81 protein-coding genes, 3 tRNA genes, 1 other RNA gene and 3 pseudogenes are annotated in these 87344 nt (G+C 64.3%); 46 read left to right on the top strand and 42 right to left on the bottom strand.

What is annotated here, in order from left to right:
- Both GC146_RS06890 and GC146_RS06885 read left to right on the top strand, forming a co-directional pair.
- Positions 1-343: pseudogene (locus GC146_RS06890) on the top strand (hypothetical protein); the annotation flags it as partial.
- Between the two features lie 137 nt (positions 344-480).
- Positions 481-1350: a hypothetical protein gene (locus tag GC146_RS06885; protein WP_291836299.1), complete on the top strand. Its 870-nt coding sequence runs from the start codon at positions 481-483 to the stop codon at positions 1348-1350.
- 435 nt (positions 1351-1785) lie between these two features.
- Here GC146_RS06885 and GC146_RS06880 read toward each other — a convergent pair whose 3' ends face one another.
- A complete protein-coding gene (locus GC146_RS06880) occupies positions 1786-3858 on the bottom strand; it encodes a hybrid sensor histidine kinase/response regulator (RefSeq protein WP_291836296.1) in 2073 nt (690 codons plus the stop codon).
- 425 nt (positions 3859-4283) lie between these two features.
- Between GC146_RS06880 and GC146_RS06875 the strand changes: the two genes are divergently transcribed.
- Positions 4284-4895, top strand: coding sequence for a hypothetical protein (locus tag GC146_RS06875; RefSeq protein ID WP_291836293.1), 612 nt, complete (start codon positions 4284-4286; stop codon positions 4893-4895).
- A 20-nt stretch (positions 4896-4915) separates the two neighbouring features.
- Here the strand turns inward: GC146_RS06875 and GC146_RS06870 are convergent, their stop codons facing one another.
- Together GC146_RS06870 and GC146_RS06865 are read right to left on the bottom strand one after the other, a co-directional pair.
- Positions 4916-7456: a response regulator gene (locus GC146_RS06870; RefSeq protein WP_291836290.1), complete on the bottom strand. Its 2541-nt coding sequence runs from the start codon at positions 7454-7456 to the stop codon at positions 4916-4918.
- 4 nt (positions 7457-7460) lie between these two features.
- Positions 7461-8006: an oxidoreductase gene (locus GC146_RS06865; protein ID WP_291836288.1), complete on the bottom strand. Its 546-nt coding sequence runs from the start codon at positions 8004-8006 to the stop codon at positions 7461-7463.
- A gap of 231 nt (positions 8007-8237) precedes the next feature.
- Here GC146_RS06865 and GC146_RS06860 point away from each other — a divergent pair, with 231 nt between their 5' ends.
- Positions 8238-8918 (top strand): response regulator transcription factor, encoded by a 681-nt coding sequence (locus GC146_RS06860; RefSeq protein ID WP_291836285.1) that lies wholly within the window; start codon positions 8238-8240, stop codon positions 8916-8918.
- A gap of 194 nt (positions 8919-9112) precedes the next feature.
- Here the strand turns inward: GC146_RS06860 and GC146_RS06855 are convergent, their stop codons facing one another.
- Entirely contained in the window at positions 9113-10219 is a 1107-nt protein-coding gene (locus tag GC146_RS06855; RefSeq protein WP_291836282.1) for a sugar-transfer associated ATP-grasp domain-containing protein, read from the bottom strand.
- A gap of 588 nt (positions 10220-10807) precedes the next feature.
- On the opposite strand from GC146_RS06855, the pseudogene GC146_RS06850 reads away from it, so the two are divergent.
- Positions 10808-11154: pseudogene (locus GC146_RS06850) on the top strand (recombinase family protein); the annotation flags it as partial.
- Between the two features lie 246 nt (positions 11155-11400).
- Here the strand turns inward: GC146_RS06850 and GC146_RS06845 are convergent.
- Positions 11401-11550: a hypothetical protein gene (locus GC146_RS06845; RefSeq protein ID WP_291836279.1), complete on the bottom strand. Its 150-nt coding sequence runs from the start codon at positions 11548-11550 to the stop codon at positions 11401-11403.
- 121 nt (positions 11551-11671) lie between these two features.
- Positions 11672-12322 carry a DUF1236 domain-containing protein gene (locus GC146_RS06840; protein WP_291836277.1) on the bottom strand — a complete coding sequence of 217 codons (651 nt, stop codon included), beginning with the start codon at positions 12320-12322 and terminating at the stop codon, positions 11672-11674.
- Between the two features lie 387 nt (positions 12323-12709).
- Between GC146_RS06840 and GC146_RS06835 the strand changes: the two genes are divergently transcribed.
- From GC146_RS06835 to GC146_RS06825, 3 genes are all read left to right on the top strand, one after another.
- Positions 12710-12874 (top strand): DUF3309 family protein, encoded by a 165-nt coding sequence (locus GC146_RS06835; RefSeq protein ID WP_291836274.1) that lies wholly within the window; start codon positions 12710-12712, stop codon positions 12872-12874.
- 173 nt (positions 12875-13047) lie between these two features.
- Positions 13048-13500, top strand: coding sequence for a glycine zipper 2TM domain-containing protein (locus GC146_RS06830; protein WP_291836271.1), 453 nt, complete (start codon positions 13048-13050; stop codon positions 13498-13500).
- A 110-nt stretch (positions 13501-13610) separates the two neighbouring features.
- Positions 13611-13787, top strand: coding sequence for a CsbD family protein (locus tag GC146_RS06825; RefSeq protein WP_291836269.1), 177 nt, complete (start codon positions 13611-13613; stop codon positions 13785-13787).
- Between the two features lie 71 nt (positions 13788-13858).
- On the opposite strand, the gene GC146_RS06820 is transcribed toward GC146_RS06825, so the two are convergent.
- Positions 13859-14095, bottom strand: coding sequence for a hypothetical protein (locus GC146_RS06820; RefSeq protein ID WP_291836266.1), 237 nt, complete (start codon positions 14093-14095; stop codon positions 13859-13861).
- A 70-nt stretch (positions 14096-14165) separates the two neighbouring features.
- On the opposite strand from GC146_RS06820, the gene GC146_RS06815 reads away from it, so the two are divergent.
- The gene (locus GC146_RS06815; protein ID WP_291836263.1) at positions 14166-15020 is read left to right on the top strand and encodes a Crp/Fnr family transcriptional regulator; all 855 of its coding nucleotides are present in this window, start codon (positions 14166-14168) and stop codon (positions 15018-15020) included.
- Positions 15021-15067: 47 nt separating this feature from the next.
- Here the strand turns inward: GC146_RS06815 and GC146_RS06810 are convergent, their stop codons facing one another.
- The 7 genes from GC146_RS06810 to GC146_RS06780 form a co-directional block, all read right to left on the bottom strand.
- A complete protein-coding gene (locus tag GC146_RS06810; RefSeq protein ID WP_291836257.1) occupies positions 15068-15394 on the bottom strand; it encodes a hypothetical protein in 327 nt (108 codons plus the stop codon).
- Positions 15395-15471: 77 nt separating this feature from the next.
- Entirely contained in the window at positions 15472-15897 is a 426-nt protein-coding gene (locus tag GC146_RS06805; RefSeq protein ID WP_291836254.1) for a hypothetical protein, read from the bottom strand.
- Positions 15898-15975: 78 nt separating this feature from the next.
- Entirely contained in the window at positions 15976-18045 is a 2070-nt protein-coding gene (locus tag GC146_RS06800; protein WP_291836252.1) for an OmpA family protein, read from the bottom strand.
- A gap of 336 nt (positions 18046-18381) precedes the next feature.
- Positions 18382-18897 (bottom strand): Arm DNA-binding domain-containing protein, encoded by a 516-nt coding sequence (locus GC146_RS06795; RefSeq protein WP_291836249.1) that lies wholly within the window; start codon positions 18895-18897, stop codon positions 18382-18384.
- A gap of 157 nt (positions 18898-19054) precedes the next feature.
- Positions 19055-19128 (bottom strand) — tRNA-Gly (locus GC146_RS06790).
- Positions 19129-19162: 34 nt separating this feature from the next.
- Positions 19163-21229, bottom strand: a complete 2067-nt coding sequence (locus GC146_RS06785) for an ASKHA domain-containing protein (protein ID WP_291836247.1) — start codon at positions 21227-21229, stop codon at positions 19163-19165.
- A gap of 97 nt (positions 21230-21326) precedes the next feature.
- Positions 21327-22019, bottom strand: coding sequence for a hypothetical protein (locus tag GC146_RS06780; RefSeq protein WP_291836245.1), 693 nt, complete (start codon positions 22017-22019; stop codon positions 21327-21329).
- Between the two features lie 140 nt (positions 22020-22159).
- On the opposite strand from GC146_RS06780, the gene guaB reads away from it, so the two are divergent.
- Together guaB and GC146_RS06770 are read left to right on the top strand one after the other, a co-directional pair.
- Complete coding sequence (guaB, locus tag GC146_RS06775) at positions 22160-23608, top strand: IMP dehydrogenase (RefSeq protein ID WP_291836242.1); 1449 nt, start codon at positions 22160-22162, stop codon at positions 23606-23608.
- A 163-nt stretch (positions 23609-23771) separates the two neighbouring features.
- Positions 23772-24908 (top strand): hypothetical protein, encoded by a 1137-nt coding sequence (locus tag GC146_RS06770; RefSeq protein WP_291836239.1) that lies wholly within the window; start codon positions 23772-23774, stop codon positions 24906-24908.
- Between the two features lie 9 nt (positions 24909-24917).
- Here the strand turns inward: GC146_RS06770 and GC146_RS06765 are convergent.
- Together GC146_RS06765 and GC146_RS06760 are read right to left on the bottom strand one after the other, a co-directional pair.
- Positions 24918-24993 (bottom strand) — tRNA-Ile (locus GC146_RS06765).
- Positions 24994-25061: 68 nt separating this feature from the next.
- Positions 25062-25817, bottom strand: coding sequence for a CPBP family glutamic-type intramembrane protease (locus tag GC146_RS06760; RefSeq protein ID WP_291836236.1), 756 nt, complete (start codon positions 25815-25817; stop codon positions 25062-25064).
- A gap of 236 nt (positions 25818-26053) precedes the next feature.
- On the opposite strand from GC146_RS06760, the gene GC146_RS06755 reads away from it, so the two are divergent.
- The 4 genes from GC146_RS06755 to rnd all read left to right on the top strand — a co-directional run bounded on the left by GC146_RS06755 (position 26054) and on the right by rnd (position 29359).
- Positions 26054-26338: a hypothetical protein gene (locus GC146_RS06755; protein WP_291836232.1), complete on the top strand. Its 285-nt coding sequence runs from the start codon at positions 26054-26056 to the stop codon at positions 26336-26338.
- Between the two features lie 134 nt (positions 26339-26472).
- The gene (gene purM, locus GC146_RS06750) at positions 26473-27516 is read left to right on the top strand and encodes a phosphoribosylformylglycinamidine cyclo-ligase (RefSeq protein ID WP_291836229.1); all 1044 of its coding nucleotides are present in this window, start codon (positions 26473-26475) and stop codon (positions 27514-27516) included.
- The gene (gene purN, locus GC146_RS06745; RefSeq protein ID WP_291836225.1) at positions 27513-28100 is read left to right on the top strand and encodes a phosphoribosylglycinamide formyltransferase; all 588 of its coding nucleotides are present in this window, start codon (positions 27513-27515) and stop codon (positions 28098-28100) included. Before purM ends, purN begins: the two co-directional genes overlap by 4 nt.
- An 86-nt stretch (positions 28101-28186) precedes the next feature.
- Positions 28187-29359: a ribonuclease D gene (gene rnd, locus GC146_RS06740; RefSeq protein WP_291836312.1), complete on the top strand. Its 1173-nt coding sequence runs from the start codon at positions 28187-28189 to the stop codon at positions 29357-29359.
- On the opposite strand, the gene GC146_RS06735 is transcribed toward rnd, so the two are convergent.
- Positions 29360-29851 (bottom strand): hypothetical protein, encoded by a 492-nt coding sequence (locus GC146_RS06735; RefSeq protein WP_291836222.1) that lies wholly within the window; start codon positions 29849-29851, stop codon positions 29360-29362.
- 118 nt (positions 29852-29969) lie between these two features.
- Between GC146_RS06735 and GC146_RS06730 the strand changes: the two genes are divergently transcribed.
- A complete protein-coding gene (locus tag GC146_RS06730) occupies positions 29970-30401 on the top strand; it encodes a SufE family protein (RefSeq protein WP_291836220.1) in 432 nt (143 codons plus the stop codon).
- On the opposite strand, the gene GC146_RS06725 is transcribed toward GC146_RS06730, so the two are convergent.
- The 4 genes from GC146_RS06725 to GC146_RS06710 form a co-directional block, all read right to left on the bottom strand.
- Positions 30398-31723 carry an Nramp family divalent metal transporter gene (locus tag GC146_RS06725; RefSeq protein WP_291836218.1) on the bottom strand — a complete coding sequence of 442 codons (1326 nt, stop codon included), beginning with the start codon at positions 31721-31723 and terminating at the stop codon, positions 30398-30400. The two genes, GC146_RS06730 and GC146_RS06725, sit on opposite strands and share 4 nt — an antisense overlap.
- 36 nt (positions 31724-31759) lie before the next feature.
- Entirely contained in the window at positions 31760-32416 is a 657-nt protein-coding gene (locus GC146_RS06720) for a DUF1638 domain-containing protein (RefSeq protein WP_291836215.1), read from the bottom strand.
- Positions 32413-32577, bottom strand: a complete 165-nt coding sequence (locus GC146_RS06715) for a hypothetical protein (protein ID WP_291836212.1) — start codon at positions 32575-32577, stop codon at positions 32413-32415. The genes GC146_RS06720 and GC146_RS06715 overlap by 4 nt, the downstream gene beginning before the upstream one ends.
- Positions 32578-32680: 103 nt before the next feature.
- Complete coding sequence (locus GC146_RS06710; protein WP_291836210.1) at positions 32681-33385, bottom strand: B12-binding domain-containing protein; 705 nt, start codon at positions 33383-33385, stop codon at positions 32681-32683.
- Positions 33386-33551: 166 nt separating this feature from the next.
- On the opposite strand from GC146_RS06710, the gene GC146_RS06705 reads away from it, so the two are divergent.
- Entirely contained in the window at positions 33552-34634 is a 1083-nt protein-coding gene (locus GC146_RS06705) for a PA0069 family radical SAM protein (protein ID WP_291836207.1), read from the top strand.
- 3 nt (positions 34635-34637) lie between these two features.
- Here the strand turns inward: GC146_RS06705 and bmt are convergent, their stop codons facing one another.
- Both bmt and GC146_RS06695 read right to left on the bottom strand, forming a co-directional pair.
- Positions 34638-35648, bottom strand: a complete 1011-nt coding sequence (gene bmt / locus GC146_RS06700; RefSeq protein WP_291836204.1) for a betaine--homocysteine S-methyltransferase — start codon at positions 35646-35648, stop codon at positions 34638-34640.
- A gap of 29 nt (positions 35649-35677) precedes the next feature.
- A complete protein-coding gene (locus GC146_RS06695; RefSeq protein ID WP_291836201.1) occupies positions 35678-35992 on the bottom strand; it encodes a DUF1476 domain-containing protein in 315 nt (104 codons plus the stop codon).
- 147 nt (positions 35993-36139) lie between these two features.
- On the opposite strand from GC146_RS06695, the gene purC reads away from it, so the two are divergent.
- The 10 genes from purC to GC146_RS06645 all read left to right on the top strand — a co-directional run bounded on the left by purC (position 36140) and on the right by GC146_RS06645 (position 48768).
- Positions 36140-36901: a phosphoribosylaminoimidazolesuccinocarboxamide synthase gene (gene purC / locus GC146_RS06690; RefSeq protein WP_291836198.1), complete on the top strand. Its 762-nt coding sequence runs from the start codon at positions 36140-36142 to the stop codon at positions 36899-36901.
- 14 nt (positions 36902-36915) lie between these two features.
- The gene (gene purS, locus GC146_RS06685) at positions 36916-37146 is read left to right on the top strand and encodes a phosphoribosylformylglycinamidine synthase subunit PurS (protein WP_291836196.1); all 231 of its coding nucleotides are present in this window, start codon (positions 36916-36918) and stop codon (positions 37144-37146) included.
- A gap of 4 nt (positions 37147-37150) precedes the next feature.
- Positions 37151-38206: an alcohol dehydrogenase catalytic domain-containing protein gene (locus GC146_RS06680; protein ID WP_291836194.1), complete on the top strand. Its 1056-nt coding sequence runs from the start codon at positions 37151-37153 to the stop codon at positions 38204-38206.
- Positions 38203-38871, top strand: a complete 669-nt coding sequence (gene purQ, locus GC146_RS06675; protein WP_291836191.1) for a phosphoribosylformylglycinamidine synthase subunit PurQ — start codon at positions 38203-38205, stop codon at positions 38869-38871. The genes GC146_RS06680 and purQ overlap by 4 nt, the downstream gene beginning before the upstream one ends.
- Positions 38872-38930: 59 nt before the next feature.
- Positions 38931-40727 (top strand): ATP-binding protein, encoded by a 1797-nt coding sequence (locus tag GC146_RS06670; protein ID WP_291836188.1) that lies wholly within the window; start codon positions 38931-38933, stop codon positions 40725-40727.
- A 10-nt stretch (positions 40728-40737) separates the two neighbouring features.
- Positions 40738-42069, top strand: coding sequence for a sigma-54 dependent transcriptional regulator (locus GC146_RS06665; protein WP_291836185.1), 1332 nt, complete (start codon positions 40738-40740; stop codon positions 42067-42069).
- A 418-nt stretch (positions 42070-42487) separates the two neighbouring features.
- Entirely contained in the window at positions 42488-45169 is a 2682-nt protein-coding gene (locus tag GC146_RS06660; protein WP_291836183.1) for a ribonuclease E/G, read from the top strand.
- Positions 45170-45267: 98 nt separating this feature from the next.
- The gene (locus tag GC146_RS06655; RefSeq protein ID WP_291836181.1) at positions 45268-46023 is read left to right on the top strand and encodes a cytochrome c biogenesis protein CcdA; all 756 of its coding nucleotides are present in this window, start codon (positions 45268-45270) and stop codon (positions 46021-46023) included.
- Positions 46024-46141: 118 nt separating this feature from the next.
- On the top strand, positions 46142-47404 hold the full coding sequence (locus tag GC146_RS06650; protein WP_291836309.1) for an alpha/beta hydrolase: 1263 nt from the start codon (positions 46142-46144) through the stop codon (positions 47402-47404).
- A complete protein-coding gene (locus GC146_RS06645) occupies positions 47401-48768 on the top strand; it encodes a cytochrome P450 (RefSeq protein ID WP_291836178.1) in 1368 nt (455 codons plus the stop codon). Before GC146_RS06650 ends, GC146_RS06645 begins: the two co-directional genes overlap by 4 nt.
- Here GC146_RS06645 and GC146_RS06640 read toward each other — a convergent pair.
- From GC146_RS06640 to GC146_RS06605, 8 genes are all read right to left on the bottom strand, one after another.
- Positions 48740-48964, bottom strand: a complete 225-nt coding sequence (locus tag GC146_RS06640) for a ribbon-helix-helix domain-containing protein (RefSeq protein ID WP_291836176.1) — start codon at positions 48962-48964, stop codon at positions 48740-48742. The genes GC146_RS06645 and GC146_RS06640 overlap by 29 nt on opposite strands.
- Complete coding sequence (locus tag GC146_RS06635; RefSeq protein WP_291836173.1) at positions 48961-49140, bottom strand: DUF4169 family protein; 180 nt, start codon at positions 49138-49140, stop codon at positions 48961-48963. The genes GC146_RS06640 and GC146_RS06635 overlap by 4 nt, the downstream gene beginning before the upstream one ends.
- Positions 49137-50531 carry a class II fumarate hydratase gene (gene fumC, locus GC146_RS06630; RefSeq protein ID WP_291836170.1) on the bottom strand — a complete coding sequence of 465 codons (1395 nt, stop codon included), beginning with the start codon at positions 50529-50531 and terminating at the stop codon, positions 49137-49139. The genes GC146_RS06635 and fumC overlap by 4 nt, the downstream gene beginning before the upstream one ends.
- Positions 50532-50601: 70 nt before the next feature.
- Positions 50602-51066 (bottom strand): ClpXP protease specificity-enhancing factor SspB, encoded by a 465-nt coding sequence (locus tag GC146_RS06625; RefSeq protein ID WP_291836167.1) that lies wholly within the window; start codon positions 51064-51066, stop codon positions 50602-50604.
- Between the two features lie 78 nt (positions 51067-51144).
- Entirely contained in the window at positions 51145-51795 is a 651-nt protein-coding gene (locus tag GC146_RS06620; RefSeq protein ID WP_291836164.1) for a DUF1194 domain-containing protein, read from the bottom strand.
- A gap of 51 nt (positions 51796-51846) precedes the next feature.
- Positions 51847-52198, bottom strand: a transfer-messenger RNA (tmRNA) gene (ssrA, locus tag GC146_RS06615).
- A complete protein-coding gene (locus GC146_RS06610; protein WP_291836162.1) occupies positions 52192-52548 on the bottom strand; it encodes a DUF4345 family protein in 357 nt (118 codons plus the stop codon). Before GC146_RS06610 ends, ssrA begins: the two co-directional genes overlap by 7 nt.
- Before the next feature lie 101 nt (positions 52549-52649).
- A complete protein-coding gene (locus tag GC146_RS06605) occupies positions 52650-53408 on the bottom strand; it encodes an SH3 domain-containing protein (RefSeq protein WP_291836159.1) in 759 nt (252 codons plus the stop codon).
- A gap of 210 nt (positions 53409-53618) precedes the next feature.
- On the opposite strand from GC146_RS06605, the gene GC146_RS06600 reads away from it, so the two are divergent.
- The 12 genes from GC146_RS06600 to GC146_RS06545 all read left to right on the top strand — a co-directional run bounded on the left by GC146_RS06600 (position 53619) and on the right by GC146_RS06545 (position 65796).
- On the top strand, positions 53619-54125 hold the full coding sequence (locus GC146_RS06600; RefSeq protein ID WP_291836156.1) for a DinB family protein: 507 nt from the start codon (positions 53619-53621) through the stop codon (positions 54123-54125).
- A 27-nt stretch (positions 54126-54152) separates the two neighbouring features.
- Positions 54153-55142 (top strand): acryloyl-CoA reductase, encoded by a 990-nt coding sequence (gene acuI, locus GC146_RS06595; protein ID WP_291836153.1) that lies wholly within the window; start codon positions 54153-54155, stop codon positions 55140-55142.
- A gap of 8 nt (positions 55143-55150) precedes the next feature.
- The gene (locus GC146_RS06590; RefSeq protein WP_291836151.1) at positions 55151-56368 is read left to right on the top strand and encodes an aminotransferase class V-fold PLP-dependent enzyme; all 1218 of its coding nucleotides are present in this window, start codon (positions 55151-55153) and stop codon (positions 56366-56368) included.
- Positions 56369-56400: 32 nt separating this feature from the next.
- Positions 56401-57837 carry a deoxyribodipyrimidine photo-lyase gene (locus tag GC146_RS06585; protein ID WP_291836147.1) on the top strand — a complete coding sequence of 479 codons (1437 nt, stop codon included), beginning with the start codon at positions 56401-56403 and terminating at the stop codon, positions 57835-57837.
- A 111-nt stretch (positions 57838-57948) separates the two neighbouring features.
- Entirely contained in the window at positions 57949-59169 is a 1221-nt protein-coding gene (locus tag GC146_RS06580) for a cyclopropane-fatty-acyl-phospholipid synthase family protein (RefSeq protein ID WP_291836143.1), read from the top strand.
- 29 nt (positions 59170-59198) lie between these two features.
- Positions 59199-59639, top strand: coding sequence for a TrgA family protein (locus GC146_RS06575; RefSeq protein WP_291836141.1), 441 nt, complete (start codon positions 59199-59201; stop codon positions 59637-59639).
- Positions 59640-59642: 3 nt separating this feature from the next.
- The gene (locus tag GC146_RS06570) at positions 59643-60782 is read left to right on the top strand and encodes a gamma-glutamylcyclotransferase (protein ID WP_291836138.1); all 1140 of its coding nucleotides are present in this window, start codon (positions 59643-59645) and stop codon (positions 60780-60782) included.
- 68 nt (positions 60783-60850) lie between these two features.
- A complete protein-coding gene (locus GC146_RS06565; RefSeq protein WP_291836135.1) occupies positions 60851-61885 on the top strand; it encodes a cysteine synthase A in 1035 nt (344 codons plus the stop codon).
- Positions 61882-64371 carry a DUF3772 domain-containing protein gene (locus tag GC146_RS06560; protein ID WP_291836134.1) on the top strand — a complete coding sequence of 830 codons (2490 nt, stop codon included), beginning with the start codon at positions 61882-61884 and terminating at the stop codon, positions 64369-64371. The genes GC146_RS06565 and GC146_RS06560 overlap by 4 nt, the downstream gene beginning before the upstream one ends.
- Positions 64368-65087 carry an alanyl-tRNA editing protein gene (locus tag GC146_RS06555; RefSeq protein ID WP_291836132.1) on the top strand — a complete coding sequence of 240 codons (720 nt, stop codon included), beginning with the start codon at positions 64368-64370 and terminating at the stop codon, positions 65085-65087. The genes GC146_RS06560 and GC146_RS06555 overlap by 4 nt, the downstream gene beginning before the upstream one ends.
- A gap of 181 nt (positions 65088-65268) precedes the next feature.
- Positions 65269-65358, top strand: a tRNA-Ser gene (locus tag GC146_RS06550).
- Between the two features lie 153 nt (positions 65359-65511).
- Positions 65512-65796 (top strand): hypothetical protein, encoded by a 285-nt coding sequence (locus GC146_RS06545; RefSeq protein WP_291836129.1) that lies wholly within the window; start codon positions 65512-65514, stop codon positions 65794-65796.
- Positions 65797-66196: 400 nt separating this feature from the next.
- Here the strand turns inward: GC146_RS06545 and GC146_RS06540 are convergent, their stop codons facing one another.
- The 3 genes from GC146_RS06540 to GC146_RS06530 all read right to left on the bottom strand — a co-directional run bounded on the left by GC146_RS06540 (position 66197) and on the right by GC146_RS06530 (position 68009).
- The gene (locus GC146_RS06540; RefSeq protein ID WP_291836126.1) at positions 66197-66496 is read right to left on the bottom strand and encodes a hypothetical protein; all 300 of its coding nucleotides are present in this window, start codon (positions 66494-66496) and stop codon (positions 66197-66199) included.
- Between the two features lie 233 nt (positions 66497-66729).
- Positions 66730-67170, bottom strand: a complete 441-nt coding sequence (locus GC146_RS06535) for a response regulator (protein WP_291836123.1) — start codon at positions 67168-67170, stop codon at positions 66730-66732.
- Positions 67170-68009 carry an acyl-homoserine-lactone synthase gene (locus GC146_RS06530; RefSeq protein ID WP_291836120.1) on the bottom strand — a complete coding sequence of 280 codons (840 nt, stop codon included), beginning with the start codon at positions 68007-68009 and terminating at the stop codon, positions 67170-67172. The genes GC146_RS06535 and GC146_RS06530 overlap by 1 nt, the downstream gene beginning before the upstream one ends.
- 173 nt (positions 68010-68182) lie before the next feature.
- Between GC146_RS06530 and GC146_RS06525 the strand changes: the two genes are divergently transcribed.
- Positions 68183-69574 (top strand): ATP-binding protein, encoded by a 1392-nt coding sequence (locus GC146_RS06525; protein ID WP_291836117.1) that lies wholly within the window; start codon positions 68183-68185, stop codon positions 69572-69574.
- A 118-nt stretch (positions 69575-69692) separates the two neighbouring features.
- Complete coding sequence (locus tag GC146_RS06520) at positions 69693-70127, top strand: response regulator (protein WP_291836114.1); 435 nt, start codon at positions 69693-69695, stop codon at positions 70125-70127.
- A 53-nt stretch (positions 70128-70180) separates the two neighbouring features.
- Here GC146_RS06520 and GC146_RS06515 read toward each other — a convergent pair whose 3' ends face one another.
- Complete coding sequence (locus tag GC146_RS06515) at positions 70181-70528, bottom strand: helix-turn-helix transcriptional regulator (protein WP_291836111.1); 348 nt, start codon at positions 70526-70528, stop codon at positions 70181-70183.
- Between the two features lie 240 nt (positions 70529-70768).
- Here GC146_RS06515 and GC146_RS06510 point away from each other — a divergent pair, with 240 nt between their 5' ends.
- From GC146_RS06510 to GC146_RS06500, 3 genes are all read left to right on the top strand, one after another.
- Entirely contained in the window at positions 70769-71209 is a 441-nt protein-coding gene (locus GC146_RS06510; RefSeq protein ID WP_291836108.1) for a hypothetical protein, read from the top strand.
- A gap of 203 nt (positions 71210-71412) precedes the next feature.
- The gene (locus GC146_RS06505; RefSeq protein ID WP_291836105.1) at positions 71413-72294 is read left to right on the top strand and encodes a DNA-processing protein DprA; all 882 of its coding nucleotides are present in this window, start codon (positions 71413-71415) and stop codon (positions 72292-72294) included.
- Positions 72294-72938: a hypothetical protein gene (locus GC146_RS06500; RefSeq protein ID WP_291836102.1), complete on the top strand. Its 645-nt coding sequence runs from the start codon at positions 72294-72296 to the stop codon at positions 72936-72938. The genes GC146_RS06505 and GC146_RS06500 overlap by 1 nt, the downstream gene beginning before the upstream one ends.
- Before the next feature lie 158 nt (positions 72939-73096).
- Here GC146_RS06500 and GC146_RS06495 read toward each other — a convergent pair whose 3' ends face one another.
- The 7 genes from GC146_RS06495 to GC146_RS06465 form a co-directional block, all read right to left on the bottom strand.
- A complete protein-coding gene (locus tag GC146_RS06495) occupies positions 73097-74308 on the bottom strand; it encodes a hypothetical protein (RefSeq protein ID WP_291836099.1) in 1212 nt (403 codons plus the stop codon).
- Positions 74309-74578: 270 nt separating this feature from the next.
- Positions 74579-75238, bottom strand: a complete 660-nt coding sequence (locus GC146_RS06490; protein WP_291836096.1) for a hypothetical protein — start codon at positions 75236-75238, stop codon at positions 74579-74581.
- Between the two features lie 751 nt (positions 75239-75989).
- Positions 75990-76268: a hypothetical protein gene (locus GC146_RS06485; RefSeq protein ID WP_291836093.1), complete on the bottom strand. Its 279-nt coding sequence runs from the start codon at positions 76266-76268 to the stop codon at positions 75990-75992.
- Positions 76265-76576 carry a hypothetical protein gene (locus GC146_RS06480; RefSeq protein WP_291836090.1) on the bottom strand — a complete coding sequence of 104 codons (312 nt, stop codon included), beginning with the start codon at positions 76574-76576 and terminating at the stop codon, positions 76265-76267. The genes GC146_RS06485 and GC146_RS06480 overlap by 4 nt, the downstream gene beginning before the upstream one ends.
- 79 nt (positions 76577-76655) lie before the next feature.
- On the bottom strand, positions 76656-76844 hold the full coding sequence (locus tag GC146_RS06475; protein WP_291836088.1) for an AlpA family phage regulatory protein: 189 nt from the start codon (positions 76842-76844) through the stop codon (positions 76656-76658).
- A gap of 127 nt (positions 76845-76971) precedes the next feature.
- Complete coding sequence (locus tag GC146_RS06470; RefSeq protein WP_291836085.1) at positions 76972-78243, bottom strand: site-specific integrase; 1272 nt, start codon at positions 78241-78243, stop codon at positions 76972-76974.
- 425 nt (positions 78244-78668) lie between these two features.
- The gene (locus GC146_RS06465) at positions 78669-80135 is read right to left on the bottom strand and encodes a LysR family transcriptional regulator (protein WP_291836083.1); all 1467 of its coding nucleotides are present in this window, start codon (positions 80133-80135) and stop codon (positions 78669-78671) included.
- 228 nt (positions 80136-80363) lie between these two features.
- Here GC146_RS06465 and GC146_RS06460 point away from each other — a divergent pair, with 228 nt between their 5' ends.
- Complete coding sequence (locus tag GC146_RS06460) at positions 80364-87029, top strand: calcium-binding protein (protein WP_291836080.1); 6666 nt, start codon at positions 80364-80366, stop codon at positions 87027-87029.
- 71 nt (positions 87030-87100) lie between these two features.
- Positions 87101-87256, top strand: a pseudogene (locus GC146_RS06455) (integrase core domain-containing protein); the annotation flags it as partial.
- Positions 87257-87344: the final 88 nt, after the last annotated feature.

Below are 87344 nucleotides of genomic sequence, written 5' to 3'. Positions count from 1 at the left end.
GGTCAATATCGGCGATCTGGGCACGACGGCCCTCGGCGCGGTGAACACAGGCGATATCACCCTTGGTGTGAACGGGTCGATTAACGATGCCAAGACGTCGGCCTCCCAAGCGACCTCGACCACGATGGCCCAGATCGGCGGTTCGGCCGACACTGGTGCGCTGGTGCTGAACGTCGCGTCGAACATGACAGGTGTGAACGGCTCGATCACCAACACCATGTCGGGCGTCACAGGTTCGATCGGCGCGGCTTCGACAACCGCACTTGGCGCGGTCAATACAGGAACGATCACGGTGGGCGTGAATGCTGCCGTTCAGGGGATTGTGGGGGCTTCTGGCCAATAGCCCGGCCGGCGCAAATGGCAGCGGCCGAGCGGACCGCCGCCATTTCATGACCGGCTGGCAGATTTTGGGAAATGCGCATGGCAGTTTCACGGCACCTCAGGACCGTTTTCGCAATCTCCGCGATTTCGATGTCTGGCATGCCTGCGTCTGCCGAAACTGTCCTCGAGAATGTCCTTCGCCTTCTCACTCGCTTTGACGAGGCGCCACTGACCGGGTTCTTCGGCAATATCGCGGCAAATGCCGGGGGCCTGGAAACATCGCCCCGGCAATTGCGCGCGCTGGATCAGGTGGTTTACGGCTATGACGCCCTGGGCACGCCGCTGGTAGGGACAGCCGGCCCATCCGGGCTGGTGGTTACGCCTGTGATGGCACGGGATGCGGCGACGGGTCTGACTGCGGGGATCTATCCCGTTGGAAGTGCGCTTTACGATCTCCCCCCGGCAGGGCAGTTGTCGCTTCTGAAGGAGGCGCAGGACGGCGCGGCATTGCGGCAGGCCACCGAAACCCTGTTAAGCCGCGTCGATGGATCGATCACGACCGTCATCGTCGGCCTGCGCTTTCCAGACCTTGTGCCCAATAGTCTGGTGCCCGTTCTGCGGCAGGTTGCCATAAACCAGATCGTGCCGGACTTCACCGCCGGCCCCCTGACCACGACGGCCCTTGGCGCGGTCAATGCCGGGCAGGTTGTGACGAATGTCGTTGTGACGTTGGGCGACACTGTTCCAAACGGTACCACCTTGGCCGATCACATGGGCCAGATCGCGGCGGGTGCTTCGGCCTCGATGCAGGTTGCTTCGGCGGGGGCAGTGCGCGCTGTCCAGAGTACGATGACGGGCATGGCCGGGCAGCCCGGCGGACGGGCCATTCTTCTTGATCTCGCCTCGAACCAGACAGAGGTGATCGGTCGCGTCGACCTAGTCATTGAAGGCGCCAATGCGTCTGTGGCCGACATTGCGACGACTGTTCTTGGGGCCGTCAATTCGGGCTCGGTTCGCGGCATGCCCTGACAGGGTAAAGATCGTCATTGTCTTTCGCGATGCCATTCTGGATCTCTACATTCCCGGGTCCAATAGGGGCCAATGCGGCGTCAGGTCCGCTTTAAGTTTTGCGTGCGATGGCCGCCATTTTCTCACCCCGGCCTGCCAACCGAGGTTTCAATAAAAAACCACGCCAGCAGGCTGGCGTGGTAAAGTTTGACTTGGGTCAGGCAACATCGGCAGTGATCCGATAACTGCATGGACAGTTTGCAGTTTCCCCCAAGTAGGTGGAATGAAAAGACCAAAGGCCTGCACTGGTTACAATATTTCGAAGGTATGCAAGGTGGTATCTTTCGGTTTCCCGGTCTTGTCCGGAATGCACTCGAAACAGGAATGGCCCCGATGCCGTTTCGTGTCAAATGAAGCGAAGGCCGGGTTTGACCCGCGACAGCTGACGTTCCGCGATCAAGTGCAGCGGGCGTCGCGCTTTTCGCGGTTCGATTGTAGTTCCGCGAGAGGGCCAACGAGGTCGCTGTTCTTTTCCAGCGCAAGATCAGCGCCCGCGGCAAGGCAGGCCCGTTGCTTGTCTTCGGGCATGCTTGCGGAAAAGACCACGACCTTGGCCTGCTGGATGGCTTGGTCTTGCCGCACTGCCTTGCAGAAGACGTCCAGCTGCAGGTCGTCGAGGCCGTGATCGACAAGGATGATGTCGGGGCGATGGCGCAACGCGGCAATCAGCCCGTCGACGGCCCGACAACGCGTGGTCACATGAGCCCCGGCCTGTTCAAGCTGGTTTGAATAGATCTCCAGCATCACGTCGCGGTCATCCACAATCAGCACGGACATGCCGTCCAGCGGGGGGACAGACCTTTGCGGCAGGTCTGCGGCGGAAGCTGCGGGCAGGCTGAGGTGGACGACGAAAGTCGAGCCGATCCCGGGCCCGCCTTCGACGACGATCCTTCCCTTCATCGCATCGACGAGATCCTGCGTGATGGCAAGCCCGAGGCCCTGACCGGGCGCCATTTCGGGGTTGCTTTGCGCGTCTCGCGCGCGATAGCCGAATATCTGCTTTCGGTTTTCTATCGCGATGCCGGGGCCGTGATCTGTCACCCGCAGGCGAAGGTCAATCTTGCCCGCGCGTGGCCGTTCGGCGCTGAGACCGACGATGATGGTGTCGTCGCGCGAATACTTCGCGGCGTTGCCAATCAGGTTGGCCATGATCTGCCAGAGGTGGGTCCGATTTGCGTTGACCGGGACCGGGCCCGTCGGAATGGAAAGCTCGATTGCATTTCCCCGGCTGGCGGCCTCGACCCGGCAAACCTCGACGACGTCACGCAGCAACGCGCAGAGGTCAAATCCGGCTGCAAGCGGCTCTGCCTCACCCATCCGTTCGGTCCACGTGGCGGTATTGGATGGCCCTTCGCCAGACACCAGCACGATCTGGTCAAGGGCGCTCAGAGCGGCGTCGAGGCGACGCTGGTCGGCCGACCGGTCGCCGGCGTCCCTGACCAGCTTGATCAGCCCTCGCGCACCGATGGCGGCGGAACGCAATTCGTGCCGCTGCATATCCTGCTGCAGGGCCAGCAAGGCTGCATCGGGGTTTTGGGCCGTTGGTGCCAGCTGGCTGGTGCGCCGGACCGCTTCGTTGGATGACCGTTGCAAACGCAGCAGAATCACAAGCGCCATCATGGCGGCAATCGCTGAGACAACAATCAGCCACGTCTGGGGGGTACTGCCGGTCAGGGGAAGCGCGACAAAGAGATTGACCCCCGGGAAAGCCGGGAGCGATGCGATGGCCACCCGGAAATGGCCGGTAAACGGCCCGATCGTAAGGTGCGCGTTCCTGTCGCCGGTCCACCGATCAGCCGATGGCAGTCCAAGGGTATCGGTCAATGTTGCGCCGGCCAGGACGTCCGCACCGGCGGTGGCCGCGGCGATGCGTCCGTTTCCACCGACGATGGCAAGGATCGGTGCCTCGGACCCGGTGTGACTGGTATTGCCCAGAAGTCTGGCGGCCGGGCTGGAGGCCCGAACGGCCGTCAGGGGTCCGTCGGCAAAGCACCGCTGCGTCACAAGCTGAAAAGATCCGCCAGCGTCCGAAGCGCCGACAAGCGCGACGACGAGGCCATCGACCGTGACCATCTCGGCCAGAATGGTGCTGAGGTCTGCCGATGGCGCAATCCGGCAATTGGCCGTTGCCGCTTCGTGTGATGCCCCATCGGCGGGGCGTTGCATGACGTCAAGCGCGCCGATCCCCTGATACCATTCGGTGATGGCATTCAGGGAACGGCCTTCGACGGCGAGCCGATGGATTTCCCGGATGACCGAATCCTGAAGATCAATCTGGTCGGCAACGATCTTGTTCGCGGCAGATCTGGAGATTTCAAGAACCTGCGCCCCTGACGGCCCGTCGATGGTCGGGTTTGCCGGCCCCAAGCCAGCTGCATAAAGGACGATGGCTGCAAGGCTGGCGGTGACCAGATAGGCAATTGCGACCCGAGATGGCAGGCGAAAGACGCGGGGCAAGACAGACCGCAAGGCGGATCTCGATTTCGCAAGAAGCATCTGGAAGCACCGCGCTTTTGTCTGTGTCAGGTGGACCATCGCCGACGGGCCCGCGAAACAAACCTGCCCGCTATTGCCGCCGCGCTGACACCTTACGCTCTGTGGTGGTCGCATCGATTGCCGTCAACTACAAGATCGACAGATACCTCCTATCCAAAAGATCAGAACGATCGACAATCGACAATTTGGCCGGAATTAACCGCGTGTCGTAGCCTTGAACCAAGCGCTTCGTCACCAAGGCGATCAACAGGGGGCCCTGTTGTCGTGGGAGGGATGTCCGGAAGTGCTGGCCGCCGAATGTTGCGAACTTCCCCCAGGAAGACCATTCGGCGGCCAAACCCGGCGATGCGCATGCGAGGCATTGACGGCGATATTTATTACCGGGGGCGGGAACGTTAATGCAATTCGATGGCGACGGAAGCCAATTGATGCCAAATCGGAAACACCGGGGCGATATGCCCGCATTTCTGAATGGTATTGTTTCTGGCAGTGGAATTGTCCTCAAGGCGCTTGTGAATTTTGTGCTGCCACAGGCCAGCGGGGCACGCGAAGCCGCCGCGTCTTTGCGGCGGCAGACGCCCGCAAAGATGTATGCCCCGGACCTGCATCGCGACCTGCCGCTTTTCGTTCTTGGCGGGCCGGAGGGGGCGTTTTCGGATTGCGTGGCCTGGATCGAGGATCAGGGTCTGCAACCACGTTGGTTGAGCCAGTTGCCACAAGGCGCGGGTCTGGCCGATCTGCCGCGATCAACCATGCTTTTGGTCGACATCGACTTTCTCGGCGGCATCGTTCGGGTGATCGATCAACTCATCGAATTGCGGCGCCAGAGGCGGGACATCATCGTGATCCTGATGTCGACAGAATTTGGGCGCCATACGCTCGACCAGACTCGGTTGGCCGTCGCCGATGTGTCGCTGCGGCTGCCTTGCAGTTTTGCCTCGCTGGAACTCGCCTTGACCGAGGCCGAACTGAACAACGACGTCTGGCGCCAGCGCGAATTGCAACGATGATGCGCGCGGCCCGTCTGGCGTCAGGCCCCCGCCGGTGCGGCCAGCATGTCCTGCAGCTCCGCCATATGCGTCATATGTGCAGTCAGCCGCTGTTTCCAATCTGAACACTGTGCGCCGTTCAGTGCCTGCGAGGTCGCAGTGCAGGCATCCTCGATCTCGCACAGCAGCCCGTGAAGCGGCGAAAGCCCCAGCACGGCGGCTGTCCCGGCACATTTGTGGGCCAGCTCGCGCAGCGAAACGACATCGCCGGCAGGCTTGTCGATGGCCGTTCTGATTTGGCTACACGACGTGCTGAGGTCGTCGATCACTTCATGCAGGCGCGCGGGCCCGAGAATCGAGGTCAGCTCGGCTATCTCGGCGCCGGCCTTGGGCTCTCGCGGCGAATGCGGTTGGGCTCCGCGGCGGCCAGCCTGCGCCAGAACCTCGCCAATTTCGCCGAGCGTCACCGGTTTGAGCAACACACCCTCGGTAACATCGCCGAAATTCGCGATTTCCGCACCGGCGCGGTTTGCCGTCAGTCCAAAGATCGTCGCATTTCGCGAGGCGCAGTTCTTCGTTCGGATCAGCCGGATCGCCGACACGCCATCAAGGCGCGGCAGGTTCAGGTCCATGATGATCAGGTCGTATCTGTCCAGCGTAGCCCGGTCGACGGCCTCCTGACCGTCAGCAGCCTCGATGACGGTCGATCCGTTCTGGCGGATCATGTTGGCGATAAGCGTCCGATTGATCGGGTCGTCTTCGACCAGCAGCACCCGCAATTCTTTTTGGGCCGGGGCAGTTGGCGGACCGCTTACCGGCTCCCGTCCGGCCGCGTCCGCGATCGGTAGGTCGAGCCGCCAGACCAGACGGCCATGTCCGTCTGCGGACCTGCCCAAGGTGCCTCCAAGCGCCTGAACTGCGTCGCGCACGATGCTCATCCCCAGCGGCAGACATTCCCGTCGCTTGTCATCCCTCGACAGGTCGCTAACCATCGCCGGCTCTGTCCACCCATCAAGGCCACCGCCATGTGAGGCTTCGACGCTCACACGAAGGTTCTTGCCGCCAACCTGCGACAGGTGAACCCGGACCTCGCCCTCGCGCGTGGCCTTCACGACGCCGAGCAGGACGTGGCGCAGCGCCTTGGCGAGGTCGCTCGCATGGCCTTGCAAGGTAATGGGGCCACGAACCTTGTCCTTCAGCACGATGCGCAGACCGCGGTCCTCACAAAGCTCCGAAATGCCGGCCACGGCTTCCGCGATCAGCACCTTCGGGTCGAAGTACGCTGGCTCAGGCCCTTTCCATGTCGCCTTGTCGTGATCAGAGACGCGGGTGACCTGTTCGATCTGGTCAAGCATGATCTGCGACAGCAGCCATGCGACCTGAAGGTTTGGCGCCGCTGATCCCTTATCCGAAGAACCCCGCGAAAGTGATGCCACGATACCCTGTAGCGGGGTCAGAAGTTCATGCGCGATATCGCCGAGCAGGGCCGCCTTTCGGTTGGCGTCTTCGCGGGCCCGGAAGCTTTCGGCGCGCAGCCGGCGGCGCACGGAACGGGCATCGCTGATGCCATGGGCGAAAGCGATGTAAGATTGTGGCCACGCGGCCCCCTGCAATTTGACGATCGAGAACTCGATCGGAACCATCCGGCCCGAGCGGTCGCGGGCAAGGAAACGGACCTGCCCACGTTTCAGGGCCGTGTGGAAGAGCGTGTGAGCGGCTGTTTTGGGCAGATCGGTCTTGCGATGGAAGAGGCGCACAGCGTTCTTGCCCAACAGGTCCTTCGGCCGAAAGCCCGACAGCTCTTCCGCCGCGTGGTTGGTCGCCAGAATCCGCCCTTCGGCATCGAGAATGAAGATCGCATTCAGTGCGGCGTCCGCAGCACGTTGCAGGCCATTGGTGATCACATCCAGCGTCTGACTGTGACGTTTGATCCGGCGATAGGCGAGGATACTCAGCAGGCCCACGGCGGACAGGAACACGATGACTAGCATGGCAAGCCATGTGAAACGCCGTGTCAGTGTCTCCTGTGCCGAGATGGCCGAGTTGGTGGCGATGTTGTTGCCGATCATGGAATCGACTGCGATCGACCGCAGCAGTGGCCGTTCGGAACGCAGGCTTTCCAGAAGTGCGGCCAGCGGCCGGATTTCGCCGTGGCGCAGCTCCACGATGGCCGCGGCCTGATCTTGAAGAATCACCTCGACCCGGGCGGCGGCGGAGTTGATCCGCTTGAGGCCCTTAAAATCCGGCGGCAGCTTGTGCAGGTAGCTCGTGACCGTCTCGACCCGGCTGTAATAGATATCGAAGAATCTCGAGATGCTGTTCAGCTGCGCGTCGGTCGATATGCCCGACATCAGTGCATCCGTGACTGCCAGTTCAAGATTGCGTTGGTCGACCTCAAGCTGCGACACGATCCAGGTCGTATTCTCGATCTGTTTGTCGTTGCTGTTCAGCGACCCTTGCAGCGAGGCCGCCGTGAACAGGGCAATGAAGACAGAGATCGCAAGGACAGCAAAAGCTGATACGGCAAAATCCCGCTTGAGCGAGGCGGGTGCCTTCGGAAACGCAAGTGTCTCCAGAAGCATCGGATCAGTCTTGCGAGGTACGCAGGCTGATCAGCTGCCAAATGCTGAGGGCCAGTTTCTCGCGTGTGGCGTATTCTGCACCCCGGTCATAGGGATAAACGATCCAGAGCGGGCCCCGGTTTCTGATGTCAAAGGGCTGGCCATCGATGCGCGTGGCGATGATCGGCAACGCCGCGTCGATATCACTTGGCATGAAGGTGACCCGGTAGTCATTCAACGCCACGGCCTCGATCGTGGTACCGGCAGGCACGCCCGCCCGGTCCAGTACTGATCGAAGTGTTGGTCCGCTGAAGGTCAGCTTTCCTTCGGTCCAGAGGGTGGACGTGGTGAACGTGACTTGGGGGAGTGATTCCAGATCTGCACGGGTGAGTTTCAGTGTCGCGGGCGTCTCTCCCGAGGTGGTCGCGTCGCCCACAATTGTCAGCAGAACGGTTGTGTTCGACGGATCCGGGGCTGTGTCGGCACGCAGAGATCCGGCGACAGCGAGCATCCAGCATGCCAACAGAATCGTGAACAGCCAGAATGGGGATCGTCTTTTTACTTCAGTCACTTATGACTCTTCTGGTTCGATTTATTTTCAGATGGTACGCCGGGCGTTACCTCGGCCGACGCTACTTTTCGGGTCATTAGCAGACGGAAAGAGACACATAAATGTATCGATTGGATCTTTCGAATATCGAAAGGATATCAGGCGGTCTTTTTCGTGAGGAGGGTGTGGTCTCTGCGGTTAGTTAAAGCTACTTCCGGGGCCGTGTTGATGACCGGTCAGAAAGTGCCACCCATGCCGCAAGCCCAAGCCCGACATGCCGAACAGACCGGTGTGGCGCGAAAGATCAAGGTCTTGATCGCCGATGATCACAAACTGGTAACCGATGCGGTCGCGACCGTCCTGATGTCGGCGGATCAGTTTGCCGTCGGCGTTGTCGGCACATTCGAGGATACGCTGCAAAGCCTTGAGGGCGACGACGGGTACGACATCGTCCTGCTGGATCTCAGAATGCCGGGGATGAACGGGATGGAATCGGTCGCTGACGTCATTGCCAAGGCCGGACAGACCAAGGTCGTCCTGTTTTCGGGCAACGCGGGGCCGGGGGTTGCGTTCTCGGCCGTCAAGATGGGCGCGCGGGGCTTTCTTCCCAAGACGATTGCCCTTCGCAGCCTGACCGCCGCCTTGCGCCTGATCGATTCAGGCGAGGTTTATCTGCCGGTTTCGCTGATTGACAGTGAGGCAGAGACGGAGTTGCCCGAGCAGGCAAAGACCGACAAGCGCAACGAACTGACCGCGATGGAAATCAAGCTGTTGACGGGTGTTGCGGCGGGCAAGACCAACAAGGAAATGGCTTGGGAGTTTCAGCGCAGCGAAGTGACCATCAAGATGTACATGAGAAAGATATTCGGCAAGCTGGGCGCCAATAATCGTGCCCATGCCGTCGTGCTGGCCAAGGCGCGCGACCTTCTGTAACGACGGGCGGCACCTGTTGCGCTTGGCCTGCGGAACATCGCGTTGAACGCCATCGATCGAGGGATCGGCCGACGACAACGGCATCGTGAACGTGCCCAGTTCGGGCACCCAATATGCCGCCAACTGCGAGAGCGAGCCCGACTGGGCTTTGCGCTCATGGTAGTCCGGTTCAGGTCTTCTCGAGATATGCCGGGTTAAAGCTTGTACTGACATGCGTCCAGAAAGTGCAGCACATCGTCTGTCAGAAAGCCACGGCCAGAGGCGAATTGCGGCAATTCAAACGCGCCCCCCGGATTGACCTCGACAACAAGCGGGCCCTCAGGTGTGATGGCAATGTCCATCGATTGGTAGCGTGAATGCGGAAAGACCAGAGCTGTATTCTGGGCTGCGGCAATCACCTCGGGCCAGAATGGCAAAGCTTCGCCCAGCAAGGGCTGTGACACCGTCGGATGCGCCGCATAGTCGATGACCCCGAATTTCGAATGGCCGCGGATTGTCCTGATTTGCCCGTTGGTCAATGAAATGTCGCAGATAAGGTTTCCGGGCTTCCAGAAATTATCGACGATGTTTTGTGCGCTGGGCAGTTTGAGAACGGCGAACGGAATTTTTATGACATCGTCATAAACCAACAGCACAACACGCACCGTGGCGAGCGAACGGGTGAATTGTTCTAGAAAGGCGTGGTTGGCATAGACGGGCTGAACGATATAGGGCGACGGCCCGATTGTGGTGTCCAGAACCGTGTCATAGGGAACAGTGCCGCGCCCGCTGATATGCAAACCGTCGGCGTCGGCGCCGTCGCAGCGGAAGGCGCCAAATCCGGCGATGCCCCAGACCGGCTTGCAAAAGAATGGTGCCGCGCCAGCTTGTGTCGCAAAGTCCTTCAGCTGCGCGCTGGATGAGATCTTTTGGGTGCCCGGATAGGCGCGGATCCCCCGGTCGATCACCGCGAGCGTTTCGGGAATCCGTACCACGTGGTCGCGCAAGGTCTTGGCATAAAGCCATTTATCCTCGGTCACCGCGTCCCAGGTGCGGGCGTTGCAATGGTGCGCCAGATCCCAATGCCGTGCGCCAGAGATGAACCTGTCGAGGTCTTCGCGGCGGGTGCGAGCCGTGTCGAAAAGCCGGTATTGCACGTATTCGCGCAGGTCGATCCGGCCGCGACCGGTCTTTAACCTTGCAAACTCGTCTTGCATCTCCGTCAGCGTTCGTCCGCTTTCGCGCACCGCATGTGCCCAATAGGCCGCGTCGGAAACTGTCTCGCCTTTGTAGGCGAGCGCATCGGCTTCAACGGCAAGCATGTCTGTCCTTTCAAGATCGCTCCGTGTCCACGCAGGCGACGGCGTTTGTCACTTGGCCCGGTTCCGGCGCTGAACCGGTCATCGCAGACACGTCATGCCGTCTCGATGGCAATGATCTCGTTCCAGTTCAAGATATTCGAAAGGATGTGCCCCGTCGGGTGGGAGCATGGCGAGCTGTCCGTCGCTTCACCTGATGGACGCCTTGAAGGCGGTCGAAAGCACCTTTGACCGCGTCATGATCGAAGCTTCAACTCTCGTCCGGCCCCGAACGTCCGTGTGGGCCACGGCGTCCAAGGTAGATGGTGCGGCTAACGGTGACATGAGCCAAGCAAAAGGGAGGGGTCGGCGGCTGGAGCGGGTGAAGGGAATCACATTAAGTTAATGTTCATATAGATAAGATGTAACTTTCAAAAAGTACCAACACTCATACCAACAATTACGCCTGTCGCCGGCCCTATTGCACAATCCGGGTGATGGGCAAGTCATCCCCTTTCCCCTGACAGACCTATCCTGCGAACTCTGTGGTGGGCGTGCCGAGGGTGGCAAAGCCGTTCAGGACGGCGAGACGGACTTGGAACTCCGGGACCTGAAGCGGTGCACAAGGGCGACAGCTATCCGGGTGAGCACGACGCGATCATCGACCGTGAGACATGGGACCGCGTCCACGCCATCCTGCCGGAGAGCGCCCGGAAGCGCGCCGCCCGGGCTCGGGCCGACACGCCCGCGCTGCAGAAGGGGCTGCAGTTCGGCACCGATGGTGCGGCGTTTTCGCCGACCCGCACTCGCAAAGGTCAGAGGCTCACCGCTACTATGTCAATTAAACTGTGCTTAAGCACGGGGCAGGAGCTTGTCCGGTCGGGCGTCTCCGTGCGGGTGAGATGAAGGCTGCCGTGATCGACCAGTTGCGCGCCGAGCTCCGCCAGGCCGAGATCGTTGAGAAGCCATGGGCGCGGGCGGCGGCGATCACCGGCTCCTTCGGCGCGTTGCCCTTGCAGGTGGCGTGGCGTTTGATCGTTCCAACGGCGGCGCCCTCGTAGGGCGGGCCCGAAGAATTCCTGCATTGCTCGAGATACAAGAAATGACACATGGCGACTCGAATCCTTAGATCGCGAAGCCTTTTCGCAATTGTCTGACAAAGCGTGCATCATGTTCTGGCTTTGAACTGAGAAGGGTTCCCGACCCTACTTCGTGCCAGTGATCGACACCCCGTCCTTGCCGACATTGATCTGCACGCCGTTTTTGTCCTGACTGGCGCGGTAAGACTGGTAGGCCAGTCCGGCGACGACCACGGCGAGGGCTCCGATGATGGTGTAAAGAAGATTGCGGTTCATGTTGCGGTTGCCTTGATGGGGGTGAGGTCTGCGACGGAGCGAAACGCGCCTGCTTCATGACGATGGCCGGCCCGATAATCCGGGCCGGCCCACGTCAAGCAGCTTTGGTGCGAAGGGAGGCCTAGCGCAGGATGTAGGCGACCTGACGGTCGTTGGTGTTCACCAGAACCCGCACGCCGTTGACATAGGCGTAGGAATAGGGGCTGTCGGGCACCTGGGCCAAGGCCACGGTATCGGGGATCCCTGCGCCGACGACGACTTCGCCGTCGAGGTAGACTTGCCCGACCGGGTTGGAATCGACGTAGGTGATCACTGTCGGATCGGGCGCCACGGCCGAACCGGTGACGGCACCGACGATACCGCCGACGACCGCGCCGACAGGCCCGGCGATCAGCGCGCCGGCAATCGCGCCGGTGGCCATCCCGCCAGCGGTGGAATCGCCGGTATGATCATAGGTGACGGTGTTCACGACCACGCGCTTGTCGAGGGCCGACAGCGCCACGGGGGCGTTTTCGACCGTCGCGGTCAGGTAATTGCCGGCGGACCATCCCTTGACGTCGCCAAAGGTGATCTCGCACCAGCTTGCATCGACAAGGCAGCCCTGAACCATGACCTTTTCAGTCGCGGGAATGACACCGACGATGGAATAGAGCGGGCCGGGTCCGCTGCGCACGTTGAGATCGAGCTGGGCCGCGGCTTCGGTATCGGCGGATGCGGCTCCCGCGATGAGGGCAACGGCCGTCGACAGGCCGAGAAGTGTTTTCGTAAACATCTGATTTCCTTTGAGAGAAGGGGGAGCGAATTAAGTGCTGCGGCGGTCCGACCTGTTCGACGATGCCTGATGAGGGACCAATCGGCAGCATGTCTGGGTCGAACCGCCGCGAGCGTTCGCGTCCAAAGCCCGACGTTGGTGTCGGGCGATGGATCAATATGCCTGATGAGAGGTCCCCCGGCACTAATCTGCGTCAGCGCCCGCACGCTCTAGGTGAGAAAAGACGCTTACATGGATCAGTGCGCTTGTGCCCGGTTCGGCATCCATTGGTCATGACGACCAGGCCCGCCTGCCGGCTCGCCGGTGATCTGCGGAAGATCCGAAGGTTGCCCCGAACCACCACCACGCCGGGCCCGGGTCCTGTCTGAACAATTGGAGACGAAGCTCATGTCCGTCGGAACGATTCTTGTCATACTTCTCGTCATCTTCCTGCTTGGTGGCTTCAGCGGCCGCTTTGGCGGCTATGGCTACGGCTTTGGCCACGGCGGCATGGGAGCAATCGGGGTGATCCTCGTCATCGTCGTCGTGCTGTTACTTCTGGGGCGCATCTGAGGCGGCCACAGCCGGGGATCACCGTGTCTGTGATCCGGAACACCCGATCCGGCTCCGGGTCGAAGGGCTCGACCGGCACGGCCTGAGATCCTGACCCGGACCACTGACGCAGATCAGCCCCCGGGTTGGTCGCGCCGCGTATTCTCTTCTCACCAAGGACAGGAGAAACAGTCATGGACAAATTTGCACTCATCATCCCGCTTGCCCTCGTTGGGCTTGCCGGATGCGATCAACCGATGGGGCCGGGCTACACGCAGGCCAGTCAGGTCAGCCAGCAGCAGACCGCGCAATATGGCACTGTCACACAAGTCAGGACCGTTCAGGTTCAGTCCGGCGCGGGCAATCAGGTGGCTGGCGCCGTCGTGGGCGGGATCGCCGGCGCGGTCGTCGGCAACCAGTTCGGCAACGGCACGGGCAAGGACCTGATGACTGGCGCCGGCGCTGTCGGCGGTGCCGTGCTGGGGGCCCAGGTTGCGGGCGCGCCCACGCTGCGCACGTCGCAGGAATGGACAGTGCGGACCGACAACGGCCAGACGATCAAGGTGATTCAGGACAATGGCGGGTTCCGGATCGGTCAACGGGTGCAGGTCGTACAGACCACGAACGGCACTTACCTCGCGGCCTGACCGCACAGTCTGCCGCAATCCCCCTTTCACCCCGCTTTTGCGAGGGCCTTGTTTCGAAGGTCACCTTCGGAACAGGGCCCGGACAGCCCCATCACAAGGAGGTCCAGATCATGGACAAGGATCGTATCAAAGGCAGCGCCACGCAGGTCAAAGGCGCTGTGAAGAAGGCCATCGGCAAGGCGATAGGCCATGTCAGGCTGCAGACCGAAGGTCAGGCCGATATCGTCAAGGGCAAGGTTCAGAACGCCGTCGGCGGATTGAAGGACGACATCCGAGATATCGAATAATCCGGCACAGCCAACCGGTGGCGCCCCTTATGCGGGCCGGTTGCGCCAGACCCTTCCCCCGATCGACCGCGTCAACGTCTGCGCACGGAATTGCCCCCGGCCAGGATCGCATTTATCAAGGCGGCAACAGCAGCATGATGCCCGGGCGCGGCTTGCGTCTCGGGCATGTTTTCATGGGCTGCTGCCGCATCCTTCAATATCCCGATGATTTCGTGTTCCGGCAGTACTTCTCGATCGTTGAGGGCGAGCAGGAGCGATTCCACGATCGCGAGCGCGGCGTTGCCCGATACATCAGGGACTAGGGACATCGGAAAAACCTTTCGAACCTGTGCCGCGGGAGGGGAAAGTCCGACCGAACACCACAAATCATGTGCTATAATGGCAGGAAAGCCCGATCATGGGCTGATCCAGAGCAGGATGCGCCCGGTCCGTGATGTTAGGACCGTCTCTCAAAGACAGCCAAGACATCCCGCGCGCGGCCAGCCAGAACAGGAGACCAGCATCAACGTTCAGCAAAGCCCTTTCGCACAGAAGCTTGGCGCCTATGTCGCGCTGACGGAAGCGGAGTTTGCCGTGCTGGCCGAGCTGCACACGCGGCGCCGGACCTTCGTCGCCGACCGCGACGTGATCTACGAAGGTCAGTCAAAGCAGTCCGCTTATATTCTGGCGCGGGGCTGGGCCTGCTCGTACAAGCTGTTGCCGAACGGCGCGCGGCAGATCGTCGATTTCCAGATTCCCGGCGATTTCCTCGGCTTGCGCAGCGTGCTCTTCCGCATTGCCGATCACAATGTCGAACCTGTGACCTTGGTCGAGGCCTCGGAGGTGCTGGTCAGTGACCTGATCGACGCCTTCAGCCGCACGCCGCGGCTGGCGACGGCAGTTCTATGGGCCGCCTCGCGTGACGAGGCGATGGTGGTGGAGCATCTGGTCAACATTGGCCGACGCGATGCTGTCGAGCGAACAGCGCATTTCCTGCTGGAACTGGGTGCGCGGTTGATGCTGGTCGGCCTTGGCACAAAGGACGGCTACGACTGTCCCTTGTCGCAGTATCTGCTGGCCGACGCGCTGGGGCTGAGCGCAGTCCATGTCAATCGCAGCCTGCGACAGCTGCGCGAAAAGGGCCTGCTGACGTTCCGCGACGGCAAGGTCGTCTTCGACGATTTCGACGGCCTTGTCGCGCTGGCCGACTTTGACCAGTCCTACCTAGACCAGAGCGGACCACTGTTGCGTTGAGGGATATTATCGGCCGGGCTCTATGGCGCAATGCGAATAGGCTCAGGTCAGGCGTTTTGCTGGTGGGACAACCGTATCCAACTGCCGTCGTCGTGCAGATATGTCGACGTACAATGTGCCTTGTAGAACGGCACGCCAGATTTTTCGGCCGAGACACGATAGGCGAGGACGGCAAGATTGCCACTTCGCAAGATTTGGCGCTCGTCCAGAACAACGGAACGCCAACCTGTCCGTTTTGGCAGCCGGCCCGCAGCTGCATCGCCCTGAAGGATGCCGGGTGGATAGGGAAAGATCGTCAGGCCGCCTATGACCGAGCTGGCTTGCGCATTGTCAGCACCGCTGGTCCAGAAACGCTCTTCCAAGGTCCACAGCATGGCCTCGTCCCGTCGCGACAAGGTGCTGACTGGACCCGCGGCGGCGTTTGGCGTTTCTCCATGCGCCCCGGTGAGAGTCAATTGCCCGATCCCGGCATGCCGTTGAAGAGGATCTGGAGCAGGACAAGGAAGACGGCGAGCATGGCCCAGATCGAACCGGCAGAACGCAGACCACCTCCGGCGACTGGCGATGCGGCCGGCCGTCGCTCATCCTTGCGCGCACGTTGCGGCAGCAGCAGGCTCAGTTCGTCGGCAACCCTGCCGTGATCAGCTTCGAGTGCGGGAACGTCGCCGGATTTTGAAAGCAACGCACCCAGTCGCAGCCGCGCCGCGTCCCGGCCCGACGCAACGAGGTCGGCAGTCTCATTCCACGGGTCCAGACCGAGGCGGGCAAGCGTGGACAGAACCGTGACGACATATCCGTTATTGTCCTCGCCAACTGGGGCGTAGAGGAATCGCTCATACTCCGGCGGGTGGGGCTTGAGGTTGATTGTCGTCGTCATCGTCATTTCCTTCCTTGATTGCAGGGGGCCTTTCGATGGCCCGGCGACCGTTTCGCGTTACCTTCCAGCGGGCCCGCGCTACTGCGCCGCGGTCTGGCTAAGAAGTGATGTGATGCGCCGGATCGTGGCCCGGCGGTTCGCCTGTTCGGCCGCCTGCGTGTCGATCTTCAGGAAGGCCTCGCCATAGCCTTGCACCACAAGGTTTTCGGGCGGGATGTTGAACGTTTCAGTCAGCGCAAGCGCGACTGACTCGGCCCGCCTGTCAGAGAGGGCCAGGTTGAAGGTTTCGGACCCGGTCGCATCTGTGTGGCCTTCTATCAGGAATACCTCGCGCGGATTGGCGCGCAGCAAGTCCTCCATCAGCAGGCCGACCCTAACGAGGCTTTGCGCGCCCTCGAGGGGTATCGCGGCGGATCCGGTGGCAAAGTTGATCGTGTCGAGATCGATACCCGGCGCAAGGTCACGGACCTGCGGGATTTCTCGAATCTGGCGCAGGCTGAACGTCCGCGTCACGGGATCTGTGCTGTCGAACGTGGTGCGCAGAATATCGCGGTCGGACGCGGCCGAGATTGTCCGGTCATGCAAAGGTGGCAGCCTGCGCACATCGACCGGTGTCACGGTGGCAAGATCGTCGAACAGCAGGATTTGGGTTCCATCAGACAGGATCCGCGTCCGGCGCAGGACACGGCTGCGATCGTCACGGATCGTGACCACCCTGTCGCCGTTTGGCTGCGTCAGGACTGATCGCGTCGAGCCGTCGTTGAACGTCTCGGTCCTGATCTGTGTGCCCGGCTGGCGCAACAAGGCGTCGTCATCCTTGTAGACGGTATAGCCGGTCGGCCCACGGGTCACCACGCGGTCGCCCGAGTTGGCAACGACCTGATCGCCGTTGCTCAGCACCGCGCCGACGACGACCGCACCAAGGCCAATCAGCAACACCTTCTCAAGGTCGCTCAGTCCGCGCGTTCCGGGCTGTGCAACGGCGGCGGGTGCTGCGGTGTCCGGCGCGGCATCGGCGGCATTGTTGGTCCGCCCGGCGACGGTCGTGGTAAAGTCCTGCTGGCTGGTGCGCACTTGGTCGGTCGTGACGGTTTGTTCGGTGACCGTTGTACCGGCATCCGTTGCCGATGGCGCTTCATCCGCCGTGGCAGCGGCGGCCGGCGGGGGAACGGACGTGTCGACCGTGGGGTCGACGCCTTGCAGCAGGAGGGCGGCCGCAGCGGCGGCAGCAGCCGCATCTTCGGCGCGGGATGTCGGCGTGTCCGGCGCGATGACTGGCGTTTCGGTTGAAACATCTGCTGCCGCGCCTTGCGCGGTTGCCGCAGCGGCGTCGGCCTCGGCCTTCGCGGCCGCATCTGCAGTCGCCTGAGCTTGGGCCGCGGCCTCTGCGTCAGCCTGCATTTGGGCTGCAGCATCAGCTTCCGCCTGCGCCTGAGCGGCAGCGTCTGCTTCGGCCTGCGCCTTTGCGGCAGCATCCGCGTCGACTTGCGCTTGGGCCGCGGCGTCGGCGTCAGCCTGGACTTGCGCAGCGGCGTCGGCTTCGGCCTGCGCCTTTGCAGCCGCATCCGCGACCGATTGCGCTTGTGCAGCAGCGTCTGCATCAGCTTGTGCTTGCGCGGCGGCATCCGCGTCAGCCTGAGCTTTGGCGGCAGCGTCTGCATCAGCCTGTGCTTGCGCGGCGGCATCCGCCTCTGCCTGCGCCTTTGCAGCCGCATCCGCGTCGGCTTGCGCCTTTGCAGCAGCGTCTGCATCAGCCTGAGCTTGCGCGGCTGCGTCTGCATCAACTTGGGCTTGGGTTGCAGCGTCGGCTTCTGCTTGAGCCTTGGCCGCCGCATCGGCTTCGGCTTGGGCTTGGGTTATGGCGTCGGTCTTGGCCTGCGCCTTGGCGGCGGCTTCCGCGTCAGCTTGGGCTTGCGCGTCCGCGTCGGCCTGAGCCTTGGCTGCGGCCTTGGCGGCTTCCTCGGCCTGCTTGGGGGTCATCAACGTGCCCTCGGTGGGCTGGCCCTCCGGACAGGGGGGGGCTGCTCCATCGAGGCAGAACAGGGCCATCTCCTGCGCCCTCGCGGGCAAGACGAAGAGGCCCTGAGGCAGGATCAGCGACAGACTCGCGACAAGCGCGGTCGAAGTGCGAAATGAGGTGCGGGGCATGGTCGTCCTTTACGGTGACAGGGCAGTTGGGCAGGTTGGAGAGATCCAGGACTTCTTGCGAGTATCAGGACGGTCCCGGCAGCGCCTTCAGGCGATCGTGGAGAGCGTTGTGCTGGCCAGCCGGGCCAGGCGAGTTCCCCAAAGGGTTGGACACGTCGGCAGTGCGACCTCTCAGAAGAGCAACAAACGTGTTCCGAGGTGTATGCCGCTCTGCGGCAAGGCCGTTGCAGCAACTCTTATATCGACCGCAAAAAATGCAAGGTTCGCGCCTAAGTCTGTGTTGGCAATACTCTGGTAAACGTTAGACCCTGATGAGAGCCCACGGGCTGATCTGGGTTAGCCTCCGGCAACGATAGACCGCACCTTGGCGCCGACTAACATGACCGACGAGCACCGTGGACAGACCGCAATCAGCCGCCACTGACTCCGATATTTCCTCCGGCTGCGCGAATGCAAGCGCACCCTCGTCATGCGAGGCGTGCGCGTAGGTGTAGGTGGTTTCCCCGCACACGCGAGGATATTCCCCCGCGACTTCATCCCATGTGGGGAGGGTGCAGTTTGCGCCGCCTCTGCCTTTGCCGCCTGCCGGGCGGCGGAGGGGTCAATGCCTTGCAGCAACAGCGCCTTGGCGGCGTCGCGCGCGGCGCGGGCCTCGGCAAGGCCAACGACGGGGAAGGCCCCCATGCTGATTGTCTTCTGTTTCCCGGCGAAACGATAGGCCAGCCGCCAGAGTTTCGAGCCGCTGGGTTCGACCGGTAGGAACAGCCCGCCGCCATCGGCCAGCTTGCGCACCGTGTGGCCGGGCTTGGCCTGCCTGATTCCCACCGCGGTCAGTTTGTTGGTAGGTGTCATGTTGCCCACCTTCTGTTGGTATCCCTACCAACATTCACACCAACAAAATGCCGTCATGTCATGTCATCGCCGGACGCGCCCTGACGCAAGGCTCAACCGGAAACCCTTGAAAACAAGGGGGTTGTGTCGCTGCCTGGCGCGCTATGTCACGGATGATTGGAGCGGGTGAAGGGAATCGAACCCTCGTCGTAAGCTTGGGAAGCTTCTGCTCTACCATTGAGCTACACCCGCGACGCTTTCGAGGTAGCCGCGCGGTGTCAGCGCGTCAAGTGCCCGCGCGCTCTGACGCACGGCGACGTCTGCCGCCTTCGCCGCCACCGCTCTGGGTGTTGAAGCTGACTTGTGGCAGGTGCACCAGCGCGTTGAGGTTGGGGAAGGGATCTGTCGCGTGGGGCACGGCGTTGGCGGCCACGAAATGCTCCTGAAACCGCGGCTCGATGGCGGTTTCCACCTTGTGGATCTGGCGGACGGTCGCCTCGATCTGCGCACGGGCTGCAACCGAGCACAGCGCGATGCGCGCCCCGGTGCCGGCCGCGTTGCCGGCGGAGGTGACCTTGTCCAGCGGCACGTCGGGGATCATCCCCAGCACCATCGCGTGTTTGGGGCTGATATGTGCGCCAAAGGCCCCCGCGAGCACGACGCGGTCGACCTTGTCGACGCCCATTTCGTCCATCAGCAGACGCGCACCGGCGTAAAGCGCGGATTTGGCCAGCTGGATCGCGCGGATGTCGCCTTGGGTCACCGTGATCAGCGGGCCGCCATCTGCGGTGCCGTCATGCAGCACGTAGGAATGGGTGCGGCCCTGCGGGATCATCCGGGCCGTGCCGGTCTGTTCGGCCGAGCCCATCAGGCCCTTGGCATCCATCAGCCCTGCCAGCCGCAACTCGGCCACCGCCTCGATGATGCCAGAGCCGCAGATGCCGCTGATGCCGGTCCCGGCGGTCGCGGCGTCAAAATCCGGATCGTCCGACCACAGATCGCAGCCGATCACCTTGAACCGGGGCTCTTTCGTGGCGGGGTCAATCTCGACGCGTTCGATGGCGCCGGGGGCGGCGCGCTGGCCCGAGCTGATCTGCGCACCTTCGAATGCCGGCCCGGTGGGCGAGGAGCAGGCCAGCACGCGGGTGGTATTGCCCAGCAATATTTCCGCATTCGTGCCGACATCGACGATCAGCACGAGGTCGGGCGATTTGTCCGGCTCCTCGGCCAGCGCGACGGCCGCCGCATCGGCGCCGACATGGCCCGCGATACACGGCAGTACAAAGACCCGCGCGGCGGGGTTCATCGCGCCAAGGTCCAATTCCGCGGCATCAAGGGAAAGCGAGTTGGACGTGGCCAGCGCGAACGGCGCCTGGCCCAGTTCGACCGGGTCGATCCCCAGCAGCAGGTGGTGCATCACCGGGTTGCAGACAAAGACCACTTCGAGGATCTGGGAGGGCGAAATGTCGCCCTGTTTCGCCAGATCTTCGGCCAGTGCGTTGATCGCGGCCCGCACGGCGCGGGTCATCTCGACATCGCCGCCGGGGTTCATCATTGCATAGCTGACCCGGCTCATCAGGTCCTCGCCGAAGCGGATCTGCGGGTTCATCGCGCCGGCGCTGGCCAACACGCTGCCATTCCTGAGATCGGTCAGGTGCGCGGCGATCGTGGTCGAGCCAAGGTCGATGGCAAGGCCGTAGATGCGCCCCTCGTGGAAGCCGGGGTAAATGTCGAGGATGCGGAAGCCTTCGTCGCGGTGGCCCTTGTGCAGCGCCACGGTGACCTTCCATTCGCCCTTGCGCAGCGTGGGCTGCAGCTTGCGCAGCACCGACAGGGGCGCCGTGACCGAGGGGATCGACCATTGCGCGCGCAAGGCGTCGGCCAGCCGCTCCAGATCGCCCGAAGGTTCGTGCATGTCGGGTTCGGCCACTTCGACGTAGTGCAGGTGGGTGGCCGGATCCATGACGATGGGCCGCGTGCTGGCCTCCTTGCGGACGACCTGCCGGTGAACCTGGCTTTCGGAGGGCACGTCGATGACGACATCGCCTTGAACGGTGGCCTGACAGCCCAGCCGGCGGCCCTCTTTCAGCCCGCGGATGCGGTCATAGCGTTCCTCGACCGCGTTCCATTCCGACAGGGCGTCGGCCTCGACGGTGACGCCATGCTTGGGGAATGCGCCATAGGAGGGCGTGATCTGGCATTTCGAACAGATGCCGCGCCCGCCGCAAACCGAATCGAGGTCCACGCCCAGCTGCCGCGCGGCCGTGAGGATGGGCGTGCCCACCGGGAAGTGCCCGCGTTTGCCCGAAGGCGTGAAGATCACGAGGGGGTCGCCGGGGCGGGAGAACGTCATGGTCAGGGCCTTGTCGCGCGAAAGTCAGTGGCAAGATAAGCGCCGGGGCGCAAAGGAAAAGGGCAGGGCGCGTCACATCGCGGCACGCCCGCGCCACCTAATGCAGAAATCCGGTGCCGAAAAGCCAGACCGCCAGCGGCACCGGCGCGCAAGCAATCATGATGGTGGCCAGCACGCCCCAGAAGTTGAAGAGGCGGCTAAGACCCGCCAGCGTCAGGATGCCGCCGCCGCCGCCGATCACCGCCGTGCCCGGCAGGTTCACCAGCACCGCCAGCATGATGTAGCGATAGTTGACCGCGATCTTGCCCAGTCGTTTCGGCATGCGCTCGCACAGCCGCGCGATGCGGTCCTCGCGCGGCATCGCATCCAGTCGGAGGATGGCGGCGGCCCATGTGGCAAGGCGCAGGTCGGCCAGGATGCGCGCCAGCCACGGCAGGGGCAGGAACCGCCCCACAAGGTAGGCAAGTGCCAGACCAAGGATGGTGGCGGCATAGACGAACGGTGCGGCCGACGGCCCCTCGACCAGAAGGATCGCCACGCCGATCTCGACCCCCGGAACAAAAGGCGCCGCCAGCAGAAGCGCATAGCCCAGCAGGCTGACGGCAAGGATGCCGGTCATCGTGCGGGCGTGATCGATGCTGTTGAGCTGACCTGTCAGGTCATGCACCCAGACCGACATCAGGTGCAGGCCAAAAGCCAGCGCCGCGATAAGGCCCAGCCGCAGCGTCAGCCGCAGCGCGCGCCGCCACAGTGGCGCTGGGTTGGAACGGAAAACCGGCGGGTCGGACATCGGCGTGTTCGGGCCTTTCGCCCCAGCAGTGGCCATTGTGCCGCGGTGACGCAAGAGGGCCGGCGCGCATTCACTCTTTCGCCGCCCGTCCTTCCATGCGATAGGGACGCGCCAAACGCAGCAATCCCCGGAGACCCCAGATGGAGATTCGCGAGGCTCTGACCTTCGATGACGTGCTATTGGTTCCGGCGGCTTCGTCCGTCCTGCCCGGAACGGCCGATACCCGCACCCGTGTGACCAAGGCGATCGCGCTGAACATCCCGCTGCTGTCCTCGGCGATGGACACCGTGACCGAGGGGCGCATGGCCATCGCGATGGCGCAGGCGGGCGGCATGGGGGTGATTCACCGCAACCTGTCGATCGAGGAACAGTCGCGCGAGATCAGGGCGGTCAAGCGCTTCGTCTCGGGCATCGTTTACAACCCGATCACGCTGACGCCGGACCAGACGCTGGCCGATGCACGTGCGCTGATGGAGCGTTACCGCGTCACCGGGTTCCCGGTGGTGGGCGCCGACGGGCGGGTAGTGGGCATCGTCACCAACCGCGACATGCGCTTTGCCCAGGATGACAAGACGCCGGTCAAGGTCATGATGACCTCCGACAACCTTGCGATGCTGACCGAACCCGCCGATCTGGACGAGGCCCGCAGCCTGATGCAGGCGCGCCGGATCGAGAAGCTTCTGATCACCGATGGCAAGGGCAAGCTGACGGGCCTGCTGACGCTGAAGGACAGCGAACAGGCCGTGCTGAACCCCGCCGCCTGCAAGGACGAGCTTGGCCGGTTGCGCGTGGCTGCCGCCAGCACCGTGGGCGATGCAGGATACGAGCGTAGCCAGGCGCTGGTCGATGCCGGGGTCGACATGATCGTGATCGACACCGCGCATGGCCATTCCGAGGGTGTCGCGCGCGCGGTCGAGCGCGCCAAGATGCTGTCGAACGACGTGCAGGTGGTGGCGGGCAACGTGGCGACCGGCAGCGGCACCCGCGCGCTGATCGACGCGGGCGCGGACGCGGTGAAGGTGGGCATAGGCCCGGGCTCGATCTGCACGACGCGGATCGTGGCGGGCGTGGGCGTGCCGCAACTGACCGCGATCATGGATTCGGCGGCCGCGGCGGGTGACGTGCCGGTCATCGCCGATGGTGGCATCAAGTATTCGGGCGATTTCGCCAAGGCGATTGCCGCGGGCGCCTCCTGCGCGATGGTCGGCTCGGCCATTGCCGGGACCGATGAAAGCCCCGGTGAGCTCATCCTCTATCAGGGCCGCAGCTACAAAAGCTATCGCGGCATGGGCAGCCTTGGCGCAATGGCGCGCGGCAGCGCCGACCGGTATTTCCAGAAGGATGCCGCCAGTGACAAGCTGGTGCCCGAAGGCATCGAGGGGCAGGTGCCCTACAAGGGGTCGGCCCACGCCGTCATTCACCAGTTGGTGGGCGGGCTGCGTGCCGCAATGGGTTATACCGGTTGCGCCACCATCGACGAGATGCGCACCCGTTGCGAATTCGTGAAGATCACCAATGCCGGCCTGCGCGAAAGTCATGCCCATGACGTGCAGATCACCCGCGAAAGCCCCAACTACCGGATCGGCTGAGAGGTGGCGTGGCGGCGCCGCTGCACCCCGCTGTCATGAAAACGTCACTGCGAACGGGCCTTTAGGCTCGGCGATGTCTTGCAACGCGGCGCCGGGGCGGTCACCATGCCCCGACGCTGAAATGGAGTTGTCAGACCCAGCCGAAGACCGGAGGCCTGTTTCGATGAAGTTCCTTGTTGCCGCGGTATTGGCCGCCTTTCTTGCTGCGCCGGTGCTGGCCGATGTCTCGGTCTCGCAGGTGCGCGCGGCGTCGTCACGCTCGGCCCTGCTGGCGCTTGGTGCCACGCCGCTGACGGCTCAAGAGTTCCGCTCGCTAGTGGTGGGCCGAAGCATCGATGCTGGCAGCTGGACATGGCAGGTCAGTGCGGATGGCACCTACAACTCGGTCGCCAAGGATGGCAGCTGGCAGCCTGCCCATGGCCATTGGGAAATGCAGGGCGACCGGTATTGTCGGGCCACCGACGGCCGTCGCCTGCTTGATTGTGCGCAGGTCTTTCTGGCCGGGACCGCCCTGAGGCTGGTCGAGGAGGATGGCCATCTTTCGCCATGGACCATGGCGTTGCCCCCGGCCGCCGTTGCGGTGCTGGCGGGCGCCCGTGCGTTCAATGGCATTTACCGTCCCGCCGGGGCAGACGGTGCGGCATGGTCCTGCGATCCGACTGCCGTGGGCCAGCCCGCCGGCGCGATGGCGATTGATGGCGGTGTGCTGCATGCGCCGGGGCGCCGCTGCACGCTGAGCGATCCGCAAGCGGGCGCGGGCGACGCCGTGCGCTTTGCGGCTGCCTGTACTGGTGATGGCGCCACCGAGATGGTGCTCCGCAAGGAGCCGATGGGCCTTGTCCTGACCGTGGGCGGGACCGAAAGCCACTGGTCACGCTGCACGCGCGGGCCCATGGCGGGCCCGCCTGCATCCGATGGCCAGTGGAGCTATGCCGATCACGTCGCCTCGGTTTCATGGCGGGGCGCGCAGCTGGATATTTCCTGTGCGTGGCTGTCGGCTGGCTCGACCACGCCAACCGCCCGGCTTCGGGGCCCTGCGATGCTGGCAGACGCCGGCGCGACCGGCACGGTGCGTTTCTCTGTCGACGGCCAGCCCGGCGAAAGCTTTGCCTTTCTGAGCCGCGGTGCAGACGGCTGGGTCTCGGACCTTGCGGCCGCGGCGCAATGGTCCGACGGGCTGATCCCGGCATTGATGTACGGCTGGGGCCTGACGCTCTACCAAAATGGCGCGGAACTGGCCGCGTTCCCGCTGCGCGGCAGTCAGGCCGCGCTGACGCGCCTGCGGTCGGAGTGCCAGTAGCCGGCGGGGTGGTAGGCCCGGAGGGACTTGAACCCCCAACCAAAGCGTTATGAGCGCTCTGCTCTAACCATTGAGCTACAGGCCCCCGCTGGCTGCTTAGCAGACCGGGACAACGGGTCAAGCGGGCCGTCCCGAGGGGGAGACTGCAGGCGGTCAGGGCGCGGGTGGCCGTTGGGCCGGCGCGCGCGGTTCCAGCGCCCAGGCAAGGACATGGGCCAGCGCATGCGACAGCATCGCCGCCTCAATCCCGCGGGCAAGAAACAGCCAGCCGAACCCGATCCCCGGCACCGTGTTGCCGACCATCACCAGCAGCACGTTGCGCGCCCGCCAGCCGCTCGGCACGCGCGCCAGTAGCGGCAGGTGACCGGCGGCAAAGACAAGCGCTGCAAGGATGATCGCCGCCCAGGCCGCGGTCGCAGGCAGCGTTTCAGGACGGCCCGCCAGTTGCCAGCCTGCCCAGGCCAGCAGGCTCATCAGCCCCCAGCGCATCATCAGTTCCTCGGCAAGGCCGCCGTAGAGGATGCGCGTCGTCAGCGGCAATGCGAAAGGCGCGGGCGTCTTGGCCGCGGGGCCAAGGGCGGCATAGGCCCGGATCATGGCTGCCGCCAGCACGGCCACCGCCAGCGCCGGACCGATTTGCCGGGCAAGGACCGTGGCGACATTCGTCCCGTCCAGTGCGGCGCGCAGGGCCGGGGCGCCAAGCCCCACCGTGCCGCCCAGCCCACAACCCAGCGCCACGCCGAGGCTGACCAGCAGTGCCGGTTGCAGCGTTGCCACAAGGCGGAAGGTACGTGGCGACAGACGCGCGCCCGCCGGCGCCAGACGCTCCAGCGGCGCCAGCGCAAGGCTCGCCGCGCCCAAAAGCCCAAGCGCCAGCAGCACAAGGCAAGTTTGTGTCGCGATGGTCATGGTCAGCCTCTGCCAGTTGGATAGGCCCCCGGCCATGGGCCGATGAGCATTGTTACAGGTCCGTCGCGCAAGCGTCACGCGGCGCGATTTCGCGTGCCCTTTCGCAGCGCCCGCCCGGTGCCGATATGCCTGATACAGCCGGGACATGCCGGTGCGTATCCAACGAAGCGGACACGCGCGACTCGACAGGCCAGTCGGCTGTTACGCGCCCAGCAGGGGCGCCATCGGAGATTGAAATGCGTAAGACCATCCTCCCGGCGGCAGTCATTGCCATGATCCTGTCCAGCGGAGCCGCCTTCGCGGCCGAGCGCGCCAACCGCGATACCGTGGTGGGCTATGTCAAGGACATCACCGCAACCACGGTGACGTTCGATGACGGCCAAAGCTTCACGTTGCCCCTGGGCTGGGTCAACCCTGGCATCAAGAAGGGCAGCGAAGTCATCGTTTCGATGAAACTGAACGAGAATGCCAAGATCGACCAGTCCGGCTCGACGGTGGAATTCGTGTCGCTGATCAAGTAACGGCGTATCAGCGGCGTCGCGCACAAGGGGCAGTCCGGGCAGCCGGGCTGCCCCTTCTGGTGTCTGGTGGCAGGCTGCTTGCGGGGCGGGGGGCTTATGGGCTATCGGGGCGGCACCAGCGCGCGGGGGACAGCATGACAGCGGACAAGGGTCTGACCTATTCATCGGCCGGGGTCGATATCGACGCCGGTAACGCGCTGGTCGAGCGGATCAAGCCTGCGGCCAAGCGCACCGCGCGGCCGGGCGTGATGGCGGGGCTGGGCGGGTTCGGCGCGCTTTTCGATCCGCGCGCGGCGGGGTTCACCGACCCGGTCCTGGTGGCCGCGACCGATGGCGTGGGCACCAAGCTGCGCATCGCGATCGACACCGGCAACGTCGACACCATCGGCATCGACCTCGTGGCGATGTGCGTCAACGACCTGGTGTGCCAAGGGGCAGAGCCGCTGTTTTTCCTTGATTATTTCGCCACCGGCAAGCTGGATGTCGAGGCCGCCGCGCGGATCATCGAAGGCATCGCCACGGGCTGCGCCGAAACCGGCTGCGCCCTGATCGGCGGCGAGACGGCCGAGATGCCGGGCATGTATCACGGCGGCGATTTCGACCTTGCCGGTTTTGCCGTGGGCGCGATGGAGCGCGGCACCGACCTGCCGCAGGGTGTGGCCGCGGGCGACGTGCTGCTGGGGCTCGCCTCGGACGGGGTGCATTCGAACGGCTATTCGCTGGTGCGCCGGGTTGTCGAGCGTGCCGGGCTGAAATGGGACGATCCCGCTCCCTTCGCCGACGGCCCGCTGGGTGCGGCGCTGCTGGCGCCGACGCGGCTTTACGTGCGCCCGGCGCTGGCGGCGATCCGCGCGGGCGGGGTGCATGGTCTGGCCCACATCACCGGCGGCGGGCTGACCGAGAACCTGCCGCGCATTCTGCCCGAGGGGCTGGGCGCCACGATCGACCTTGGCGCCTGGACGCTGCCGCCGGTCTTTGCATGGCTGGCGCAGGCGGGCGGGCTGGAGACGGCCGAGATGCTCAAGACCTTCAACGCCGGGATCGGGATGGTCGCCGTGGTCGCGCCCGACCGGGCCGAGGCGCTGGCCGCGCTACTGGAGAGCATCGGCGAGCGGGTGCACCGGCTGGGCCATGTCGTGCCGGGCGAGGGCGTCAGCTACAGCGGCCGCCTCGCGTGAACGCGCGCGTTGCGATCCTGATCTCGGGTTCCGGCACCAACATGATGGCGCTGGTCGAGGCGATGGTGCGCGACTTTCCGGCGCGCCCGGTGCTGGTCGTGTCGAACGATCCCGAGGCGGGCGGGCTGGCCAAGGCGCGGGCCAAGGGCATTGCCACCTTCGTTGTTGATCATCGCGGGCGCGACCGGGCCGATTTCGAGGCCGAGATCGACGCGGTCCTCCGCCGCGCGAAGGTCGATATCATTTGCCTTGCCGGGTTCATGCGCATCCTGACGCCCGGTTTCGTCGCGGGCTGGGCGGGAAAGATGCTCAACATCCACCCGTCGCTGCTGCCCAAATATCCGGGCCTGCATACCCATGCCCGGGCTATTGCCGCGGGCGACAGCGAACATGGCTGCACCGTGCACGAGGTGACGGGCGTTCTGGACGGCGGGCCGATCCTTGGGCAAGCGCGCATCCCGGTGCACCCCGGCGACACTCCCGAGGCGCTGGCAGCGCGCCTTTTGCCGTTGGAACATCGGCTTTATCCGGCCGTCTTGCGCCGCTTCGCCACCGGCGACCGCACGCCCGTTCTGATGACCTGACGCGCGCCCTTTCCAAGCCGGGGCCGATGTCCTACACCCTTGGGATCGAGCGGGGCTCGCGTCCCGGCAGTCACACAAAGGCCTGCATGAAACCGATCACCACGACCGAGGCCCTTGCCGCGTTCTGCGCCGAGGCCGCCAAACGCCCCTACGTCACCGTCGATACCGAATTTCTGCGTGAACGGACGTATTACTCCAAGCTCTGCCTGCTGCAACTGGCCTATCCCGGCGATCATGGCCCCGAGGGCGCGGGCGCGGACGCCGTGCTGGTTGATCCGCTTGCCGAGGGGCTGTCGCTGGACCCGGTCTACGCGCTCTTTCGTAATCCAGACGTCGTCAAGGTGTTCCACGCGGCCCGGCAGGACCTCGAGATTTTTGCAGTCGAGGCGGGGGTGATTCCGCATCCGCTGTTCGACACGCAAGTGGCCGCGATGGTCTGCGGTTTTGGTGAGCAGGCGGGATACGAGACGCTGGTGCGCAAGATCGCGCGCGCCGACCTCGACAAGTCCAGCCGTTTCACCGACTGGTCGCGCCGCCCGCTGACCGAGGCGCAGGCCTCCTATGCGCTGGCCGATGTCACCCACCTGCGGGTGATCTACGAACACCTTGTCGCGCAGCTCGACAAGACCGGGCGGCATGGCTGGCTGGATGAAGAGATGGCGGTGCTGGAAAACCCCGCCACCTATCACACTGACCCCGACGAGGCGTGGCAGAAGGTCAAGACGCGCACCCATTCGCCGCGCTTTCTTGCCATCGTGCGCGAACTGGCGCGGTTCCGCGAGACCTATGCGCAGACCCGCAACATTCCCCGGTCACGCGTGTACAAGGACGACGCGCTGGTGGAACTGGCCTCGACCAAGCCGATGAACGAGGCCGATCTTGGCCGCTCGCGCCTGTTGTTGCGCGAAGCGCGGCGTGGCGACATTGCCGAAGGTATTCTGGCGGCCGTCAAGGCCGGGGTCGAGGCACCCAATGAAACCCTGCCGCGCCCGGAAAAGCCGCGCGCGTCGTTGCAGGTGAACCCCGCATTGGCCGATCTGCTGCGGGTCCTGCTCAAGGCCCGCTGCGAGGCCGAGGGCGTGGCGCAGAAACTAATCGCCACCGCCTCCGAACTTGACGCCATCGCGGCGGGAGAGCGTGATCTTCCGTCACTCAAGGGCTGGCGCAAGGCGGTCTTTGGCGCCGAGGCCCTTGCGCTGTGCGAGGGCCGGCTGGCACTGGCCGCGCGTGGCAACGACGTGGTGACGATCCCGCTGTGATCAGCGGCGCAGGGTGACCGAATTACGCGTCCCCTGCACCACAATGCGCGAGATACCGGCCAGATCGGCGCTTGAAAGGGAGGTTGCCACGGTGATCTGCCGCGCGGCCGCCGCGCCGCCGGCTGTGGCGCCTGTCGGTGCCTCGGCCCGCAATTCGAACGTCAATGTGCCACTTGGGCTGTCGACGGCGACAAGCTGGGCATTGTAATAGCCCAGACCGGCGGCCTGCCCGGTGGCGCGCAGGATCGCGCCGTTGGGGGTCCGGTCAAGGGCGGCTGACAGCACCTGTTCGACCGGCACACGGCTGTCGATTGTCTGAACCCGGTCAGCGGGGACCAACGGCACCTCGGCGGCCGTCGGGGCCACGACTGCGGCACCGTGACCAAACCAGTTCATCGGGTTCAGCCGCGACCCGGCGACCTTGGCGCAGGCCGAAAGCGCCAAGGCAGCGCAGACAAGCAGGATAACGGGACGCAGGGGCAAGCGCGGCATTCTTCGGGGCCTTTCGTCTGACGCCTCCAAGGGGTAGCCGAAACAGGCGAGGTTGAAAAGCGTGCTCTGGACCTTTGCCGGGTGCAACCTTAAGTCCTGCCCGACAAGGAGCCCTGCCATGACCAACCCTGCCTTCGATGAGCTTGTCGAGACTTTCGAATTCCTCGACGACTGGGAGGATCGCTATCGCCACGTTATCGAGATGGGGCGCGAAATGACGCCGCTTGAGGATGTGTTGAAGGTGCCGGCGACCAAGGTGCAGGGCTGCGCCAGCCAGGTCTGGATGGTGCCCGCGATCGAAGGGCAGGGGCCGGACGCGACATTTCATTTCCGCGGCGATAGCGATGCGCTGATCGTGCGGGGACTGATCGCGGTGCTGGGCGTTCTTTATGACGGGTTGAGCGTGAGTGACGTGGGGCAGGTCGATGCCGCTGCCGCGCTGGGCCGACTGGGGCTGAACGATCACCTTTCGTCGCAGCGTTCGAACGGGCTGCGGGCGATGGTCGAGCGGATCAGGCTATTGGCCGCGCAAGAAGCCGCCAGCGCCTAAAGGCTCAGCGCGAAGTTCCACAAAAGGTTGATATTCAACGCGATGATGATCGTCGCGATGATCGCACAGGCAATGGTCAGCCAGCGCCCGGCGGGCAGGCCGCGCATCAACTTTCTGTTGGCGGTGAAGGTGACCAGCGGCACGATGGCGAAGGGCAGTTGCAAGCTAAGGACCACCTGGCTGAGAATCAGCAACTCTGCCGTGCCTTTTTCCCCGTAAAGGACGCTGGCAACAGCCGCGGGCAGGATGGCGATACCGCGCGTCGCCAGCCGGCGCTGCCAAGCCGGCAGGCGCAAGTGGATGAAGCCTTCCATCACGATCTGGCCCGAGAGCGTGGCGGTGACGGTCGAGTTCAGTCCCGATGCCAGCAGAGCCACGGCGAAAAGCACGGCGGCAAAGGTGGTGCCCAGTGTCGGGTCCAAAAGCTTGTAGGCATCCTGAATCTCGGCCACCTGCGTCTGGCCGGTGGTATGAAAGGCTGCCGCTGCGAGAATCAGGATCGCGGAATTGATGAAAAGCGCGATGGTCAGCGCGATGGTGCTGTCGATCGTGGCCATCCTGATCGCATCGCGCCGGTCGGCGTCGGTAGGGCCCACGGCGCGGGTCTGGACGATGGCAGAGTGCAGGTAGAGGTTATGCGGCATCACCGTTGCGCCGATAATCCCAAGCGCGAGATAAAGCATGTCGGGATTGCCCAGAACGCTGGCCTGCGGGATGTAGCCGCGCAGCACATCGCCCCAGACCGGGCTGGAATAGACCATCTCGACGGCGAAGCAGACAAAGATCACGGCCGTCAGGGCGATCACCACCGATTCCAGCTTGCGAAAGCCACGACCCTGCAACCACAGGATCAGGAAGACATCCGCCGCGGTCAGCAGCACGCCGATGGGCAGCGGTATCTGGAAGAGCAGGTTCAGCGCGATGGCCGTCCCGATCACCTCGGCAAGGTCGGTGGCGATGATCGCGGCCTCGGCCATCAGCCACAGGAAGATGCCCACCGGGCGGCTATAGCGTTCACGGCAAAACTGGGCGAGGTCACGGCCCCCGGCGATGCCCATGCGCACGGCCAATGCCTGTAGCAGCACCGCCATGATGTTCGACAGAAGAACGACCGAAAGCAGCGTATAGCCAAAGGCCGATCCGCCGGCGAGCGACGTGGCCCAGTTGCCTGGATCCATGTAGCCCACCGCGACGAGGTAGCCGGGGCCAAGAAACCCCAGCAGCCTGCGCCAGAACCCACCCGTACGCACCGCGACCGAGGCATTGACCTCGGGCAGGGAGGGCAGGGAATCATCCGGTTCGCGCGCCGGGGCAAGGGTCATGGGAAGCTGCTCGAATCGTTTACTTGCGAACGATTATCATTTGCGATTTGTGCCCGCAAGCTGGCTGATCGCCACGGCCAGATCGCCATAGCCGGTGAACCGCCGCTCGAATGTCAGGCCAAGGCGGGCGGCGCAGTCGCGGGCCTTGGCGGTCAGCGCGGGGTCGTCGGTCTGGGCCTGATAGACCAGCGTGGTGTAATTGCCGAAATACATCTCGCGCAGTTCCGGATGGCGGTCGAGGCCGAGCGGTTTCCAGACGAAGGCATCAAACTGTCGCACAAGAAAATCGGTCAGGTAAAAGGCGGTGCATTCGTCACGTGCGGCAAAGGCGGCGTTGCCCTCGAAAAAGCTGTAGCAATGCGGACCTTCGACCATCTTCACGCCCAACCGGTCGCAGGCCGCTTGCAGCAGCCCGCCAGTGCCGCAATCGGCATAGACGACGAAGATGTCGTCATATTCGGCGCGATGGCGGACGATTGCGGCCTCGACGGCCGGTGTGATCTTCTGCGGGGCATTGTGCAGGATGGCCGGCAGACATTGCAGGTCGAGATGGCTCCAGCCATTGGCGGCCTTCAGCGCAAGGATTTCATGCGCCAGCGCTCCGCAGGCCAGCAGCAAGACCCGGCCGGCCCCACTGGGCGCGAGGCCCTCTGCCGTCAGGCGGGCATCGTCAAGCGGCGTTGAAGATGTCATCGCCGCGTCATCCAGCGGACAACCAATGTCGCGGCCAGCACCAGCGGGATGCCCCAGGCGGTCAGCGGGCCCGTCCCCGCGAACCAATAGGCAGAGACGGCCGTCAGGGCCGCGGCGATCAGAACGGCGGCGATCAGAAGCATCCAGTGGATCATGGGCATCGGCAGTCTCCTTCCTTTCTCAGATGGGGCGGCCGGGGCAACATGAAAAGGCCCCGCGCGGGAATGTCCCGCCGGGGCCCGATGCCGGGCGATGGCGGAACGCTCAGGCGCGCGCGGCCCTTTGCGCGTTGTGCTTGCGGGCCATGAACGCCTTGGCGGTTTCGACGGCTACGGCGGCATCGCGGCAATAGGCATCGGCGCCGATCGCCTTGCCGAATTCCTCGTTCAGGGGCGCGCCACCCACCAGCACGATGTAGTCGTCGCGCATGCCCTTTTCGACCAGCGTGTCGATGACGACCTTCATGTAGGGCATCGTCGTGGTCAGCAGGGCGGACATGCCAAGGATGTCGGGCTTTTCCTGTTCCAGCGCCTCGAGGTATTTCTCGACCGAGTTGTTGATGCCCAGATCGCGCACCTCGAAACCCGCGCCTTCCATCATCATGCCGACAAGGTTCTTGCCGATGTCGTGGATGTCGCCCTTGACGGTGCCGATCACCATGCTGCCGACGCGCGGCGCGCCGGTTTCGGCCAGCAGCGGTTTCAGGATGGCCATGCCGCCCTTCATCGCGTTGGCGGCCAGCAGCACCTCGGGGACGAAGAGGATGCCGTCACGGAAGTCGGCGCCGACGATGGTCATGCCGCCCACCAGCGCCTCGGTCAGGACGCGGTAGGGTTCCCAGCCGCGTTCGATCAGGATGTTCACGCCTTCCTCGATCTCTTCCTTCAGACCGTCGTAGAGGTCGTCGAACATCTGGGCGACCAGATCCTCGTCGCTGAGTTCGGAGAGAATGATCTCGTCGTCGGCCATGAACTTTCTCCTGAGCGGCAGCCCCGGGGCGCCGGATGTTGTCGTGCCACTCTAATGCGACTTTCCGGCATATGCCACATGACGAAATGCGACATCGGGCGCGGTACCACCGACCCGCGCGGTCAAGGGTCTGGCGCGTGTTCTTGTTATGTTCTATATTTGACGGATGGATGAAATCGCCCAATTCCAATCCCGGCAACGGCGGGGTCGCGCCGCCGTGACAAACCCCGCCAACCGTTTTGACCGGCTGCACGCACAGGCCGTCGATGACGGCTGGGCACGGGATGATGACTTGCCGCCGCTGCGCACCACCATTTCCGAGGAAAAACCCCGCAGCGTGCTGACTTACAACACCTCGCCCGATCTGCCCTTTGACCGCTCCATCAACCCGTATCGCGGCTGCGAACATGGCTGCATCTACTGTTTCGCGCGGCCCAGCCATGCTTATCTGGGCCTGTCGCCGGGGCTGGATTTCGAAACGCGGCTGGTCGCCCGCCCCAGCGCGCCGGAGGTGCTGGCAAAGGAATTGCGCGCAGCGGGATACAAGGTGCGCCCCATCGCCATTGGCACGAATACCGACCCCTATCAGCCGATCGAGCGGGACCGGAAGATCATGCGTGGCGTTCTGGAGGTGTTGCGCGACTTCAACCACCCTGTCGCGATCGTCACCAAGGGCAGCCTGATCGAGCGGGATATCGACATCCTTGGTCCGATGGCGGCACAGGGGCTGGTACGTGTGGGCATCTCCGTGACGTCGCTTGATCCTGCGACCTCGCGCGCGATGAAGCCGCGCGCACCCGCCCCGGCGCGAAGATTGCGTGCGATGTCAGTCTTGGCAGGGGCCGGCATTCCGGTGCGGGCCATGATCGCGCCCGTGGTTCCCGCCCTGACCGATCACGAGATGGAAGCGATCATGGAGGCCGTGAAGGCATCAGGCGCGACGTCGGCCAGTTTCATCGTGCTGCGGCTGCCGCGCGAGGTGTCAGTGCTGTTTCGCGACTGGCTGGCCGAGCGGTATCCCGACCGCGCCGCGCGGGTGATGGGCCGGGTGCGCGAGCTGCATGGCGGGCAGGATTACGACCCGGCCTTTGGCCGCCGGATGACCGGGCAGGGGGAATGGGCCGCCCTGTTGAAGCGGCGATTCACGGTGGCCGCGGCCCGCCTGGGGCTGGACGCAAAACAACCGCCGCTGCGCTGCGACCTGTTCCGCCCGCCGCCGCGCGCAGGCGATCAGTTGTCGCTGTTCTGAGCCTCAGCCGCGCCGGCCGCGCCGTTCGCGCTTGGGCCCGGTATCGTCGCCGGTGCCGTCGGAAGCCGAGGAGAAGGGCCCCAACGCCGCCGTAATCTGGTCAAGCGTCGGACGCTCGCCCCGCGGGCGGGTCGTCAGCGCCTCGTGCATCGCTGCCAAGTGTTCGGGCGTGGTGCCGCAGCAGCCGCCGATGATCGTCGCGCCGCAATCGCGCGCCATTACGGCGTAATCGGCCATCAGCGCGGGCGTGCCATCGTAATGGATGTGCCCGTCATGATATTTTGGGATGCCCGCATTGCCCTTGGCGATGATCGGTGTCTCGGTCCCGGCCGCGGCAAAGCCCAGCACGGTGCGCAAGAGGTCCGACGCGCCGACACCACAATTGGCACCGAAGGCGATCGGCGGATTGGGGATCTTGGCGACCATCTTGGCCATCTCGGCCGAGGTCAGGCCCATCATCGTGCGCCCCGAGGTGTCAAAGCTCATCGTGCCGCACCACGGCATGCCGGCCAGCGCAAAGGCTTCGGCCGCGGCGCGGTATTCCTCGGCCGCGCTGATGGTTTCCAGCCAGAGGACATCAACGCCGCCCTCTTTCAGACCTTCGGCCTGTTCGTGGAAAATCTCGACGGCGCGGGCATGGGTCAGCGTGCCCATCGGCTCGAATATTTCACCCGTCGGCCCGACGGACCCTGCCACAACCACCGGGCGCCCGGCCTTGTCGGCCACTGCGCGGCCGAGTTCCGCTGCGACGCGGTTGATCTCGCGGACCTGGCCTTGGGCACCGTGCAACTTCAGCCGCGCGGCATTGCCGCCGAAGCTGTTGGTCAGGAAAAGGTCGCTGCCGGCATCGACGGCATCGGCATAAAGTTTCGTGATCCGGTCGGGATGCTCGGTGTTCCACATCTCCGGCGCGTCGCCCGATTCCAGCCCCATGTTGAAGAGGTTGGTGCCCGTGGCCCCGTCGGCCATGATCCAGTCACGAGTTTCGAGAAGGCGGCTCAGCAGGTCTTGCATCGGGAGGCTTTCCGGCTGGAGGGGCTGTCTCAGAATTCGGCGACCATTTTGGCCTTCACCTCGGCCATGAGGTCGGCCATCTTGGCGCGGATCTCGGCCTCGGGCACAAGATGCCCGATATCGGCGAAAAGCTTGCGATAGACGTCGTCCTCGCCCGGCTCCTCGATATCGGCCATCACGACCTCGGCGGCATAGGCCAAGGCGGCATCGCCCGTCTTGTCCAGCAGGCCCGCGGCCCAGAGCCCAAGCGCCTTGTTGCGGCGGGCCTCGGCCCGGAACTGCATTTCGGCGTCGTGGGCGAACTTGGCCTCGAAGGCGTTCTCGCGGTCGTCGAAGGTGGACATCGGCGTGGTCCCTGCTCTGGTGGCGTGTCGCTTTCCATATGCCTGCCGGGGCGCTTGCCCGCAAGGGGGGCTTGGACTATGACGCCCGGATAAGGCGCGCTGGCCGCGGCCCCACCCCGGGGGCCGGGCGTGCCGGACGAGGTGAGAATGGCGCGCCGCAAGAAGATCTACGAAGGCAAGGCGAAGATCCTGTACGAAGGCCCCGAACCGGGGACGCTGGTGCAGTATTTCAAGGATGACGCGACCGCGTTCAACGCCGAGAAGAAGGCGGTGATCGAAGGCAAGGGCGTGTTGAACAACCGCCTGTCGGAGTTCTTCATGACCGGGCTTGGCCAGATCGGCGTGCCCACGCATTTCATCAAGCGGCTGAACATGCGCGAACAACTGATCCGGCAGGTCGAGATCATCCCGCTGGAAGTGATCGTGCGCAATTTCGCGGCCGGCTCCATGGCCAAGCGGCTGGGGCTGGAAGAGGGCACACCGCTGCCGCGACCGATCGTCGAGTTCAGCTACAAGGACGACAAGCTGGGCGATCCGCTTGTGCCCGAGGAATACATCATCGCCTTCGGCTGGGCGAGCCAGCAGGACCTTGACGACATCGTCAGCCTTGCGCTGCGCGTCAATGACTTCATGTCCGGCGTCATGCACGGCGTTGGCATCCGGCTGATCGACTTCAAGATCGAGATCGGGCGGATCTGGGAGAATGATTACCCCCGTCTGGTTGTGGCCGATGAGATCAGCCCGGACTCTTGCCGGCTGTGGGACATCGAAACGGGCCGCAAGCTCGACAAGGACGTGTTTCGGCGCGACCTTGGCAGCCTTGCCGATGCCTATACCGAAGTGGCGCGGCGGCTGGGCGTGCTTCCCTCAAACGTCACTCACCGGCCCAAGCCGACGCTGATCAACTGAAAGGCCCTGACCCGATGAAGGCAAGAGTGACGGTAATGCTGAAGACCGGCGTGCTCGACCCGCAGGGCGAGGCGATCCGCCATGCGCTGGGCGCGCTGGGCTTCGACGGGGTCGAAGGTGTGCGGCAGGGCAAGGTGATCGAGCTTGAACTGGCCGAGGGCACGACCGAGCAGACGGTGCGCACGATGTGCGAAAAGCTGCTGGCCAACACCGTGATCGAAAGCTACCGGATCGAGGTGCTGTAGCCCGATGCGCGCCGCGGTGCTGCGGGCCTTCAACGCCCCCCTCTCGCTGGAAGACGTCCCCGATCCTGTCTGCCCGCCCGACGGCGTGGTGCTGAAGGTGCTGGCCAGCGGCGTTTGCCGGTCGGACTGGCACCTGTGGACCGGGGCCGACCCGTCGCCGCTGCCGCACATCCCCGGCCATGAATATTGTGGCGAGATCGTCGCGGTCGGCCGTGACGTGCATCAATGGCAGGTGGGCGCGCGGGTGGTTGCGCCGTTCATCCTGGCCTGCGGGCAATGCCCCGATTGCGCGGCGGGCCACCAGACCATCTGCGCCACGCAAGTGCTGCCGGGGTTCAACCGCGCGGGGTCTTTCGCCGAATACATTGCCGTGCCGCGCGCCGATCACAACCTCGCAGCGCTGCCCGAGGGGATGGACCCGGCGCTGGCCGCCGCGCTGGGCTGCCGCGCAACGACCGCATGGCACGCGCTGACCGGCCGCGCGGCATTGGCCGCGGGCGAGTGGCTGGCGGTGTTCGGTGGTGGTGGCGTCGGCATGGCGGCGCTGATCCTCGGACAGGCGCTGGGGGCGCGCGTCGTCGTGGTGGATGTGGTGCGTGAAAAGCTTGACCATGCGCTGTCGCTGGGCGCGGCGGCGGTGGTGGACGCGCGGTCGGGCGACCCGGCCGCGGCGGTGCGCGAGATCACCGGCGGTGGCGCGCATGTGGCGCTGGAGGCGCTGGGCGTGCCGGCAACAACAATCCCCGCGCTTCGATCACTCAGGCGGCTGGGACGGATGGCGCAGGTGGGGATGCCTGCCGGCGACCACGTGACGATGCCGATCCCGATGGATGCGATCTATGGTGGGCAATTGGCAGTTTTTGGCACGCGCGGCATGCCCAGCTGGCGCTATCCCAGCCTGCTGGCGCTGATCGAAAGCGGGCAGGTGGACCTGACGCCGATGATCGCAAGGCGCCGGCCGCTTTCCGCCGTGAGCGAGGAACTTTTGGCCTTTAACGGACCGACGGCGCCGGGTATTGCCGTGATCACCGATTTTACCCGTCAGGAGCCCGCGCCATGAAGGCTGCCGTCATCGTCTTTCCCGGCTCGAACTGCGATCGCGACATGGCGGTGGCGCTGCGGCAGGCCGGGGCCGATGTCACGATGGTCTGGCACAAGGATGCGGCCCTGCCCGCCGGGGTGGACCTTGTTGCGGTGCCGGGCGGGTTTTCCTTTGGCGATTACCTGCGCTGTGGTGCGATTGCCGCGCGTGCGCCGATCGGCCAGGCAGTCGCGGCCCATGCGACGCGTGGCGGCTACGTGCTGGGCGTGTGCAACGGATTTCAGGTGCTGACCGAGATGGGCCTTCTGCCCGGTGCGCTGATGCGCAACGCCGGGTTGAAGTTCATCTGCCGCACCGTGCCGATGCGGGTTGAGACAACTGACAGCGTCTATACCGGAGGTTATGGACCGGGGCAGGTGGTGCGACTGCCCATTGCTCATCACGATGGCAACTTCGTCGCCGATGCCGAGACGCTGACCCGATTGGCAGGCGAGGACCGCGTTGCGCTGCGCTATGTCGACAATCCCAATGGCGCGATGGACGACATCGCCGGCATCCTGTCGGCCAATCGGCGGGTGCTGGGCATGATGCCGCATCCGGAACGCGCCATAGATCCGCTGCATGGCAGCACCGATGGCCTGCCGATGTTCGCCTCGCTGGTGGCCGGTCTGGTTGCGGCCTGACGCGGCTTGCCCAACGGGCGCGCTTGCGGCGGCATCACAGCGCCAGTAGGATAATTTCCATGTCGAGAACGCCGCGGTCAGCGACTGGGTCGGGCGACGCGCCGGACAAGGTCCGGTCGCGACGGCCCCCGCGCGGTTGGGGCCGCTGGATCTGGCGCCTCAGCGTGATTGCCTTTTGTTCGCTGGGCGTCGCGGTCATCTACTTCACCAACCAGTTCCTGACCGAACGCTTTACCGAATCCACCCGCAACAGGGCCGAGGTGCGCGCAACGCTCTACATCGGCAACCTGATGAGCGAGCTGCAGCGCAACTCGATCGTGCCGCAGCTTCTGGCGCGCGACCCTGAACTGATCAAGGCGCTGGAGCAGCAGGAATATCCGCTGTCCACCCAGCGGCTTTTGTCGTTCGTCGACGAGATCGGCGCGGCCTCGTTGATGCTGTTGGACAAGGACGGGCGCGCGGTGGCCGCAACCGACCGGGGTCGTCTGGGCGAAAATCACCGGGCCGAGGCCTACTTCGTCAACGCGATGCGCACCAATGGCACGGTCTTTACCGCCACGCCGCTGGAGGGCGGGGGGACATCGTTTACCTATTCGCGCAGGCTTGACAGTGCGGGCAGCAGCGTCGGCGTCATCGCCGTCGAGGTTGACCTGCAAAAGCTTGAACGCGGATGGGCAGGCATTTCCGACGCGGTCTTCGTAACCGACAGCGAAGGCAAGATCATTCTTTCGACCGAACCGCGCTGGCGCGGCGTGGACGAGGTGACCGCGCTGCAGCGGCAATCGGCCCCGTCGGCGATTGATCGGGCGATCCGCGCGACGCAGGACTGGACCGCGCTGCCGGTGGATGCCTACCTGCAGGGCGAGGCGGTGATGCGGCTGGAAACCCGCATCCCGTTTCAGGGTTGGCGGATGGTCAGCTTCACCACCTATGCCTCGGTCCGCGAGAAGGTGAACGGCGTCCTGGCGCTGGAGATCATGGGCTTTGCCATCCTGCTGGCGCTGGGCATCTGGGTCAGCAGCCGCAAGACCGCGTCGCGGCTGGTGTTCTTCCAACGCGAATCGGCGGACCTGCGAAAGCTGAACCTGCGCCTGCAGCGCGAGATCGCCGAGCGCGAAAAGGTGGAAAAGACCCTGCAGGTGGCCGAACAGACGCTGGAACAATCGTCGAAACTGGCCGCCTTGGGCGAGATGTCGGCCGCGGTCAGCCACGAGTTGAACCAGCCGCTGGCCGCGATGAAGACCTATCTGGCCGGCGCGCGCCTGTTGCTGCAGCGCAAGCGCCCGGAAGAGGCGCTCTCGTCGTTCCAGCGCATTGACGACCTGATCGAGCGGATGGGCGCGATCACCCGACAGCTGAAATCCTACGCGCGTAAAGGGGCCGACGCCTTTGCCCCCGTGGATGCGCGCGAGGCGGTTTCGTCCGCGCTGGCGATGATGGAGCCGCAGCTGAAAACGCAGGCCGTCAACATCACCCGCATCCTGCCGGCCTACCCGGCGATGATCATGGGCGACCGGCTGCGGCTTGAACAGGTTATCATCAACCTGCTGCGCAACGCGCTGGACGCGACCAAGCAGGTCAAGGACCGCAAGATCGACATCATTCTTGCCGTTGGTGACAGTCTTGTCCTTACGGTTCGCGACAATGGCCCCGGCATCGAAGACCTTAACGCCCTGTTCGAGCCATTCTACACCACGAAGCTGCCCGGCGACGGTGTTGGACTGGGTCTTGCAATCTCGTCGGGCATCGTCAGCGATCTCGGCGGTCGGTTGACCGCGCATAATGCCCCGGACGGGGGGGCTGTATTCGAAGTGCAACTGCCTATCTTGAAGACGACTGTCGCCGCAGCGGAATAGGAGCAAAGCGATGAGCAAGGCCATGAAGATCGCCATTGTCGATGACGAGAAGGATATGCGTCAGTCGATCAGCCAATGGCTGGCCCTGTCGGGTTTCGACACTGAAACCTATGCCAGTGCCGAGGACGCGCTGAAGGGCGTGGGCGCGGATTACCCCGGCATCGTCGTCAGTGACATCAAGATGCCCGGCATGGACGGGATGCAGCTGCTGAAGCGGTTGCGCGGCGTGGACAGCGCCCTGCCGGTGATCATGATCACCGGGCACGGCGATGTGCCGATGGCGGTCGAGGCGATGCGGATCGGCGCGTTCGATTTCCTTGAAAAGCCGTTCAATCCCGACCGGATGACGGATCTGGCCAAGAAGGCCACACAGGCCCGGCGTTTGGCGCTGGACAGCCGCGCGCTGCGCCGCGAGCTTTCCGACGGTGGTGCGTTGATGAACAAGCTGATCGGGGCAAGTCCGGTCATGGTGCGCCTGAAGGAAGATATTCTTGACCTTGGCCAGGCTGACGGCCACGTCCTGATCGAGGGCGAGACCGGCACCGGCAAGACGCTGGTGGCTCATGCGCTGCATGCCGTTGGTGCCCGCGCGGCGCGCAAATTCGTTCTGGTGTCCTGTGGGGCCTTCCAGGAAGACACGCTGTCGTCCCGCATCTTTGGCCCGGCCGAGGATGGTGCGCCTTTGCCCGCCATCGAGGAGGCCCGCGGCGGCACGCTGGTGCTGGAAGATATCGAGGCGCTGACGCCAGCCCTGCAAGCCCGCCTGCTGACCGCCATCAACGATCAGGGCAGTCCTGCCGAGACGCGGATCGTCGCGATCTGCAACCTGCAGGAGCAGGGCAAGACCTGCGAAAGCGTGCTGCGGCCGGACCTGTTCTACCGGTTGGCGGCCCTGCGGATCACCGTGCCACCGCTGCGCCAGCGGGGCGAGGACATCCTGACGCTCTTTACCAAGCTGGGCGAACAGTTCGCCGATGAATACGGCTGCGAGGCGCCGCAGGTCAGCGCGCAGGAGGCCGCACAGCTGCTGCAGGCGCCGTGGCCGGGCAATGTGCGCCAACTGATCAACGTGGCCGAGCGTGCCGTACTGCAGAACCGCCGCGGCTCGGGCTCGATCGCCTCGTTGCTGATGTCGGACGGCGACGAGGCGCGGCCCGCGATGACCACAGAGGGCAAGCCGCTGAAGGATTTCGTTGAAGCCTTCGAGCGGATGCTTATCGACAACACAATGCGCCGTCACAAGGGCGCGATCAGCGCCGTGATGGACGAATTATGCCTTCCCCGCCGGACGCTGAACGAGAAGATGGCGAAATACGGGCTGCAACGCTCGGATTATCTGTAACGTCCCCGTTGGGGCGGTGGGCCGGCACAACTTCGCCATTGTGCAACACGGACCACCTCCCTTATGAAGGATGGGCGGGGACGATGACGGCAGTGCCGAAAATGTCCCCGGAAAGTTTTTCTGTTCCACGCCATTTCGCTTTGCGACGCAGGCACCGGAACAGCGGTATTTGGGCCTTCGGGACCAGAGGAACGCCCTGACCTGCGTCCACAAGGGACGCGACGGGCATTGAACGGGCGCCGCGTGTTAAGGCGGCGTCGGAGAAGAAACGCGATGCTGCGCGTCGAAACGAACCGCAAGACGATGCCGGCCCCGAGGGGCCCGTTGTCCTGCCACGCGCGCCTCGCCCCAATCAGACATGCCAGCCCGACGACAGCCCCCCCGGGGGCCGCGCCCGGCTGCCATGCGAACGGACAACATGGCAAAGAAAATGCTTATCGATGCGACCCACGCGGAAGAGACCCGCGTCGTGGTCGTGGACGGCAACAAGGTCGAAGAGTTTGATTTTGAAAGCCAATCGCGCCGGCAACTAGCCGGAAATATCTATCTCGCCAAGGTCACGAGGGTTGAACCCTCGCTGCAGGCGGCCTTTGTGGATTACGGCGGAAACCGGCACGGCTTTCTGGCCTTCTCGGAAATCCACCCCGACTATTACCAGATCCCCGTCGCCGACCGGCAGGCCCTTCTGGCCGAGGAACGCGCCTATGCCGAAAGCCAGGCCGCCGATGAAGAGGCCGAGCAGGCCCCGCGTGGCGGTCAGCGGCGGCGCTCGCGCAGCCGGGGTGCGGCCCGGGCCGCCGAGGCCACGAACGGTGATGCCGTCGCCACAGCCCTGCCGGAGGAAACCGAAGAAGATGTGACTTCGGGTGACATTGCCGGGATGGAAGTAATCGACGCGGTCGAACCCGAAGAGGGCCAGAGCCCGATGGAGACGGTTGCGCCGACCCCGGTCGAGACGCCCGCCGCCGACGAGGCCGATGGCGAAGACGAAGTTCCCGATGCCGACAACATCATCGCCGAGGTGGACAAGGACGATACGATCGAAAGTGTCGCCGACGAGGACGATATCGAAGACATGCGCCCCGAGCGCAAGCCGCGGCCCAAGCGCTACAAGATCCAGGAAGTGATCAAGGTGCGCCAGATCATGCTGGTGCAGGTCGTCAAGGAAGAGCGCGGCAACAAGGGCGCCGCGTTGACAACCTATCTGTCGCTGGCCGGTCGGTATTGCGTGCTGATGCCCAATACCGCGCGTGGCGGTGGTATCAGCCGCAAGATCACCAACGCCGCTGATCGCAAGAAACTCAAAGAGATAGCAGCTGAACTTGATGTGCCGGATGGCGCCGGGCTGATCATCCGCACCGCAGGCAGCCAGCGCACCAAGGCCGAGATCAAGCGCGATTACGAATACCTGCAACGGATGTGGGAACAGATCCGCGAGCTGACGCTGAAATCCATCGCGCCGGCACGGATCTACGAGGAAGGCGACCTGATCAAACGCTCGATCCGCGATCTTTATTCCAAGGAGATCGACGAAGTCATCGTGGCGGGTGAGGCGGGCTATCGCGGCGCCAAGGACTTCATGAAGATGATCATGCCGTCCCACGCCAAGAACGTGAAGTTCTATGCCGAGCAGATGCCGCTTTTCGCGCGCTATCAGGTTGAAGGCTACCTTTCCGGGATGTTCAACCCGACCGTGCAACTGCCCTCGGGCGGCTACATCGTGATCGGGGTGACCGAGGCGCTGGTGGCGATCGACGTGAACTCGGGCCGGGCCACCAAGGAAGGCTCGATCGAGCAGACCGCGCTGAAGACCAACCTTGAGGCCGCCGACGAAGTGGCGCGCCAGTTGCGGCTGCGCGACCTGGCAGGCCTTATCGTGATCGACTTCATCGACATGGAAGAGCGCAAGAACAACGCCGCCGTCGAGAAGCGGTTCAAGGACAAGCTGAAGACCGACCGCGCGCGCATCCAGGTGGGTCGCATCTCGGGCTTCGGTCTGCTGGAGATGAGCCGGCAACGGCTGCGCCCCGGCATGCTGGAAGCCACGACGCAACCTTGCCCGCATTGCCACGGCACGGGCCTGCTGCGCTCGGACGATAACGTGGCACTGGTGATCCTGCGCCAGATCGAGGAAGAGGGCGTCCGCGGCCGGTCCAAGGAAGTGCTGGTCAAGGTGCCTGCGGGCATTGCGAACTTCCTGATGAACGCCAAGCGCGAGCATGTCGCGGCGATCGAGGCGCGCTACGGCATGGCCGTGCGGGTCGAGTTTGACCCGACCAAGGTGTCGCCCGATTTCGAAATCGAGAAGTTCAAGACCGCAACGCGCGTGGTTCCCGACGCGAGTCCCGTCATCACCTCGAATGCCGCGTTGATGGTCGAGGAAGAGGACGAAGACATCATCGACGAGACCGAGGACGAGGCTGATGAGGCCGAGGCGCCCAAGGCTGCTGCCACGGAGGGCGATGACCGGCCGAAGAAGAAGCGGCGCCGTCGTCGGCGGCGGCGTGGCGGTGCAGGTGCCGATGGCCAGTCCGGTGGACAGGATGACGGTGCTGATAGCGCGGACGATGCTGATGACGGGGTCGAGGCAGAGGCCGTGAGCGCGGCGCCCGCCGAAGCGGCACCGGCGGAAACCGCCGAAGAGGGCACACCGCCCAAGCGCACCCGCACCCGCTCGCGCCGGCGCAAGACCGATGCGCCGGCCGAAGAGGCGGCAAGCGAGCCCGTGGACGCCGCGGCCGAGGCAGCCGCAGCGCCTGAAGCCGCGCCGGCCCCCGAGGCCGCGCCTGCAGCCGAAGAAGCGCCCGCCAAGCCCAAGCGCGCCCGTAAACCGCGCGCCAAGGCTGCCCCGGTCGAAGCCACGCCAGCCGAGGCCGCAGCCGAAGCGCCGGCAGCCCCGGCGGCCGACGCGGCGCCGGAGCCAGCAGAGGTACCGGCGGCGAAACCCGCGCCCGCGCCCAAGGCGGAACCCGAGCCCAAGGCGGCACCCGAGCCTGTGCCGGAGCCCGCCATGGCCGAGGCGGACAGGCCCGCGTCTGCCGCCGACGATGACAACGAGGGCAAGCCCAAGCGGCGCGGCTGGTGGTCGCTCCGGAACTGAGTGCGCGCCGTCACCTGTCCGTGATCGGGCAGGTGACGGGACCCGCGGCTGGCCTATCTGGACCGGACAGCGGTGGCGACCTGGCTTAGGGGGCGGAGATGCTGGAGACCACAACCCTTCTCAACGCCGGGCTGCTGCCCGGCCTTGCGATTGCGCTCCTGGCCGGCCTGCTGTCGTTTCTCAGCCCCTGCGTGCTGCCGATCGTGCCGCCGTACCTTGCCTTCATGGGCGGTGTAACGGTGCAGGAAATGGATGGGCGCGGCCACGCGCGGGCCCGTGTGCTGTTGGCGGCGGGATTCTTCGTTCTGGGCCTGTCGACGGTGTTCCTGATCCTTGGCTTCGCGGCCTCGGCCATCGGGCGGGCACTGCTGGCGTGGCAGGACTGGTTTACCTTTCTCGCCGGTGCGGTCGTGATGATCTTTGGCGCGCATTTCATTGGCGTCTTCCGTCTGCGTTTTCTGGATCGCGAGGCACGGCTGGGCGGCGGGCAGGGCGGCGGTTCGGCCCTTGGCGCTTATGTGCTGGGGCTGGCCTTCGCCTTTGGCTGGACGCCCTGCCTGGGCCCGATCCTCGGCGCGATCCTTGGCCTTGCGGCCAGTCAGGCCGACATCGCCCGCGGCACATTGATGCTTGCAGCCTATGCGCTGGGGCTGGGCCTGCCATTTCTGGCCGTCGCGGCGTTTTTCCCGGCGCTGAAAGGCCCGATGGGCTGGATGAAGGCGCATATGGAGCGGATCGAGCGCATATCCGGCCTGTTGTTGTGGACGGTCGGGTTGATGATGCTGACCGGCCAATTCTCGGCGATGAGTTACTGGCTGTTGGAACATGTCCCGGCGCTGGCGAGCCTTGGATGACCCAAAGCCGGGGATTTTGCATCCCCGGACCCCTGCAGAGTATTTCGGGCCAGAAGAAGCCGGGGCATAGTTTCGCCGGATTTGCGTGGTTTTTTGCGCGAAAAAGGCAGGACACATGATGCGGGCAGAGACGGCTCAGGATGCGGTGCGCAGGCGGCGGGTGTTCTACATCCCCGGCTACGACCCGATTCATCCCCGCCGCTACCGCGAGCTTTACCGAAAGGAAGGCGCCGCGCAGGCCGAGATTTCCGGCTATACGCTGGCGCTGCGACCGAAGCCGAAGGGCACCGGACTATATGGCTGGCAGGTGGCAGCCGAGATCGGCGGGCAGGCGGTGCAGGCCGATGTCGAGGTGCTGGTCTGGTCCGATATCGTGCGCGAAAGCATGGATGGCTCGATCGTGGCGACGTATGCGCAACTTTTGCGCACGGCTTGGGTCTATATCACGACGGGCGCGCTGCGGCGGCTGATGTGGCTGCGCAAGGGGCCGGTGATCGCGGCGCTCTACCCGGTGGGGATGCTGATTGTGCAGGCGCTGGTGGCGCTGGGGCTGGCCGCACTTGGTGGCCTCATACTGGCGCGCGGGCTGGAGGCGGCGGCAGCCCTGCTGGGCGTGATGCCGGGGCGATGGAGCGGGTTTGCGTTCTGGCCGGTATTCGTGGCCGGCACCGTGGCGGGCCTACGCTGGTTCAAGGCGCGCGACGGCCGCTTCTTCGCCTATTACCTGATGCATGACTACGCCTTTTCAGCCCGCTGGGGCGGCGCGAACCCGCCCGCGCTGGAGGTGCGGATGGGCGCCTTCGGGGACGCCATCGCGCGGGCGCTGCAGGCGGATGTGGACGAGGTGCTGGTGGTCGGCCATTCCTCGGGCGCGCATCTGGCGGTGTCGGTGCTGGCCGACCTGATCCGCACGGGCCGGGTGCCCGCGGCAGGCCCGCGCCTGTCCTTTCTCAGCCTGGGGCAGGTGGTACCGATGATGAGCTTTCTGCCGAAAGCCAACCGGCTGCGGGCGGATCTGGCTTACCTGTCGGCGCGCGACGAACTGACCTGGATCGACGTGACCGCACCGGGCGATGGCTGTGCCTTCGCGCTTTGCGATCCGGTGGCGGTGTCGGGCGTGGCGCCGAGGGACCAGCGCTGGCCGCTGGTGGTCTCGGCGGCCTTCACCCAGACGCTGAAGCCCGAGACGTGGAAGGCGCTGCGCTGGCGCTTCTTCCGGTTGCATTTCCAGTATCTTTGCGCCTTCGACCGGCCCGGCGATTACGACTATTTCCAGATTACCGCCGGGCCGCTGAGCCTTGGGGCGCGCTATGCCGGGCGGCAGCCGTCGAAAAGCCGGATCGACGTGCCGGCCTCGAAATACACCTCGGTCACGGCATGAGGCCGCCCAAGCCCGCGGCGCGGCCCGACAAGGTGTCGCTATGGCGCTACCTGCGGCTGTTTCGCGCCGATATCCTGTCGGCGCAGCCCGCGAAGCTTTACCGTGCGTGGATGGCGGAGTTCCGCACGCCCTTCTTCCATTCGGTCATGGTCAACGATCTGGCGGTGATCCGCACAGTGCTGAACGACCGGCCCGACGATTTTCCGAAGTCCGACCGGGTGGGCAGCGGGCTGCGGCCCCTCTTGGGCAATTCGGTGTTCCTGACAAATGGCGCGGTGTGGAAGCGGCAGCGGCGGATCATCGATCCGGCCTTCGAGGAGGGCGGGCGGCTGCGCGAGACCTATCCCGCCATCCATGCGGCCGGGCAGGCAGCGGCGGCGCGGCTGGCGCGCCTGGCCGATGGCGCGCCGCAGGAGGTGGAGTTCGAGGCGAGCCATGCGGCGGCCGACGTGATCTTTCGCACGCTTTTCTCGGTGCCCATCGAGGACCGCGTGGCAGCGCAGGTTTTCGACCAGTTCCGCAGCTACCAGCGCACCCAGCCGATCTTGAACCTCGCCGCCTTTTTGCCCGGTCCGTCCTGGATGCCACGCTTCTACAAGCGGCGGACCAAGCAGACGGCGAAGGCGATCCGCGCGCTGATCCGGCAGATGGTGACGGGGCGGCTCACGCAGATTGCCGACGGAACCGCGCCCGACGACCTCTGCACAAAGATCCTGACCGCGACCGACCCGCAGAGCGGCGACCGCTTCGATGCCACCGAGATGGTGGACCAAGTGGCGATCTTCTTTCTTGCCGGGCACGAAACCAGCGCCTCGGCCTTGGCCTGGACGCTCTATCTGCTGGCGACTCACCCGGATTGGCAGGACCGGGTGGCGGCCGAGGCGGCGGGGTTCTCGGGCGAGTTCGCCGACCTGGCGAAACTGCGCGTCACCCGCGATGTCTTTCGCGAGGCGCTGCGGCTTTACCCGCCGGTGCCGATGATGGTGCGCGAGGCGACGGGACCCGAGACGTTCCGGGGCCGGGCGCTGGCCAGGGGGGCGCAGATCGTGCTGTCGCCCTGGCACCTGCACCGTCACGAACGGATCTGGCCCGCGCCGGACGATTTCGACCCCGCGCGCTGGCAGACGGAGGCGGGCCGTGCCTGCGCGCGCGATGCCTACATGCCGTTTTCCAGCGGCGCGCGCGTCTGCGTCGGCGCGGGGTTTGCGATGGTGGAAGGCGTGGTGCTGCTGGCGGCCCTTCTGCGCGATTTCCGCTTCGAGGCGGTCAAGGACCGGGTGCCGGTGCCGGTGGCCTACCTGACGGTGCGGGCGCGGGACGGGATCTGGCTGAAGATCAGCCGGCGCGCGCCTGCAACGCCTTGAGGACATAGACCCGCAGCGCCGATGCCAGGCCCACATCGCCGCGCTCTGCATCAATTTCGGCGGCCAAGCCGTTGATTGTCTTGCCTTCCCTTGCGGCCTCGGCGCGGAAGGCATCCCAGAAGGCCGCCTCGAGCGAGACCGAGGTGCGGTGGCCGCGCAGCGTCAGCGAATGCTTTGCCGGGCGGCCGCCGCTCATTCCTCGAACTTCAGCTGGTCGAGGCGCGCCTTGGCCTGCGCCTGCCGGGCGGCCTCCAGCAGCCGCTCGGCCTTGGTGCGGCCATGCTTGACGGCATTGGCATCGGCCTGCGCCTTGGCCTCGGCCCTGTCACGCAGCTTGCGCACCTTGTTGAGGTTGATCGGGGCGTCGGTCATTCGTCGGGGCCGATCATCTGTTCGGGGCGCACCACGCGCTCGAAGGTTTCGGCATCGACATAGCCCAGCGCGATCGCCTCCTGCTTCAGCGTGGTGCCGTTCTTGTGCGCGGTCTTGGCCACGGTCGTCGCCTTGTCATAGCCGATGGTGGGGGCCAGCGCGGTGACCAGCATCAGCGATTCGCGCATCAGCTTGTCGATGCGGGTGCGGTCGGCGCGGATCCCTGCGACGCAGTTGTCGGTGAAGGCGGAGCAGGCATCGCCCAGAAGCTGCATGGATTGCAGCACGTTATAGGCGATCATCGGCTTCATCACGTTCAGTTCGAAATGGCCCTGCGAGCCGGCAAAGCCCACCGCGGCGTCGTTGCCCATGACATGGGCGCAGACCTGGGTGATCGCCTCGACCTGGGTCGGGTTGACCTTGCCCGGCATGATCGAGGAACCCGGCTCATTCTCGGGCAGCATCAGCTCGCCCAGCCCGCAGCGGGGGCCGGAGCCCAGCATGCGGATGTCGCAGGCGATCTTGTAAAGGCCCGCAGCGGTGGATTTCAGCGCGCCCGACATGGCGACCAGCGCGTCATGCGCCGCCAGCGCCTCGAACTTGTTCGGCGCGGTGGTGAAGGGCAGGCCGGTGATGGTGGCGATCTCGGCCGCCACGGTCTCGCCCCAGCCCTTGGGGCTGTTCAGGCCGGTGCCGACGGCGGTGCCGCCCTGCGCCAGTTCCAGCACATCCGGTAGCGCGGCGCGGATCCGCTCCATCGCCTTGGCGACCTGGTGGACGTAGCCCGAAAACTCCTGCCCCAGGGTCAGGGGGGTCGCGTCCATCGTGTGGGTGCGACCGATCTTGATGATGTCGTCGAACTCGGCCTGCTTGGCCATCAGGGCGGCGTGCAGTTTCTCCAGCCCCGGCAGCAGCACGTCATGCGCGGTGCGGGCGACGGCGATGTGCATAGCGGTGGGGAAGGTATCGTTCGAGGATTGCCCCATGTTGACGTGGTCATTGGGGTGGATCGGGATTTTCGACCCGATCGTGCCGCCCAGCATCTCGATCGCGCGGTTCGAGATCACCTCGTTGGCGTTCATGTTCGATTGCGTGCCGGACCCGGTCTGCCAGACCACCAGCGGGAAATGATCGTCCCATTTGCCCGCCACCACCTCTTGCGCGGCGGCGATGATCGCGTCGGCCAGTTCCGGCTTCAGCTTGCCGCGCGCCTTGTTGGCGACGGCGCAGGCCTGCTTGATGACACCCAGCGCGCGGACGATGGCGATGGGCTGCTTCTCCCAGCCGATCGGGAAGTTCTGCAATGAGCGTTGGGTCTGCGCGCCCCAGTAAAGGTCGGCGGGCACCTCGATGGGGCCGAAGCTGTCGGATTCGGTGCGGGTGGCGGTCATGGCAGGGCTCCTCGCGGTATGCTGTTGCATGCCGTTTAGCGCCGGGCACGCCGCGCCGCAACGGCGAAGGCTACTTGCGGAATTTGTCGAGGCTGACGACCTCGGCCTCCTTGGGCTTGGCGGCCTCGGCCATCTCTTCCATCGGGGCCTCGGCCACCTCTTCGTCCTCGTCGGTCTCCTGCTCCTGCGTTTCGAAGCGCAGGCCGAATTCGACCGAGGGGTCCACGAATGTCTTGATCGCGTCGTAGGGGATGTAGAGCGGTTCGGGGTTGTCGCCGAAGTTCAGCGTGACCGAGAATCCCTCGTCCGTGACCTCCAGATTGTCGAACCAGTGCTGCAGAACAATGGTCATCTCGTCGGGATAGCGGTCCGACAGCCAGTCGGCGATCTCGACATCGGGGTGCATCGTGTCGAAGGTGATGAAGAAGTGGTGTTTGCCCGGCAGGCCGGTCTTGGCGATGCCCTCCAGCACCTTCTGAATCAGCCCACGCATGGCCTGATGCATCAGATTGCCATAGTCGATGGAAACGGTCACAGGCTGGGCATCCTTCGTCAGCTTTTGGTCAGCATACGGAAATCGGGACGGGATGAAAGGGGCAGTCGCGGCGCGTGCTCACACCAATCCCTTGCTGAGTTCGGCAAGGATCTTGGCGCGGATCGCACGGGCGAAATCCTCGTGCCCGCGTGCGGTCACGACAAAACCGTCGCGGGTCACCACGTCGCGTTCGTAAAAATTGGTGATCGCCCGGCCGAGCGATTCGATGGCCAGTCCGTTGATCGTGATACCCGCCGCCTGTGCTTCAGACCGCGCAAGGCGAATGTCGACCCCTGCATTGGGTGTCCCGTCGCCCGAGACGTCGATCACGTTATGTGCGCAGACCGGCCCGGTGGCGAATTGGGCTGCGGCAAAGCGCACCGCGTCGCCCGGCGCGGTATCGGACAGCACGAAGGCACGGGGCATCGCGCGCGCCGCGGCGGCAAGCGCGGTCACGTCGTCCGGACCGAAGATCTGCATCCACGGCAGCGCGATGACCTGCCGGTCGGCGCCGGACCACTGAACCACCGTCACCGCGACCTGCCCCGCGATCATGGCATCGGCTATCTCGGGGTCTTCAAGGGCGGCGGCAAGCCCATCGGCCTGAATACGGTATTCGCCCACATCGACCGAGTTGGAGACATCCATCGCCAGCACCAGCGCGGTATCGCAGGCCCGCGCGGCAGGGGCGGACAGCGCAAGGGCAAGGGCAATGAGGGGCGCGCGCATGGGGTAAGACTGGGGCCATCGGGCCCTGCCGGTCAAGCATGCGAGGGGGAAAGTGCAGGCTTCTGTTGCCAGGTGCCTGCGAACCCCGCCTTACGCTGCTAGGCGCAAGGGCTTAAGTTTCGGCAACTCGGACTGCTTAAGCAGCCAGAGCCATAGCCGGAGCACGGTTGTCGTTGGCAACTGTACATTTTGGACCGATAACGGTGGTACCTCACCGGGACAAAGCCATCCTCTTTACACGTTCGTCGATCCTGTTTCGGCCCCATTCGCCCCCAACGAAGGGTTTTTGGTGGAGCCGCCGGGTACCGCCCCCGGGTCCGATCCGCTTATTACAGGCGCGTTTATGTCCATAGTCCCGAGGGACAGGTCAGATATAGGCGAAGCGGGGCTGCTTTGCTAGTGGCCAAGGTTCAGCGCAAGGGCAATCAACGCGACCGCCGCTTCGGTCCCGAAGAACACCCATTTCTTTTGCGTGACCCCGTCAAGCGCCAGCGAAGTGGCCCGACCGGCCGCGGCGCCGGCCCAGCAGAACCCCAGCATCGCGTAGGCCGCGGGGATGTTCAGCCACAATGCGCCCAGCCCCATACCGACAAACAGCGCGCCCGAGGCTGCGCGCACCTCCGAGGCGCCCATCGGCGAGGCGCCGGGGCGCAGGTCGACGACCTGCATCGTGTAGGCCGGCGCGAGCCAGCCGAAAAGCCCGAGCGCGACAGAGATGGCGGCAAGAACGGGGTTGAGAAGGCTGAGATCCATGGCACGCTCCGCTACAATGTTGACACCTATACGTGTCAATCACACTGGACGGATCAGCCGCAGACGAAAATTTCGTTCAAAACCTGTCGGAGCAGCACCGATCACGGCAGAACACGGTGGCTCGGCCCATCTGCGTTTTCCTGATGAACGGCGGTGCGACGCACTGGCGTGACGCAAACCACGTCGCCTGAATAGGCCTCGCGCCAGACAAAACCGGGCTTGCAGCTGTTGGGGCCATAGGCGCCTGTCGGGTTCACGCGCGAGCCGGCGATGGCGTTCTCGTGCGCCGCCTGTGCCCGGGCCGCCGGCGTGACGCAGACATGATCGCCCGGGACCGCATCGCGCCAGACGAACCCGTCTTTGCAGGTATCGGGCCCGTAAGGCAGATCGGCGCCGGGGGCCGGAGCCGGAGCGGGGGCAGGCGCCGAATGGCTGGACATGCCGTTCAGGATTGTCCCGAGAATGATGGCCAGAGCGGCATCGCCTGCGGCGCTGCCCGTTGCAGTGCCACCGCCCGATCCAGCACCGGTGCCGCCGCCCGAATCGGACCCGGAGCCGGACCCGCCACCCGTGCCACCACTGCCCGTTCCACCACCTGATCCCGCAGCCGACAGGTAATGGCCACTGACCCATCCATCAGGCCCGTCATGTTCGACGTAGCACCAGCCGCTTTGGCATTCGGTGACGTTCACAACCTCGCCCGCGAAAAGCGTATCTAGCTGGTTAAAGCTGACGCCGGGCCCGCTGCGTACGTTGACGGCGGTAACCGCCGTGGCATCCACCGCCGCCGCGGGGCCTGCAATCAGCGCAGCCAGACCGGCGGCCAACATGACGGAAGAAAGCTTGGGTTTCGTGGACATCTGCAAGACCCTCCTGTCGGAATGGGCGATAACGAGGTCGCAACAACGTGAGTGTGCGCCCAATTTCCCCGAAAATCAACGTTGCCGTCCCGGGCTGATACAACCCTGCCGCGACTGCCCCGACACGGGCCTTGGCCCAGATCGCGGGCTCGCGTAGCACTTGGGATGTCAGGGGCGCGCTGGCGCCCGTTCGAAAAGGGATGCCCCGCGATGATCGATGCCGCCTATTGCCGGATGATGGCGCGCTACAACCGTTGGCAGAATGAAAACCTGCGCATGGTCGTCGAACCCATGGATGATGCCGAGTTGAGGGCGGACCGCGGGGCGTTCTTTGGCTCGATCCTTGCCACGCTCAACCATCTGCTTTGGGCCGATGCGATGTGGCTGTCGCGGTTCGAGGGGAGCGCGCCGCCGACGGGCGGCATCGCAGGCAGCACCACGCTGACACCCACGCCTGCCGCGTGGGGTGCCGAACGGTTTCGCCTTGACGGGCGCCTGATCCGCTGGGCGGAACGACTGCGCGCGGTCGAACTGGCAGGCGATCTGACGTGGCACTCAGGCGCGCTGGGTCGCGAGGTGACAAAACCGCTGGCCTTTTGCGTCGTTCACATGTTCAACCACCAGACACATCACCGCGGTCAGGTCCATGCGATGCTGACCGCCGCCGGGCAAAGCCCCGGCGTGACTGACCTGTTTCTGATGCCCGATGCCGGGTGACCGGAGCCAAAGCGAAAGGAAAGACCGATGTTCAACGCGCTCGTTGTCGAGAAGGACGCCGAAGGCAAGACCCACGCCGCCGTGCAAAGCCTGTCCGAGGATCGGTTGCCCGATGGCGAGGTGACCGTTGCCGTCGAATTTTCCACGCTGAACTACAAGGACGGCTTGTGCGTCGGGCCGGGCGGCGGGCTGGTGCGCAGCTATCCACATGTGCCGGGGATCGATTTTGCAGGCACGGTCATCGAGTCGTCCGACGACCGCTATGCCGCCGGCGACAAGGTGGTGCTGACCGGCTGGCGCGTGGGCGAGGTGCATTGGGGCGGCTATGCGCAAAAGGCCCGCGTCAAGGCCGATTGGCTGGTGCCGCTGCCGGCCACCCTGACCACCCGGCAAGCGATGGCGGTAGGCACCGCCGGGTTCACCGCGATGCTGGCCGTCATGGCGCTGGAGCGGCACGGGCTGGTGCCGGGGCAGGGCCCGGTGCTGGTGACCGGGGCCGCGGGCGGCGTTGGTTCGGTCGCCACCGCGATCCTCGCGCGGCGCGGCTACGAGGTGGCGGCGGTGACGGGCCGGCCCGAAACCGCGGACTACCTGATGGATCTTGGCGCGTCGCGCATCGTACCGCGGGCTGATCTGGCCGAAACGGTTAAGCGCCCGCTGGAGGCTGAAACCTGGGCGGGCTGTGTCGATGCCGTGGGCGGCGCGATGCTGGCCCGGGTGTTGGGACAGATTCAATACGGCGCCAGCGTTGCTGCAGTTGGTCTGGCGGGCGGTGCGGCGCTGCCGGCCACCGTCATTCCGTTCCTGCTGCGCGGGGTGAACCTGCTGGGCATCGATTCGGTCATGCGGCCCTATGCCGACCGACTGGATGCCTGGACCCGCATCGCCGAGGACCTGCCGATGGACAAGCTCGAAGAGATGATCCGCCCGGCCACGCTGGCCGATCTGCCCGAACTGGGCGCGGCAATCCTGAAGGGCCAGGTTCAGGGCCGCGTCGTCGTCGACGTGAACGCTTGAGGATCGCGATGCAAGCTTTTGATACCGATTGGATTCGTGCGCAGTTCCCGGCCTTTTTCGAGCCGTCGCTGGAGGGCTGGGCGTTTTTCGAGAACGCGGGCGGATCCTACCCCTGCGCGCAAGTCGTCGACCGGCTGACGCGGTTCTACCACAGCCGCAAGGTGCAGCCCTATGCGCCCTATCCGGCCAGCGCGGCAGGCGGCGCCGAGATGGACGAGGCGCGCCTGCGACTTGCCGCGATGCTGGGCGTTGCGACGGAGGAGCTGTCATTCGGGCCCTCGACCAGCCAGAACACCTATGTCCTTGCGCAAGCGGTGCGGCGCTGGCTGAAGCCGGACGCGGCCATCGTTGTGACCGATCAGGATCACGAGGCGAATTCAGGTGTCTGGCGGCGTCTGGCCGAGGAGGGGGTCGAGGTGCGCGAATGGCGGATCGACCCCGCGACCGGTCACCTTGATCCCGAGCGTCTGGCGCCTTTGTTGGACGGTGCCGCGCTGCTGGCCTTTCCGCATTGTTCCAACGTCGTGGGCGAGATCAACGATGTCGCGGCGATCTGCGCGATGGCGCGCGCGGCCGGGGTGCGCACGGTGGTCGATGGCGTCAGCTACGCGCCCCACGGCCTGCCCGACGTGGGCGCGCTGGGCTGCGATGTCTATCTCTTCAGCGCCTACAAGACCTATGGTCCGCATCAGGGGATCATGGCAATTCGGGCCGATTTTGGCGCCGAACTGCCAAACCAGGCGCACCATTTCAACGGCGGCACGCTTTACAAGCGGTTCACGCCGGCGGGGCCGGACCATGCGCAGGTGGCAGCCTCTGCCGGGATCGCCGACTACCTAGAGGCGCTTTCGGTCCATCATGGCGGTCCGTCGGGCGCGGGGGCGGCACGGACTGCGCATGATGTCATGCGGGCGCAGGAAATTGCCGTCTTGCAACCGCTGCTGGACTATCTGGCCGGTCGCAATGACATCCGGCTTTTGGGGCCGCGCCGGGCCGAGGGGCGGGCACCCACCGTGGCGGTGGATCTTGGCCGCGCGGCCGAACCGGTGGCGGCGCAACTGGCCGCGCACAGGATCATGGCGGGCGGCGGCGATTTCTATGCGCAGCGTCCGCTGGAGGCGATGGGCGTGGACAGCGCCAAGGGCGTGCTGCGCCTCAGCTTCGTTCATTACACGACCGCTGCCGAGGTTGACCGGCTGATCGACGCGCTAGATCAGGTTCTGTAACTGCCCGGTGGGGCGCAGAACTAAGGCGAAGAATGTCCGATAACAGCCCGATCATCCTGTGGTTTCGCCGTGACCTGCGTCTGGCCGACCACCCCGCGCTGCACGCGGCCTGCGAAACCGGTCGGCCGGTTATCCCGGTCTTCATCCACGACGAGGTTGTCGAGGCGACGGGGGCCGCCCCGAAGTTCCGCCTTGGGTTGGGGGTCGAGAGCTTTGCCGCGACACTTGCCGCGCGGGGCAGCCGTCTGACCCTGCGTCGCGGCGCGGCACTGGACGTGCTGCGCGCGCTGGTGGCCGAAACCGGGGCCGGGGCCGTCTGGTGGTCGCGCCTCTACGATCCCGAGGCCAAGACACGTGATACCGCCGTCAAGGCCGCCCTGAAAGCTGACGGGATCGATGCCAAAAGCTTTGCCGGCCATCTGCTGTTCGAGCCGTGGGAGGTCGAGACCGGGACGGGCGGCTTCTACCGGGTCTATTCGCCGATGTGGCGGGCGGTGCGCGACCGCGACGTTGGCGCCGAACTGCCGGCGCCGGGCCGTCTGCCCGCGCCCGATGCATGGCCTGCAAGCGATGTGCTGGCCGAATGGCGGATGGGCGCGGCAATGCGGCGGGGCGCGGATATCGTGGCGGCCCATGCCTGCGTAGGCGAGGACAAGGCCGCCGACAGGCTCGCCCAATTCATTGCCACCCGGATCGGCCCTTACAAGGCCGAGCGCGATTTTCCCGCGATCCCAGCCACCTCTGGCCTGTCAGAAAACCTGACCTATGGCGAGATCAGCCCGCGAAGGATCTGGTATGCCGGGCAGCGCGCGATGGCAGAAGGTGCGAAAGGGGCAGAGCATTTCCTGAAGGAACTGGTCTGGCGCGAATTTGCCTATCATCTCGTTCACCACACGCCCCGGATCACGAATGACAACTGGCGTGAAGAGTGGAACAGTTTTCCGTGGCAAACCAATGCCCAAGCGCCCGAAGTTCAGGCATGGCTTCAGGGCCGCACCGGGGTGCCCTTCGTCGATGCGGCGATGCGGCAGATGTATGTGACCGGGACAATGCATAACCGTGCACGGATGATCGTGGCCTCCTACCTGACCAAGCACCTGATGACACACTGGAAGATCGGGATGGACTGGTTCGCCGACTGTCTGACCGACTGGGACCCGGCCAGCAATGCGATGGGCTGGCAATGGACGGCAGGCTCCGGGCCCGATGCCGCGCCCTATTTCCGCATCTTCAACCCGGTGACCCAGCGCGAAAAATTCGACCCTGACGCGGCTTATGTGAAGGCATGGATCGCCGAAGGTCAACGTAACCCGCCCGCGACGGCGCTTTCATATTTCGATGCCGTGATGGTGTCGTGGGGACTGCGGCCCGATGCCGCCTATCCAGCGCCCGTCGTCACGCTTGAGGAGGGCCGCGCCCGCGCGCTGGAGGCCTATGCGGCCCGCGAAGGCGCGAATGCCGCCACGTAAGGCTTGTCAGGGCCGCATGAATTCCGTGTCTTCCCCCCTTGAACATTTGCATTTAACCATGGGTGCCGATGGGCTGCAGCCCGCCACCAACATGCTGCCAGGACGATCCCGATGACAGAGACCGCCATCCTGACCTCCACCGCGGGCCAGCATCGCCTGCCGCGTTACTTTGGCCCCGTCTTCGAGGTGGTCAAGAAGCTGCGCAAGGGTCGGGTCGACATGATCCTACCCGATGGCCGCACCTTCCGCGCCGAGGGGGCCGAGCCGGGCTATGTCGCCGTGTTGCAGATTCACAATGACGAATTGTTCGCGCGGCTCTTGCGGGAAGGCGACCTTGGCTTTTGCGAGGCCTACATGGATGGCTGGTGGTCCACGCCCGACCTGATGGCCTTCATGGACCTCATCCATGACGATGCCGAGCATATGTATGACGGTTTTCCGGGCCAGTTCCTTGTGCGCGCCTTCGAGAAGATCCGCTTCTGGCTGCAATCGAACACCAAGCGGCAGGCAAAAAAGAACATCAGCTACCACTACGATCTGGGCAACGATTTCTACGGTCTCTGGCTGGACGAGACGATGACTTATTCCAGCGCCAAGTTCGAGACCGGGCAGGAAAGCCTCGAAAAGGCGCAAGAGCTGAAATACGCCAGCATGATCGACCAGATGGGCGCGCAACCGGGCGACCACATTCTGGAAATCGGCTGCGGCTGGGGCGGGTTCGCGGAATATGCCGCGAAAGAGCGCGGGCTGCAGGTGACCTGCCTGACGATCAGCAAGGAGCAGTTCAAGTATGCCGTTGATCGCATTGAAAAGGCAGGGCTTTCCGACAAGGTGACGTTCAAGCTGCAGGATTACCGCGACGAGCGTGGCAGCTATGACGGGATTGCCAGCATCGAGATGTTCGAGGCGGTGGGCGAGAAATACTGGCCGACCTATTTCCAGACCCTCCGTGACCGGCTGAAGCCGGGCAAGAACGCCACCCTGCAGATCATCACCATCGATGATCGACGCTGGGAGACCTACCGCAAGTCTGTGGATTTCATTCAGAAATACATCTTTCCCGGTGGCATGCTGCCCAGCCCCTCTGCGCTGAAGGCCCAGGTGGAAAAGGCAGGGCTTAGCGTCGCTCATCACATCGAGTTCGGCGAAAGCTACAGCCAGACGTTGCGGCGCTGGCATGAGACATTCAATGCCAAGTGGGACAAGGTTGCTGCATTGGGTTTTGACGAACGGTTCCGGCGGATGTGGAACTTTTATCTCACCTCTTGCGCGGGCACCTTCCATTGCGGAAACTGTGATGTAACGCAGATCACGGTGACGCGCCCGGGCTGAGGGCCGCGCCGCAGGCAAGGAGCACCGCGATGCCCACGATGGCCAAGCTGGTTGGTGCGATCCTTTTCGCCGCTCTCGCCTGGGGGGTGTCGCAACTGATCATTCCCCTGTTGCCTGATGGCAAGCCGGTCCAGACCTTTGCGCTGGTCAACGCGGCTTGGGGGCTTGTCTGTGGCTGGCTGATTGCCGGGCCGCGCGCCGGGCAGGGCTACAGCGCCGCCATCGGCTATGGCCTGACGACCAGCATCGCGATGTTGTTCTGGGCGCTGTTCTGGCATTCGGCCTTCCAGATGGTCGTGGCCTCGATGGCGCGCAATCATGGCCCACCGATGGAAGCGGTGATGAGCACTTTTCAGCGGTTCTGGGACAGCCTTGTGCTGATGTCGACGCCGCAGATATGGGGCGCGTTGCTGATCGGCGGGTCGCTGGCGGGCATGGTCGTGGAATACGTGGGCCGCAGGCTGCCCTGAGCGATGGCGCTGTTCCTCTATGGCACGCTTCTGCATCCGCCACTTATGGCGCTGATTGCGGGCCCGGGGCCGAGCCGGGCGGAACCGGCCTCGCTGCCCGGGCACGCCGTTGATCGCACCGCCGAAGGGCATCTGCCGATGCTGGTCGTGCGCCCGGGGGCCGAGGCGCAGGGGCAGCTTTGGACCGGCATGGATTCGGCGCAGCTGGCCCGGCTTGATGCCTATGAAACGCCTTTTGGCTACCGGCTTGCGCCGGTCAGCGTGCGACGGGCGGATGGCACGGTGGCAAAGGCACAGGCCTATTTCCCCGATGTTGCCACTTCTGGCAGCGGAGTGCCGTGGTCGCTGGCCGAATGGGTGGCCCTTGAAAGCCCGCAAACCTTGCTGGCCGCCTCCGAGATCGCCGCGCATGATCCACCACTTTCGGGGGCGGAGCTGGCCCGGCAATGGCCGATGATCCGCCACCGCGCCAGCGTGCGATTACGCGCCGCGCAGGAGGCGACGCCGGCCACGCTTCGCCGCGCTGCAAGCAGTCCTGCGCCTGAATTGCTGATCGAGCGGGGCCGGGCGGGCAGCTTTTTCAAGCTGGTGACGGTGGATCTTCGTCATCCCACGTTCGCCGGGTCACCATCGTCGGTTCTGACGCGCGACGGATTTCTTGGGGCGGATGCCGCTTTGGTGCTGCCTTATGACGCCGCGCGCGACCGCGTTCTGCTGGTCGAACAATTTCGCGTCGGCCCTTTCCTGCGCGGCGATACCAACCCGTGGACGCTGGAACCTGTCGCGGGGCTCATCGACGCGGGCGAAGAGCCGGCCGCGGCCGCCCGGCGCGAAGCCCGCGAAGAAGCGGGGCTGGAATTGCAGGACTTGACCCGGATGTTCGCAACCTATGCTTCGCCCGGTGCCTCGACCGATCATTTTCACTGCTTCCTTGGAATTGCCGACCTGCCGCAGAACGAGGGCTGGCATGGCGGGCTGGCAGAAGAGCACGAGGATTTGCGCCTTCACGTTCTGTCGCTCGACGCGGCGCTGGAGCTGATCGAGACGGGCGAGATCAACGTGGGCCCGCTGGTGGCCATGCTTTACTGGACGGCTCGCCGTCGCGACCGGCTGGCGGTGCAACGCCGGGACGCGCAGCCGTGAGCCGGGGCCGCCTTGAGTTCGCCCGACCGCGCGACTAGACAGAAGCCACAGACGCGAAGGGGGCCGACATGACAATCCGCAATGACCTGGCCGAGGCTGTCGGCAACACACCCCTGATCAAGCTGCGGGCAGCGTCCGAGGCGACGGGCTGCACGATTCTCGGCAAGGCCGAATTCATGAACCCGGGCCAGTCGGTCAAGGACCGCGCCGCGCTTTACATCATTCGCGACGCTGTGGCGAAGGGGCTGTTGCAGCCGGGCGGAACCATCGTCGAAGGGACCGCCGGCAATACCGGCATCGGGCTGGCGCTGGTGGGCGCTTCGATGGGGTTCAAGACGGTCATCGTCATCCCCGAGACGCAGAGCCAGGAAAAGAAGGACATGCTGCGGTTGGCCGGGGCGGAACTGGTGCAGGTGCCCGCCGCGCCTTACCGTAACCCCAACAACTACGTGCGCTATTCCGGTCGTCTGGCCGAGGAGTTGGCAAAAACCGCGCCCAACGGCGCGATCTGGGCCAACCAGTTCGACAACGTCGCCAACCGGCAGGCGCATATCGAGACGACCGGACCTGAGATCTGGCAGCAGACCGCTGGCAAGGTCGACGGCTTTATCTGCGCGGTGGGCTCTGGCGGCACGCTGGCGGGCGTGGCCGAGGCGCTGCAGCCCAAGGGCGTCAAGATCGGGCTGGCCGATCCCGACGGCGCGGCGCTGCACAGCTTTTACACGACAGGCGAATTCAAGAGCCAGGGCGACAGCATCACCGAAGGCATCGGGCAGGGGCGGATCACCGCCAATCTCGACGGCTTCCATCCCGACATGAGCTTCAACATCCCCGATGCCGAGGCGCTGCCGATCGTTTTCGACCTGTTGCAACATGAGGGGCTGTGCCTTGGCGGTTCGTCCGGCATCAACGTGGCCGGGGCCATCCGCATGGCCCGAGAAATGGGGCCGGGCCACACCATCGTGACGGTGCTATGCGACTACGGCACGCGCTACCAGTCCAAGCTTTACAACCCCGAGTTTCTGCGGGCCAAGGGCCTGCCGGTGCCGGGCTGGCTGGAGGCGGCCCCGGCCTCGATCCCCGGCGTGTTCGAAGAGGCATGATCCGCGCGGCGGTCCTTGGCGCTGCCCAGGGGCTCGTCACGGGGCTGTTGCTGGCCCTTGCCTTGCCGGGCGCGGCCACGGCGCAACAAACCACCTCCACGACCCCGCCCACGACAACCTCATCGCAGGTGCTGGGCGTCAGCGATACAGTGACGCCTGTCGCCGACACGTCGGCGACGCCCACGCCCGTCACAGCCCCCACCGTCGTCAGCGCGCTGCAGCCGGACTATGCAGAGTGGGGACGCGTGGCGACCCGTGCCGAGAAGGCCGCCGAGGCCGGCATCGCCTCGACCTTCGCGCTGGAACGGCTGCGCAGCGAGTTGGCGGGCTGGCGGGACAAGTTCTTGGCGGCTCAGGCGATCAACGCGCCTCGCATCGCCACCGTCGAGGGGCAGATCGCCGCGCTGGGGCCCGCGCCAGAGGCCTCGGTCAACGAGCCACTGCTGATCACCGCGCGACGGATCATTCTGGCGGACGAGTTACAGCGGCTGAAATTGCCTTCGCAACTGGCGACCGAGGCCTATGCGCAAGCCAACGGCCTTGTGGGCGAGATCGACGGGCTGATGCGCGAGCGGCAGACCCAGAAGCTGACCACGCGTGGCGCCTCGCCGCTGGAGCCCGACAACTGGGCGATGACGATGTCGGCGCTGGGGGCTGGCCTGTCTTCGGTTGCGGCCGAGGCGCGCGCGGCCGTCATGACCGATATGGGCACGGGCGAACTGGCGCAGAACCTGCCGCGCGCGCTGGTCTTGCTGGCCATTGGCATTGTCCTGATCTGGCGCGGTCGTCGCTGGATGAGCGAGCTGCTGGCCATGGTCGCAGCCCGGCCAAGCGCAGGGCAGGGCGTGTGGGTGTTCCTGATGGCGGCGGGACAGGCGGCGCTGCCTTATGCCGGCGTGCTGTTCGTTGCGGCGGCCCTGTCGGCGTCGGGCTTGGCAGGTTACCGCGGCAGCAGCCTTGTGGGGGCTCTGCCGGCGGCGGCTGCGTTTGTCTATGTCGGCCGCTGGCTGGGATTTCATTTCTTTCCAGAGGATCCTGCCGCAGGCGGGCCGATGGACCTGACCCAGGCCGCACGCCGCCGTGGCCTGCGGATTGTCGCCGGACTGAGCTGGACCCTTGCCGGCGCGACGATGCTGATCACACTGGCGGCACAGGGCGACAATGCGGCGACGGTGACCGCGGTCGTCAGCCTGCCGATCGATATCGTCATTGGCATCTTCCTCTTCCGCCTTGGTCGCTTGATGGCCGATCCTGCGGCCCCCGCAACAGAGACCAGCCGTCAGCGCTACCGTCAGCGGCTGGTGATGGTGCTGGGCCGGGTCTTCATGGCCGTGGCCGTGGTGGGGCCGGCCCTGTCGGCGCTAAGCTACGGGGCCGCAGCGCAGGCGCTGCTTGGCCCCTCGATCATGTCGCTGGCAGTGCTGGGGGCGACGATGATGCTGCAGGGCTTTGTCACCGACCTTTACGGCCTTGTCACCCGCGCCCCCGAGGACCGCGCCGATGCGCTGGTCCCCGTCCTGATCGGCCTTGTACTGATCTTTGTCTCGCTGCCATTCCTTGCACTGATCTGGGGCGCGCGTGTCACCGACCTGACCGAGATCTGGACCCGCATCAACGAGGGCCTGACGCTGGGCAGCGCACGGATCTCGCCCGTCGATTTCCTGCGCTTTCTGGTGATCTTCGTACTGGGCTTTACCCTGACGCGACTGTTGCAGGGCACGCTGCGCAATTCGGTTCTGCCAAAGACGACCATCGATATCGGCGGTCAGAATGCGATCGTGGCGGGGCTGGGATACCTGGGCATCTTTCTGGCGGCGCTGGCGGCGATTACCGGTGCAGGTATCGATCTGTCGAGCGTCGCAATCGTCGCCGGTGCACTGTCGGTCGGGATCGGCTTTGGCCTGCAGAACATCGTGTCGAACTTCGTCTCGGGGATCATCCTGCTGATTGAACGTCCGATTTCCGAGGGCGACTGGATCGAGGTCAACGGCAAGTCGGGCTATGTCCGCTCGATCAGCGTGCGTTCCACCCGGATCGAAACCTTCGACCGTTCGGACGTGATCGTGCCCAATGCCGACCTGATCTCGGGGCAGGTGACGAACTGGACCAAGTCCAACACCACAGGGCGGGTGATCGTGACTGTCGGCGTGGCTTATGGCACGGATACGCGCAAGGTCGAGGCAATTCTGGAGGAGATCGGCAATGCGCACCCAATGGCGCTGGCCAACCCCGGTGCCTTCGTCAACTTCGTGGGCTTCGGGGCGTCGTCGCTGGATTTCGAGCTGCGGGTGATCCTGCGCGACGTCAACTGGAGCCTGGTCGTCAAGACCGAGATCAACCACCAGATCGCCCAGCGTTTTGCGGCCGAGGGCATCGAGATACCCTTTGCCCAGCATGACATCTGGCTGCGCAATCCCGAAACCCTGCGACCTGCCGGCCCGCCAGCGCCACCCGACACCACCACAGACAGCGAGGGCTCTTCATGACCACGCCACTTTTCCGCGACGATGCCTATCTGCAGCAGGCGCAGGCCCGTGTTCGGGCGATCACGCCCGAAGGCGGCGTGGTGCTGGACCAGAGCATCTTTTATCCCACCGGTGGCGGCCAGCCCGGCGATAGCGGCGAGATTTCCTGGGAGGGCGGTGCGGTGCGTATCGCCGCCACCGTGAAGGGCGAGGAGGGCACCATCGTGCTGGTGCCCGAGGAGGGCGGCACGCTGCCAGCGCCCGGTATGGTGGTCGAGCAACGGATCGACTGGGCACGGCGTCATCGCCTGATGCGCATGCATACCGCGCTGCACCTGTTGTCGGTGGTCATCCCGCTGCCGGTCAGCGGTGGCGCCATTGGCGAGGCCAAGGGGCGGCTGGATTTCGATATGCCCGAGCCACCGGAGGATCCCGCCGCGCTCGAGGCCGAACTGAACCGCCTGATTGCAGCCGACCTGCCCGTTGGCACCGAATGGATCACCGAGGCGGAGCTTGATGCGCAGCCGGGCCTCGTCAAGACGATGTCTGTCGCGCCGCCACGTGGCGCGGGCCGGGTGCGGCTGGTCCGGATCGGGCAGGGGGCCGCCACGGTCGACCTGCAGCCCTGCGGCGGCACCCATGTCGCCCGCACCGGCGAGATCGGCCACGCCAGCCTTGGCAAGATCGAGAAGAAGGGCCGCCAGAACCGCCGTGTGAGCCTGCTTCTGTCCGATTAGGCCGCAGGAAATGGCGATGCCCGCCTGCGCCGGCCCCGCCGACAGGCGGTCAGCGCCTGACGCTGTCGCCCGCTGCGCCGGATGTGAAGAGCCGCGAACGGCAGCAAGTTTGCTACTACGGCCCGTTTTCGCCTCCTTCCTCTTGCAGCCGCCCCACGCTTCTGGCTAGAAGCGCCCGCAAGGACAGTTGGCCGAGTGGTCGAAGGCGCACGCCTGGAAAGTGTGTAGGCGGGAGACCGTCTCGAGGGTTCGAATCCCTCACTGTCCGCCACTTGGTTCCAGTAAATATCTGTTATTGAACAGAAATCTGGGATGACATTTGGTCTCGCCCCACATTCCAGCCCACACCGTGAAAAAGTGCTCCCCTGTCTTTCGTTTCCTCGGCCCGCCTCGCGGGCTGTCATCGAGAACGGGAGCAACCCACATGACGACGACTCACCAACAAGACCGCTTGGCCACCATCGCGGAGCTGTTCGAGGCATGGCGCGCAGAGGGCGCGCGGCTGGACAACGGAGTGGCCTCCGACGACGACCTGGCCGCGGGCTGCGAGGCGATGCACCGCCTTGAGGTCGCCGCTCTGGCCCTGCCGCCGCGGGAGCCGCATGACGTTTACCGGCAACTCGTGATGTGCACCGATGCGCCGGCTGCCGAAAACACCACCACCGCCGCCCGGTTGCAGCGAGAGGCGCGCGCCGCGCTGGGCATGTAGCGGCCACAGGGGCGGCGCTGGGCAGATCATGCGCCGCCCTATCCCCAACCCTATGGCGCTGGCGTCTCACAAGGTCCAGCCATGCCGTCACGCGCTCCGCAGGAGCCCGCTCTAGTGGCTACTGCCCGGCCCTTGGGCTTTGTGGCATCCAGCACCTGAAGCGCCAGTCCAGTCACCTCCTACATCGTCGAACCGTCCGCTGTTCGACTGGGGCCAGACCCAGAAGTGGCGCCGGCAACCCCTAGTGACGATGGAGGGGGGTGGCTGACGCGGCAGAACCGCGCGAGGGGGCCGGGGTGGGGGAAAAATCGCGCGCGCGGATTCTCTATTCGTCTCCCCCTCTGGCAAATTTTTTTCATGTCTTGCCAGTCGGATAGTCTGCCGCCGCGGATCGTCGGATTTAGGCTATTCTTCCTCCCCCATCCTTCTCCCGTAATCGCAAGTCGATGATGCGGTCATGGACATGCCTCAACCTGTGTCGGTTCAGCTTCTCGGCGATACCAATAAAGACGGCCAACCCTACAAACAGGGTAAGAACGTTGTCATTCGAAATTAGAGCCAGCCAATTTGGGCCCAGCCCAATGACGACGAGCAATGCTGCTAAGCCAGCCCACTGATTTATGCGCATGTCACGCTTCAGGGCATCCCTTTCCAGTTCAAGCCCGACAATCTCGAATCCAATGTCTACCGGCTGCGACATCTAGGCCCCCCAAAGAATATCGGCGATTCTACTTTCCGGCGGTCGGCAGCGGCGGTCAACAACTCGATCCCGGCTCTTGATTCTCGATCGTCAAGAGACCTCGTGCACCGTACTTGCCTCGGGCTGCTCGGAACGTGATGCATGTGCGGACCGAAGGACAACTTTGCCCGAAACTGTTCAAGGGAGGAGAGTGATGACTCTCTACGGCAACGAACCGGAAGTGTTCGTCCTGTCTATTGTCGCTGGAAGCCTATTACTCTTTCGCGCAGACCCCGGCGCTCTTGGTCGTTTTGCCAGATGTCGAAGATCTCGGTCGCAAGCAAAATTGGATCGAAAGGTTTCACGATGACGCCGGCCGCGCCGACGCTCATTAGATTGTGGATGTCCGTCTTTCGGACCTTTGCCGTCAGGAATATCGCCGTCGTGTCGACAAGGCTGGGAATTGACCGCAAGCGCTCTAGCGTTTCCGGCCCGGTCATCTCAGGCATCATGACGTCCAGAAGCAAGACGTCAGGGTTCCAGTCAGCTGCCGCCTCAATGGCAGCCTGACCTGTCGCGAACTGTCGAAACAGCAAGCCACCGATCTGCTCGACCGCAATCTGCGCAATCTCCCGCACGTCGTCGTCGTCGTCAACGTGCAGCACCTTGAGAGGATGTCGATCGGGGCCAAGCATCAGAGGGTCGCAGCCACGCGCCGGAAAGTTTCGTTTAAGAATTCGCGCGCGCGCTCCGCTCTTGGCATTTGCACTGCAGCCGCAGCCTCGGTCGAGGCTCGTATAGAGGTTAAGTTCATCATTGCTGCCTGGGACGTTTCACCGTCGAGAACGAACTTAGGGCCTACGGCATAAGCGTCCATACCGATGCGGTTCATCCATCGTTTGAAAACAGCGGGGACGATCCCGATGACGTGCCTCACCCCTTCGGCGCTGGCTGCTGCAGCCATGTCCGTCAGCAGCATGCGCTGCACTTCGCCCCGTTCCTTCGCTGGCACGCTTTCGGCAACGAAGAACCGGGTCCCCTCCCAAAGATGATCGGCGACAGGTGCCTCGAAATAGAGCGGATCCAACGGTAGGCCGTCGAGAAGACCAAGCTGTGCGTCCCTGATCATGTAGCTGTGGAGGCCGCATTGAGCCGTGGTTGGAGCGATCCTGACTCCGCCCTTCACCACGTCACCGTCATGCGCCACGATCCAACGCGCTTTCGGCGTATCGTACTGGTCAAATTCCATGCCATCGACCTCAGGGAGCTTCCATCCTTTTGACAGGATGAACACGTCGCGACGGGCCCTCAGGTAATTCGTGAATAGCGGTCCGTGCAGATGAAGGTTATGGATCGACAAGGTTGTCGCGGTCAGCGAACAAGTGGTCAACTGGGCTCCGTGCTTGCTGCGAGGCTTTCCCGACAAGGAGCCTGCAAGTCCGTTCCAGCCACGGGTTTCTACAGGTGTCGCTGCCTCCAGCGCGGGAAAAACGCGTTGCGCTTTCGATGCCTGGTTCTCCCTTAGCGTGTGCATGTCGACTCACCTTATGCGATAGTGATTTGTTTCCCACATTCTTATAGATTGCAAGGTTTGGCCACATTGTTGCCGGATCCAAAAGCAGTAATCGGCTCACGTGGGGATTTCTTGGCAAGTCGACTGGTACGTGACCAAATCGTTCAGCGTGCCATGATGTTGAAGGTAGACCAATGACTGCGGCGATCGTGACACCCTTGGCGGGAATGGGGACCGAGCGAGGTGACTACCTGGCACGCCAGATGAAGGACTACGCGAAGATCGGGATGAAGTTGACCGTCCAGCGGCATGCGATCTACATCGCCGCTGCCACCTTGGCGGGGTGGTATTACAGCGTTTGGCTCGCGGCCGCGGCAGCGAGCCTAATGGCAATCTCTGAAGTCTTCGACCTCGCCCTGTTCCGGGCCATCCTCAGATGGCGTGATGATGATTCAGATACTGGACGTCGATACCTCACGCTCCTTTACATCAGCACCGTGCTGAGCGCGGCCGTGATCATCTACTATGCCGTCGCCATCGCGGTTCAGCAGGGTCCAGCGGCACATTTCATGTCTCTGTTCTTTCTTTTCGCCGCCGCCCTGTTCGCGGCGATGAACAACCACCAACTGCTTCCTCTCCTGATCATCCGCCTTTGCCTTTACGGCGCGGCCTTCATTGCCATTCCGGTCCGTGACCTGATCCTTACAAAGGCCAGCATCGAGTCGGAGCTGTGGGCGCAGTTCTTTACCAGTGTTTTTGTGCTCTATTTCGTTGTGGACTGCTCAAGGATCTACCTCACTCTTTACCGCAAGAACTTTAACCAGATGCAGGCGCTGAAGATTCAGAACCGCAAGGCCGAGGAAGCTTCGCAGGCGAAGACGGAATTCTTGTCGACCATGAGCCATGAACTGCGAACCCCTCTGACGTCGATCAAGGGATCGATCGACGTGCTGCACGGCGGGCATATCGCCCCGCTCCCCGATACCGCGATCAGCATGCTGTCGGTCGCGCAGCGCAATTGCACCCGGCTGATCAACCTAATCGACGAGATCCTCGACCTGCAGCGGATCGAGTCCGGAAAAATGGAGTTCGATTTCGAGCCGATCGAGGTTGAATCCTTCGTGGCCCAGGTCCTGTCATCGAACACACCGTTCGCCGCGAGACTGGGCGTTACGCTGAGGGCCGCGCCGATCTCGGGTCCTCTCTTCGTCATGGCTGATCGGACCCGACTGGAACAGGTCATGGCGAACATCCTATCCAATGCTGCAAAGTTTTCGCCGGAAGGTGGGGCGGTCGAGGTGCGCGTCGAGCGTCACGGCAAGAATCTTCGAATATCGGTGAACGATGAAGGGGTGGGCCTGCAGGAGTCCGACCGCGAGCGCGTCTTCGAGAAGTTCAGCCAAGTCGACGCCTCCGACACGCGGAAGATCGGAGGTACCGGATTGGGGATGAACATTTCCAAAGAAATCATGCTGGCTCATGGCGGATTGATCGACTTCACACCGAACATCGGCAGGGGCACAACGTTCTTTATCGAACTGCCGCTGGTTGACGGGGTCACCGCGCAAACGCTCGCGGCAGAATGATTACGGTGCGTTTGCGTTCACCGTCGGGTGCCGGCCGCAGCGACGCTAGCCGACCACGACAGAACCTGCCGCGGGCCCTTCACACCGAAGTTGGTGAATCGAGATGAGGGTCCTGATCGTGGACAACGACCTCGAATTTGCGGGGGCTCTGGAAGTGGAACTGCGCCACCAGGGCCTGGAGCATATCGTCGTTGAGCAATCCGGTCCTGCGGCGTTGGCAAGGATCGTTCCGTCCAAGAATGAATTCGACTGCGTTTTTTGCGCTTCAAGGTTGTCTGAAATGCCGGGCGGCGAGTTCGTCAGCATTGTCAGGGCCATCAACCTAGCAGGAGGGCCTACGATCATCATGACAGTGTCGGCAGTGGACCGTGGTACGATCCTTGCCGCTCTCGAGACCGGCGCGGACGACTACATTACCAAACCGCTGGATCGTATCGAGCTTTGGGCGAGGCTGACTTCGATCCGCAAGCTGATGGCGGCGTTCAAACGGGCTGAACAGGCGGAGATCGCACTCGGCAGTATCGTCGTTCCTCAAGGGGCCTACAGGCACTGAAAGTCCAAGGATGGCAGGCCTAACCTTGATGAATGGCTGGCATGCCCCAGTGATCAGTCACCTGTCGCCAGCGCGTCAAGCAGCACCAAAAGTGAAGCGTGCTCCTTTGGGCCGAGGCGACGCATCTTCTTCAGGATATCGTTGTCGACCGATCTCACCTCAATGAAATGTCCGGCGTCGGGGTCACTCCACAGGTCGGGAAAGAAGCTGGAGACGGGCACTTTCAGGGCCGCAGCAATTGACCACAAGCGAGAGGCCGAAACGCGGTTCTGACCCGACTCATATTTCTGCAGCTGCTGGAACCTGATGCCGACCCTATCGGCTAGGGCCGCCTGCGTGAGATCGGCGTGAAGCCTCTCCGACCGGATCCTTTTCCCAACATATGCGTCAATTTCATGCATGTCTCATCTCTTCCCGCAGACTTCGGAGTCGTCAACCAAGAATTGTTTTTCCGAAGTTGGCAGTTTCGATAGGAATCCAACAGATCGAGGTTGGCTGGTCGATCAAACCTTGCCGACGACCCATATCACCTTGCCAATCACCCTGACCTGATCCGCAGGCCATTCCTGCGGCGGGTAGCTATGACGGTTATCCTCGGCGGTTGCATTTTGCGGAATCTGGCCTCGCATTATTTTGCAAGCATGACGCACCTTCGCCCAGTCCCGACCCCGAAGCCCCGTATCAGCGCCAAGCTGCGTGCTGCGATGGATTACCGCGTCCGTGGCGCGACCATCACGGAAGCCTGCGAGAAGGCGAGCCTATCGCCTGCGGGCTGGCACAAGGCCATGAAGCGCCCCGCAGTCCGTGACGCCTATGAGGCCGCCCAGGCGCGGTTCATCGCAGAGGCCGAGGGCCTGCGAGCGGTGGCGAAGGTGCGGGCGTTGGAAGTGGCGCTGGATCTCATGCTCAACGCCAAGTCGGAAAGCATCCGCGCCCGGATGGCAGAGTTTCTCGCGGCCGACGCGAAGGTCTCGCCCGTGGCGGTGCACGTCGATGCCCGGCAGATCGCGGGTGCCTACGAATACCGCCGGCCCGGTGAGCGTGTCGTGGAGATCCAGCAGGCGCCCCACGAAGAAACTTAGCGGCCCACGGGCGTCGCTGCCTGTCCGAACCATCGCTGTTGAAGGGGACATCTGCTCAGGTCAGCGGCACAACAGGGCGAGCCGGTATTGCTTTCGCGTCTATATGCTGGGCATTCTGATATGACAGGTCGTCACGACACGATGACTGAGGGAGACGCCGATGACCACTGCCGCTGCGTTGCCAAGCCTTGAATAGCCTGGCCTTGTTCCGCGATTCTGGCCCTGCCGGAAAAGTCATATCGCCCCAGTTGGAAATGGGTGCCTATGAAGCCCTGTTCATGGAACAAGGAGCCACCTTCAAGACGCTGGCAGAGATGTTTGCCAAAGATCCAACAGCGTTGCCGTCCGATTTTGTACCTCACCACGAGGCAGATCAAACAGCCTCCATGGTGCTTGAGAAGTTGCACAAGTCTGGGGTTTATCAGTTTGGTGTCCGCGTTCACAAAGCTGGCGACTATCCAGCAAAGCTTCGAGACGCCAAGCATCCGGTCGAATTGCTCTATTATCAGGGCACTTGGGAACTGAGCGAGATGCGGGGCATAGCGGTGGTCGGGAGCCGCAAGCCCTCCCAGGAAGGTGTCAGGCGAGCTGCGCGGATCGCGAAGGAGTTGGTGGCGCGAAATTTTGCTGTTGTATCAGGCTTGGCTACCGGCATCGACCGGGCCGCGCACACCGCAGCGCTAAGGGCCGGAGGCACAACTATTGCCGTCATCGGGACACCGCTGGGTGAACACTACCCGAAAGAGAACGCCGACCTTCAGGACTTGATAGCGAAACAGCACCTTCTCATTTCACAGGTTCCAGTCCTTCGGTACGCGGCACAACCGTTTCAGCAGAAGCGATATTACTTCCCTGAGCGCAACGCGACGATGAGCGCCCTCACCGAGGGCACAGTCATCGTTGAAGCCGGGGAAACCTCGGGGACACTCACCCAAGCCCGCGCGGCATTGTTTCAGGGTCGGAAGCTCTTCATTCTCGACAGTTGCTTCCAGAATCCTGCCATCACTTGGCCGGCTCGATTTGAGAAGGAAGGGGCCATTCGGGTTCGGGAGCCAGAAGACATCGTGAAGGCGCTGGTCGACTGATGGCCTTCACCAAGGTGGACGAGCTGATCCGTCGCGACCACAACGCCCTAAATGTAGACGACAAATGCATATTTCTCCGAGAGTACAGGGCTAGGGGCGGCTACGAGGGTGAAACCAATAAACTGATCTGGAACCTGAAAAAGAAACCCAGTGAGCGCGACACTAAGAAAGGATACCATTACAAGGGCATAGCCATTCAACAGGCCGCGGCGGAACTCGCCGCAAACTTGAATCCCGAATGGTTGGATCAAGCTACGCTCGTCCCAGTACCCGGATCGAAAGCGTTGGGTCATCCCGATTATGACGACCGCATGGTTCAGATTTGCCGAAATATCAGGCCCGGTCTGGATGTTCGAAGCTTAGTTGTCCAAACGACATCGACTGAGGCGTCACATGCCGCTGGTGACGGCCACCGAATGACGGTTGAAGAGCTTCTTAGAGTCTACCAGATCAACGAAAACTTGGCCAATCCCCCGCCTGTAAACATCGGTATCTTCGACGACGTACTCACAGTCGGACGACACTACCGTGCCGTGCACACCATCATCTCACAGCGATTCCCTGGTGTGCCAATTACGGGCATCTTCATCGCTCGAACGATACATCCAGACCCATTCGCTGACTTCCAATTTGACAGCGCCTAGGCTCAGAGGTGCTCAGCGGGCTCAATATCACAGACTTGGTCTGACCCAACGGCAGTGCCTCTAGGCATGGCAGGAAAGGACAGCAGCCCGCACAGGGATCTTTCCAATCCGACGGCCAGAGGCCAGCCGGGCCTGACGAGAACGCCTTGCAGGCAGCATCAGCGCCAGAACACGCGCAGGACGCCCGCGCCGCTGTAGTTCGATGCCCCTGTGCCGCCGCCCGAGCCATAGGCCCCGATGCCGCCCCAGAAGCCGGACGGGCTGTAGTTGTAGCTCGAACCCCGGAACACGATATCGCCGCCAGAGCCGGTCGCCGATGATGTCGTGCCGTCAGCCGTGCTCAAGCCGCCGCCCGCGCTGATCGAGAGCGTCCCGTCCGAATAGGTGGAAGCGTTGCCGACTGAGCCGTCTACGCCGTTCCCCACCACCGCGGCGCCGAGCGATGTCGTGACGGAGGCAAGCTGGGAGAGCGGGACGTTGTATTTCACCACCGTCGCGCCCGATCGCCCGAACTCGACGTTGCCGCCGCTGCTGCCGCTGCCGGTCACGTAGATGTCCGCATGTGTCGCACCGGTCGGCGCATCGCCGGCAAGGTCATAGCTGGTCAGGTTGCTGGCATAGGTGGAGACGCCCTTGATGCCGCCCTGGGCCACGACGAATGCCGTGGTAGCTATCTGCTCCGTGTCGGTGCCTGCCGCCGCCGTAGGGGCCTTTGGCGCGCCGGTGAACACGGGGCTCTCCTTCGGCGCCGCTGCATCGGCAAGGGCCCCCTGCGCCGCCGTGGCGTAGGCGCTGGCCGCCGTCACCGCCGCCGTGCCCAGCCCGAGCAAAGTCCGCGCCGCCGCCGCATCCGCCGCCACCACGACGCTGCCCATGTAATCCGACACGGGATATTCGCCGGCCGAACCCGCCGCCACCGTCACGTTGCCGTCCGCGTCGAAGGCCAGGTATTTCGAGGCGCGGTCGGTAGGAATGACCACGTTGGCAACGTCGAGAACGCGCAGGCTTGCAGCACCGTCGCGCTTGGCGTCTGCGACAATGGAGGTAAGCCGCCCGAGTTCGATATTCAGCTTGCGTGCGAGTCCCGGATCCGTGGCGAGATAGTCGACGCTGCGGGTAGCCGATGCGACGGACTGGATTGTGACCTGCGTGCCCGCGTCCCGCGCGGTGTTGAGCGTGACTGTCGCTGCATCGCAGTAGCCACCCACGAAGGTGCCGGCCACGGAATATTCGGCGCCGTCCAGAAGGACGCCATCGACATAAACGGCCACCTCATCCGTGAACAGGCGAAAGCCGACATCGAATGGCCCCGCCGTGGTGGAGCCAAGCGTAATCGTGGTCGATCGGGGGGAGGGAGATACCGTTGCCATGATGACAAGATGCGAGACCGCGTGCCCGAGGCAAATGCAGCCGACCCGCTAGATTGCCTTGCAAATGAGGGGCGGCCGGCAGGCCCCTCGGTAACGCTCCGATGCCGCCATTTCGGCCGAGACGTCGAGACTGAACCAATTCGGCGGACGGGTGTGGCAAGTCACTGATGCGACGGGTGGGCAGTTTCCGCGCCATCCTGAAATCAAGAGTTGGGCGCATCCTTTGCCTGTTCAGTTCCGGTCTGGGTCCTCGGTCGGCAACCGTTGCCATTACCAGCGGGCAATGGGCTCGAACCACCACTTGGTTTCGATTGCTGCAAGGCGAGAGAGAACCTTTTTCCGGTCTTTCCAACTGACATAGGCGGCGATGATGGCAGCAATACCTCCGACGCCCAGAACCCCTGCGGCCTGTCCGGCCGTTCCGTCAGTCGTATCAGCGATGGCGATACACAGGGCCATTGTGCCGCCGATAGCGTAGCCGGAGGTGTGGTCGGGCCGGTTCAATTCTTCCTTGAGCCGGCCGCGCTCGATGGCGTCCCTTGCCCTTTCGGCAGCTACGTCAAAGCCGAAAAGCGTTCTCATCAGGTCATCCGTCTCATCGACTTCAAACGAGGCGATTACTTCGCTGTAGGCGAGAGCGACTTGCTCCGCTGCAACGACCTGCCCCCGGAGCGCGTCAACCTGGGCGTCGGTCAGGCTGATGTTGTTGATCTCTCGCACGAGGCGCCGAAACTGCTCTTCGATCTGGAACGGCACCCAGTCTATGGCCAGGGCTTCTTCAAAGCTCATGGTCTCGCGCAATGTCTGGTCGATGATCTGCGCCCGCCGCTGCCGTTCGCTTCCGGCAACCTCGACCGGCTCATTCAAAATGGCTCTGGCGAGGCATCGCACATCTGTCGCCAGTTGCGAAAACGGATACTCACCTGCCACGTTCCGCCTCCCGCTGGGTCTCTGCATGAGGTGCGTTCCGCTTCGAGGACAAGGGCAATCCGCACGCATGTCAACACAGCAGTGCCTCCGCCACCCGCCACAGGCGCCACTAGGGAGTGCTTCATCTCTTCTGGGGCTCGCCCCCTGGCTACCCAGAGCGCAAGTGGTGGCCAATCATAGGACCGCGCAGGGCCGTCGCTGGCGGTCTTAGCCGTGCAGAACATGCCCGACTAGGCACAGCAGTTGAGACCGCGGCAACTGCGTCGGCCCCATATGGCGGTCAAGTGAACAAGGTGCAGGAAAGAGCATGGGGGCTGCAGATCGCCAGAAAAGGTGGATTGTTGCGCGGGCGGAAGACCGATTTTCGCAACATGGTCCGACACAAGGCGAGTTATGCTCGCGCGCGTCTCCCAGTTATCTGCTGTCCTGCTCAGTGGTGAGGGCTTGAGCAAAGGGCACAGGACGACCAGCCCCAGCCGAAGCTCGGGTTGGTCCCTGTGCCCTTGCGGTCGTGCTCAGCGGAGCCGGGCCGTCGCTTAGGGCTCCGCACCGCCCAAGGAGACGGGGTGCGGATTGGCTGCTACTTTCGAGGGTGTCTCTGCCCCCGGCGACCCCGCTTCAGCCTTTCGGACTGCGGTTGGCTTGTGGTCGCGCCCCGTGGTAAGCCTTTCGTGTCGGTCGCCACTGTCGTTCAAACCGTCCAGCCGACACGAGCCCCCGCCGCCGGTGCTAGGCGGCAGGGGCAAATCCCTCATCTGATGTTGATGCTGTCCGGCAGTGACGCCAGCGCTTTCCCCTCGTCGCCGGTCTCCGCCTGCCACAGCCGAACCAGCGCCGCCCGCGTCCGACAGAAGGCGACCGACCGCCATCGCGGTCCAGCCATGCTCCCATCGCCGCTCCTGCGCTGCAGAAGCCACTGCAGATCATGGCGACAGACGGCCACGCGCCATTGCCCTCGGCGATGGATCACTCCCTCGTAGTCGTCGGCCGCCTCGTGCGTGCTGAGGTCCTTCTCGGCGATGCTGGTCATTGCGCCACCTCAACGTTCGCGGCGAGCGTGTAGCGGGCATGGCTGCCGCCGAAAGGGCCGGTGTTCGGCTCGTTGATCGTGAGGATAGGCACGCCGGCTCGGCGCAGCTTGAGGACAACTGCGGCGACGCGGACGCCTGCCGGAAGGTCGGCCGCCGTTAGTCCGGCCCGTCCCGTGGCAATAAGCAAGCCCAGGACCCAAGCCGATTGTCCGGTGAGGTGGACCTCTCGCTGCGGTTGCCCTGGCTCAGTGACGAAGTAACCCGCACCAGTCTGGCGTTTCGGCGCCTGTTGCGCTACGTTCTTCATACTCAGCTTGTCAGCAAAAGACCCCCGCCCCGACCCGGCTCCGACACCGGGCGGGGCGAACCTTTTCATCCTTCCCATTTCAAGCCGCGACCTCCCGACTTTCGAGCCACGCGGCAACGTCGCTTTCGCGCCAGCCGACCGACCGCGCCGAGATGCGGACAGGGCGCGGAAATTCCCCGCGCGACATCATGGCGTAGATCTGCGACCGGCCCAGACCAGTCAGGCGTTCGACCTCCGGGCGACGGATAAGGGGGTTCAGTTCGGACATGGGACACCTCCGTTTTTGGTCCATGCCCGAACCGTGGAACAGTCCGGAGAATTCCCATATGCACGCACTCGGCACTCTTGGGAAATCAGAGCCTTAGCCCTATTGACAGCATGTCAGCAGCAGGGAATCACCCCGCGCGCTTGCCTGCCAGATCGACAACATTCCCGCCCGCCTCACCCTTCACGAACCGGGCCCATGCCGCCGCCAGTGCGCGGCGCCGTTCCAGCATGTCTGACCGCTGGTAGGCCCTTTCGGTCGCGTCCCCGACACGGTGGGCAAGCGCCATCTCGGCCATGTCGCGGTCCACGCCTTGCTCCGCGGCCCACTGACGGAAGCTCGAGCGCAAGCCATGCGGCACAGCGGGGCGTTTGTTCACCGGGTCGAGCCAGCCGGGGCGGCCCGCCTTCACTTCGGCTTCCTGCATCCGCCGCATGACGGCGCTTATCGACATGTCGGACAGCATCCCGCCACGCGGCGCGAAAAAGACGTAGGGGTTGCCCGCCAGCCGGGGCAGGGCGCGCAGCATCGCGACAGCCTCGGTGGTGAGCGGCACGCGGTGTTCACGCTTCATCTTCATGCGCGTGGCCGGGATGACCCACAGCGCCCGGTCCATATCGACTTCATCCCATGCCATGCCCCGGACTTCGCCAGATCGCGCGGCGGTCAGGGTCAAGAACGCCAGCGCCTGTGCGGCGATGCCGTCGCGCTGGGCAAGGGCCCGCCACCATCGCGGCAGGTCTGCAAGGGCCAAGGCTGGCTGGTTGTCCTTCTCGGCCACCTTGTTCGGCTTGGGAAGCTTCTTGTCGAGGTTGCCTCGCCAGCGCGCAGGGTTGTCGCCCGTCCTGTGCCCTGAGACGGACGCCCAGTCCAAGACACTTTCGATCCGCCCGCGCAGCCGTCGCGCCGTCTCGGTCTTGTCGGTCCAGATGGGCTGCAAGACGCGCAGCACATCGGGCAGGGCAATGTCGGACACCAGCATCCGCCCCAGCACCGGCCCGGCGTAGGTGTCCAACGTCGAGCGCCATTGTTTCAGGTGCTTCTCGCTGCGGAACTCTGGCGCGATGACTTCCAGATACTGCTCCACGGCCTCGGCGAAGGTCGGCGTCTCTGCCTTCGCCCGCTTCTCGGCCAGTGGATCCCCACCAGCCCGCGCAAGCCTTCGGTTCGCGTCGGCCGCCACTCGGGCCTCGGCCAGCGTCACCACGTCCACCCCACCTAGGCCGAGGTCGGTCCGCCGTCCCCGAATGACGATGCGCTGTCCCCACCGCTTGCCCCCGGAGGCGTCAACGAAGAGGAAGAGCCCGCCGCCGTCCATGTATCGCCCTGGCTCTCGAACCGATCGGACGAAGGCAGCGGACAGCTTCTTGCTCTCGTGTCGTCCCGTTGTCTTGCCCGGCATGGCTCGCTCCCTCTGCATCCCACATACCGCCCCACATTATTTATCGGAACCGGCTGGACAACTGTGGAACTGCACGGATAGAAAGTCCATAGGAAACAAGGGATAAGTGGAAGGCTCTGGAACGGCGTGGAATGTATTTTGGCGGCCTCACTGTCCGCCACTTGCCCTCGCGAATGCGTTCTCCCGATCCGGCTGCGGCCGGATTATTTCGTTGTTTTCGAGGGTTATGCGGGAGGGGCTGTTAGCCGGCCCTCGCCCCGGAAGGCGCATACGTGTGACCTTCCGCAAGCTGGCAAAGATACTTCCCGCGGCGCAGCAAACGTCAAAAGTCCGCCAGAAATGGCGCTCGCGCGCTCTCCAAAAGCTACCATCAATCGCCCGCGAACAGGTGTTTTCCGCCAGAATCTGCCGCTCTTGTGCTCCGTTCACGGCGCCGTTTCGATCCCGGCCTTTTGCAGCCCAGTGCGAAGGTTTTCGGTTGCGACGGGGTCCGCAAAGGGAAACCGTTCGAGGTGAAAGACCTTCCAGTGTGATGGAAGCAGATAGTTGCTTGCGGCCTTTAGTGCGAGCGCGTCTTCCAGCGCGTTGGCCTGCGCGAGCGCAGCAAGCCGGATGGCGATGGCGTCTGGAAAGGGCGACCGCCGCAGGTCGATCTCGGTCGCGGCCTCGCGGTAGCGTCCCATCTGGTAGAGCGCCACCGCCGCGAAGATCGAGCTGTAGGACAGCAAACCGTGTTCGAATTTCCGGGCCTTGCGGATCAGGTCCAGCGCCGTTTCGCTGCGGCCGAGCGCGAGGTTGACGATCCCGGCGGGCAGGGTGTTCATCGTATCGTTGGGGGCAAGTTCGAGCGCTCTGTCGAGGGCATGTTCGGCAAGGTCGAAATCCCGCATCAGGCAGGCGATCAGGGCCGTCGCGATCTGTGTCGGGTGAAAATCCGGATTGGCCGCGGTTGCGGCATCCGCATGCGCGCGCGCGCTCAGCAGGCGCGCGGGGTCGTTGGGGGACATGGCCCATCGCATCAGCTCGGCATAGGCCGCGATGTGATCGGTCCACCAGGTGTCGCATTCGCGTTGCCGCAGTTGCGCAATGGCATCGTCAATGGACGCCGAGCGGGTGCCGGGCGCGATCACGGCCTCATGGACGAAGATGTAGTTCTGCAGGTTGGTCCGGTCCCGCGCTGGGCGCCGCCTGGCCTCGGCATAGACTTGCGCGCGTAACTTGGTGGAAATCGTCCAGGCGAAATCGGCGGCGATGTCGTCCATTTCCGCGGCGAAGCGTGCAACCTTCAGCTTGTACCTGCGTGACAGGATCATGCGGGCCGTGCTTGCACGGGTCACCTGAAGTGTCACATGCCCGGAGAGATCGTCACAGATCAGCGAGCCGTCGATCAGGTATTCGCAGTCATGATCGGACGGCAAGGGCTCGATGAACGGTGACTGCGCCATGTGCATTGTCAGGGCGTCGGTCAGCGATCGGCTGTAGTCCATGTCCAGTTGCCGGCGCGACAGGCTGTGGAACGGCTTGATGGCCAGGGTCGGCCTGCTGTCGGTGATGGAGGCATGTTCCGGCTGAGGGACCGTCCGGCGGCCGCTCTTGTCCGGGGTCAGGGCCTTTGGCGGAAACAGGGTGGGCAGGAAACGGAGCCTGCCGCCTGTCTCGGCCGCGCGCAGGTGTCCGATGATCTCGGCCGCGAGAACCCGGAATTCCTCGCCGGCCTCGGTCAGCGCAATGGGAGTCGCGCCTCGGTCGATCAGTTCAGCGCCCACCCAGTTTTCCAGCGACTTGATCCGCCGGCTGAGGCCCGAGACGGTGACGTTGCGCATCTGCGCCGCGCGGCCGAAGTTCCGGGTTTCCGCGAGACACAGAAAATCGCTGAGCGCCTTGATGTCCATGGTCCGCAAAATCCAGAGGTTCGCAGTGATGCAGGGAGAGGATGGCCTCTCGCAGGGATTTGTCCACCCGTCCGTTGACGAATCCGCAATGGACCGGCGTCCGATCCCACCGGTATTCGCGAAATGGAATACAGGCAACACGCGCCCGGACTGAACCAACACGGCCTGTCTCAGCGGCCTCGGCGGATTTGCGGTTCTGGGCTGACAGGGTCGAGGCAACAAACACTAATGGCACAACGCATTCTGTACTCGGACCCTGACCTGGACGGGCCGCTCGACAGTGACGGCAACCCGGATTTCTTCAAGCTCGTGACGTTGCTCACTGCCAATGATCCAGATCGTTGGAACTTTGTTCACTATGGCAACGACCTGGCCAACTACGATCTGGTGAAGGGCGCCCGTTTCAAGGACGGAGTCCCCCCCGAGGGACACCAAAAGATCACCGAGAGCCTCACCTCCTATCTTGGCGGCGGGGATGACATCCTCAGGGAAAGCATCCTGAATCCTTCGACGAATTACACCGTCTACGTCGAGGCCGGCACGGGGAACGATCAGGTCTTTCTTCTGACCAACCGCAGCAATACCGACACCGTCTATGGCGAAGAGGGCGACGACCTGATCGTGATGAACGGCGGCGGCGACCTGGGATATGGCGGCACCGGCAACGACATCCTCTTTGGCGACAAGGGCGGCGATTACCTCGACGGCGGGGCAGGGGCCGATGTGCTCGATCCGGGCCTGCGCAACAACGGCGAGATCGACACGCTGGTGGGCGGGGCAGGCGCCGACCTGTTCTTTTCCGGCAATGCGGTCGAGAGTTTCAGCGGCACCGGCTGGGACTGGGCGGACTACACGAGCGGGCTGACCGCCTCGGCCGTGCGGACGGCTTTCAACGGGGTCGACAGCAGCGCGTTTTCGGATTTCTCCATCTCGCCCGTCGGCGCCTATGCTGCCGGCTTCGTCTCGGAATTCCTTGTGGAAACCATCACCCTCCTGCATGACGCCCGCGGCGACGCACCGCCGACCGGCGACACCCCTGGGGGCGATCGTACGGAGGTCGCGGATTTCAACCCCAATGGCGACGTGGTGTTCTACACGGCGCTTGACGGCGAGGCGGATGGGCTGGCGCTCTCCACCGTGACTGGCGCGGACGGGCAGCCTTATCTCGACATCTCTGTCGATACCGTTGTCGGCGGCCTTGCCGTCGTGGATCCGGTCATGAAGATCGCGTTCGACGACGCGTTCTTCAGCGCCATCGATGTCACCGGCCAGGCCGCGCACACCGCGCTCGCGGAGAGCGTCATCGACACGCTCAGCGGGCCCGACCGCATCCTCAGTTTCCGGGGGTTCGAGGATCCGGTCTCGGGCGACACGATCCTCAAGGTCCGCGACAGCGACGGCGTGTACAAGACCTTGGCGGAGCTGTCGCTGGGCGATGCCGATGTAACGCAATCGGTCCAGGCGCTGTTCGACCGCATCGGCAGTTCAATCGGCCCGGGCGAGGCGTATTTCGTCATCGGATCGCTGGGCAACCTCTATGTCGAGGGCAAGACGGCTGCGGCACCGATCCTAGACCCCACGACGTTGCACAATGAGACCTTCGTGCTTGGCGGGGCCTATCAGGACACGCTTCTGTCCATAGGAGGAAACGAGCAGTTCGGCGCTCCGGCCGATGCCGCAACGATCGGTGACAACCGGGTCAACCTGTTCGGCCTTTCCGGCAACGACCTGCTGCTCGCGGCCGATGCCGGCACGGGCGACACCGGTCTCAGCCGGCTGTTCGGTGGCGCGGGCGACGATACCCTTGTCGGCGGAAGTGGCGACGACATCCTGATTGGCGGCGCATCCGCCCAGAATTTCGACACGGCGACCAATCGCTTTACCGGCGCGATGCAGTTCGCGTCGGATTATGGCTTTGACAAGGGCGCGGACCTTTTCGTGACCAGCGGCGGCCATGACGTCATCCTCGACTTCGATTTCGGAGACGACCCGTCGAAAGGGGCTGGCGATACGCTGCAATTCGAGGCTGGCGTCGTCGAAGGCGACGTGATCTTTGCCTCCGACCCCGAAGGCGTGCGCGTTACCTGGGGACAGGCCGGGGCCTCGATCCTGCTGGTGGGACATGCGCTGGACCCGGCCACGGGCCGGCCGGAGGGAATGTATTTCGGCTCCCGGGTCGATGCCGGCGGCGCGCTCCACACGACCCTCTCCGCCAGCAATCTTCCCCCCGGCACCGACTATGCCGATCAAAGCCGCTACATCCGGCAGCTTCTGTTCCTCGACGCGGCCAGCGGCGACGCGACTACCTACGATAAGGTCTACAACGACCTTTACGTCAGGGAGTCGCTGCTGACGCCTGAAGGCGCCGCAAGCGCCAGCGTCACCGCCGGGGCAACCTATGTGCTGGAAGCGAACCAGAGCCCGACTCTCGTGGTGGACCTCGACCCGGCGACCAATGCGCAAAAGGTGCGTTTCACCTACACCAACTCCGAAGGCGACACCTACACGACCACCGAGACCCTGACCCGGGTGACCTCGAACTACAGGACCGTCGATAACGCGCTGTCGATGTTCGGCGCCACCCCCCGGTCCTCTCTCTTACCGGACTGGTATGACCTGAAGACCGGCGACGGGATCTGGACCGGCGGCATTTCCGCGGATCATGCCGGGTTCTGGGATAGCACGCAGGTCTCCATCCAGCTTGAGGTTTTGAATGGCAGCGACCGCGTGCTGGAGCGCATGGAGGTGCAGGTCCAGTTCCTTCCGGGCGACAGCTTCACCGGCGACCAGCCGCTGGTCGATGACAGGCAGGTCCGCTTCGTCACCGGCACGGAGGGCGATGACGTTCTGACCGGCTCGCTCAATCCGGACATCACGCAAAGCATCGACGCCCTGGGGGGCGACGATACGGTCGTGGCGGGGGCGGGCAACAGCACCTTGACCGGCGGTGACGGCGTGGACCTCGTCGATTACGCGGCGGTGGGGGTGTCGGTATCCGCCAATCTCGAAACCCAGACGGCGACAAAGGGCAGCGGCGCCACCGCCAGGACCGATACCCTCATCGGGTTCGAGGGCATCGCGGGCGGGGCGCAGAGCGATACGCTGCTTGGGCGCAGCAATGCCGACGACCTTTTGCGCGGCAACGGGGGCGCGGACACGATCGTCGGCTTTTCCGGCAACGACACGATTTCCGGCGGCGATGGAGACGATTCGCTGTCCGGCGGGTTGGGCTTCGATATCCTCGATTACTCGGATGTGACCACGTCGTTGAACTTCTCGATCAACGCCAGCACCGTGACGGTTGCCAGCGGCAACACCGATACGATCAGCGGGTTCGAAGGCGCGTGGCTGGGATCGGGCAACGACACCGTGTCCGGCGATGCGAAGAACAACCTTCTGGACGGTGGCGGCGGGGACGACACGCTCAGCGGCGGCGCGGGGGACGACACGCTGATCGGCGGGGCCGGGTTCGACGTTCTCGACGGCGGCGATGGCAGCGACACGGCGAACTATCGCTCGGCCACCGCGGCACTGACCGTCAACCTTGGCGTTGGCACCGCGCGCAGCACCCAAACCGGCACCGACGTGCTGCTGGGGATCGAGAATATCGACGGCGGCTCGGGCGATGACACGCTGACGGGCGACGCCAATGACAACCGGCTGGCGGGTTTCGGCGGCAACGACTCGCTGCTCGGCCTCGACGGCGTCGACCAGCTGTTCGGCGGCGACGGGAGCGATACCCTGGACGGCGGGACCGGGAACGACGATCTCGACGGGGGCGCGGGCAATGACCTGCTTTTTGGCGGCGACGGCGACGATACGCTGACAGGGGGCAGCGGCGACGACACGCTGACCGGCGGCGCGGGCATCGACACAGCCGATTTCTCGGCGTTTTCCGGCAACCTGACGATCAGCCTGTTCGACGGCACTGCGTCGGGCAACGGCAACGACACCCTCAACGGAATCGAACGCGTGATTGCCGGCTTCGGCAACGACACGATCATCGGTGCCGCGACCACGGACAACGAACTGCTTGGCGGGGGTGGCAACGACCTGCTGATCGGTGTCGGGGGCAACAACACGCTGATCGGTGGCCTCGGGCGTGACCAGTTGACCGGCGGTTCTGGCAATGACCTGCTGCTGGGCGAGGACGACAGCGACTACCTGCGCGGCGCAGACGGGAACGACACGCTCGACGGCGGCGCAGGCCATGACCAGTTGCTGGGCGGGTATGGCGACGACACCCTCATCGGTGGCGCGGGCGACGACGCGCTGGACGGCGGCGCGGGCTTCGACACTGCCGATTTTTCGGCGGCGACCGCCGGGCTGACCATTGATCTTGTCGCCGGGACTGCCACCGGCGAGGGCAACGACAGCATCGTCGAAATCGAGCACGTGCTGGGTGGCCAGTCCGGCGACGCAATCACCGGGACCGATAGCGCGGGCGAAGAGCTTGACGGTCGGGAGGGCAACGACACCCTGATCGGAAATGGCGGCGATGACACGCTGATCGGCGGTGCCGGCGACGACACCCTGATCGGCGGCGCGGGCATCGACACCGCCGATTTCTCCGGGGCCTCTGTCCGGGTGCTCGTCGACCTCGAAGCAGGCACCGCCTCGGGTGAGGGCGATGATATCCTCAGCGGGATCGAGCGTGTCGTGGGCAGCCAGTTCGGCGACGAGATTGCCGGCAAAGACGCGGGCGACGACGTGCTGGACGGTCAGGATGGCAACGATACCCTGATCGGCAATGGCGGCAATGACACGTTGATCGGCGGCAATGGCCGGGACTTGCTCTATGGCGGTGCCGGCGACGACCTTCTTGACGGCAGCGGCGACGATGGCGAACTCGACTTCGCCATGTATATCTCGGTCACCAACCGGATGATCGTCGACCTGGCCGCCGGCACGGCCACCGGCGAGGGCAATGACCGGCTGGTCGGCATCGAGGCCGTCGTCGGGGGCTCTGCCGGCGATATCTTGTCGGGCAGCGACGCTGTCGGCGAGTTGCTGGATGGGCGCGACGGCGACGACAGCTTGCGCGGCAATGGCGGCAACGACACGCTGTGGGGCGGCGCGGGCAACGACGATCTGCAGGGCGGCGCAGACAACGACACGCTGGACGGCGGGACAGGGGACGACAGGCTCGACGGCGGGGCCGGCGATGACACGCTGGAAGGATCGGTCGGCGACGACATCCTGACCGGCGGAGACGGCAACGACCAGGCAGTCTACATTGGAGTGTCGACGAACTTTACCTTTGCCCTGGTGGACGGAGGGACCCGGCTGCGGGTGACCGATACCGACCTCTCGGATGGGAACGACGGAACGGATCTGGTCGGTCTCGACGTGGAGAGCCTGGTATTTTCCGATACCGTTCTGTCCACCGCCACCCTGGCGGCGACGGTGCCTGTCCTGACGCCCGCGCCGGGTATCTTCATGGCCAGCGACGCCTCGGGTGTGATCCACGTCTTTTCGACGGCTTCGACCCCGGGCGGCGCGGTGCATTACAGCCTGTCCGGCCCGGATGCCGCGCTCTTCGATCTGGACCCGGACAGCGGCGAGTTGCGGTTCAACGGTCCCGGCATGACCCACCTTGCGCAGTATCAGATCGAGGTGCTCTCCGACGACGGGACGCAGCCCGCCACGTTGCAAGCGGTCGAGGTAACCTGGTTGCCCTGGTTGGCCCGCCTACTGCCGGATGCAACCTACGAGGTTCTGCCGGACGGCACTGTCAAGCAGACCCGAACCGACGCTGGCGCTCTGCCCTGGACCACGATCGAGCAGGTCTTCGACGCGGAGGGGCATACCCTGTCGAGGGAGACCGTCTATGACGACGGCGATATCGCGACCACGACGTTTGGTCCCGATGGTATGCGTGACAGTTTCGTCTTCGAGGATATCAGCAACAGCCTTGCCTGGGCGGCGTCCTACACGGTCACGTTCAACGATGCGGGCCAGCCGGTGTTTCGCAGCATCATGCAGGACGACGGCGATTCAAGGACGATCGCCTACAGCTACTCAGGCGATGTCCTGACGCAGACCGTCAACACGCAGGCCGACGGCGATATCGCGACCACGACCTACGGGCCGGACGGTCTGCGCGACAGTTTCTTCTTCGAGGATATCAGCGGCAGCCTTGCCTGGGCGGCGTCCTACACGGACACGTTCAACGATGCGGGCCAGCGGGTGATGCGGAGCATTGTCGAGGACGATGGTGGCCATCGGACCCTCGAATGGAGCTACAGCGGCAGCGTGCTGACGCAGTTCGTCAACACGCAGGCCGACGGCGATATCGAGACCACGACCTACGGGCCGGACGGTCTGCGTGACAGTTTCGATTTCAAGGACATCAGCGGCAGCCTTGGCTGGGCGGCGTCCTACACGGACACGTTCAATGACGCGGGCCAGCGGGTGATGCGGAGCATTGTCGAGGACGATGGTGGCCATCGGACCCTCGAATGGAGCTATAGCGGCAGCGTCCTGACGCAGACCGTCAGCACGCAGGCCGACGGCGATATCGAGACCACGACATTTGGCTCAGATGGTCTGCGCGACACTTTCGTCTTCGAAGACATCAGCGGCAGCCTTGGCTGGGCTGCGTCGTACACCGACACGTTCAACGATGCAGGCCAGCGGGTAATGCGGAGCATCATCGAGGACGCTGGTGGCCATCGGACCCTCGAATGGAGCTACAGCGGTCGCGTCCTGACGCAGACGGTCGATACCCAGTCGGATGGGGACATCGCGACCACGACCTACGGGCCGGACGGTCTACGCGACAGTTTCGTCTTTGAGGATATCAGCGACAGCCGCGCCTGGTCCGTGTGGACCCAGACATTCGATGACGCGGGCAAACTGATCGACTCAAGCTATGTCTGGGATCTTGCCTGATCAAGGTTTCCGATCCCGCGAAGTCCTGGACAAGATACGAAATCCGTGAATGCAGCGGGATGGCTGGGGGCATGAACGCCAACTGGTTTACGGACCTTGCCGATGCCCGCGAAAAGTTGGAAGCTTGGCGCAGAGACTAGAGCGAGGTCGGACCCCATGGCGCGATCGGATACAACGTCCTGATCGACCTGCATATTCCCGGTGGCGCAACCAGCCCGTCACCGTGACCAGGGCCGGGAAACTCCGACCGCCGGCGATCCAGGGTCGGGGGCCAGAGCAACTCAACCGCGAACTCCGGCATGAACTGGATGAATG

It is taken from the genome of Limimaricola sp. (genome assembly GCF_016125575.1).
Taxonomy (GTDB): domain Bacteria; phylum Pseudomonadota; class Alphaproteobacteria; order Rhodobacterales; family Rhodobacteraceae; genus WGLM01.
The sequence above is the reverse complement of the archived record's forward strand: the minus strand, read 5'-3'. Positions and strand labels throughout refer to the sequence as shown.

What these genes read in the sequence shown, in the direction of transcription:
- GC146_RS06885 (WP_291836299.1), top strand. Translation starts at nt 481, where the DNA reads ATGCCTGCGTCTGCCGAAACTGTCCTCGAGAATGTCCTTCGCCTTCTC.
- GC146_RS06875 (WP_291836293.1), top strand. Translation starts at nt 4,284, where the DNA reads ATGCAATTCGATGGCGACGGAAGCCAATTGATGCCAAATCGGAAACAC.
- GC146_RS06870 (WP_291836290.1), bottom strand. Translation starts at nt 7,456, where the DNA reads ATGCTTCTGGAGACACTTGCGTTTCCGAAGGCACCCGCCTCGCTCAAG.
- GC146_RS06860 (WP_291836285.1), top strand. Translation starts at nt 8,238, where the DNA reads ATGCCGCAAGCCCAAGCCCGACATGCCGAACAGACCGGTGTGGCGCGA.
- GC146_RS06855 (WP_291836282.1), bottom strand. Translation starts at nt 10,219, where the DNA reads ATGCTTGCCGTTGAAGCCGATGCGCTCGCCTACAAAGGCGAGACAGTT.
- GC146_RS06845 (WP_291836279.1), bottom strand. Translation starts at nt 11,550, where the DNA reads ATGAACCGCAATCTTCTTTACACCATCATCGGAGCCCTCGCCGTGGTC.
- GC146_RS06840 (WP_291836277.1), bottom strand. Translation starts at nt 12,322, where the DNA reads ATGTTTACGAAAACACTTCTCGGCCTGTCGACGGCCGTTGCCCTCATC.
- GC146_RS06835 (WP_291836274.1), top strand. Translation starts at nt 12,710, where the DNA reads ATGTCCGTCGGAACGATTCTTGTCATACTTCTCGTCATCTTCCTGCTT.
- GC146_RS06830 (WP_291836271.1), top strand. Translation starts at nt 13,048, where the DNA reads ATGGACAAATTTGCACTCATCATCCCGCTTGCCCTCGTTGGGCTTGCC.
- GC146_RS06825 (WP_291836269.1), top strand. Translation starts at nt 13,611, where the DNA reads ATGGACAAGGATCGTATCAAAGGCAGCGCCACGCAGGTCAAAGGCGCT.
- GC146_RS06820 (WP_291836266.1), bottom strand. Translation starts at nt 14,095, where the DNA reads ATGTCCCTAGTCCCTGATGTATCGGGCAACGCCGCGCTCGCGATCGTG.
- GC146_RS06815 (WP_291836263.1), top strand. Translation starts at nt 14,166, where the DNA reads ATGGCAGGAAAGCCCGATCATGGGCTGATCCAGAGCAGGATGCGCCCG.
- GC146_RS06810 (WP_291836257.1), bottom strand. Translation starts at nt 15,394, where the DNA reads ATGCTGTGGACCTTGGAAGAGCGTTTCTGGACCAGCGGTGCTGACAAT.
- GC146_RS06805 (WP_291836254.1), bottom strand. Translation starts at nt 15,897, where the DNA reads ATGACGACGACAATCAACCTCAAGCCCCACCCGCCGGAGTATGAGCGA.
- GC146_RS06800 (WP_291836252.1), bottom strand. Translation starts at nt 18,045, where the DNA reads ATGCCCCGCACCTCATTTCGCACTTCGACCGCGCTTGTCGCGAGTCTG.
- GC146_RS06795 (WP_291836249.1), bottom strand. Translation starts at nt 18,897, where the DNA reads ATGACACCTACCAACAAACTGACCGCGGTGGGAATCAGGCAGGCCAAG.
- GC146_RS06785 (WP_291836247.1), bottom strand. Translation starts at nt 21,229, where the DNA reads ATGACGTTCTCCCGCCCCGGCGACCCCCTCGTGATCTTCACGCCTTCG.
- GC146_RS06780 (WP_291836245.1), bottom strand. Translation starts at nt 22,019, where the DNA reads ATGTCCGACCCGCCGGTTTTCCGTTCCAACCCAGCGCCACTGTGGCGG.
- guaB (WP_291836242.1), top strand. Translation starts at nt 22,160, where the DNA reads ATGGAGATTCGCGAGGCTCTGACCTTCGATGACGTGCTATTGGTTCCG.
- GC146_RS06770 (WP_291836239.1), top strand. Translation starts at nt 23,772, where the DNA reads ATGAAGTTCCTTGTTGCCGCGGTATTGGCCGCCTTTCTTGCTGCGCCG.
- GC146_RS06760 (WP_291836236.1), bottom strand. Translation starts at nt 25,817, where the DNA reads ATGACCATCGCGACACAAACTTGCCTTGTGCTGCTGGCGCTTGGGCTT.
- GC146_RS06755 (WP_291836232.1), top strand. Translation starts at nt 26,054, where the DNA reads ATGCGTAAGACCATCCTCCCGGCGGCAGTCATTGCCATGATCCTGTCC.
- purM (WP_291836229.1), top strand. Translation starts at nt 26,473, where the DNA reads ATGACAGCGGACAAGGGTCTGACCTATTCATCGGCCGGGGTCGATATC.
- rnd (WP_291836312.1), top strand. Translation starts at nt 28,187, where the DNA reads ATGAAACCGATCACCACGACCGAGGCCCTTGCCGCGTTCTGCGCCGAG.
- GC146_RS06735 (WP_291836222.1), bottom strand. Translation starts at nt 29,851, where the DNA reads ATGCCGCGCTTGCCCCTGCGTCCCGTTATCCTGCTTGTCTGCGCTGCC.
- GC146_RS06730 (WP_291836220.1), top strand. Translation starts at nt 29,970, where the DNA reads ATGACCAACCCTGCCTTCGATGAGCTTGTCGAGACTTTCGAATTCCTC.
- GC146_RS06725 (WP_291836218.1), bottom strand. Translation starts at nt 31,723, where the DNA reads ATGACCCTTGCCCCGGCGCGCGAACCGGATGATTCCCTGCCCTCCCTG.
- GC146_RS06720 (WP_291836215.1), bottom strand. Translation starts at nt 32,416, where the DNA reads ATGACATCTTCAACGCCGCTTGACGATGCCCGCCTGACGGCAGAGGGC.
- GC146_RS06715 (WP_291836212.1), bottom strand. Translation starts at nt 32,577, where the DNA reads ATGCCCATGATCCACTGGATGCTTCTGATCGCCGCCGTTCTGATCGCC.
- GC146_RS06710 (WP_291836210.1), bottom strand. Translation starts at nt 33,385, where the DNA reads ATGGCCGACGACGAGATCATTCTCTCCGAACTCAGCGACGAGGATCTG.
- GC146_RS06705 (WP_291836207.1), top strand. Translation starts at nt 33,552, where the DNA reads ATGGATGAAATCGCCCAATTCCAATCCCGGCAACGGCGGGGTCGCGCC.
- bmt (WP_291836204.1), bottom strand. Translation starts at nt 35,648, where the DNA reads ATGCAAGACCTGCTGAGCCGCCTTCTCGAAACTCGTGACTGGATCATG.
- GC146_RS06695 (WP_291836201.1), bottom strand. Translation starts at nt 35,992, where the DNA reads ATGTCCACCTTCGACGACCGCGAGAACGCCTTCGAGGCCAAGTTCGCC.
- purC (WP_291836198.1), top strand. Translation starts at nt 36,140, where the DNA reads ATGGCGCGCCGCAAGAAGATCTACGAAGGCAAGGCGAAGATCCTGTAC.
- purS (WP_291836196.1), top strand. Translation starts at nt 36,916, where the DNA reads ATGAAGGCAAGAGTGACGGTAATGCTGAAGACCGGCGTGCTCGACCCG.
- GC146_RS06680 (WP_291836194.1), top strand. Translation starts at nt 37,151, where the DNA reads ATGCGCGCCGCGGTGCTGCGGGCCTTCAACGCCCCCCTCTCGCTGGAA.
- purQ (WP_291836191.1), top strand. Translation starts at nt 38,203, where the DNA reads ATGAAGGCTGCCGTCATCGTCTTTCCCGGCTCGAACTGCGATCGCGAC.
- GC146_RS06670 (WP_291836188.1), top strand. Translation starts at nt 38,931, where the DNA reads ATGTCGAGAACGCCGCGGTCAGCGACTGGGTCGGGCGACGCGCCGGAC.
- GC146_RS06665 (WP_291836185.1), top strand. Translation starts at nt 40,738, where the DNA reads ATGAGCAAGGCCATGAAGATCGCCATTGTCGATGACGAGAAGGATATG.
- GC146_RS06660 (WP_291836183.1), top strand. Translation starts at nt 42,488, where the DNA reads ATGGCAAAGAAAATGCTTATCGATGCGACCCACGCGGAAGAGACCCGC.
- GC146_RS06655 (WP_291836181.1), top strand. Translation starts at nt 45,268, where the DNA reads ATGCTGGAGACCACAACCCTTCTCAACGCCGGGCTGCTGCCCGGCCTT.
- GC146_RS06650 (WP_291836309.1), top strand. Translation starts at nt 46,142, where the DNA reads ATGCGGGCAGAGACGGCTCAGGATGCGGTGCGCAGGCGGCGGGTGTTC.
- GC146_RS06645 (WP_291836178.1), top strand. Translation starts at nt 47,401, where the DNA reads ATGAGGCCGCCCAAGCCCGCGGCGCGGCCCGACAAGGTGTCGCTATGG.
- GC146_RS06640 (WP_291836176.1), bottom strand. Translation starts at nt 48,964, where the DNA reads ATGAGCGGCGGCCGCCCGGCAAAGCATTCGCTGACGCTGCGCGGCCAC.
- GC146_RS06635 (WP_291836173.1), bottom strand. Translation starts at nt 49,140, where the DNA reads ATGACCGACGCCCCGATCAACCTCAACAAGGTGCGCAAGCTGCGTGAC.
- fumC (WP_291836170.1), bottom strand. Translation starts at nt 50,531, where the DNA reads ATGACCGCCACCCGCACCGAATCCGACAGCTTCGGCCCCATCGAGGTG.
- GC146_RS06620 (WP_291836164.1), bottom strand. Translation starts at nt 51,795, where the DNA reads ATGCGCGCGCCCCTCATTGCCCTTGCCCTTGCGCTGTCCGCCCCTGCC.
- GC146_RS06610 (WP_291836162.1), bottom strand. Translation starts at nt 52,548, where the DNA reads ATGGATCTCAGCCTTCTCAACCCCGTTCTTGCCGCCATCTCTGTCGCG.
- GC146_RS06605 (WP_291836159.1), bottom strand. Translation starts at nt 53,408, where the DNA reads ATGTCCACGAAACCCAAGCTTTCTTCCGTCATGTTGGCCGCCGGTCTG.
- GC146_RS06600 (WP_291836156.1), top strand. Translation starts at nt 53,619, where the DNA reads ATGATCGATGCCGCCTATTGCCGGATGATGGCGCGCTACAACCGTTGG.
- acuI (WP_291836153.1), top strand. Translation starts at nt 54,153, where the DNA reads ATGTTCAACGCGCTCGTTGTCGAGAAGGACGCCGAAGGCAAGACCCAC.
- GC146_RS06590 (WP_291836151.1), top strand. Translation starts at nt 55,151, where the DNA reads ATGCAAGCTTTTGATACCGATTGGATTCGTGCGCAGTTCCCGGCCTTT.
- GC146_RS06585 (WP_291836147.1), top strand. Translation starts at nt 56,401, where the DNA reads ATGTCCGATAACAGCCCGATCATCCTGTGGTTTCGCCGTGACCTGCGT.
- GC146_RS06580 (WP_291836143.1), top strand. Translation starts at nt 57,949, where the DNA reads ATGACAGAGACCGCCATCCTGACCTCCACCGCGGGCCAGCATCGCCTG.
- GC146_RS06575 (WP_291836141.1), top strand. Translation starts at nt 59,199, where the DNA reads ATGCCCACGATGGCCAAGCTGGTTGGTGCGATCCTTTTCGCCGCTCTC.
- GC146_RS06570 (WP_291836138.1), top strand. Translation starts at nt 59,643, where the DNA reads ATGGCGCTGTTCCTCTATGGCACGCTTCTGCATCCGCCACTTATGGCG.
- GC146_RS06565 (WP_291836135.1), top strand. Translation starts at nt 60,851, where the DNA reads ATGACAATCCGCAATGACCTGGCCGAGGCTGTCGGCAACACACCCCTG.
- GC146_RS06560 (WP_291836134.1), top strand. Translation starts at nt 61,882, where the DNA reads ATGATCCGCGCGGCGGTCCTTGGCGCTGCCCAGGGGCTCGTCACGGGG.
- GC146_RS06555 (WP_291836132.1), top strand. Translation starts at nt 64,368, where the DNA reads ATGACCACGCCACTTTTCCGCGACGATGCCTATCTGCAGCAGGCGCAG.
- GC146_RS06545 (WP_291836129.1), top strand. Translation starts at nt 65,512, where the DNA reads ATGACGACGACTCACCAACAAGACCGCTTGGCCACCATCGCGGAGCTG.
- GC146_RS06540 (WP_291836126.1), bottom strand. Translation starts at nt 66,496, where the DNA reads ATGTCGCAGCCGGTAGACATTGGATTCGAGATTGTCGGGCTTGAACTG.
- GC146_RS06535 (WP_291836123.1), bottom strand. Translation starts at nt 67,170, where the DNA reads ATGCTTGGCCCCGATCGACATCCTCTCAAGGTGCTGCACGTTGACGAC.
- GC146_RS06530 (WP_291836120.1), bottom strand. Translation starts at nt 68,009, where the DNA reads ATGCACACGCTAAGGGAGAACCAGGCATCGAAAGCGCAACGCGTTTTT.
- GC146_RS06525 (WP_291836117.1), top strand. Translation starts at nt 68,183, where the DNA reads ATGACTGCGGCGATCGTGACACCCTTGGCGGGAATGGGGACCGAGCGA.
- GC146_RS06515 (WP_291836111.1), bottom strand. Translation starts at nt 70,528, where the DNA reads ATGCATGAAATTGACGCATATGTTGGGAAAAGGATCCGGTCGGAGAGG.
- GC146_RS06510 (WP_291836108.1), top strand. Translation starts at nt 70,769, where the DNA reads ATGACGCACCTTCGCCCAGTCCCGACCCCGAAGCCCCGTATCAGCGCC.
- GC146_RS06500 (WP_291836102.1), top strand. Translation starts at nt 72,294, where the DNA reads ATGGCCTTCACCAAGGTGGACGAGCTGATCCGTCGCGACCACAACGCC.
- GC146_RS06495 (WP_291836099.1), bottom strand. Translation starts at nt 74,308, where the DNA reads ATGGCAACGGTATCTCCCTCCCCCCGATCGACCACGATTACGCTTGGC.
- GC146_RS06485 (WP_291836093.1), bottom strand. Translation starts at nt 76,268, where the DNA reads ATGACCAGCATCGCCGAGAAGGACCTCAGCACGCACGAGGCGGCCGAC.
- GC146_RS06480 (WP_291836090.1), bottom strand. Translation starts at nt 76,576, where the DNA reads ATGAAGAACGTAGCGCAACAGGCGCCGAAACGCCAGACTGGTGCGGGT.
- GC146_RS06475 (WP_291836088.1), bottom strand. Translation starts at nt 76,844, where the DNA reads ATGTCCGAACTGAACCCCCTTATCCGTCGCCCGGAGGTCGAACGCCTG.
- GC146_RS06470 (WP_291836085.1), bottom strand. Translation starts at nt 78,243, where the DNA reads ATGCCGGGCAAGACAACGGGACGACACGAGAGCAAGAAGCTGTCCGCT.
- GC146_RS06465 (WP_291836083.1), bottom strand. Translation starts at nt 80,135, where the DNA reads ATGGACATCAAGGCGCTCAGCGATTTTCTGTGTCTCGCGGAAACCCGG.
- GC146_RS06460 (WP_291836080.1), top strand. Translation starts at nt 80,364, where the DNA reads ATGGCACAACGCATTCTGTACTCGGACCCTGACCTGGACGGGCCGCTC.